This window comes from Azospirillum sp. A1-3, assembly GCF_023806445.1.
Lineage (GTDB): Bacteria > Pseudomonadota > Alphaproteobacteria > Azospirillales > Azospirillaceae > Azospirillum.
This window is the reverse complement of sequence record NZ_JAMSLU010000005.1, coordinates 310001-422909: the sequence shown is the minus strand read 5'-3', so window position 1 is coordinate 422909 and position 112909 is coordinate 310001. Positions and strand designations below refer to the sequence as shown.

The 112909-nt window shown below is 67.3% G+C and carries 109 protein-coding genes and 2 rRNA genes (2 of these 111 cut by a window edge); 67 read left to right on the top strand and 44 right to left on the bottom strand.

Features of this window, described 5'->3' with window-relative positions; all coding sequences use genetic code 11:
- From M5E06_RS26535 to M5E06_RS26485, 11 genes are all read right to left on the bottom strand, one after another.
- Window positions 1-27, bottom strand: partial view of a cysteine hydrolase family protein gene (locus tag M5E06_RS26535; RefSeq protein ID WP_252140784.1) — the 5' end (the start) only. It extends 546 nt beyond the left edge of the window; 27 of the gene's 573 nt are visible here — the first part of the coding sequence; it begins with the start codon at window positions 25-27; the stop codon falls past the left edge of the window.
- Between the two features lie 69 nt (window positions 28-96).
- Complete coding sequence (locus tag M5E06_RS26530; protein WP_252140783.1) at window positions 97-759, bottom strand: GntR family transcriptional regulator; 663 nt, start codon at window positions 757-759, stop codon at window positions 97-99.
- A gap of 71 nt (window positions 760-830) precedes the next feature.
- Window positions 831-1646: an N-acyl homoserine lactonase family protein gene (locus M5E06_RS26525; protein WP_252140782.1), complete on the bottom strand. Its 816-nt coding sequence runs from the start codon at window positions 1644-1646 to the stop codon at window positions 831-833.
- A gap of 37 nt (window positions 1647-1683) precedes the next feature.
- Window positions 1684-2424, bottom strand: a complete 741-nt coding sequence (locus M5E06_RS26520) for an ABC transporter ATP-binding protein (protein ID WP_252140781.1) — start codon at window positions 2422-2424, stop codon at window positions 1684-1686.
- The gene (locus M5E06_RS26515) at window positions 2417-3190 is read right to left on the bottom strand and encodes an ABC transporter ATP-binding protein (RefSeq protein WP_252140780.1); all 774 of its coding nucleotides are present in this window, start codon (window positions 3188-3190) and stop codon (window positions 2417-2419) included. The genes M5E06_RS26520 and M5E06_RS26515 overlap by 8 nt, the downstream gene beginning before the upstream one ends.
- Entirely contained in the window at window positions 3187-4164 is a 978-nt protein-coding gene (locus M5E06_RS26510) for a branched-chain amino acid ABC transporter permease (RefSeq protein ID WP_252140779.1), read from the bottom strand. Before M5E06_RS26510 ends, M5E06_RS26515 begins: the two co-directional genes overlap by 4 nt.
- A 10-nt stretch (window positions 4165-4174) precedes the next feature.
- On the bottom strand, window positions 4175-5086 hold the full coding sequence (locus tag M5E06_RS26505; protein ID WP_252140778.1) for a branched-chain amino acid ABC transporter permease: 912 nt from the start codon (window positions 5084-5086) through the stop codon (window positions 4175-4177).
- Entirely contained in the window at window positions 5086-5976 is an 891-nt protein-coding gene (locus M5E06_RS26500) for an NAD(P)-dependent oxidoreductase (protein WP_252140777.1), read from the bottom strand. Before M5E06_RS26500 ends, M5E06_RS26505 begins: the two co-directional genes overlap by 1 nt.
- Window positions 5977-5980: 4 nt before the next feature.
- Entirely contained in the window at window positions 5981-6730 is a 750-nt protein-coding gene (locus tag M5E06_RS26495; protein WP_252140776.1) for an SDR family NAD(P)-dependent oxidoreductase, read from the bottom strand.
- 69 nt (window positions 6731-6799) lie between these two features.
- Window positions 6800-8002 carry an ABC transporter substrate-binding protein gene (locus M5E06_RS26490; RefSeq protein ID WP_252140775.1) on the bottom strand — a complete coding sequence of 401 codons (1203 nt, stop codon included), beginning with the start codon at window positions 8000-8002 and terminating at the stop codon, window positions 6800-6802.
- A gap of 276 nt (window positions 8003-8278) precedes the next feature.
- Window positions 8279-9071 (bottom strand): IS5 family transposase gene (locus M5E06_RS26485; RefSeq protein WP_252141036.1). Its coding sequence is split into 2 segments (ribosomal slippage): window positions 8279-8741 and window positions 8740-9071, totalling 795 coding nucleotides; the frame shifts between segments, so codons are not numbered across the junction.
- A gap of 348 nt (window positions 9072-9419) precedes the next feature.
- On the opposite strand from M5E06_RS26485, the gene M5E06_RS26480 reads away from it, so the two are divergent.
- Window positions 9420-9827: a hypothetical protein gene (locus tag M5E06_RS26480; RefSeq protein ID WP_252140774.1), complete on the top strand. Its 408-nt coding sequence runs from the start codon at window positions 9420-9422 to the stop codon at window positions 9825-9827.
- 70 nt (window positions 9828-9897) lie between these two features.
- On the opposite strand, the gene M5E06_RS26475 is transcribed toward M5E06_RS26480, so the two are convergent.
- Complete coding sequence (locus M5E06_RS26475; protein ID WP_252141041.1) at window positions 9898-10446, bottom strand: hypothetical protein; 549 nt, start codon at window positions 10444-10446, stop codon at window positions 9898-9900.
- Between M5E06_RS26475 and M5E06_RS26470 the strand changes: the two genes are divergently transcribed.
- The 11 genes from M5E06_RS26470 (at window position 10352) to M5E06_RS26420 (ending at window position 20371) form a co-directional block, all read left to right on the top strand.
- Window positions 10352-11053, top strand: a complete 702-nt coding sequence (locus tag M5E06_RS26470) for a flagellar hook assembly protein FlgD (RefSeq protein ID WP_252140773.1) — start codon at window positions 10352-10354, stop codon at window positions 11051-11053. The two genes, M5E06_RS26475 and M5E06_RS26470, sit on opposite strands and share 95 nt — an antisense overlap.
- 37 nt (window positions 11054-11090) lie before the next feature.
- Complete coding sequence (gene flgE, locus M5E06_RS26465; protein ID WP_252140772.1) at window positions 11091-12401, top strand: flagellar hook protein FlgE; 1311 nt, start codon at window positions 11091-11093, stop codon at window positions 12399-12401.
- 4 nt (window positions 12402-12405) lie between these two features.
- Window positions 12406-12663 carry a hypothetical protein gene (locus M5E06_RS26460; RefSeq protein ID WP_252140771.1) on the top strand — a complete coding sequence of 86 codons (258 nt, stop codon included), beginning with the start codon at window positions 12406-12408 and terminating at the stop codon, window positions 12661-12663.
- A 227-nt stretch (window positions 12664-12890) separates the two neighbouring features.
- Window positions 12891-13439 (top strand): hypothetical protein, encoded by a 549-nt coding sequence (locus M5E06_RS26455; RefSeq protein ID WP_252140770.1) that lies wholly within the window; start codon window positions 12891-12893, stop codon window positions 13437-13439.
- Between the two features lie 30 nt (window positions 13440-13469).
- On the top strand, window positions 13470-15221 hold the full coding sequence (gene flgK / locus M5E06_RS26450) for a flagellar hook-associated protein FlgK (RefSeq protein WP_252140769.1): 1752 nt from the start codon (window positions 13470-13472) through the stop codon (window positions 15219-15221).
- 11 nt (window positions 15222-15232) lie between these two features.
- Window positions 15233-16138, top strand: coding sequence for a flagellin (locus tag M5E06_RS26445; RefSeq protein ID WP_252140768.1), 906 nt, complete (start codon window positions 15233-15235; stop codon window positions 16136-16138).
- Window positions 16139-16260: 122 nt separating this feature from the next.
- Entirely contained in the window at window positions 16261-17085 is an 825-nt protein-coding gene (locus M5E06_RS26440) for a flagellin (RefSeq protein WP_252140767.1), read from the top strand.
- 162 nt (window positions 17086-17247) lie between these two features.
- Window positions 17248-18930 carry a flagellar filament capping protein FliD gene (gene fliD / locus M5E06_RS26435; protein WP_252140766.1) on the top strand — a complete coding sequence of 561 codons (1683 nt, stop codon included), beginning with the start codon at window positions 17248-17250 and terminating at the stop codon, window positions 18928-18930.
- 38 nt (window positions 18931-18968) lie between these two features.
- Window positions 18969-19448 (top strand): flagellar protein FliS, encoded by a 480-nt coding sequence (locus M5E06_RS26430; protein WP_252140765.1) that lies wholly within the window; start codon window positions 18969-18971, stop codon window positions 19446-19448.
- A gap of 34 nt (window positions 19449-19482) precedes the next feature.
- Complete coding sequence (locus M5E06_RS26425; RefSeq protein ID WP_252140764.1) at window positions 19483-20103, top strand: RNA polymerase sigma factor; 621 nt, start codon at window positions 19483-19485, stop codon at window positions 20101-20103.
- Window positions 20093-20371 carry a hypothetical protein gene (locus M5E06_RS26420; protein WP_252140763.1) on the top strand — a complete coding sequence of 93 codons (279 nt, stop codon included), beginning with the start codon at window positions 20093-20095 and terminating at the stop codon, window positions 20369-20371. The genes M5E06_RS26425 and M5E06_RS26420 overlap by 11 nt, the downstream gene beginning before the upstream one ends.
- A gap of 5 nt (window positions 20372-20376) precedes the next feature.
- Here M5E06_RS26420 and M5E06_RS26415 read toward each other — a convergent pair whose 3' ends face one another.
- A complete protein-coding gene (locus M5E06_RS26415; RefSeq protein ID WP_252140762.1) occupies window positions 20377-22698 on the bottom strand; it encodes a tetratricopeptide repeat protein in 2322 nt (773 codons plus the stop codon).
- Window positions 22699-22932: 234 nt separating this feature from the next.
- Between M5E06_RS26415 and M5E06_RS26410 the strand changes: the two genes are divergently transcribed.
- From M5E06_RS26410 to M5E06_RS26370, 9 genes are all read left to right on the top strand, one after another.
- Window positions 22933-24087, top strand: a complete 1155-nt coding sequence (locus M5E06_RS26410; RefSeq protein WP_252140761.1) for a M20 aminoacylase family protein — start codon at window positions 22933-22935, stop codon at window positions 24085-24087.
- Window positions 24088-24369: 282 nt separating this feature from the next.
- Window positions 24370-25590, top strand: coding sequence for an NAD(P)/FAD-dependent oxidoreductase (locus M5E06_RS26405; protein ID WP_252140760.1), 1221 nt, complete (start codon window positions 24370-24372; stop codon window positions 25588-25590).
- Window positions 25591-25607: 17 nt separating this feature from the next.
- A complete protein-coding gene (locus M5E06_RS26400) occupies window positions 25608-26105 on the top strand; it encodes an L-2-amino-thiazoline-4-carboxylic acid hydrolase (protein WP_252140759.1) in 498 nt (165 codons plus the stop codon).
- A 54-nt stretch (window positions 26106-26159) separates the two neighbouring features.
- On the top strand, window positions 26160-27269 hold the full coding sequence (locus M5E06_RS26395) for an ABC transporter substrate-binding protein (protein ID WP_252140758.1): 1110 nt from the start codon (window positions 26160-26162) through the stop codon (window positions 27267-27269).
- 51 nt (window positions 27270-27320) lie between these two features.
- Window positions 27321-28235, top strand: coding sequence for a branched-chain amino acid ABC transporter permease (locus M5E06_RS26390; RefSeq protein WP_085082531.1), 915 nt, complete (start codon window positions 27321-27323; stop codon window positions 28233-28235).
- Complete coding sequence (locus M5E06_RS26385; RefSeq protein WP_252140757.1) at window positions 28222-29271, top strand: branched-chain amino acid ABC transporter permease; 1050 nt, start codon at window positions 28222-28224, stop codon at window positions 29269-29271. The genes M5E06_RS26390 and M5E06_RS26385 overlap by 14 nt, the downstream gene beginning before the upstream one ends.
- Window positions 29268-30038, top strand: coding sequence for an ABC transporter ATP-binding protein (locus M5E06_RS26380; protein ID WP_252140756.1), 771 nt, complete (start codon window positions 29268-29270; stop codon window positions 30036-30038). The genes M5E06_RS26385 and M5E06_RS26380 overlap by 4 nt, the downstream gene beginning before the upstream one ends.
- On the top strand, window positions 30035-30745 hold the full coding sequence (locus M5E06_RS26375; RefSeq protein ID WP_199232052.1) for an ABC transporter ATP-binding protein: 711 nt from the start codon (window positions 30035-30037) through the stop codon (window positions 30743-30745). The genes M5E06_RS26380 and M5E06_RS26375 overlap by 4 nt, the downstream gene beginning before the upstream one ends.
- 50 nt (window positions 30746-30795) lie before the next feature.
- Window positions 30796-31287: an L-2-amino-thiazoline-4-carboxylic acid hydrolase gene (locus M5E06_RS26370; protein ID WP_252140755.1), complete on the top strand. Its 492-nt coding sequence runs from the start codon at window positions 30796-30798 to the stop codon at window positions 31285-31287.
- 75 nt (window positions 31288-31362) lie between these two features.
- Here the strand turns inward: M5E06_RS26370 and M5E06_RS26365 are convergent, their stop codons facing one another.
- Together M5E06_RS26365 and M5E06_RS26360 are read right to left on the bottom strand one after the other, a co-directional pair.
- Window positions 31363-32232 (bottom strand): ferritin-like domain-containing protein, encoded by an 870-nt coding sequence (locus tag M5E06_RS26365; RefSeq protein ID WP_252140754.1) that lies wholly within the window; start codon window positions 32230-32232, stop codon window positions 31363-31365.
- 289 nt (window positions 32233-32521) lie between these two features.
- Window positions 32522-33325 (bottom strand): IclR family transcriptional regulator, encoded by an 804-nt coding sequence (locus M5E06_RS26360; RefSeq protein ID WP_252140753.1) that lies wholly within the window; start codon window positions 33323-33325, stop codon window positions 32522-32524.
- Window positions 33326-33468: 143 nt separating this feature from the next.
- Between M5E06_RS26360 and M5E06_RS26355 the strand changes: the two genes are divergently transcribed.
- The 8 genes from M5E06_RS26355 to M5E06_RS26320 all read left to right on the top strand — a co-directional run bounded on the left by M5E06_RS26355 (window position 33469) and on the right by M5E06_RS26320 (window position 42306).
- On the top strand, window positions 33469-35043 hold the full coding sequence (locus M5E06_RS26355) for an ABC transporter substrate-binding protein (protein ID WP_252140752.1): 1575 nt from the start codon (window positions 33469-33471) through the stop codon (window positions 35041-35043).
- A 206-nt stretch (window positions 35044-35249) separates the two neighbouring features.
- Window positions 35250-36191, top strand: coding sequence for an ABC transporter permease (locus M5E06_RS26350; protein WP_252140751.1), 942 nt, complete (start codon window positions 35250-35252; stop codon window positions 36189-36191).
- 14 nt (window positions 36192-36205) lie between these two features.
- On the top strand, window positions 36206-37114 hold the full coding sequence (locus M5E06_RS26345; RefSeq protein ID WP_252140750.1) for an ABC transporter permease: 909 nt from the start codon (window positions 36206-36208) through the stop codon (window positions 37112-37114).
- Between the two features lies 1 nt (window position 37115).
- Entirely contained in the window at window positions 37116-38720 is a 1605-nt protein-coding gene (locus M5E06_RS26340; protein ID WP_252140749.1) for an N-acyl-D-amino-acid deacylase family protein, read from the top strand.
- A gap of 39 nt (window positions 38721-38759) precedes the next feature.
- Window positions 38760-39143: a RidA family protein gene (locus M5E06_RS26335; protein ID WP_085082549.1), complete on the top strand. Its 384-nt coding sequence runs from the start codon at window positions 38760-38762 to the stop codon at window positions 39141-39143.
- Window positions 39144-39223: 80 nt separating this feature from the next.
- On the top strand, window positions 39224-40282 hold the full coding sequence (locus M5E06_RS26330) for an alanine racemase (RefSeq protein ID WP_252140748.1): 1059 nt from the start codon (window positions 39224-39226) through the stop codon (window positions 40280-40282).
- 21 nt (window positions 40283-40303) lie between these two features.
- Window positions 40304-41308, top strand: coding sequence for an ABC transporter ATP-binding protein (locus M5E06_RS26325; RefSeq protein WP_252140747.1), 1005 nt, complete (start codon window positions 40304-40306; stop codon window positions 41306-41308).
- Window positions 41305-42306: an ABC transporter ATP-binding protein gene (locus tag M5E06_RS26320; protein ID WP_252140746.1), complete on the top strand. Its 1002-nt coding sequence runs from the start codon at window positions 41305-41307 to the stop codon at window positions 42304-42306. The genes M5E06_RS26325 and M5E06_RS26320 overlap by 4 nt, the downstream gene beginning before the upstream one ends.
- A gap of 37 nt (window positions 42307-42343) precedes the next feature.
- On the opposite strand, the gene M5E06_RS26315 is transcribed toward M5E06_RS26320, so the two are convergent.
- Window positions 42344-43657 (bottom strand): CaiB/BaiF CoA transferase family protein, encoded by a 1314-nt coding sequence (locus tag M5E06_RS26315; RefSeq protein WP_252140745.1) that lies wholly within the window; start codon window positions 43655-43657, stop codon window positions 42344-42346.
- 275 nt (window positions 43658-43932) lie between these two features.
- Between M5E06_RS26315 and M5E06_RS26310 the strand changes: the two genes are divergently transcribed.
- The 12 genes from M5E06_RS26310 (at window position 43933) to M5E06_RS26255 (ending at window position 56269) form a co-directional block, all read left to right on the top strand.
- Window positions 43933-44706 carry an IclR family transcriptional regulator domain-containing protein gene (locus M5E06_RS26310; RefSeq protein ID WP_252140744.1) on the top strand — a complete coding sequence of 258 codons (774 nt, stop codon included), beginning with the start codon at window positions 43933-43935 and terminating at the stop codon, window positions 44704-44706.
- A 237-nt stretch (window positions 44707-44943) separates the two neighbouring features.
- The gene (locus M5E06_RS26305; protein ID WP_252140743.1) at window positions 44944-46017 is read left to right on the top strand and encodes an acyl-CoA dehydrogenase family protein; all 1074 of its coding nucleotides are present in this window, start codon (window positions 44944-44946) and stop codon (window positions 46015-46017) included.
- Window positions 46018-46036: 19 nt separating this feature from the next.
- Entirely contained in the window at window positions 46037-47179 is a 1143-nt protein-coding gene (locus M5E06_RS26300) for an acyl-CoA dehydrogenase family protein (protein ID WP_252140742.1), read from the top strand.
- A gap of 61 nt (window positions 47180-47240) precedes the next feature.
- Window positions 47241-48041, top strand: coding sequence for a crotonase/enoyl-CoA hydratase family protein (locus tag M5E06_RS26295; protein WP_252140741.1), 801 nt, complete (start codon window positions 47241-47243; stop codon window positions 48039-48041).
- Window positions 48042-48087: 46 nt separating this feature from the next.
- Window positions 48088-49035, top strand: a complete 948-nt coding sequence (locus tag M5E06_RS26290; protein ID WP_252140740.1) for a zinc-binding dehydrogenase — start codon at window positions 48088-48090, stop codon at window positions 49033-49035.
- Window positions 49036-49057: 22 nt separating this feature from the next.
- Window positions 49058-49609, top strand: a complete 552-nt coding sequence (locus tag M5E06_RS26285; RefSeq protein WP_252140739.1) for a TRAP transporter small permease — start codon at window positions 49058-49060, stop codon at window positions 49607-49609.
- Window positions 49609-50898: a TRAP transporter large permease gene (locus tag M5E06_RS26280; protein WP_252140738.1), complete on the top strand. Its 1290-nt coding sequence runs from the start codon at window positions 49609-49611 to the stop codon at window positions 50896-50898. The genes M5E06_RS26285 and M5E06_RS26280 overlap by 1 nt, the downstream gene beginning before the upstream one ends.
- A 46-nt stretch (window positions 50899-50944) precedes the next feature.
- Window positions 50945-52006: a TRAP transporter substrate-binding protein gene (locus tag M5E06_RS26275; RefSeq protein WP_252140737.1), complete on the top strand. Its 1062-nt coding sequence runs from the start codon at window positions 50945-50947 to the stop codon at window positions 52004-52006.
- 56 nt (window positions 52007-52062) lie between these two features.
- Window positions 52063-53244 carry a CaiB/BaiF CoA transferase family protein gene (locus tag M5E06_RS26270; RefSeq protein ID WP_252140736.1) on the top strand — a complete coding sequence of 394 codons (1182 nt, stop codon included), beginning with the start codon at window positions 52063-52065 and terminating at the stop codon, window positions 53242-53244.
- Entirely contained in the window at window positions 53241-54467 is a 1227-nt protein-coding gene (locus M5E06_RS26265; protein WP_252140735.1) for a CaiB/BaiF CoA transferase family protein, read from the top strand. Before M5E06_RS26270 ends, M5E06_RS26265 begins: the two co-directional genes overlap by 4 nt.
- A gap of 3 nt (window positions 54468-54470) precedes the next feature.
- Entirely contained in the window at window positions 54471-55784 is a 1314-nt protein-coding gene (locus tag M5E06_RS26260) for an MFS transporter (RefSeq protein ID WP_252140734.1), read from the top strand.
- Complete coding sequence (locus M5E06_RS26255) at window positions 55781-56269, top strand: hotdog family protein (protein ID WP_252140733.1); 489 nt, start codon at window positions 55781-55783, stop codon at window positions 56267-56269. Before M5E06_RS26260 ends, M5E06_RS26255 begins: the two co-directional genes overlap by 4 nt.
- A 10-nt stretch (window positions 56270-56279) precedes the next feature.
- Here M5E06_RS26255 and M5E06_RS26250 read toward each other — a convergent pair whose 3' ends face one another.
- Entirely contained in the window at window positions 56280-57227 is a 948-nt protein-coding gene (locus M5E06_RS26250; RefSeq protein ID WP_252140732.1) for an AraC family transcriptional regulator, read from the bottom strand.
- Window positions 57228-57326: 99 nt separating this feature from the next.
- Here M5E06_RS26250 and M5E06_RS26245 point away from each other — a divergent pair, with 99 nt between their 5' ends.
- Window positions 57327-58067 (top strand): SDR family oxidoreductase, encoded by a 741-nt coding sequence (locus M5E06_RS26245; protein ID WP_252140731.1) that lies wholly within the window; start codon window positions 57327-57329, stop codon window positions 58065-58067.
- 14 nt (window positions 58068-58081) lie between these two features.
- On the opposite strand, the gene M5E06_RS26240 is transcribed toward M5E06_RS26245, so the two are convergent.
- Window positions 58082-58984, bottom strand: coding sequence for a LysR family transcriptional regulator (locus M5E06_RS26240; RefSeq protein WP_252140730.1), 903 nt, complete (start codon window positions 58982-58984; stop codon window positions 58082-58084).
- A 104-nt stretch (window positions 58985-59088) separates the two neighbouring features.
- Between M5E06_RS26240 and M5E06_RS26235 the strand changes: the two genes are divergently transcribed.
- From M5E06_RS26235 to M5E06_RS26205, 7 genes are all read left to right on the top strand, one after another.
- A complete protein-coding gene (locus M5E06_RS26235) occupies window positions 59089-59454 on the top strand; it encodes a EutQ-related cupin domain-containing protein (RefSeq protein ID WP_252140729.1) in 366 nt (121 codons plus the stop codon).
- Between the two features lie 115 nt (window positions 59455-59569).
- Window positions 59570-60112: a hypothetical protein gene (locus M5E06_RS26230; protein ID WP_252140728.1), complete on the top strand. Its 543-nt coding sequence runs from the start codon at window positions 59570-59572 to the stop codon at window positions 60110-60112.
- 224 nt (window positions 60113-60336) lie between these two features.
- Window positions 60337-60792: a hypothetical protein gene (locus M5E06_RS26225; RefSeq protein ID WP_252140727.1), complete on the top strand. Its 456-nt coding sequence runs from the start codon at window positions 60337-60339 to the stop codon at window positions 60790-60792.
- Window positions 60793-60835: 43 nt separating this feature from the next.
- The gene (locus tag M5E06_RS26220; protein WP_252140726.1) at window positions 60836-61195 is read left to right on the top strand and encodes a hypothetical protein; all 360 of its coding nucleotides are present in this window, start codon (window positions 60836-60838) and stop codon (window positions 61193-61195) included.
- Window positions 61196-61226: 31 nt separating this feature from the next.
- Complete coding sequence (locus tag M5E06_RS26215; protein ID WP_252140725.1) at window positions 61227-61487, top strand: hypothetical protein; 261 nt, start codon at window positions 61227-61229, stop codon at window positions 61485-61487.
- A gap of 201 nt (window positions 61488-61688) precedes the next feature.
- Window positions 61689-62399: a Crp/Fnr family transcriptional regulator gene (locus M5E06_RS26210; protein WP_146205409.1), complete on the top strand. Its 711-nt coding sequence runs from the start codon at window positions 61689-61691 to the stop codon at window positions 62397-62399.
- A 114-nt stretch (window positions 62400-62513) separates the two neighbouring features.
- The gene (locus tag M5E06_RS26205; protein WP_252140724.1) at window positions 62514-63218 is read left to right on the top strand and encodes a hypothetical protein; all 705 of its coding nucleotides are present in this window, start codon (window positions 62514-62516) and stop codon (window positions 63216-63218) included.
- A gap of 70 nt (window positions 63219-63288) precedes the next feature.
- Here M5E06_RS26205 and M5E06_RS26200 read toward each other — a convergent pair whose 3' ends face one another.
- From M5E06_RS26200 to M5E06_RS26155, 10 genes are all read right to left on the bottom strand, one after another.
- Window positions 63289-66111 carry an SUMF1/EgtB/PvdO family nonheme iron enzyme gene (locus tag M5E06_RS26200; protein ID WP_252140723.1) on the bottom strand — a complete coding sequence of 941 codons (2823 nt, stop codon included), beginning with the start codon at window positions 66109-66111 and terminating at the stop codon, window positions 63289-63291.
- A 247-nt stretch (window positions 66112-66358) separates the two neighbouring features.
- Window positions 66359-68218, bottom strand: a complete 1860-nt coding sequence (locus M5E06_RS26195; protein WP_252140722.1) for an adenylate/guanylate cyclase domain-containing protein — start codon at window positions 68216-68218, stop codon at window positions 66359-66361.
- A gap of 40 nt (window positions 68219-68258) precedes the next feature.
- Entirely contained in the window at window positions 68259-69389 is a 1131-nt protein-coding gene (locus tag M5E06_RS26190) for a DUF4384 domain-containing protein (protein WP_252140721.1), read from the bottom strand.
- A 28-nt stretch (window positions 69390-69417) separates the two neighbouring features.
- Window positions 69418-69762: a hypothetical protein gene (locus M5E06_RS26185; protein ID WP_252140720.1), complete on the bottom strand. Its 345-nt coding sequence runs from the start codon at window positions 69760-69762 to the stop codon at window positions 69418-69420.
- A 26-nt stretch (window positions 69763-69788) separates the two neighbouring features.
- Window positions 69789-70571 (bottom strand): OmpA family protein, encoded by a 783-nt coding sequence (locus M5E06_RS26180; RefSeq protein ID WP_252140719.1) that lies wholly within the window; start codon window positions 70569-70571, stop codon window positions 69789-69791.
- Window positions 70572-70688: 117 nt separating this feature from the next.
- Complete coding sequence (locus M5E06_RS26175; protein WP_252140718.1) at window positions 70689-72248, bottom strand: DUF4384 domain-containing protein; 1560 nt, start codon at window positions 72246-72248, stop codon at window positions 70689-70691.
- 70 nt (window positions 72249-72318) lie between these two features.
- The gene (locus M5E06_RS26170; protein ID WP_252140717.1) at window positions 72319-72888 is read right to left on the bottom strand and encodes a DUF4399 domain-containing protein; all 570 of its coding nucleotides are present in this window, start codon (window positions 72886-72888) and stop codon (window positions 72319-72321) included.
- A 38-nt stretch (window positions 72889-72926) separates the two neighbouring features.
- Window positions 72927-73361 carry a DUF4399 domain-containing protein gene (locus M5E06_RS26165; RefSeq protein ID WP_252140716.1) on the bottom strand — a complete coding sequence of 145 codons (435 nt, stop codon included), beginning with the start codon at window positions 73359-73361 and terminating at the stop codon, window positions 72927-72929.
- Window positions 73362-73548: 187 nt separating this feature from the next.
- Entirely contained in the window at window positions 73549-73887 is a 339-nt protein-coding gene (locus M5E06_RS26160; protein ID WP_252140715.1) for a hypothetical protein, read from the bottom strand.
- Between the two features lie 135 nt (window positions 73888-74022).
- Window positions 74023-74430 (bottom strand): RidA family protein, encoded by a 408-nt coding sequence (locus M5E06_RS26155; protein ID WP_136701701.1) that lies wholly within the window; start codon window positions 74428-74430, stop codon window positions 74023-74025.
- A gap of 152 nt (window positions 74431-74582) precedes the next feature.
- Here M5E06_RS26155 and M5E06_RS26150 point away from each other — a divergent pair, with 152 nt between their 5' ends.
- Window positions 74583-75179: a TetR/AcrR family transcriptional regulator gene (locus tag M5E06_RS26150; RefSeq protein WP_252140714.1), complete on the top strand. Its 597-nt coding sequence runs from the start codon at window positions 74583-74585 to the stop codon at window positions 75177-75179.
- Between the two features lie 5 nt (window positions 75180-75184).
- Here M5E06_RS26150 and M5E06_RS26145 read toward each other — a convergent pair whose 3' ends face one another.
- Window positions 75185-75664 carry an Lrp/AsnC family transcriptional regulator gene (locus M5E06_RS26145; RefSeq protein WP_252140713.1) on the bottom strand — a complete coding sequence of 160 codons (480 nt, stop codon included), beginning with the start codon at window positions 75662-75664 and terminating at the stop codon, window positions 75185-75187.
- 139 nt (window positions 75665-75803) lie between these two features.
- Here M5E06_RS26145 and M5E06_RS26140 point away from each other — a divergent pair, with 139 nt between their 5' ends.
- Complete coding sequence (locus M5E06_RS26140; protein ID WP_085082620.1) at window positions 75804-76823, top strand: 1-aminocyclopropane-1-carboxylate deaminase; 1020 nt, start codon at window positions 75804-75806, stop codon at window positions 76821-76823.
- A gap of 176 nt (window positions 76824-76999) precedes the next feature.
- On the opposite strand, the gene M5E06_RS26135 is transcribed toward M5E06_RS26140, so the two are convergent.
- From M5E06_RS26135 to M5E06_RS26105, 7 genes are all read right to left on the bottom strand, one after another.
- Window positions 77000-78151: a M20 family metallopeptidase gene (locus M5E06_RS26135; protein WP_252140712.1), complete on the bottom strand. Its 1152-nt coding sequence runs from the start codon at window positions 78149-78151 to the stop codon at window positions 77000-77002.
- Window positions 78148-79581, bottom strand: coding sequence for a M20 family metallopeptidase (locus M5E06_RS26130; RefSeq protein ID WP_252140711.1), 1434 nt, complete (start codon window positions 79579-79581; stop codon window positions 78148-78150). Before M5E06_RS26130 ends, M5E06_RS26135 begins: the two co-directional genes overlap by 4 nt.
- A 29-nt stretch (window positions 79582-79610) precedes the next feature.
- Window positions 79611-80564 carry an ABC transporter ATP-binding protein gene (locus M5E06_RS26125; protein WP_252140710.1) on the bottom strand — a complete coding sequence of 318 codons (954 nt, stop codon included), beginning with the start codon at window positions 80562-80564 and terminating at the stop codon, window positions 79611-79613.
- Between the two features lie 26 nt (window positions 80565-80590).
- Window positions 80591-81568: an ABC transporter ATP-binding protein gene (locus tag M5E06_RS26120; RefSeq protein ID WP_252140709.1), complete on the bottom strand. Its 978-nt coding sequence runs from the start codon at window positions 81566-81568 to the stop codon at window positions 80591-80593.
- Window positions 81569-81573: 5 nt separating this feature from the next.
- Window positions 81574-82497, bottom strand: a complete 924-nt coding sequence (locus M5E06_RS26115; protein ID WP_252140708.1) for an ABC transporter permease — start codon at window positions 82495-82497, stop codon at window positions 81574-81576.
- The gene (locus tag M5E06_RS26110) at window positions 82494-83411 is read right to left on the bottom strand and encodes an ABC transporter permease (RefSeq protein WP_109156823.1); all 918 of its coding nucleotides are present in this window, start codon (window positions 83409-83411) and stop codon (window positions 82494-82496) included. The genes M5E06_RS26115 and M5E06_RS26110 overlap by 4 nt, the downstream gene beginning before the upstream one ends.
- Before the next feature lie 76 nt (window positions 83412-83487).
- A complete protein-coding gene (locus M5E06_RS26105; RefSeq protein ID WP_252140707.1) occupies window positions 83488-85038 on the bottom strand; it encodes an ABC transporter substrate-binding protein in 1551 nt (516 codons plus the stop codon).
- Window positions 85039-85218: 180 nt separating this feature from the next.
- On the opposite strand from M5E06_RS26105, the gene M5E06_RS26100 reads away from it, so the two are divergent.
- Window positions 85219-86163, top strand: a complete 945-nt coding sequence (locus M5E06_RS26100) for a LysR family transcriptional regulator (RefSeq protein ID WP_252140706.1) — start codon at window positions 85219-85221, stop codon at window positions 86161-86163.
- A 27-nt stretch (window positions 86164-86190) separates the two neighbouring features.
- Here the strand turns inward: M5E06_RS26100 and M5E06_RS26095 are convergent, their stop codons facing one another.
- Window positions 86191-87090, bottom strand: a complete 900-nt coding sequence (locus M5E06_RS26095; protein WP_252140705.1) for a LysR family transcriptional regulator — start codon at window positions 87088-87090, stop codon at window positions 86191-86193.
- Window positions 87091-87192: 102 nt separating this feature from the next.
- Here M5E06_RS26095 and M5E06_RS26090 point away from each other — a divergent pair, with 102 nt between their 5' ends.
- Window positions 87193-87978: an alpha/beta fold hydrolase gene (locus M5E06_RS26090; protein ID WP_252140704.1), complete on the top strand. Its 786-nt coding sequence runs from the start codon at window positions 87193-87195 to the stop codon at window positions 87976-87978.
- Between the two features lie 107 nt (window positions 87979-88085).
- Here M5E06_RS26090 and M5E06_RS26085 read toward each other — a convergent pair whose 3' ends face one another.
- Window positions 88086-88472, bottom strand: coding sequence for a c-type cytochrome (locus M5E06_RS26085; protein WP_247882399.1), 387 nt, complete (start codon window positions 88470-88472; stop codon window positions 88086-88088).
- Between the two features lie 319 nt (window positions 88473-88791).
- Between M5E06_RS26085 and M5E06_RS26080 the strand changes: the two genes are divergently transcribed.
- The 10 genes from M5E06_RS26080 (at window position 88792) to M5E06_RS26035 (ending at window position 98818) form a co-directional block, all read left to right on the top strand.
- On the top strand, window positions 88792-89640 hold the full coding sequence (locus tag M5E06_RS26080) for a LysR family transcriptional regulator (RefSeq protein WP_252140703.1): 849 nt from the start codon (window positions 88792-88794) through the stop codon (window positions 89638-89640).
- 125 nt (window positions 89641-89765) lie between these two features.
- Entirely contained in the window at window positions 89766-89987 is a 222-nt protein-coding gene (locus M5E06_RS26075) for a hypothetical protein (protein WP_252140702.1), read from the top strand.
- Between the two features lie 91 nt (window positions 89988-90078).
- Window positions 90079-91023 (top strand): LysR substrate-binding domain-containing protein, encoded by a 945-nt coding sequence (locus tag M5E06_RS26070; protein ID WP_252140701.1) that lies wholly within the window; start codon window positions 90079-90081, stop codon window positions 91021-91023.
- A gap of 173 nt (window positions 91024-91196) precedes the next feature.
- Entirely contained in the window at window positions 91197-92222 is a 1026-nt protein-coding gene (locus M5E06_RS26065) for a TRAP transporter substrate-binding protein (RefSeq protein ID WP_252140700.1), read from the top strand.
- Between the two features lie 14 nt (window positions 92223-92236).
- Window positions 92237-92812 (top strand): TRAP transporter small permease, encoded by a 576-nt coding sequence (locus tag M5E06_RS26060; RefSeq protein ID WP_252140699.1) that lies wholly within the window; start codon window positions 92237-92239, stop codon window positions 92810-92812.
- Window positions 92812-94095 (top strand): TRAP transporter large permease, encoded by a 1284-nt coding sequence (locus M5E06_RS26055; RefSeq protein ID WP_252140698.1) that lies wholly within the window; start codon window positions 92812-92814, stop codon window positions 94093-94095. Before M5E06_RS26060 ends, M5E06_RS26055 begins: the two co-directional genes overlap by 1 nt.
- Before the next feature lie 99 nt (window positions 94096-94194).
- Window positions 94195-95139 (top strand): hydroxymethylglutaryl-CoA lyase, encoded by a 945-nt coding sequence (locus tag M5E06_RS26050; protein WP_252140697.1) that lies wholly within the window; start codon window positions 94195-94197, stop codon window positions 95137-95139.
- Entirely contained in the window at window positions 95132-96355 is a 1224-nt protein-coding gene (locus tag M5E06_RS26045) for a CaiB/BaiF CoA transferase family protein (protein ID WP_252140696.1), read from the top strand. The genes M5E06_RS26050 and M5E06_RS26045 overlap by 8 nt, the downstream gene beginning before the upstream one ends.
- Before the next feature lie 42 nt (window positions 96356-96397).
- Window positions 96398-97006 (top strand): gamma carbonic anhydrase family protein, encoded by a 609-nt coding sequence (locus M5E06_RS26040; protein ID WP_252140695.1) that lies wholly within the window; start codon window positions 96398-96400, stop codon window positions 97004-97006.
- Window positions 97007-97108: 102 nt separating this feature from the next.
- Window positions 97109-98818 carry an AMP-binding protein gene (locus tag M5E06_RS26035; RefSeq protein ID WP_286208982.1) on the top strand — a complete coding sequence of 570 codons (1710 nt, stop codon included), beginning with the start codon at window positions 97109-97111 and terminating at the stop codon, window positions 98816-98818.
- Here the strand turns inward: M5E06_RS26035 and M5E06_RS26030 are convergent.
- The gene (locus M5E06_RS26030) at window positions 98815-99708 is read right to left on the bottom strand and encodes a LysR family transcriptional regulator (RefSeq protein ID WP_252140694.1); all 894 of its coding nucleotides are present in this window, start codon (window positions 99706-99708) and stop codon (window positions 98815-98817) included. The two genes, M5E06_RS26035 and M5E06_RS26030, sit on opposite strands and share 4 nt — an antisense overlap.
- A gap of 107 nt (window positions 99709-99815) precedes the next feature.
- Here M5E06_RS26030 and M5E06_RS26025 point away from each other — a divergent pair, with 107 nt between their 5' ends.
- The 4 genes from M5E06_RS26025 to M5E06_RS26010 all read left to right on the top strand — a co-directional run bounded on the left by M5E06_RS26025 (window position 99816) and on the right by M5E06_RS26010 (window position 107542).
- Window positions 99816-101387, top strand: coding sequence for a proton-conducting transporter transmembrane domain-containing protein (locus M5E06_RS26025; protein ID WP_252140693.1), 1572 nt, complete (start codon window positions 99816-99818; stop codon window positions 101385-101387).
- Between the two features lie 19 nt (window positions 101388-101406).
- Window positions 101407-103929, top strand: a complete 2523-nt coding sequence (locus M5E06_RS26020) for a YbcC family protein (RefSeq protein WP_502802010.1) — start codon at window positions 101407-101409, stop codon at window positions 103927-103929.
- 496 nt (window positions 103930-104425) lie between these two features.
- Window positions 104426-105400 (top strand): TRAP transporter substrate-binding protein, encoded by a 975-nt coding sequence (locus tag M5E06_RS26015; protein WP_252140692.1) that lies wholly within the window; start codon window positions 104426-104428, stop codon window positions 105398-105400.
- Between the two features lie 129 nt (window positions 105401-105529).
- Window positions 105530-107542: a methyl-accepting chemotaxis protein gene (locus tag M5E06_RS26010; RefSeq protein ID WP_252140691.1), complete on the top strand. Its 2013-nt coding sequence runs from the start codon at window positions 105530-105532 to the stop codon at window positions 107540-107542.
- 133 nt (window positions 107543-107675) lie between these two features.
- Here M5E06_RS26010 and M5E06_RS26005 read toward each other — a convergent pair whose 3' ends face one another.
- The 5 genes from M5E06_RS26005 to M5E06_RS25985 all read right to left on the bottom strand — a co-directional run.
- Window positions 107676-108182 carry a cupin domain-containing protein gene (locus tag M5E06_RS26005; protein ID WP_252140690.1) on the bottom strand — a complete coding sequence of 169 codons (507 nt, stop codon included), beginning with the start codon at window positions 108180-108182 and terminating at the stop codon, window positions 107676-107678.
- Window positions 108183-108237: 55 nt separating this feature from the next.
- Window positions 108238-109485, bottom strand: a complete 1248-nt coding sequence (locus M5E06_RS26000; RefSeq protein ID WP_252140689.1) for an MFS transporter — start codon at window positions 109483-109485, stop codon at window positions 108238-108240.
- Window positions 109486-109503: 18 nt separating this feature from the next.
- Entirely contained in the window at window positions 109504-111345 is a 1842-nt protein-coding gene (menD, locus tag M5E06_RS25995; RefSeq protein ID WP_252140688.1) for a 2-succinyl-5-enolpyruvyl-6-hydroxy-3-cyclohexene-1-carboxylic-acid synthase, read from the bottom strand.
- A gap of 464 nt (window positions 111346-111809) precedes the next feature.
- A 5S ribosomal RNA gene (gene rrf, locus M5E06_RS25990) occupies window positions 111810-111925 on the bottom strand.
- A 144-nt stretch (window positions 111926-112069) separates the two neighbouring features.
- Window positions 112070-112909: ribosomal RNA gene (locus M5E06_RS25985) — 23S ribosomal RNA — on the bottom strand; it runs 1905 nt beyond the window's last position.

Genomic DNA, 112909 nt, shown 5'->3' with positions numbered 1-112909 from the left:
GACCAGCAGAATGGATTCGGATGCCATTGGTCCTCCTGTTCCCTGATGACCGCTCAAGACGGTTGGTGGTGTGGCCGGGAGTGGAGGAGGCGCAGCCTAATGGTGAACGCTGGCCTTGAACTCCTCCCAGCCTGAGCGGATATGCGTGCGCAGCGCCACAAGAAGCGCCCCTTCGTCGCGGGCGAGAATCGCCTGCATCATGTCCTGGTGCTCGTCCGATGCACGGTCGATGCGATGTTCCACTTTGTTGATCAGATCGAAGGGGTAGCGTGCCCACAGCGTGCGCACAAAGCGCAGTGTGAGTGGTTGGTCCGCTGCCAGATAAATCAGCTCATGAAAGCGGTAGTTGATGACCCGTACTGCCTCGCGGTCACCACGTTGGCTGGCTGCTTCGATCTGCACCTGCAAGTCACGAAGCTCCTTCACCACGGTTGCGGAGAGCCGCGAAAGTGCTTTCAGGGCCAACTTGCATTCCAACGTGACCCGCAGGTCAACGATTTCCTCTGTGGCGTTGATGTCGAGCGGCGACACCACCGCGCCCCGGTGCGACGCTCCGGTGACGAAGCCTTCTGCTTCCAGCAGCTTCAATGCCTCGCGAACGGGAGTGATGGACGTCCCCAGCATCTCGGCGAGTTCGGCCTGCTTCAGCTTTGAGCCTCGAGGAAAACGGCCGGAGATGATTCCCTCGCGCAGGAAATCTGCGACCCGTTCTTCCTTGGTCTGGTGCAGCAACTGCTCGTCTCTGGTCTGGTGCAGCAAGCCTTGATCCTTCCCGGAAAGGTTCGTCGCCACAAATACCGACAAAACAGTGCATCATGCAACATGTCATCTCAAGGCAGCCGAGGCGGCAGATCAACGCGATGCACTCGCCCTTCAAAGCCGGGGCCGGCCGGCGGATAGAGGTCGATGACACGCGGATCATGTGCAGGAATCACATGGTCGTCGCTGTCAGCCATCTCGCGGATCCGACCATGGGCTGCGATCATGTCCGACACATTAAAGGCGACCGCGAAGGGAATTCCGCGCTCCAGCTCTTCATAATAATGCAATGCATCAGAGGCGAGAACGACCCATCCTCGGGCGGTCCGTACACGCACGATTTCCTGCCCTGCGCAATGTCCGCCCACCCAATGAACGGAAACACCATCAGCGATTTCTCGGTCGCGGCCATGCAGGTCCACACGGCCTTGATGGAGCAGTTCGACCATCTGACAGATCTCGTCGACCTCATAGGCGTGGCGGAACCAACGCTGGCCCATCCAAGGACCGGTCACATAGGCCATCTCCTCCGCTTGCATGTGGAACCGGGCGTGCGGAAATGAGCCAAGATGTCCAGTATGGTCATAGTGCATGTGGGTGATCACGACTGTCTCAATCGCGTCAGGTTCTATGCCGAAATCGCGCAGTGTCGAAACCGGGTCGAGCAGCATGGTGTGGCCATGCCGGGCAGCCTTGCCAGCGTCCATGCCAGTGTCAATGATGATCGCATGATCACCATTCCGCAAGAACCAGCAGAAGAAATCCATTTGTAGAATTTCATTCGGCTGTGCATCAAGAATGAAGTTACGGCCGCGCGTGCGGTTAGTGTTTGTTCCATAGCGGATCGCGTAGATCTCGTACTCAGTCGATTCCCCATGCTTTTTCATCACACCAACTCCTTCCCGGCGCTTTTTGCGGCGGGTATTATGCCGCGTTATGGCTTGCAGAACCAAGATAGGCGTCGATCACTTCCTGCCGTGCTGAGCCGGTTTGCAGGTCACTCCTGTGACGATGACCGACCAGTCGGCCGGATCGCAGGAAATGAATGTTGTCGGCGAGACGCATGGTCATCTGCAGGTTCTGCTCAACCAGCACGATGGCCAGGTTACTGCCCTGCTGGATCCCGGCAAGCCGGTCGAACACCCGCCGCACCAACAGGGGGGCGAGGCCAAGCGACGGCTCATCCAACAGCAACAGCTTCGGTCCCGCCATCAGCCCACGGCCGATCGCCAGCATCTGCTGTTCGCCACCGCTGAGCCGCCAGGCTGGCCCGTCGAGCCGACCGGTAAGTTCAGGGAACAGGTCCAGCATTGCCGTCAGCCGTTCCCGGCGCTGGGTAGCTGGAAGCTGATAGCCGCCAAGAACGAGATTTTCGCGGACCGTCAGGCTGCCGACGACCGCACGTCCTTCGGGCACATATACGATGCCGCGGGCCACCCGCTGCCGAACAGTAAGGCCACCGATTGGCTCGCCTTCAAAAATCAGTTCCCCTCTGGCAGGAACGAGCCCGGCCAGCGCTTTCATGATTGAACTTTTGCCGGCACCGTTGGCTCCCAGCAGAGCCACCACCTCGCGCGGGCCGACCACGAAGGAAACCCGCTCGACCGCCTGGGCTTGTGTGCCGTAAATGACTGAAAGATCATGCACCGCAAGCAAGTCAGTCATCGTCGTCGCTCCCCAGATAGATCCGGACCACGTCCGGGTTGTCACGCACCTCGCGGGGCGTGCCGCATGCGACGAATTGCCCGAAGTTCAGCACGTAGATGCGGTCGGAGACGGTCATCACGAGATCCATGTCATGCTCGACCACCACCATCACGAGGTCGGGCGACGCCAGACGCTGAAGTGTCTTGGTTAGATCCCGTGTTTCCGAGTTGTTGAGTCCGGCGGCGGGTTCGTCCAGCAACAGGACGGAAGGACGGCCAGCAATCGCCCGGGCGATCTCCACCAGCCGCTGATTGCCGGGCGGCAACTGGGCAGGATAGCGATCGGCCACGTCCTTCAATCCAAACTCATCCAGCGCCGCCTCGGCGGCGACCCGCATGGCGGATCGTTCCCGCCTGCCGCGGGGCAAGGGCAGAAAGGCGTTCAACCAGCCTGCATGGTGGTTGCGGGCCACCCCCATCATCACATTCTCCACGACCGTCAGGTCGGGACAGAGCGCCACCGTTTGAAAGCTGCGCAGCACTCCGTGCTCAGCCCGCGCCGCCGGCGGAAGGCCGTTCAATGGCCGCCCACCCAATGCGATGGCCCCGCGCTGTGGCCGATACGCCCCGGTCAGACAGTTGAACAAGCTGGTCTTGCCGGCACCATTTGGGCCGATCAGTCCAGTGATCTCACCAGGGCGAAACTCCAGGTCAAGTCCGCGCAGCACCGAAAGGCCACCGAAGGAGAGTTCGATCCCTGTCGCAGTCAAGGCAGCGGCCGTCATGAAGCGCTCCTCTCGTTACGGCGGCGTTCCAGGCGTTGGCGGAGCTTCGGGGCGAAATGGCCGATGAGGATAACCGCCAGCAATGCGCAGCCGTAGAAAACCGGGATCCAGCTGCCGGCACCAGCCAAGGTCTGCGGCACCAGTGTCAGGAACGCGCCGCCGATCAGCGCGCGTCCAAGGGTCAGCCCGTAGAAGCTGACGACGGAACCCACCAGCAGAAAGATTGCTGACCAGAGCGTGAAGCCGCTGGGGGATACCGTGGCACTGGCGTAAGCGAGTGAGGCCCCGGCACCGCCGGCAACCGCGGCGCTGATTGCCATCACCGAGAGCCGCGCCCACGTCCGCCGCGTGCCGAACGCATCGGCCGCCGCGGGATGGCTGCGCGCGAGCAGCAGTGCCATGCCCTGCCGCGACTCCCGCAGGCGAGCCAACACAAAGACGCCAGCGAACAACAGCAGCAGCGCGACATAATATCTCTGCAAGCCGACCGCCCCGAACGGCACAACGTGTTGCGCAACGTAGAGGCCCTCGTACCCGCCAGTCCAGGCATCACCGGCATCGATGATCTCCGGCAGCGCCAGCACCAGGGCCATTGTCGTCACGGCAAGATAGATCCCGGAGAGCCGCCGTGACGGCCAGGCGAAGGCAACACCCAATAACCCTCCCGCCGCCACCGCCAGCGGCAAACTGAGCCACAAGGGGACGCCGAAGCGCGTTTCGCAAATGGCAACGGTATAAGCGCCGGCGGCCAGGAAGACGCTGTGTCCGATCGACACCTCTCCGCCGTAACGGACCAGCATGCTGACGGACAGCACACCAAGGCTGTTGGCGAAACAAATTCCCAGCGCAAAGAGCCAGGATGGCGCAACCATCAGCGGAAGGCACAGCAGCAACACGGACAGAGCGACCGTACCGGCCGGGCCCGAAACCAACCGCATGGCATCAGCCGAAACCCGCTTGTCTGTGTAGGACATTCCGACGCTCTCAGACACGGGAGCCTCCTCCAGCTGCTGCGAGCACACCATTGGGAAAGATGTTGAGCGCCACCAGGATGATCCCCAGGAGGAAGGTGCTGCTGAACTGTGGGGAGACGTAGTAAGTGAAGACGTTCATCAGCACGCCGATCAGGATGCCGCCGATCAGCGCCCCCGGTAGGCTGGTGAAGCCGCCGACGACAGCGGCGGCAAAGGCCTGGAGCATGAACACCGCCACCGTGGTGACGCTCAAAAACGTCGTCGGCACGATCAGCAGCGCTCCCACCACGCCCAGAAGCGCGGCCACCATCCAAGCGAAGACATGCACCGCCCTTAGGCTGAGACCGCAGACCTCCGCTGCGAACGGATTGTCCGACATCGCTCGGAAGGCCACGCCAAGCTTGGTGTGATCGATGACGAAGAACAGCGTAACGATGGTGATGAGAGCCACCGACAGCACGGTCAGGTCATAGCCAGTGATGCGCAGGCCAAGAACTGTTGCGCGGTAGTCCGGCACCGGCAAGTCGAGCGCCACAATGTCGGCGCCGAACACGAGCAGCGTCACCCCCTGTGCGATCAAGCCAATGCCAAGAGTCGCAATCGTGGCGGTGAGATCGGATTCAAAAACCAGTGGCGAGATCAGGCAATAGGTGAGAAATGCGGCCGCCAGGACGATCACCAACGTCGCGGTCACCGCCACACCCCACGAAAGCTGCAGGAGTACGCCGCTCGACAGGCCGTAGACCAGAAAGGCTGCTAGACCGGCGAAGTTGCCATGTGAAAAATTCACGACCTTCGAGCATTTGAAGATCATCACCAGCCCCATTGCGCCAAGCGCATACAGGCATCCGGTGATGAGGCCAGACCAGACCAACGGAAACAGATCGGACAGCAGCGCGAGGAGGGCGGAGGTTGACGGCATCAGCTTTCCTCCTCCAGGACACCCTGCTCCACAAGCTGGATAACGCCTGGGAAGTAGCGGCCACCTAGGCCACTCTCAACAGCGAGTTCATAATAGCGCCGCACTGTCTCGGCCGCCTTGATCGGGACTCCGGTCTCTTCTGCCAATTGAAAGACATAGCTGATGTCCTTCAGCACGTATTCCGGTGAGAACGCCCGTTCGGGAAACTGCCGCGGCAACATTGCCTTCATGCCATGGTTGCGCAAGACGAAGCTGTCACCGGAGCCCTTGGAGACAGCCTCGAGCAGAATTCTGGGGTCGACTCCGGCTCTTTCGCCGAGCACCATCATCTCTGCCAATGTGACGACATGCTCAAAGACAAGCATGTTGTTGACCAACTTCAGCACCTGCCCTGCCCCGACATCCCCACCATGCGTGATGTCGGTTGCCATGTAAGCCAGGACCGGCTCGATACGGTCAAAGACGGGGGCGCTGGCGCCAACCATGATGGAGAGTTCGCCCCGTTGTGCAGCCTCACGCGTGCGAGCCACCGGTGCGTCGACGAAGTCAATGCCATGTCCGGCCAACCGTCCGGCCATTGTGCGGGCGACCGCGACCGGCGTTGTCGACAGGTCGATCACCACCGACCCGGCGCGCAACCCCACTGCCACCAGCTGTTCGCAAACAGCTTCCACTTGCGGTCCACCTGGCAGCGACAAGCAGACAATGTCTGCAGCGCCGGCAATGGCGGCGATGTCAACTGGCTCTGCTTTGGTGCCTGACAGCGCGTCAAGGGCAGCCGGTGTCATGTCATGGGCAAGCAACCGTCCCGGATGCTTTCGCGCCACATTGTGGCACATCGGGCCGCCCATGACGCCCAACCCGATAAATCCAATGGTTTCGTTGGTCATGGCATCAATCCATCAGCATGCCGCCGTTGACGTCGAGCACCGTTCCGGTGATCCAGTTCGACTGCGGCGAGGCAAGGAAGACGATCGCTTGGGCGATGTCGTCCGGTTGGCCGAAGCGGCCGAGCGGGACATTGCCATTGGCCGACGGCGCCGCTTTTTGCGTTACGGTTTCCCACATCGGGGTTTCCACCGGCCCCGGCGCCACGATGCTCGCATAGACGCCTTTCGCAGCACCGGCCTTGGCGACCCACTTCATGAGGCCATGAACCGCTGATTTCGCTGCGACATAGGAGGGACCGGAGGCAACCCCGCCGATCTTCGCTGCGATCGAGCCAAGCGCTACCATTTTGCCGTATCCCTGGCGCTCCATCACCGGCATGACTGCACGCACCGGATGCACCACGCCCATGAGGTTGACATCCAAGATCGATTGCCATTCGTCGTCTGTCGACTCCATCAGCGGCCGATGCGAGATGGTGCCGGCACACAGGATCAGAATGTCGATGCGCCCATATGCCTCGATCGTGTCCTTCACTGTCTGTTCCACCGAAGCGCGGCTGGTCACATCCAACGCTTGGTAATCGATACGTTCATGGTCAAAGACGGCAGAGGCATGGATATCAGTCGCCAGAACACGCGCTCCGGCCTGTGCCAAGGCCAGAGCCGTCGCCCGTCCAATGCCGCCGGCCGCTCCGGTCACGACGGCGACTTGCCCCTCCAGGCATGGTGGCCCGCTCAAATGAACATGCTGCATGTATACGCCCTCTGTGTCGTGGAGGCGGGCTCAGCGGAGCCCAAGAAGATGGAGCGAAACAGGCGAGGATCACTCGGCCTTTGCGTTGAAAACCACGTCTGGATAAGCTCGGAAATCACGAACCAGGACAAACTGGCCATTTTGGGCTTGGATAATGCCTTCCTGCCGCGTGCCGCGATGGTCGCCGGCCTTGAAGCTCACCCCTTTGGCGCCGCCGACGGTAACACCCTCGAGCGTCTCCAGGGCCTTGACCAGATTTTCGCGCGTCAGCGGCTTGCCACTTTTCAAGAGCGCTCGGAAGCCTTCACCGAAGACGGCGGCGTTGCTCCAGCCGTTTAGGCCGAAAACGCCTTGCGCATCACTCGGATAGTGTTTTTTAACCGCCTCGCGGTATGCAGCCACCGACGGATCATCGCTGGTTACCGGCAGCAACCATGACGAGAAGTAAACCCCATTCAAGAGATCTCCGGCGAGCTTGAACGTGGAGGGGTCGGCGGTGAAAAAGGGAGCAAACCACTTCACGGCCAGCCCTCCCTGATCAGCTGCTTTCAGTGCTGCTGCCAAGTTGGCATTGGAGCCGAACAGCACCACGGCTTCGGCACCGGCGTTCGACACGCGGCGGATATGGGGAGCGAAGCTCGTGGTCTTTACGTCGAAGGGGACAGATTCTGCGGGCTCAAGCCCGAGATGTTTCATATAAAGATCGAAACCCCGCTTGCCTGACTTGCCGAGCTCATCGTTTTCCCAGAGAAGAGCAATTTTCTTGAGCTTTAGGTCCTTAGCGGCATAGTCAACATTCATCGCCGCCGACCATCCGTAATCCGGCAACAGCGGGAAGACATTGGGATCGATGTAGAAGGCAGACGCGCCACCAATTGGCCCAACAATGGGAAGCCCCACCTCCCTGGCATAGGGCAGGACGGCTGTGTTGGTGGCCGTGCCCACCGGCGCTGCCAGAGCGAAGATACCTTGCCCCTCCACCAACTGACGGGTCACCGATGCAGAACGCGCTGGCTCGTAACCATCGTCCTGGGCGACGTACTTGACAGTCCAGCCTTCGATGCCGCCAGTTTCATTCACATGCTTGAAATAGGCGTCTGCAGCGTGGGTCAAGGTCGCGTAGAATGGCACCGGACCAGTAACGGGCGTGAAGGCACCGACGGTGACGGTTTTGTTCGCTTCATCAATCCCGATGTTTTGTGCCTGTACTGATGCAGTCGCTGTAAACGCCAGCAGCCCGATTCCTGCTGCAAGGCTCCTCAGGTTCAGCATGACGACGCTCCTCCCAGGTTTCTCGGAACGGCTCTTTTGCAGAAAGCTATGGCAGGAAACAGTCCGGCGTCAACACAAAATGCATTGTGCACTGCTTCTGTCGAGTACCAGCCGGTGGTGATTCCGGTTAATTAGCGGGCGTTCATGGGTTTTCGCCACATGAACCGCGGCAGCGGGCGCGCGGCTGATGCACATATAATGCATTATCCTGCGGCTGTCCGACTGGTCCCATACGGTCCTTCCCCTTTCAGGAGCCTCAGAGCCTATCCTGGAAGATTATTTCCGTGCGAGGCGGCAGAGCATCAGCCGGATCATTGCGATGCGGATGAAGGCGACGGATCTGCGGAGGTACTGCTCGTAATGGCGCACGAGGAGGCGGCAGCGTGTGAGCCATGACAGCGTTCGCTCGACCAGCCGCCGCTTCGGAAGCACGACGAAGCCCTTGGCCTGATCGGAGCGTTTGACGATCTCCAGCCGCCAGTCGCCGGTGCCGCTCACCTTGGCGGCGGCGACCTCGCCCTGATAGCCACCGTCAGCAAAGATCACCTGAATGAATGGGAACAGCGTGCGGGTTGCCTTGTCCAGGACCAGGGCGGTGCCGTCACGGTCCTGGATATCGGCACGATGGACAGCGACGTTCAGGAGCAGTCCGAGCGTGTCGACGAGGATGTGGTACTTGATGCCTTTGATCTTCTTGCCCGCGTCGTAGCCGACCGGGTTCGCCGCAGCCCCCCTTTTCCGCCGCGCGGACGCTTTGGCTGTCGACCACGGCGGCGGTCGGGCTGGGCTCGCGGCCTTCCTGCGCGCGGACCCGCTGGTAGAGGTCATGGTGGATGCGCTCCAGCGTTCCCTCCCAGGCCCATAGGTGCAGATAGCCATGCACCGTGCTGCGCGGCGGCAGGTCCTTGGGCAGGTGACGCCATTGGCAGCCCGTCTCCAGAACGTACAGCACGCCGTTCAGCACCGCCCGAAGATCGACGCTGCGGTGCCGACCACCGCGCCGAGCCGGTGGGATGAGCGGCTCGACGATCCGCCATTCCTCATCGCTCAGGTCGCTTGGGTAGCGCAGCCTGCTGCGGTCATGGCGCTCTCGTTATTCCGGCGTCCACATCCTTGCCTCCGTCTTGGAGGCACCTTTGAATCACAACTGATTCATTCGATTCAACTTCTTCTCGGACGGGCTCTCAGGCACGGCGACGATGAAAGAACGGACGGCGGTCCACTACTCCAAATACGGGTGATTGACGCATCCTGCGACTTCGACCTCGGGCAGTATCTCAGTCGATATCCGATATTTTAAAATATCCGCCCAGCCTGATCCAAAGGTTATGGGCGGTTTTTCCATGGACAGCATTTGAGTGCTCTGACATCGTTCGAATACGAACCTTCACGGGGACGGTGATTGGAGACAAGAGCAATGAAAACCTCATCCACAAGTTTCAGGGCGGCCTGCCTGTTCGCACTTGCCGGTATCGGCATGGGGATTGGAATGGCCGCATCGCAGAACCACGACCTGATGCCGGCCCATGCCCACCTCAACCTGCTGGGCTGGGTGTCGCTTTTCCTGTTCGGCGTCTATTACCGGCTGCATCCGGCGTTGGAGACCAGCCGTCTGGCGATGACGCAGATCGTCGTCTGGTGCGTCGGCACGGCTTTCCTGACCGTCGCCGTCGCCGCCTTGCATCTCGGCTATACCGCGTTCGAGCCGGTCGCCGCGGTCAGCGCGCTGTTGCTGCTGGGTGCGCTCGGGCTCTTCACCCTGCTGGTTTTCCGCTCCGGCAAGCAGACGCAGGCCGCAACGCCGGCGCTGACGGCCGCAGAGTAATCCGCACCGCCAGTGCCTTCTTAGGGCGAGCGATCCCGGGGCGGGCCAGTCGGGGACGAGCAAGCCGGCGTTAGACCGGATGTCCCGGATTTGGAGCCTTCTCGAAGCGCTCGCCCTCGGCGGCCTTCTTATTTTCCTCGGTCGTGCGCGACACCGCGCCGCCGCCTTCGCCGGGTGCGGCCGGATCGCGATCCGTGCGCCGGTCCTGTTCCTGATTCCGCTCTTTCGTGCCGGACATGGACGGCTCCCTGGGACAGTTGAGGATACAGTCCCCAACCGGCAAAGCGTCATGCCGGTTCCGGCCCTCCATCGCAGATGGCCGCCATGGCCCGCCGAGGCCCTTTTCCTGTCCGCAGCATTTTTTTGAAAAAATCCGCGCCAGCTTTCGCCGGCCGTTCCGTGGATAGCCACAGAACGAACGGGGCGGCGCCAGCCCGCCGCCCATCCCGTAGTGCCATCGGCCTGAACCGCCGCGAAATCCCGCCCGGATTCCGCGAACGGGCCGCGATTGGGTGGAGAAGGCGATGCTGGTCGATTCTGTCAGCTCTACAACCGCGACGACCTCGACGAAATCCACATCCTCGTCGAGCACGTCGTCAACCGCGTCCACGAGCGACACTTATCAAACCTTCCTGACCCTGCTGACGAAGCAGCTGGAAAATCAGGATCCGACCAATCCGGTGGACACCACCACCTTCACCACCCAGCTCGTCCAGATGTCGTCGCTGGAACAGCAGATGTCGACCAACGACAAGCTCGACACGCTGAATAGCTCGGTGACGGAACTGTCAAGTACGGCCGCGTCATCGCTCGGCACCACCAGCAGCGCCGTGAGCTACTACGGCAAGACGGTCGAGGCCGAAGGTTCCACCACGCCGTTGCAGGACGGCGAAGCGACCTGGGAATACGACCTCGAGTCCGCCGCGTCCTCGGTCAAGCTGACCATCACCGATTCCAGCGGGAACACCGTCTACAGCGACGCCAGTTCCTCCACCGCCGCCGGCACGCATGAAGTGACCTGGGACGGCATCGGCACCGACGGCAAGAGCTACAGCAGCGGCACCTACACCCTGTCGGTGACCGCGCTCGACGCCAGCGGCAACGCCATCGACACCACCACCCGCTTCAAGGGCACCGTGACCGCGGTCGACAGCTCCAGCGGCACGGCGGTGCTGACTGTCGGCGGCGTCAGCCTGTCGGCCGACAAGGTACTGACGCTCTCCTGACCCCCTCTCCCGGACATTTGGAAAGACAGGTGCCGCCATGAGCCTCACCAGCGCGATGTACAGCGCCACGTCCGGGCTGACCGCCCAGAGCAAGGCGCTCGCCAGCATCTCCAGCAACATCGCCAATTCCAGCACCACCGGCTTCAAGGGCACGGTGACGGAGTTCACCTCCTACATCAACAAGACAACCACGGTGGACGAGCAGGTCGGCGGCGTCATCGCGTCGAACACCCGCAGCGTCAGCCGGCAGGGCGAAATCCAGTCATCGGCCACCACCACCAACATGGCCGTCAACGGCGACGGATTCTTCGTGGTGTCGGACGAGACGTCGGACGGCGGCACCTATTTCACCCGCAACGGCTCCTTCTCCACCGATTCCAACGGCAATCTGGTCAATTCGGAGGGCTATTACCTCTATGGCTGGGCGGTCGGTGACGACGGCACCGTCAAGGCCGGCAACAAGACCTCGACCGACAGCCTGGAGGCGATCAACCTCACCAGCATCAAGGGCACGCCCAAGGCGACCTCGACGCTGGACATCGAAGCCAACCTGCCCTCCGACGCCGAGACCGGCGACAGCTTCACCACCGACGTCGAGCTGTTCGACGCGCTGGGCAACAGCCATTCGGTGACGATGACCTGGAGCAAGACGGCCGACAACACATGGTCGCTCAGCGCATCGGACCCGACCAGTTCAGCCGACGGCACCACCGTCACCGGAACGATTTCCGGCTTTCCCATCGCCATCACCTTCAACAGCGACGGCTCGCTGGCCGGCGCCACCCAGACCGACAGCAGCGGCACCACGACCAGCGTCGATCCGTCGGCCATCAGCTTCTCGGTCGGCGGCTGGACCACCGGCGCCAGCGGCAGCAGCGTGTCGATGAATCTCGGCAGCGCCGACAGCACGACCGGGCTGACGCAGTACGCGTCGGGCGAGGACGCCGCCGCCATCGGCGACTGGACGGCGACCGGCGACGGCTATGAACCCGGCACGCTGACCGGCACCACCATCGACAGCAGCGGCGTGGTCCGCGCCACCTTCGACAATGGCGAGACGCGGGCGATCTACCAGATTCCCATCGCGACCTTCGCCAACGCCGACGGGTTGGAGAGCGAGAGCGGCACCACCTTCACCCAGACCTACGAGTCCGGCAATTACCAGCTGCGCACCGCTGGCGACGGCGCCGCCGGCGAGATCGAGGCGAGTTCCCTGGAAAGCTCCACGGTGGAACTGACCGACGAGTTCAGCCGCATGATCGTGGCTCAGCAGGCCTATTCCGCCGCATCCAAGGTGATGACGACGGCGCAGGACATGCTGGACACGTTGATTTCGATGAAGCGGTGACGCCATGACCGCCGCACCGGACGAGGGGTTTACCCACGCCGAAGCCCTGCTGCTGGAACACCGCCGGCTGGTGGTGCAGGCGCGGACCTTGCTGGCGCGGGTTGCGACGCGCGCCGAACGGCTGGCGATGGCCGACGACCTGATCGCGCTGATCGACGGGCTGGATGTGGAGAAGCGCGCCCTTGCGGCGCGGATCCACCGCGGACGGGTCGCGAACGCCGCGATGAGCGCCTATGGGCGGGCGATGGCGGCACGGCGGTGAGCTGTTGGGCGGGTGTCGGCTTCGATTGCCCCCTCCCCGACCCTCCCCCGCTTCGCGGGAGAGGGTGCCCTACGCGAAGCGGCGGCAGTCCCCTCCACCGCCAGCGGCGGGGGAGGGTTAGGGAGGGGGCATAGAACTGCACATCTCTCGAATTCCCACCCAAAAACCCCGCCAGCTTTCCCCCCACCGGCCGTGGAACCAGACACCCAACTTCCGGAACTATCGCCATGGCGCTTAAACAGACGCTGCGCAAGCCGGCCCCGCCGAAGCCCGTCCTGACCAAGGCGCAGGCACCCGCCCACCCCGCCGAACCGGCCTGCCCCACCATCTTCCTCCGCGTCGATGCTGTTGATGTGCTGGAGGCCTTCGTCGCCGAACTGGACCGCAGCGCGGCGCGTGCCGAAGCTGCCGTGCGCGAGGGACGGCCGCGCGACGCGCTGCTGGCGGCCGGCGACATGCAGATGCTGCTGCGGACCTGGAAGGACCGGCTGACCGATGCTCTGTCGCAGACGCGCAGCAAGCGCATCGCCCCCGCCGTGCGCGGCGCCGCCAAGGCCGCCGCCGACCGCGTGCTGCCGGCGCTGGCCGCCCGCATGCGGGAGATCGAGGCGCAGATCAAGGTGCACCGCGCCCGCCAGAACGCCATCGGCGCCGCCCTGCGCGCCGCGTCCACCGCGCCAGCCGGCGTGTATGGCGTCGCCTATGGCGCTGCCGGGCGCTACGGCGCACGGGTGGCGATGCGCACCACCTGCCATGTCGTCGGCCTGACGGCCTGACGGCAGGCAACACAGGGGAGGAAAGCCGCCATGTCGCTTCGCGTCGCCAGTTCCATCGCCACGTCGGCGCTGCGCACGTCCGAGGTTGGGATCGCCGTCGCCTCCTCCAACGTCGCCAATGCCGACACCGACGGCTACACTCGCAAGACCGCCTCCAACGTCACGCGCAGCACCGGCACCAACATCTCCAGCGTCGACGTCACCGCCGTCAGCAGTACTGTCGACCGCTATCTGCTGAAGACCCTGGTCGCGGCCCAGTCGGACCTCGGCTACACCGACACCCGCAACAGTTATCTCGACCGGATGCAGTCGGCCTTCGGCAGCGTCAGCGACGACGACAGCGGCGGCACCGACATCGGCTCGATGATCGACGCGCTGGCCGACACGCTGGGCACGCTCGCCACCTCTCCCGAAAGCGAGAGCGCCAAGGCCGCCACCGTGCAGGACCTGTTGGATCTGGCGGAGTCGCTGCGCAGCACCTCCTCTTCCATTCAATCCCTGCGCGCCCAGGCGGACGACAAGATCGCCAGCACCGTCGACAGCATCAACGAGACGCTGAACAGCATCGATTCCCTGAACGACCGGATCGTCAAGGGCAAGGCGCTGGGCCAGAACGTCACCGACCTGGAAGACCAGCGCAACACCGCGCTGAAGAGCCTGGCGACCAACATCGACGTCACCTATCAGGTCGACGACAGTGGGCTGATGCGCATCGCCACCGCGTCGGGCAAGTCGCTGCTCGACAGCAAGGTGCATGAACTGTCCTACACGCCGGCCGCCTCGGTCAGCGCAAGCACGGTCTACAGCGCCAGCGGGACCAGCGGCAGCAGTGGATTTGGCGGCATCATGCTGAACGGCACCGACGTCACCGGCTCATCGCTGGGCGGCACGCTGGGCGCCCTGGTGCAGTTGCGCGACACCGACCTGCCGGCACAGCAGGCAAGCCTGGACGAGTTGGCGACCACCCTGATGGACAGCCTGAACGCGATCCAGAACCAGGGCACCGCCTACCCCGCCCCGCAAAGCCTGACCGGCACCGAGACCGTGTCGGCCAGCGACGCGCTGAAGGTGACCAGCGGCACGCTGCGCGTCGCCGTCACCGACAGCAGCGGCAAAGCGGCGGAGGTCCTCGACATCGACCTGTCGACCATGTCGACGCTGCAGGACGTGGTCGACGCCATCAATTCGATGAGCAATGCGTCCGCCTCGATCTCCGCCGACGGGAAGCTGGTGATCTCCGCCAACAGCGCGAGCAACGGCATCGCGCTGGGCGGCGATGACGGCACCTTCTCCGATGCCTACGGCATGAACGACCTGCTGACCGGCACCGGCGCCTCCGACATCAAGGTTGCGACGCGTATTGCCAGCGACAGCAGCCTGCTCGCCACCAGCGCCTTGTCCTCGACCAGCAGGCTGACCGCCGGCGACGCGGTGCTGACCAGCGGCGAGGGATCGGTGGCGCAGGCACTGTCGGCCGCATTTTCCGACAGCCACGACTTCGATGCCGCCGGCGGTTTGAGTGCCCGCAAGACGACCTTCGCCGGCTATGCCGGCGCGGTGATCCAGGGGGCGGCTACTGTCGCCGACACGGCATCCGCCGCCTACGACAGCCAGAACACCTACACCAGCAGCCTCGAATCGACCTTCTCGTCGCAGAGCGGCGTGAATGTCGACGAGGAGACCGCCGCGATCTCCGCCCTGCAATCCGCCTACGAGGCCGCAGCCGCGGTCATGAAGACGCTGCAGGAGATGTTCAGCACGGCGCTCGACATGGTCCAGTAGAGGAGACCGCGATGGAACGGGTCGCGACCTACAACCATCAGAACACGCTCGTCCAATACATGATGAAGGCCGAGGCCAAGGTGGCCGCGGAACAGATCCGCTCGGCGTCGGGACTGAACTCCACCGACTACAAGGGCATCGCGTCGGACAGCGGCCGGCTGGTGAACCTCGAAAGCCATTACCGCCGGCTGGAACAGTATATCGACGAGGGCGAGGTCGTGAACGGCCGCATCCAGTCGATGTACGACGCCACCGGCAGCATGTCGGACCTGACCTCCCGCCTCAGCGCGCTGATCACCGGCCTGCAGGGCGACAATGCGGCCGGCGTCGAAGGCGTGGTGGCGGAAGCGGCCCAGCTGATGCAGGAATTCGGCGGTCTGCTGAACACCAAGCAGGACGGCCGCTATCTCTTCGCCGGCGGGCGCACCGACCAGCAGGCGGTCGACCTCGACAGCTACACCGCCGCGACCTACCCGTCGAGCGCCGACACCGGCTATTACCAGGGCGATTCCACCGTCGCCCATTTCCAGGCGGCCGACGATTTCGTGCTGTCCTACGGCGTCACCGCCGATCAACCGGCGTTCGAAAAGGCGCTCCGCGCCTTCAGCCTGATCGCCAACATGTCGACCGACCCTGTCGACGACGATCTGCTGGCCGAGGCGACGCAGCTCGCCTCCGACGCCACCAACAGCCTGTCGATCGTCCAGGCGAAACTCGGCGCCGCCAGCTCTTCGCTGGAGAACACCATCGACCGCCATGTCGACGAACAGCTGGTGCTGCAAACCCAGGTGGAGGACATCCGCAGCGTCGATCTGGCGGAATCCACCACCAAACTGTCGCAGCTCCAGGCCTCGCTGGAGGCGACCATGAGCCTGATGAAGATCCTCGAGGAGAACAACCTGTCCAAATACCTGTGAACGCAGGCGCTCTTGCAAAAAAGCGCTAACCCGATCGAAAAATCCCGCCAGTTTTTGTCGCCTGCCCCGTGAGTCCCAGTGAGGGTCACCGAAACGGCCCGGTTCGATCAGGAGACCACATCATGCCCGTCATCTCGACCAACACGGCTTCCAATTCGGCCCTTCGTTACCTGAACATCAATTCAACCAACCAGTCGGACTCGGTCTCGAAGATTGCCAGCGGTTCGCGCATCACCAAGGCGTCGGACGACGCCGCCGGCCTCGCCGTCGGCACTTCGCTGCAGTCGGACATCACGGTGCTGAACCAGGCGGCCACCAACGCCTCGCATGGGTCGTCGATCCTGCAGACCGCCGACGGCGGCATGTCCAGCATCTCCGACATCGTGCAGCGCATGCGGTCGCTGGCCACGCAATCGCTGTCCGGCTCGGTCACCGACAACGAGCGCTCCTATCTCGACGCCGAGTTCCAGCAGTTGCAGGACGAAATCGACGGCATCGCGTCGGGCACCCGCTTCAATGACGAATCGCTGCTCGACGGCTCGACCAACTGGGCGTCGGGCGTGAACTTCCGCGTCGGCACCACGTCGAACGACAACATCACCGTACAGATCGCCGGCGTCACCACGACCGGGCTGGGCATCAACACGCTGGATGTCGGCACCTCGGCCACCGCCGCCGCGGCACTGACGGCGCTGGACACCGCGGTGACCACCCTGTCGGACGCCCGCGCCGACGTCGGCGCGCTGATCTCGCGCTTCGAATTCCGCAGCGACATGATCGACACGACCATCGAGAACACCGAGGCCGCGCAGTCCGCCATCATGGACGTGGACGTTGCCGAGGAGCAGTCGAAACTGTCGTCGGAAAAGGTCCTGACCCAGGCCGCCATCGCGGTGCTGTCCCAAGCGAACTCGATGCCGGAGAATCTGCTCTCCCTTCTCCGCTGACGGTTCGCAAGGCCGCCGGCGGGGGCGCGCGTCCCGCACAGCCTTACACACTCGGGGGGACGTCGCCGGCGGCCGTTTCCTTCCATCGCCAGCGCAGCAAAAACCCCGCATCGCCGTGCCATCCGCCGCGCCCCCCGCGGCCGGAACCGGGAGAGCCTTGCCATGACCACCGTCAGCTCCACCACATCCAGCACGGCCGCGACGACGGGTTATTCGGCGCTGTCCTCCAGCGATTCGGGCACCGGCATCGATTATGCCACCCTGATCGAGGCGAAAGTGAATGCGAGGCTGGAGAAGGCAGACCGCATCGACACCAAGATCACCGCGAACGAGGCGAAGATCACCGCCTACACCGACCTTCAGGACAAGCTCCAGGCGGTCAACGACGCCATCGACGGGCTGCGCAACCGCAGTGTCTCCACCGGTGCGTCCTCCAACCTGTTCAGCCAACGGACCGCCTATGTCGGCGACGACGACGTGTTCAGCGCCACGGTGGACGACGATACGGAGGTCGGCACCTATTCGGTCGTGGTTCAGCAGCTCGCCACCAAGCACAAGATCGCAGCCGACGCCGTCAGCAGCAAGACCGACGCGCTGGGCTATTCCGGCAGCTTCACGCTCCAGGCGGCCGACGGCAGCGCCGTCACCATCTCTATGGAAAGCGACGACAGCCTGACCGACCTGCGCGACGCCATCAACGCCAACAAATCGACCAGCGGCGTCACCGCCAGCATCGTGCAGGTCAGCGACAGCAGCTATCAGCTGATCCTGACCGCCAACGACACGGGCGAGGAGATCAGCCTGACCGACGGTGGCGACGGCGTCCTGTCCTCGCTCGGCCTGACTGACAGCGACGGCGCCATCAAGAACGAGCTGGTCGCGGTGCAGGATGCGATCGTCGAGATCGACGGCGTCAGCATCACCCGCAGTACCAACACCATCAGCGACGCCATCGAGGGCGTGACGCTGAACCTCTACAGCGCCAGCCCGGACACGGCAGTCTCGATGGAGGTGTCGACTGACCTGTCCTCGATCAAGTCGGCGATCACCAGCTTCGTCGACGCCTACAATGAATACCGCGACTTCGTTCTGACGCAGCAGGCGACGACCAGCGACGGCACGGCGTCCAGCGACGCGACGCTGTTTTCCGACAGCCTGCTGCGGCAGATCGTCCGGTCGGTCAACAGCGCCCTCAACACGTCGATCACCACCGACGACGGCACGGTGCTGTCGATGGCCTCGCTGGGCATCAGCTTCAACAGCTCCAACGAGTTGGAACTGGACGAGGACACGCTGAACAGCATCCTCAGCAGCGACATCGACTCGGTCAAGCAGTTGCTCGGCCTCAACATGACGTCGTCGTCCAGCCAGATGTCGCTGCTGCGCTACACCAGCAGCGCTTCGGCCCTGTCCTTCAGTCTGGACATCGTGCGCGGCGACGACGGGAACCTGACCTTGGCATCGGTCGACGGCGACAGCAGCCTGTTCACCGTCAGCGGCAACCGCATCATCGGTGCGACCGGCATGGCCTATGAAGGTATCGTGCTGGTCTATTCCGGTAACAGCGGCAGCGTCGACATCGATTTCTCGCAAGGGCTAGCCGACAAGCTGTTCGGCGTCATCGATGATGCGTCGGCGGACTATGACAGCGACCTCGCCAGCGCCATCGACGATCTGGAAACCCGGGACACCGAGCTGGAAAGCCGGTCCTCCGACATCAAGACCAAGGCCGAGACCTACCGCAGCACCCTGACCGCCTATTACGCAAAGCTGGAGGCGGCGGCCGAGACGGCGGCCCTTCTGCTGAAACAGCTGACCTACAGCGACAGCAGCAGCGACAGCTGACAGCGGTCACGGTCCTTCAATGATGAGGATTTGGTGCCATGCGCAATTCCGCCTATTCGAAAGCCCTGAACGCCTACGCCGTCGCCAACAGCGCGGTGCCGCCGCTGATGGCGGTGGTGCGGCTGTACGAGCGGGCGATGACCCATCTGTATGCCGCCCGCGACGCCGCCGCGGATCGCCGGTTCGAAGCGCACCACACTGCGATCCGAAATGCGGTCATGGTGTTCGCAGGCCTTGATTCCATTCTGATTTTCGACAAAAATCAGGAAGTCGCGCTGACGCTTCGGCGGTTCTACCACCGGCTGATCGTGCAGGCGGGCGCCGCCGCCAGCCGGAAGGATCCGGTTGCGGCCTGCGACTCGCTCATCCGCCAGACGGCCTTCATGCTGAAGGCTTGGCAGGCCATCGCCGCAGAACGCGGCGGGTCATCCACTGTCGTCGGTGCGCCGGCCAAAGGGCCGCATGCATCCGTCGTCGGGAGAACGATGGATCATGCAAATGGCGGACTCTCGGCTTGACCTTCCGCGGGAGGATTCCAGCGTCGGGCGCTCCATGTCCGGGGACCTGAGCCGGGGTCCCGCCTCCGGTGTCATCATCCCCACGGACGAGGACGGCGACGAAGCGCTGATGGCGCAAATCCGCGCCGGCAGCCAGACGGCTTACCGGCGGCTGGTGAATCGCCACCTGAAACGAACCTACGCGCTGGCCCGCCGCCTGACCGGCAACGAGGCGGAGGCCGAGGATGTCGTGCAGGACGCCTTCCTCCAGGTCTGGCAGCGCCGCACCCAATGGAGCGACGACGGCGGCGCCCGGTTCACGACGTGGCTCTACCGCGTGGTGGTGAACCGCTGCATCGACCACAAGCGCCGGCCGGTCGGCCAGGATCTGGAAACCGTGGCGGAGCCGTCGGACAGCGCCCCCGACGCGGTCAGCACCATCCACCGCCGGCAGGTCGCAGCGCGCCTTTTGGATGCCCAGAACAAGCTGACCCCGCAGCAGCGCGCCGCCGTGACGCTGTTTTATTACGAGAATTTAAGCAACGCCGACATCGCCGCCGTTATGCAAATCAGCGTCGGTGCTGTAGAGTCGCTTTTGAAACGCGCGCGCCAGCAGCTCCGGCTGCTGCTGCGCGCCAGTGCGCAGGCGGCCAGGGATTCCTTCGATGACGGATGAGGAGTTTCGCGATCGGCTCGATCGCTTCGGGGGCGACCTCGCCCTCTGGCCGGCCGATGCGGCCAGGGACGCGCGACGCCTTCTTCTGCGTTCGGTCAAGGCGCAGGCGATGCTGGACGAGATGGTGATGATGGAACTGGCGCTCGGGCAATCGGAAGACCGCCCGCCCCCGGACCTTGCCGACCGCATCTTCGCGTCCGCCTTCCGCCTGCCGCCGTCCGACCGGACCTTCGACGAGGATGCCGATCAGCCGCCGCGGCTGATGTAGGCCGGTCAGCCCCCCGCCACCCGCCGCAGCTCCATCGCGATCCGCTCCAGCGCCTGTTCAAGCCCCTGTCCGCCCAGCGGCTGGAACAGCCGCATCGACGGGTACCAGGGCCGGCCGGCGGTGCCAAGCTGCGTCCAGTCGCGGTGACCGAAGCGCCAGACCGGCACCCCCAGCGCACCCGCCAGCTCCGCCACCGAATTCGCCGGCGCGATGACAAGATCGAGCGCCGACACCAGTGCCGCCGTTTTCTCGAAATCGTCGCGCAGGTCCAGCCCGGTCCAGCCATAGATCGGCCGCCCGAATTGGCGCTCCGCCGCCAGGATCTCGCGCTGGCAGTCGTCATACTGCAGTTTCACGAAGGTGACGCCGGGCACCGCGAAAACCGGACCCCAGGCATCCAGCGGCAGATAGGCGCTGCGGCGGTCTGCGGTCATCACCTGACTGCGCCAGCTGATGCCGACCCGCAGGTCGTCGCCCGCACCATCCAGCCGCTCGCGCCAATCGGCGACGCGGCTGCCGTCGGCGAACAGCCAGCAGGACCGCGCCGGAAAGGTCGACAGCCGCTCGCGCAGCAGGCGCGGGACCGAGCCAGCCGGGATGTGATAGTCGCAATCGACCGTCTCCGCCTCCATCAGCCCGCAGGGCGGCTGTTCGGCACGCACCATCGCTTTCGGGAAGGAGCGGGCGAACAGCGGCACCAGCCGGCGTTCGCATTCGATCACCACCCGTCCGGCCATCCTGATCAGGTCGGGATAGCAGGAGGCGAACAGAAACTCGTCCCCCACCCCCTGCTCGCGCCAGACGAACAGGCGCTTGCCGTCCAGCGGCTCGCCCGTCCATTCGGGGATGGTGAAGCGCCGCTCCGGCCGCACGCGCCCGGCCTTGAAGCGGAAGGCGTAGTCGGCCCAGCCGGCGCTCAGCGCGCCGCGTTCCAGCGACAGCAGGCCGCGGTTGAAGCGGGCCAGCGCATGGCCGGGCGCCGCGGCGACGGCGCGCTCGAACCAGCGGCCGGCGTCGACGCGCCCCTGCCGTTGCTCCGCCAGCCCCAGGGTACAGAGCGGGTCGGCCAGCGACGGCGTCAGCGCCAACGCCTTGCGGCAGGCGACGTCGGCCTCGACGGGGCTCTGGGCACCGTTCAGCGCATAGGCCAGCACGGCGTGCAGCGGCGCATGGCCGGGCATCAGCCGGATGGCACGGCGCACCTGCACCACCGCGGGCCCAAAGGCTTCGCGGTCCGGCAGGTCGGCGCCGAGATTCCCCAGCGCATCGGCGAAGGCGGGATGCAGCGCCAGCGCGCGTTTCCAGCAATGCTCCGCCTCCGCCCGCCGCCCCTGGGCCTTGCAGGCGTTGCCCAGATTGTTCCAGGCCTCCGCCCGGCCAGACTCGCGGGCAATGGCGCGACGCTGCCACCGCTCGGCACCGCCAAGGTCGCCGAGCGCCGAGTCCGCCAGCCCCAGGTTGACGAGCGCCGGAACATGGCACGGGTCGAGCACCAGCGCGGTGCGGAACCGCGACCGCGCCTCCTGATGGCGGCCCTGCGCATGCAGCAGCAAGCCCAGATTGTTGCGGGTCTCGGCATGGCCGGGCTCGCGGCGCAAAGCCTCGACATAGGCACCTTCAGCCTCGCCGAACCGGCCCAGCCCCTGAAGCGTGGCGCCCAGATTGGCCCAGACTGATCCATTGTCGGCACCCAACCCGATGGCGTCACGATAGGCGGCGGCAGCCTCCGCCATCGCCCCCCAACGGCGCAGCGCGTTGGCCAGCACGACGCGGGTGGCGCCATCTTGCGGCCGCAGCTTTGCCGCCAGCCGGTAGCAGCCGATGGCGGGACCGGCCTGCCGCAGGTCCTCCAGCGCGCGGCCCATGCCGAGCCGCGGTTCGGCCGCGCTCGGCACCAGACGTGACGCAGTGCGGAAGCAGCGCAGCGCCACGACCGGCCGCCCCTGCCGCCCGGCGATGGAGCCCAGCAGGCACAGCGCGGCGGCATCGTCGGGATTGACGGCAAGAGCCCGGCGGGCGCTGGCGAGCGCGGCAGCCACCCGCCCCTCCTCCATCAGCGCCTGTCCGAGCGCCAGATGGTAGGAGCCGACCAGCGCATTGGACCGCGCCGCGGTGTCGAACAGCCGGGTGGCGTCGGTCCTGCGCCCGTCCTGATAGGCGATGTGGCCCAGCAGATGGGCGGCATCGCCATGGGTCGGGTCGATCCGCAGGATCTCGCGGCAAAACCGCTCCGCCCGTTCGCTCTGTCCGGCATTGTGATGCTGGACCGCAAGACGCAGCAATCCGTCGGTACGCCGTGTCGCGTTCCCGTCCATAGTCGTCGCCATTCCGTCAATGAACCCGTCGGCGGCATCGGGCCGCGCTTGTTCGTTGTACGGCGGCGCAGCCGAACTCCTGCGCCGGTCGGCGGCGGGCGGTCCCCACCATCACGCGGGGTCACGGAAGGGCTTCGGGCGTTCCGGCCGAAATAGACCGTTTCGGTTCCGGTATAAGTTGGGCAGGATTGAAACAGGATTTTGTCCGAACAAGAGGAACAGGCAATGGACGGGATGGCGACGGGAATGGACAGGCTGACGGCGGACATGACGGAATGGCGGCGCGATCTGCACGCCCATCCGGAAACCGCCTTCGAGGAACAGCGGACCAGCGACTTCGTGGCGGAAAAGCTGGCCTCCTTCGGGCTGGAGGTCCATCGCGGCCTCGCCAAGACCGGGCTGGTCGGGATCCTGCGCAACGGCGAGGGTCCGATGGTCGGCTTCCGCGCCGACATGGATGCGCTGCACATCCACGAGGAAACCAACCTGCCCCACAGCTCGCGCAATCCGGGGCGCATGCATGCCTGCGGGCATGACGGCCATACGGCGATGCTGCTGGGTGCGGCCCGCCACCTGACCGAGAATCCCAACCTCTTCCAGGGCACCATCGTCTTCATCTTCCAGCCGGCCGAGGAGAATGAAGGCGGCGGTCGCGTGATGGTGGAGGAAGGGCTGTTCGACCGTTTCCCGGTGGAAAAGGTTTTCGGCATGCACAATTGGCCGGGGCTGGAGGTCGGCCGCATCGCGCTGCGCCCCGGCCCGCTGATGGCCGCCTACGACATCTTCGAGCTGACCCTGACCGGCAAGGGCACCCACGCCGGCATGCCGCATATGGGAACGGACACGATCATGGTCGGCAGCCAGATCGTGGGGGCCTGGCAGACCATCGCCGCCCGCAGCGTCCATCCCATCGATTCGGCCGTCGTCAGCGTCACCCAATTCCACGCCGGCGATACGTGGAATGTCCTGCCGGCCACGGCCGTTCTCCGCGGCACGGTGCGGACCTTCCGGCCGGAGGTTCAGGACTTGGTTCAGCGCCGCATGGGCGAGGTCGCAACCGCCATTGCCGGCGGGTTCGGCGTCGAGGCCAGCCTGCGCTACGAACGGCGCTATCCCCCCACCACCAACAGCGTCAAGGAAACCGAACTGGCGCGGCAAGCGGCTGCGCGCGTCGTCGGGGAAGACGCCCTCGATCTGGATCCGATGCCCAGCATGGGGGCGGAGGATTTCTCCTTCATGCTGCAGAAGCGGCCGGGCTGCTACATCTGGGTCGGCGCGGGTCCGTCCGACCAGGGGCGCAATCTGCACAGCCCGCATTATGACTTCAACGACGCGGTGTTGCCGATCGGCGCCAGCTATTGGGTGCGGCTGGCCGAGACCGTGCTGCCGAAGGCCGGGTGATCTGCCTCTTGTGCAATTCCCACAGATTTCCCAGCGTGACGCATGGCATAAGAATGTTTTTGCGAGAAAATCTTGGGAATTGCGCACGTGTGCCTTTTGTCTCATAGTTTGTCTGGAAACGAAGGGACCTGAACCAGCAACGGATCGGTCCTGACGGATTTTGGCCTAATGGGGCAGGCGGACGTGGCAGACCAAGCGCAGGACATTCCAGGTCAGGGCGGGATTTGGCGACGCCCGGACTCGCTATGGGAGGCCACAGCCCCGCCTCCTCCGGACCTGCCGATGTTGCAAGGCAACGTGCAGGCCGATGTGCTGGTGATCGGCGGCGGCTTCACCGGCCTGTCGGCCGCCCTGCACGCGGCGGAGGCCGGCAAGCACGCGGTGGTGCTGGAGGCATCCGAACTCGGCCGGGGCGCTTCGGGACGCAACAACGGGCAGGTCATTCCGACCCTGACCCGTCCCGATCCCGCCGACCTCGTCGCCCGTTTCGGCGGCGAGGCCGGGGAGCGCTTCGTCGGCCTGATCCGCGACAGCGCCTCCACCCTGTTCGATCTGGTGCGCCGTCTCGGCATCGACTGCGCGGCGGAGCAGACCGGCTGGGTCCAGCCGGTGCATTCGCCGGGCCGCATCAAGATCGCCGAGCGCCGCGCCGCCCAATGGGGCCGGTACGGTGCCGACGTGGAGTTGCTGGACCGCGCCGCGGTCTCCGCCCTTCTCGGCACCGACGCCTATTACGGCGGCTGGATGAACCGGACCGGCGGGCACATCAACCCGCTGGCGCTGGTGCGCGGGCTTGCCGCCAAGGCCGTCGAGGCCGGGGCGGCGGTCTACGTCAACTCCCCGGCACTGTCGGTGGAACGGCGCGGCGACATGTGGGTCGCCCGCACCCCGCAGGGATTGGTGACCGCCGACGCGCTGGTGCTGGGCACCAACGGCTATGCCGCCGCCGTCTTCCATGATGTCCGGACGGAGGTGGTGCCGGTGCTGTCCTGGCAGATGGCGACCGCGCCGTTGGGCGACAATATCCGCAAAACCATCCTGCCGGGCCGTCAGGCGATGTCGGACACCCATGGCGATCTGCGTTTCATGCGCTACACCGCCGACAACCGGCTGGTGACCGGCGGCGCGCTGCTGATCCCGGTGAACGGGGCGGAACGGCTGAAGCGCATCGTCGGCGACCGTCTGGCGGGGATGTTCCCGGCGCTGAGCGGCGTCACCTTCGATTACGTGTGGAATGGGCGAATCGCCATGACCACCGATTACTTTCCCCGCGTCCACCGGCTGGGGCCGAACGGCTTCGGCTGGGCCGGGTGCAACGGGCGCGGCGTGGCGCTGTCGATCTCGCTCGGTCGGGAACTGGCGCGGGCCGCGATCGGCCAGGATCCGAAGGACCTCGCCCTGCCCTTCACCCCGCCGACCCCCCTGCCCTTCAATGCCCTGCTGCAACGCGTCGGACCGCTGAAGATCCTGCAATACCGCTGGAACGACGCCCGCGAAATCTAATCAAGGAGACGGCCGGCATGTCGGATACCCCCGATTACCCCACCCTTCTGCGCAACGCCTATGCGATGCGCGCGGCGTCCTACGCCCATATGTTCGACGTGCTGCGCGAGCGGTTCGGCACCGAAACGGCGCTGGAGGTCGGCCAGGAAGCCACCCGCCGTCTCGGCGAGGCGATGGGCGCAAAGTATGCCGGCCATGGTCCGGACGACCTGACCGGCCTCTGCCATGCCTTCCTCGACGGCATTCCCAACCGCGACAGCATGTTCGCGCCCGAGATCAAGCGGTGCGACGGCGAGGCGCTGGAAATCCATTTCCACCGCTGCCCGCTGAAGGAGGCCTGGCAGGCCCAGGGCCGCTCCGACACCGATCTGGAACTGCTCTGCAAGATGGCCGGCGCCATCGACGGCGGGCTGTTCGAAGCGGCCGGCTTCGTCTTCAAGGGCGAAACCTGGAAGCCGGGCGACGAGGGCTGTTGCCGGCTGAAAGTCCTGCCGGGCGCCAAAGCCGCCGAATAAGTCCACGCGCTGCAAAGCATAAGAAGCCAAACGGAAGAAGAGGGTGTCCCCGCCATGAAACTCCGCCTCCTCACGCTCACGACGCTTGCCGCTGCCGGGATCGCCGGTTCGGCCTTCGCCGCCGACACGGTCAAGCTCGGCTACCAGCTGCCGCTGACCGGCGACACCGCGCAGTACGGCCAGGATTTTCGCAAGGCCGCCGAGATCGCGCTGACCGAGTTCAACGCCGCCGGCAAGCCGTTCAAGGTCGAGATCGTTTTCGAGGACAGCCGGTCCGACGCCAAGGAAGGCACCAACATCGCCCGCAAGTTCGTGGACGACAAGGAGATCGTCGGCGTCCTTGGCGACTTCACCTCGGGCGTGTCGATGGCCGCGGCGCAGGTCTACAAGGAGGCCGGCATGCCTCAGCTGTCGCAGACCGCCTCGCACCCCGACTACACCAAGATCTCCAAGTACCAGTTCCGCAACATCGCCACCCAGGCGCAGGAAGGCCCCTACAACGCCAAATGGATGGCGTCCAAGGGCCTCAAGAACGTCGCGGTGATCGCCGAGCAGACCGATTGGGGCCAGTCGGTGGTCAGCGGCTTCTCCGACGCGGTGAAGGCCGACGGCGGAAAGGTCGTCTTTTCGGAGTTCTTCAACCGCGGCCTGAAGGATTACCGCTCGCTGATCAGCAAGCTGGAGCGTGCTAAGCCCGATGCGATCTACACCGGCTTCTTCTATGAGGACGGGGCACAGTTCCTGAAGCAGTTGCACCAGCTCGGCGTCAAGACGCCGGTCTATTCGACCTCGGCTGCCTACAGCCCGAAGCTGATCGAACTGGCCGGCGAGGCGGCGGAGGGCATGCACCTGACCTCCAATTTCCTGCCGACCGACCCGTCGCCGAACGTCCAGCATTTCGTCGAGGAATGGAAGAAGCGCTCGGACGGCGCCGTCCCCGGCCAGTTCCCGGCCCAGGCCTATGACGCGGTGCGCATCATGCTGGCGGCGGTGGAAAAGGCCTCGCCCAACCCGACCCGCGAGAAGGTGCGCGACGCGCTGGCCCAGACCAAGGACTTCCCCGGCGTGACCGGCAAGACCAGCTTCAGCGCCGACCGCGAGGCCGAGAAGGAGTTGGTGAAGGTCGAGGTCAAGGGCGGCGCCTTCGTTCCGGTCAAAGACTAAGGACCCCGGTACCCGATCTCCAGCGCCCCGATCTCTAGCGACAGAGCCCGCATGTTCGATCCCTACTATCTCCAGCAGCTCGCCATCGGCCTGTCGCTGGGCATGACCTATGCGCTGATGGCGATCGGCTTCACGCTGATCTTCGGCGTGTTGAACGTCGTCAACTTCGCCCATGGCGAGATCTACACGCTGGGCGCTTTCGCCGGCCTCGTGCTGATCTCGGCCACGGCGCCGCCCATCGTGGCGGTGATCCTGGGCGCGTTGGCGATCGGGGCGCTGGCCGGCTTCTCGCTGGAGCGGCTGGCCTTCAAGCCGTTCCGCCGCTTCACCGACGAGGCTTCGCTGAAGTCGCGGGCGATGCGGGAGTCGACGCTGCTCTCCTCGCTGGCGGTGTCCATCGTGGTGCGCGAGGCGCTGGAGATCGTCTTCGGATCGCAGATGCGCTCCATCCCCTTCGAGTATCTGATCAACACGCCGGTGCGCGTCGGCCCGGTGATCCTGGTGACCGGCGATTTCATCATCTTCGGCGTCGCCGCCGCCATGCTGATCGGCCTGCAGTATCTGCTGACCCGCACCCGCGTCGGGCTGGCGATCCGCGCGGTGTCCAACAACCCGCTGGGCGCCAAATATGTCGGCATCGACACCGACCGCACCATTATCACCACCTTCGTCGTCGGGTCGATGATGGGGGCGGCGGCCGGCATCCTGATGGGGCTCTATTACGGCGCGGTCTTCCCCGCCATGGGCTTCACGCCCGGCATCAAGGCCTTCGTCGCCATGGTGATGGGCGGGCTGTCCTCCATCCCCGGTGCCGTGATCTGCGCGCTGATCCTCGGCATTTCGGAAAGCATGGCGACGACCTTCGTCTCGTCGGGCTGGTCGGACATGGTGGCCTACGGCTTCCTGATCCTGACCCTGATCTTCTTCCCCAACGGCTTGTTCGGAGCGCGCCGTGAACGCGTTTGAGACTGTCGCGCCCGCCGATCACGCCGGCCGCCGGGGCTGGCTGGTTCCGGCGCTGATCCTGCTGCTGGTCTTCGCCGCCCTGCCGGCGCTGCTGGCCGGCTTCGACCGCGGCTATTTCTACCAGATCGCCAATCTGGCGCTGATCTTCGTCCTGCTCTCGGCCTCCATGCATCTGGTGACGGGGGTGGCGGGGCTGCTGCATCTGGGACATGCCGCCTTCTACGGCGTCGGCGCCTATACGGCGGCGCTGCTGACCTCCAAGCTGGGGTTGGGCTTCACCGTCACACTGCCGCTGTCCGGTCTGGTGGCGGCGCTGGTCGCCTTCCTGGTGGCGCTGCCGACGATGCGGCTGGTCAGCATCTATTTCGCCGTGGCGACGCTCGCCATCGGCCAGATGCTGTATCTGGTCATGCTGAACTGGGTGGACTTCACCAAGGGACCCAACGGCATCATCGTCACCAAAGGCTTCGAGCTGTTCGGGTTCAGCCTGTCCGGCCGTCTCGCCACCTACTACACCGTCGCGGCGGTGGTGACGCTGTCGGTCGTCGCGATCAGCCGGCTCAGCCATTCCTATTACGGCAACGCGCTGCGCTCGATCCGCGAGGACGACCAGTGCGCCGACGCCATGGGCGTCAGCACCGTGCGGCTGAAGATGGAGGCCTTCACCCTGTCGGCCTTCTTCGCCGGGGTCGCGGGCAGCCTGTGGGCGCACATGACCGGCTACATCTCGCCGGGTGACTTCAAATTCTCGGAATCGATCCTGATCCTGGCGATGGTGGTGGTCGGCGGCCTCGGCAGCCTGCCGGGGGCGATCATCGGCGCGCTGCTGCTGATCCTGCTGCCGGAGGGCCTGCGGGCCTTGGGCGATTTCCGCAACATCATGGTCGGGCTGGTGATGTTCCTCTCCATCCTGCTGCTGCCCAAGGGTCTGCTGGGTGAGGTGTCCGCCCTGCGGCTGGTGCGCAGGCAGCTGGGTGCGGCGTGGCGCAACAGCGGCGACGGTGAACGGAAGGGCGAAGGGATCGGCTGGCGATGACCCATCTTCTTGAAATCCGCAACGTCAGCCGCCGGTTCGGCGGCGTGCAGGCGGTCGGCGACGTGACCGCCCATGTCGACGAGGGCGAACTGGTCGGCCTGATCGGACCGAACGGTGCCGGCAAGACCACGCTGTTCAACCTGATTTCCGGCTTCACCCCGCTGTCGAGCGGCACCGTCGCCTTCGCCGGAAGGACCATCAGCGGCCTTAAGCCCAATCAGGTGGCGCGGCTGGGCATCAGCCGCACCTTCCAGAACCTGCGCATCTTCCCCAACATGTCGGTCTTCGACAATGTGTCGGTCGGCGCGGTGGGCGCGCTGCCGCAGGGGGCGTTCGGCGCCCTGTTCGGCCCCTTTTCCAGGGGCGGCAGAGCCCACTCCGCCGAGATCAGCCACCGCACCTGGGAGGCGCTGGAGGCGGTCGGCCTGACCCATGTCGCGGCGGAGCTGGCGGCCAACCTGCCCTACGGCCAGCGCAAATATCTGGAGATCGCCCGTGCGCTCGCCATGCGGCCGCGCTTCCTGATCCTGGACGAGCCGGCCGCCGGGCTGAACGACACCGAAACGCGCGATCTGGCCGCCTTCATCAAGCGGCTGCACGGGCAGGGCCTGACGGTCATGCTGGTCGAACATGACATGACGCTGGTGATGGGCATCTGCCAGCGCATCCTGGTGCTGGCCTCCGGCCGCAAGATCGCCGACGGTACGCCCGACGCGATCCGCAATGACGCGGCCGTCCTCGAAGCCTATCTTGGGGTGGATGAATGACTGCGCCTCTGCTCTCGATCGCGGACCTGCATGTCGCCATGGGGCCGCAGGAGATCCTGCACGGCGTCCGCCTGGAGGTGCCGGAGGGCGCCATCGTCGCCGTGCTCGGCTCCAACGGCGTCGGCAAGACCACCCTGATGCGCACCGTGTCGGGCATCTATCGGGCCCGCCAAGGCAGCATCACCTTCCGCGGCCAGCCGATCACCAACATGCCGGCCCACCGCATCGTCCAACTCGGCCTGTCGCAGGCGCCGGAAGGGCGGCAGATCTTCTCCAACATGAATGTCCGCGAGAATCTGGTGCTCGGCGGCGGCGACGTCGGGCTGGGCGAGTTGGACCGCGTGCTGGCGATGTTCCCGATCTTGAGCGAGCGGCTGCGCCAGAATGCCGGATCGCTGTCCGGCGGCGAACAACAGATGCTGTGCATCGCCCGCGCCCTGATGCGAAAGCCGACTCTGCTTCTGCTCGACGAGCCCTCTCTTGGGCTGGCGCCGAAGATCGTCGCGCAGATCTTCGATCTGATCGGCCGCATCCGGGCAGAGGGGGTGTCGATCCTGCTGGTCGAGCAGAACGCCCGCGCCGCCCTGCGCATCGCCGACCACGCCGCGGTTCTGGAGGATGGCCGCATCGTGCTGGCCGGTCCGGCCGCCCAGCTGCGGGACGACCCGCGCATCGCCGAGGCCTATCTCGGCGGCCATGCCCATTGAAAGCCACTTGAACGCCCATTGTGGCGCCACCTGACGGAAGGAAGCCTGCCATGACCGAAACCAAGGCGACCCAAACCCTGGGCATTCTGGAACGCCGCCGCATCGAGGCTGAAATCCTGAAGCCGGTCTATGAGGAGATGGTCGCCCGGCTGGGCGAGGCCACGGCACAGGAAATCCTGGGCGCCGCCATCACCAAGGCCGCCCTGGCTGCCGCCCAATCCTTCGCCGCGACCGAGCCGGAGGGAACCAGCCTGAAGAGCTTCGCCGATCTACAGCCGCTGTGGACCAAGGACGACGCCCTGCGGCTGGAGGTGAAGCGACAGGACGACACCCATTTCGACTACAACGTCACCCGCTGCCGCTACGCCGAGATGTACCGGGAGATGGGGCTGGGGTCGATCGGACACCTGCTGTCCTGCAACCGCGACGCCGCCTTCTGCACCGGCTACGATCCGCGCATCACGATGGAGCGCACGCAGACCATCATGCAGGGCGCCGACCATTGCGACTTCCGCTACCGCTTCGAGCCGAAGAGCGAATAGTCACCCGACGGACCGGGAGCGCCGGTGCCAGGATCGACCTGACACCAGCCGCCGACGCGCGACTATGGCGCTCCTTCAGGCCCTGTCCGGATTCGCCAGCAAAGACCGGGTAAGTGCAAGGCGGCCCAAGGACTGCTCGGCCAATTTCTGGGCTTCGTTGAGCAGGGTCTCCTCGGTCGCATGCTCGGCTGCGGCGAGGTAGGTGTCGAGGATTTCCTCGGCGTCCTGGATCGACAGGCGCACGGCCTTCTCCGCGGTCAGCGAGCCCGGACGAAGCAGTCCGGCAGCCCGAGCGCCCTCGGCGGCATCGCTTCCCGGAACATTGGGTGCGGCCCCACCGGCGTGACCACGGGCCTTGTCGGCGAGCCGGCGCAGCACGGCCGCCGCCTCCACGGCACCGGAGGCCCCGACGGCCGCCGCGGCCGCATCGTTGACCTCGGCCGATGCGATCTCCATGGCCGCGGACAGCGCGAACAGTTCCTCCAACGTGTGCGGGTTGCGACGTCTCGGTTGCCGGGAGGCGTGGAAGGCTTCGCGGCGCCACCGGCGCAACAGGCTGACGTGCTCCAGCTCTTCTCGGGCCATCGACTCGGCGCGGCGGCGGACCTCTTCGTTCAGTGCCGACGCGGCGACGTAGGTGTAGAAGGCAAAGGCCCGCTCCTCATTGCGCACGGCAATCGCCAGGGCCTCGTAGGGGCCGAACACTTGGGCGCCCTCTGCCTGATCGAAGGTCTCCGGCATCCGCCAGGAAAACTGCACCGGCTGCGGTGCGCGCAGGCCATCGCGCTGAGCCCAGCGGGACAACTGGTCCTCATGCGTCTTTTCCAAGTCGGCCAGACGCCCGAAGAGGGTGGCGAGTTCCGATTTCCCCTGCCGAGCGACCATCGCGGCAAGCTGCTCATAGCGCAGAGCCGCCTCGTGCTCCATCCCGACGGCGACATCCATGAGTTCCTCCGCGGTGCCGATCGGCCGGAGAGGGAAGTCAGAATTGATCGGAGCGTCCATTGCGACCTCGCGTTCAGAAGGTTTGGCGGGCGCCTCAAGGGTGATGAAACAGCCCGGGCATCACCGGGATGCGCAGATCACCATCCAAGGGGGTTCCCCTGCCAATACAGTCTAGAACATTTTCGTCACCAGCACGCGGCCGAACGACGAATTCCACACCGGGGATCACGGAGTCACGGCAAGCCGAACGATACCGTCCTAGCGGACAAGGGCCTCGGCGGACGACCGGTCACGGCCGCCCCGGCGACAGCCTCTCCGCGCTGGCCTTCAGCGTGTCGATCATCACCTGCTGCGCCTCCTCCGTCGTGTCGGCCGGGACGACGAAGCAGATGGTGGCAATGCAGCGGCCGGCCGGATCGCGGACCGGCGCGGCGAGGCAGGTGGTGAAGCGGTCGACCAGCGCCGTGGTGCGGACATAGCCCTGGGTGCGGGCACGGCCGATGTCCTCCAGGAACTCGTCCTCGGCGATGCGGCGTCCGTCGGGCAGGACGAAATCGTCGGACGGGATGAAGCGCCGGATCTCGTCCGCATCCATGTGGTCGACCAGCAGCCGGCCGGATGCAGTCCAGGGGATCGGCACCTTGATGCCGATCTCGGAGCTGATGCGGAACATGCGCCGGCCCGGTTCATTCAGTACGACCAGATATTTGTCGCCGTCCAGCGTGCAGAACTGCGCCGTCTCCCCCACCGTCTCGGCGATGTGGGCGACCTCCACCCGCGCCTTGCGGATCAGGTCGACGCTGTCGAGATAATCGCTGCCGTAATAATGCATCGCCGGCCCGAAATAGACCGTGCCGTCGCCGTCGCGCAGTTCCAACCAGCGCGCCTCGACCAGCGTGTTGACCAACTCGTACATAGTGGAACGCGGGGTGCCGGTGTCGCGGGCGATGTCGGCGATGCGCGTCGGGGCGCGCCGGCTGTGCAGATGGTCCATCAACGCGATGACGCGGTCGATGCCGCGGGCGCGGCCCGTCGACTTCTCTTCTGTCTGCTTTTCCGCCCCCTGCTTTTCCAACACGCCGCCGCCCTTCATCCGATCCGCGCTCCTTGCCGTCCCACAACCGATTACCACGCGGATTTTCAGCTTGCCAGTGGTGTTTGTCCGATATACCGTTTCCTTGTCTGGAATACAAGACCGATGTCCGATATTTCGGACGAACGGTTGGGGAGGCAGAAATGACAGGGATCACGCGACGTCTGTTCAACACCGCCCTCGGCACGACGCTGGCCGCCGGCGGGCTTTCCTCTGGAATCCTCGGAACCTGGACCACGCCGGCGCAGGCCCAGCAGGGCGGCGCCTCGGTCGTCACCGTCGCCACCATCGGCGAGCCGCCGACGCTGGACCCGGTCGGCACCACGTCCGACCTCGTCAGCATCATCACCCAGCATATGTTCGAGACGCTGTTCACCTTCGACGGCGAGTGGAAGCTGGCCCCGCTGGTGGCGTCGGCCCTGCCGCAGGTGTCGGCGGACGGCAAGACCTACACCATCCCGCTGCGCAGCGGCGTCACCTTCCATGACGGCAGCACCGTCACGGCCGACGACGTGGTCGCCTCGCTCGACCACTGGACCAAGGCCTCGCCGCGCGGCAAGACCGTCGCCCCGCTGGTGGAGAGCATCGCCGCCAAGGGCTCGGACGCCGTCGTCATCGCGCTGAAGGAGCCCTTCGCGCCGCTGACCGCGCTGCTGGCGATGAACAACGGCGCCGCCGCCATCGTGCCAAAATCGGTGATCGACGGTCCGGGCGCGCTGAAGTCGCTGATCGGCACCGGCCCCTACAAGCTGCTGGAGCACAAGCCCGACCAGTATATCCGGCTGGTCCGTCATGACGGCTACGCCTCCCCCACCGGCGCGCCCAGCGGCTATGCCGGCAGCCGCAAGGCCGTCATCGGCGAGGTCCGCTTCGTCCCGGTGCCGAACGCCGCCACCCGGGTGTCGGGCGTTCTGGCCGGCCAATACCAGTTCGCCGACAGCCTGCCGGCCGAAACCCTGCCGCGCATCAAGGACGCCGCCGGCGTCAAGCCGGTGATCGTGAAGCCCTTCGGCTTCCCGCTGATGATCATGAACACCAAGACCGGTGTTATGGCGAACCAGAAGATCCGTCAGGCGGTGCTGGCGGCGCTGGAGCCGAACGACATGCTGCTGGCCGGCTTCGGCGACCCCGCCTTCGTCCAGGCGGAGGGGTCGATCTACGCCCAGGGTACGCCCTATTACGACGCGGCCAGCGCCAAGCCCTACAGCGACCATGCCGCCGGCAAGGCGGCGGAGCTGCTGAAGGCCGCCGGCTACAAGGGCGAGCCGATCCGCATCATGACCTCGGTCCAGTACGAGTTCCTGTACAAGATGAGCATGGTGGCGCAGGCCCAGCTCGAAATGGCCGGCTTCAAGGTCGATCTGCAGGTGCTGGACTGGGCGACGCTGCTGCAGCGCCGCGGCGACGAAAAGGCGTGGGACGCCTTCTTCACCTACCACACCTTCGTGCCGGAACCGTCGCTGATCACCGTGCTGAACCCCAGCTATCCCGGCTGGTGGGACAGCCCGGCCAAGCGCGACGCGCTCGCCGCCTTCAACCGCGAGATGGACCCGGCCGCCCGCAAGGCGAAGTGGGTGACCTTGCAGACGCTGTTCTACAGCGAGGTGCCGAGCATCAAGGTCGGCGATTTCTACAACCTCGCCGCCAGCAGCGACAAGCTGACCGGCTACACGCCGACGCCCTGGCCGTTCTTCTGGAACACCGACCTGAAGGGCTGAGGGGCGGGATAACTCCCTCTCCCGAATACCCCCTCTCCCCCCCGGGGAGAGGGTCGGGGTGAGGGGGAAGCATAGGGTGGATCAGGGGATGATCACAGCGTCACAATTCTTGTGAATCCTCGCCACGCGTCCCCCTCACCCTAACCCTCTCCCCGGGGGGAGAGGGGATTCTCTTCGGGATTTTCTCTCCGCCCAGGACCGCAACCATGCTCGTTTACATCGTCCGCCGGTTTGCCGGCATGATGGTCGTCATGCTGCTCGTCGCCATGGTGGTCTTCCTGATCGCCCGCGTCGTGCCGGGCGATCCCGCCGCCGTCATGCTGGGCTCCTCCGCCACGCCGGAGGACATCGCGGCATTGCGCGGCCGGCTCGGGCTCGACGAACCGCTGCTGACGCAGTTCCTGCTCTATCTCGGGCAGATCGTCCGCTTCGACTTGGGCGAGTCCATCTTCCTCAACCGGCCGGTGGCGCAGGCGCTGGCCGAACGGTCGGAGCTGACCGGGCTGCTGACCATGATGTCGGTGGGGATCGCCATGCTGATCGGCGTGCCGGTCGGCATCCTGTCGGCGGCCAAGCGCGGCGGGTTGATCGACCAGACCGCGGTCGGGCTCGCCATGCTGGCGGCCAGCGTGCCCAGCTTCTGGATCGGGCTGACGCTCATCAAGTATCTGGCCGTCGACCATGCCTGGTTCCCGGTTGCCGGCTATGGCCCGCCCGAGGCCGATCTGCTGGAGCGCATGCGTCATCTGGTGTTGCCGGCCATCGCGCTCGGCATTCCCAACTCGGCGCTGATCCTGCGCTTCACCCGCACCAGCATGCTGGACGTGATGAGCCACGATTACGTCCGAACCGCGCGGGCCAAGGGGCTGCCGCCGCTGGTCGTCGTGCTGAAGCATGCGCTGCGCAACGCGATGATCCCGATCCTGACGGTGATCGGCCTGACCACCGCGGTGATGATCGCCGGCGCCATCGTGACGGAAACCGTGTTCGGCCTGCCCGGCGTCGGCAACCTGATCGTCTCGGCCGTGCTGCGCCGCGACTATCCGGTGATCCAGGGCGCTCTGCTGGTGGTGTCCGCCATCTATGTGCTGATCAACCTGACGGTCGACCTGCTCTATGCCGTGGTCGATCCGCGGGTCCGTTATTGAGAGGGAGGGTTTCCATGGCAAGCGTCCCCGCCGGTCACGGCAACGTCCCCCTTCCCTCCTCCGCCAAGTCGCGGAACAGCCGGTCGCCGGCCGCCCTGCTGCTGCGCCAGCTGTTCCGCCGCCGGCTGGTGGTGCTGTCCTTCCTGGTCATGCTGGCGATCCTGGCGGTGGCGCTGCTGGCGCCGTGGATCACCCCCTTCAACCCGATGAAGATGGACATCCTCGGCCGGCTGAAGCCGCCGACCGCCGCCCACTGGTTCGGCACCGACGAGTATGGCCGCGACGTGCTGTCCCGCGTGATGCTGGGCGCCCGGCTGTCGCTGCTGGTCGGCCTGCTGGTGGTGGTGGTGGCGACGCTGCTCGGCACGCTGCTGGGGCTGGCCGCCGGCTATATCCGGCCGCTCGACGGGCTGCTGATGCGGCTGACCGACGCGCTGATGGCCTTCCCGGACATCCTGCTCGCCATCGCCTTCATGGCGGCGCTGGGGCCGTCGCTCTACAACGTCGTGCTGGCGCTCGGCATCGTCTACACCCCGCGCGTCGCCCGCGTGGTCCGCGCCGCCTGTCTGGTGGTGCGCGAGATGCCCTTCATCGAGGCGGCGACCGCGCTCGGCGCCTCCACCCCGCGCATCGTCTTCCTGCACATCCTGCCCAACCTGATGTCGCCGATCCTGGTCCAGGCGACCTTCATCTTCGCCTACGCCATCCTGACGGAGGCGGCGCTGTCCTTCCTCGGTGTCGGCGTGCCGCCGACCACCCCGACCTGGGGCAACATGATCGCCAGCGCCCAGCAGTATTTCCAGCAGGCCGACTGGCTGATCCTGTTCCCCGGCTGCGCCATCGTCCTGACCGTGCTGTCGCTCCAGATCGTCGGCGACGGGCTGCGCGACGCGCTCGACCCCCGGCTCCAGAAGGCGAAGTGAGATGACCGATACTCTTCTCATCAAGGGCGCCCGTGTCATTGACGGCACCGGCGCCCCCTGGTTCCCGGCCGACGTTCTGGTGGAGCGCGGACGCATCGCCGCCGTCGGCCCGATGCTGGACGCGCCGGACGCCGAACCGCTGGAGGCGCAGGGCCGCTTCCTCGCCCCCGGCTTCATCGACGCCCATTGCCATGACGATTTGATCCAGCTGCGCCAGCCCGGCCGGCCGGAGAAGGTGGCGCAGGGCGTCACCACCGTGGTGGTCGGCAACTGTTCCTTCGGCCTCTACCCGCAGAACCCGGACAGCGGCGGTCCCTTGCGCGAGCATTTCGGCAACCTGCTGGGCACCGTTTCAGCTCAGGAGACCTTCGTCGACTTCGCCGGCTACCGCGCCGCGCTCGACGGGCGTGGCACCGCGATCAACCTCGTCTCGCTGGTGGGACATGCGGCCCTGCGTCTCGCCGTCATGGGCTGGCAGAACCGCGCCGCCACCGCCGAGGAGCGTGAGGCGATGGCCGCCCTGCTGGCCGAGCAGCTTCGCCAGGGTGCGCACGGCCTGTCGCTCGGCCTCGTTTATCCGCCCAGCGCCTGGGCCGATCGCGCCGAGCTGGTGCGGCTGGCCGAGGTGGTGGCCGAACACGGCGCCCTGCTGACCGCCCATGTCCGCTCCTACGAAGGCGGGCTGATCGCCTCGGTGGACGAGTTCCTCGACCTGCTGAAAGCCGGTGGGGCGAGCGGCCTGCTCTCGCACCTGCAAGCGGCGGGGCGGCCCTATTGGGGCAGCCTGCCGCGGGCGGTGGAGCGGTTGGAGATCGCCCGCAAGGGCGGCACCGACGTCAGCTTCGACATGTACCCCTACCCGGCCGGCTCCAGCACCATCCTGCAACTGCTGCCGCCGTCGGCGCTGGCGGGCGGCGTCGAGGCCCTGCTGGCGCGCATGGCCGATGCCGACGGGCTGGCCGCTCTGCGGCGCGCGGTGGAGGACGGCGAGGCACCCAACGATGCCGGCTGGGAATCCAAGATCCGCCTGATCGGCTGGGAGAATGTCCGCATCGGCGGCGTCTCGGCAGACGATCTGCGCCCCCTGGAAGGGCTGTCGCTGGCGGAAATCGCGGCGACGCGGTTGGAACAGCCCTTCGACACTCTGGTCCGGCTGATCGCCCTCGACCGCGGCCGGACCAACATCGTCATGTTCCAATTGGACGAGGCTGATCTGGAAACCGCGCTGTCGCACCCGCTGCACATGCTGGGCTCCGACGGGTTGCCGCGCGAGACCGGCAAGCCGCACCCCCGCGCCTTCGGCAGCTTCCCGCGCTATCTCGCCCGCGCTATCACCGGCGAGGGCAAGCTGGAGCTGGAGGATGCCGTCCGCCACATGACCGCCGTTCCGGCCCAGCGCTTCGGCCTGTCCGACCGCGGATTGATCCGGCCGGGCATGGTGGCCGACCTGACCCTGTTCACCGCCGACGTGGCGGACCGCGCGACCTTCCAGGATCCGACGCGCCCGCCTCACGGCATCACCGACGTGCTCGTCGCCGGACAGTTCGTCCTGCGCGACGGCGGGCACACCGGCGCGCGTCCGGGCAAAGCTCTGACCCGCGCCTGACCTTTCAAGACACCGAGTTTCAAAACCAGTGAGGACCCGATGACCAACCGCAAGCCGATCTTCGCCGAAAAGGGGGCGAAGCCCGCCGGCCAGTACAGCCACGCGATCGTCGCGAACGGCTTCGTCTATGTGTCGGGCCAGGGGCCGCACCATCCGGAGACCGGCGCGCTGCCCGAGGATTTCGCCGGCGAGGTGCGCCAGACCCTGCGCAATCTGGAGATCATCCTGAAGGCCGCCGGCACCGACCTCGCCCATGTGGTGAAGGTCAACAGCTACCTCAGCGACCTCGGCCGCTTCCAGGAATACAATGCGCTCTATTCGGAGTTCTTCCCCTCCGAGCCGCCGGCCCGCACCACCATCGGCTGCCAGCTGAACAACATCCAGGTCGAAATCGACTGCATCGCCGTCCTGCCGACGGCGTAAGGTTCTGAGTAAACGGCCGATCCCATGGCTCCGCCACCGGGATCGGCCCCTTTCCCAAATCTGCGTTCCGGAGCGGCCCCATGCGCGTCGACGAACTCGACACCCCCGTCCCCGTCATCGATCTCGACCGGGTCGAGCATAACCTGACCAAGATGCAGGAATACTGCGACCGGCACGGGTTGGCGCTGCGCCCGCACATCAAGACCCACAAGCTTCCCCAATTCGCGCTGCGCCAGATCGAACTGGGCGCCGTCGGCATCACCTGCCAGAAGATCAGCGAAGCGCTGGTGATGGCGGAGGCCGGCTGCACCGATATCCTGCTGACCTACCCCATCGTCGGCGCCGCCAAGGTGAAGCCGCTGGCGGAGCTGGCCGGCAAGACCAAGCTGACGGTGGCGCTGGACAACGCCGTGGCCCTCGACACGGTGGCTGCCGCCGCGGCGGAAGCCGGCGTCGAGATCGGCATCCTCGTGGAGTTCGACAGCGGCGACGGCCGTTGCGGCGTGCAGACCCCCGACGAGGTGCTGACGCTGGCCCGCCGCGCCGCCGGCAACGGGTTGACCCGCTTCCGTGGCCTAATGACCTACCCGCGCGGTCCCCGCACCGTGCCGTTCGTCACCGAGACCCGCACCCTGCTGGACAGCGCCGGCATCGCGGTGGAAACGGTGTCGGTCGGCGGCACCCCCGGCTGCTGGGACACCCATGAGCTTCCCGGCGTGACCGAGCTGCGCGTCGGCACCTACATCTACCACGACCGCGCCACCGTCGGCGCCGGGGTGGCGACGCTGGACGAGTGCGCCGTGCATGTCCATGCCACCGTGGTCAGCCGCCCGACCGCCGACCGCGCCGTTCTGGATTGCGGCAGCAAGACGCTGTCGAGCGACCGCGTCGCCCCGTCGGTCGGCGAAGGGTTCGGCCTGCTCCTCGATTATCCCGACGCGGTGATCGTCCGCGTCAACGAGGAGCATGCCGTGGTCGACCTCACCAAGAGCGCGACGAAGCCGGAGATCGGCGACCGCGTCCGCATTTTGCCCAACCATGTCTGCGTGGTGACCAACCTGCACGACCGCATGGCGATCACCCGCAACGGCGAGGTCGTCGGCGACTGGCCGGTGCCGGCGCGCGGCTGCACCCGCTGACCCCAACCCCTGGATCCGGCCATGGACGCTGACCTCACGCTCGACATCCGCAACCTGCAAACCCACTTCACCGCCGATCCCGGCGTGTCGAAGGCGGTGGACGGCGTGTCCTTCGCCGTGCGCCGCAACGAGACGCTGGCCGTCGTCGGCGAATCCGGCAGCGGCAAGTCGGTGACCAGCCTGTCGGCGATGCGGCTGATCCCGTCGCCGCCGGGCATCATCGCCGGCGGCGAGATCCTGTTCCGCGGGCGCGACGGGCAAGTGCGCGACCTCGCCCGCCTCAGCGAGCGGGCGATGCGCAGCGTCCGCGGCAACGAGATCGGCATGATCTTCCAGGAGCCGATGACCTCGCTGAACCCGGTCTACACCGTCGGCGACCAGATCGGCGAGGCGCTGCGCTACCACCAGGGTCTCGACCGCCGGGCGGCGCGGGCGGAGGCGCTGGCCATGCTGAAGAAGGTCGGCATCCCGGCGGCGGAGCGGCGGCTGGACGAGTATCCACACCAGATGTCGGGCGGCATGCGCCAGCGCGTGATGATCGCCATGGCGCTGGCCTGCCGCCCCACCCTGCTGATCGCCGACGAGCCGACCACCGCGCTGGACGTGACCATCCAGGCGCAGATCCTCGACCTGATGCGGCGGCTTCAGGAGGAGACCGGCACCTCGATCCTGTTCATCACCCACAATCTGGGCGTGGTGGCGGAGGTGGCGCACCGGGTGGTGGTGATGTATGCCGGCCGCATCGTCGAGGAGGGCGATGTCCGCTCCCTGCTGAAATCGCCGAAGCACCCCTACACCCGCGGGCTTCTGGCCTGCATGCCGCATCTGGGCCAGCGCCGTGGCGACGGCGGCCGGCTGCACGCCATCCCCGGCAGCGTGCCCAGCCCGGTGAACCGCCCGCCCGGCTGTACCTTCGCCCCGCGCTGCCCGCTGGCCGAACCCGCCTGCACCGCCGCCGAACCGGTGCTGGAGCCGGTCGGCCCCGACCATTCCGCCCGCTGCCGCCGCTGGAGGGACGTGCAATGAGCGCAGTTCTTTCGACCGAACAGCCCCTGCTGAGCGTCCGCAATCTGGAGAAGCGCTTTGCGGTGCGCGGCGGGCTGCTGCAACGGCCGGTCGGCTGGGTGAAGGCGGTGGACGATCTGTCCTTCGACCTGAACCGCGGCGAGGTGCTGGGGCTGGTCGGTGAATCAGGCTCCGGCAAGACCACCGCCGGGCGCAGCATCCTGCGGCTGATCGAGCCGACCGGCGGCTCCATCCGCTTCGACGGGCAGGAGATCACCGGTCTGCCGACGGCCGAGATGCGGGCGCAGCGCCGCCGCATGCAGATCGTCTTCCAGGACCCCTATGCCAGCCTCGACCCGCGCCAGCGCGTGCGCGACGTGATCGGCGAGGCGCTGGTGATCCACGGCATCGGCAGCCGCGCCGACCGCCGCGACCGCGTCGCCGCCCTGCTGGAAAAGGTCGGCCTGACCGCCGACGCCATGGACCGCTTCCCCCACGAATTCTCCGGCGGCCAACGCCAGCGCATCGGCATCGCCCGCGCGCTCGCGGTGGAACCGGACTTCATCGTCGCGGACGAGCCGGTGTCGGCGCTCGATGTCTCGGTCCAGGCGCAGGTGGTGAATCTGCTGGGCGACCTGCAGCGCGAGCTGGGGCTGGCGGTGCTGTTCATCGCCCATGATCTGGCGGTGGTGCGCTACATCAGCGACCGTGTGGCGGTGATGTATCTCGGCCGCCTGATGGAGATCGCGCCGAGCGATGGGCTCTACGAGCGCCCGCGCCACCCCTACACCATGGCCCTGTTGTCGGCAGCGCCCGACCCGGACCCCGACGCGCCGAAGACCCGCATGCTGCTGGAGGGCGACGTGCCGAGCCCGATGAACCCGCCGTCCGGCTGCGTCTTCCGCACCCGATGCCCCTTCGCCCTGCCCGCCTGCGCGGAACCGGAGGCAAGGCAGTTGCGCGAGGTGGCGCCGGGGCATTCCGTGTCGTGCATCCGCGATGATGTGACGGCGGGGTGATCGGTTCCCCTGCATGGGATGACATCCTCGCCCGGCCTTATCCGCCCAGCACGCCGGACGACCGCAGCTGTTCGACCCGGTCGGGGCTGTAGCCCAGCATCTCCTCCAGAACCTCCGCGGTCTGCTGTCCCAGCCGGGGCGGCGGCCGGCGGTAGGTCGCGGGGGAGTTCGACAGCCGGGCCGGGTAACCGACCACCGGCACCTTGCGCCCGTCCTCGAGCGTCATCTCCCGCACCAGCCCGCGTTCAGCCAGATGGGGCTCGGCGAAGACCTGATCGATCCGGTTGATCGGCCCACCGGGCACGCCGGCCTCCGCCATGGCGGCAATCAGCGCCGCCTGATCCCAATTGGCGATGGCGTCGGCCAGCAGCCCCTCCAGCTCGTCGCGCAGGGCGAGCCGGCTGGCATTGTCGGCGAAGCGCGGGCTGGCCGCCACCTCCTCCAACCCCAGCAGCCGGCACAGCGCCCGGAACTGGCCGTCATTGCCGGTGGCGACGATCACGTGGCCGTCGCGGGCCTTGAAGGTGCGGTATGGCACGACGTTCGGGTGCTTGTTGCCCATCAGTCCGGGAACCATCCCGCCGACCAGCCAGTTCATCGCCTGATTGGCGAGGACCGACACCTGGGTATCCAGCAGCGCGCAGTCGATATGCTGCCCCTGCCCGGTGCTGTCGCGATGGCGCAGCGCGGCCAGGATCGAGATCGTGGCATAGAGCCCGGTGAAGATATCCGACACGGCGACCCCGACCTTCAGCGGCTCGCTGCCCGGCTCTCCCTCGGTCTGGCCGGTGATGCTCATCAGCCCGCTCATTCCCTGGATCAGGAAATCATAGCCGGGACGCGGAGCCAGCGGTCCGGTCTGGCCGAAGCCGGTGATCGAGCAATAGACCAGACGCGGGTTGATGCCTGACAAGGCGGCATAATCCAGCCCATAGCGGGCAAGGCCGCCGACCTTGAAATTCTCGATCACCACGTCGCAGTCCGCGGCAAGCCGGCGGATGATGTCGGCCCCGTCCGGTTTGGCGATGTCGATGGCGATCGACCGCTTGTTGCGGTTGCAGGACAGGTAATAGGCGCTCAGCCGCTCCGCATCGCCGTCCGCCCCGTCCGCCGCCCCATCCGCCGCCCCATCCGCCGACAGAAACGGCGGTCCCCAGGCGCGGGTGTCGTCGCCATGTCCGGGATGCTCCACCTTGATGACATCGGCGCCGAGGTCGCCCAGCGCCTGCGACGCCCAGGGACCCGCCAGCACCCGGCTGAGGTCGAGGACACGGATGCCGGCCAGCGCCCCGCCGCCTTCTGCTCCGGCTCCGGCGCCACCATGCGACTCCTCGTGGTTTTCTGTGCTCATGATCGTCCCGGCTTGAATGCTGTCCGATGGTCGCCGTCTGGTCGGCCAAGCGCCGATCCGATGCCCATCGTTTCACTGTGCGAAATGGCTTTTCATATTGATGGTAGCGTGCCGTCGGCTGGGTTACAATGCTCAACGGAAAGGCAATCGGCCGCCTGTACAATCCCGCGCGGTCCGGCTAACGTCCCCGGCCCCCACCGGGCCGGACAGATCGCCATCACTTGCCATGGCCGGCAGGTCATCACTTGCTATGGCCCAGAGTTGGAGGAACCGAGATGCCGTCCTTTAAGCCCGTGGTCGCACTGCTGCGTGGTCTGGACGTCCTCAATGCGGTGAATGCATCGCGGGAGGCGACGGTCGGATCGGTCCACGCCGCGACCGGGCTGGACAAGGCGACCGTGGTGCGGATGCTGGAAACGCTGGAACATGCCGGCTACATCGTGCGCGTCGCCGGCCGGCCGGCCTATGTTCCCTCCTGGCGCACCCTGCAGCTCAGCCAGGGCTACGACCTGCAGCGCAGTTTGGGGGCGGCGGCGGAACCGATCCTGACCAACTTCCGCAAGTCCATCGGCTGGCCGTCCGATCTGGCGATCTGCGATCGCGGCGCCATGATCGTCGTCCAGACCAGCCGCGAACAGGGGCCGCTGTCCCTGAACCGCCGGCCCGGTTATCAGGCGCCGATCCTGTCGACCTCGCTCGGCCGCGCCTATCTGGCCTTCTGCCCGGACGAGGAGCGGCAGGCCATCCTTGCCCAGATCGCCGCCCGCCCGAATGCGGAGAGCGTCGATCTGAGCAAGGCCGACGCCATACTGGCGGAGGTGCGGGAGCGCGGCTTCTCCGTGATGGACAGCACCTACAGCGACCGCGAGTATGAGGGTCTCGTCTGGGCCATCGCCGTCCCGGTGATGAACGGCGAGCGCGCCTGCGCATCGGTGAACATCCTGATGCTGCGCAATGCCATGTCCTACGAAATGGCGGTGGACCGCCTGCTGGAGCCGCTGAAGGCGACCGCCGCCCGCCTCGCCGAGGTTTTCCGCGCCCAGGGCTGATCCGGCCCGCCCTTTTCCACCGGCTTAGCAGTCCAGTCGGGCAGGTTTCCCCTTGCCTGCATGCCGCCATCTGCATGCCCGGATATGCGGCGCCCGGCCTCCGCCTGCCCCCGGCTATTGGTGGTGACCCTAACAAATTTGGTTGCCAACCAAACCATCCCCCTGTACGGTTTTATTAATGAAAAGGCGTTTCATACAGTGAAACGATCTTGAGCCGGCAAAGCTGGGGGGACGAAGATGAGCGAAACCGGTCGGATCCTCGTCGATACGGCGACCAGACTGTTCCAGAACATCGTCACGCCCAAAGAACTGGCCCGCGCCGAAGCGGGTGAGTGGCTGGGCGACGCCTGGAACGCGGTGGAGGAGCTTGGCCTGCCGCTGGCGCTTGTCCCGGAGGAGCAGGGCGGCTTCGGCATCGACCCGGTGGAAGCGCTGGCGGCGGTCCGCGTCGCCGCCGCTTTCGCACTGCCGCTTCCGCTGGGCGAGACGATGTTGGCGAACCGCCTGCTGGCCGGCGCCGGCATCGATGCGCCGGGCGGAGCGCTGTCGGTCGCGTCGGCCGACATCCCCGCCGGCCGGACGGCCCGCCCCCTCGCCCTTGAGCCTGAAAACGGCGGCTGGCGGCTGACCGGGGTGGCACGCCGCGTGCCCTGGGGCAGCGAGGTGTCCGGCGTAGTGGTGGTCGCCAAGGCCGACGGCGTGCCGCATGTCGCGCTGGTTCCCGCCGGCCGCTTCGCCGTGGCGCCCGGCAACAACCTCGCCGGGGAGCCGCGCGACGACCTGACCTTCGACTGCCTGCTGGAGCCGTCGCAGGTGGCGCCCGCCGCCGGTGTCACGCCGGAAGGCCTGCACGCCGCCGGCGCCGCCCTGCGCAGCATCCAGATCGCCGGCGCTCTGGCGCGGGTTCTGGAGATGACGGTGCAGTACGCCAACGAGCGGTCGCAGTTCGGCCGGCCGATTGGCAAGTTCCAGGCGATCCAGCAATCCCTCGCGGTGCTGGCCGGCCAGACGGCCGCCGCCTCGGCCGCCGCCGATCTGGCCGCGGAAGCCATCACCGCCCCGGCCGGCAACCATCGTATCGCCGTCGCCAAGGCGCGCACCGGCGAGGCCGCGGGCGTCGCGGCGGCCATCGCTCATCAGGTGCACGGCGCCATCGGCTTCACCCACGAACACAGCCTCCACCACCTCACCCGGCGCCTGTGGTCGTGGCGCGACGAGTTCGGCAACGACGCCGAATGGTCCCGCCGCCTGGGACACGCCGCCATTGCCGCGGGCGCCGACGGCTTGTGGCCGATGATCACGGCGGCCTGAGCAGCGGAGACCCCCGACGATGACCGTATTCACCTTCCCCGCGCCCCCGCCCGCCGATGTCGAAGCGTTGCGCGCCGAAGTCCGCGACTTCCTCGCCGCCGAACTGGCCACCCGCAAGCCGCGCGACCGTGCCCGCTCCTGGAGCGGTTTCGATGCCGCGTTCAGCCGCAAGCTGGGCGAGCGCGGCTGGATCGGCATGACCTGGCCGAAGGCCTATGGCGGCCACGAACGCAGCGCGCTCGAACGCTATGTCGTGCTGGAGGAGATGCTGGCGGCCGGGGCGCCGGTGGCGGCCCACTGGATCGCCGACCGCCAGAGCGGCCCGCTGCTGCTGAAAGTCGGAACCGAGGAGCAGCGCCAAACGATCCTGCCGCGCATCGCCGCCGGCGAATGCTTCTTCTGCATCGGCATGAGCGAGCCGGATTCCGGGTCCGACCTTGCCGCGGTGCGCACCCGTGCCACCCCGGTGGACGGCGGATTCCGCGTCACCGGCACAAAGCTGTGGACCACCTACGCCCACAAGTCCCACTACATGATCCTGTTCTGTCGCACCGGCGGCCAGGAGGAGCGGCAGGGCGGCACCAGCCAGCTGCTGGTCGATCTGAACACGCCGGGGATCACCATCCGCCCGATCGCCGACCTGTCGGGCGAGCATCACTTCAACGAGGTGGTGTTCGAGGACGCCTTCATCCCGGACAGCGCCCTGATCGGCCGGATGGGCGACGGCTGGAATCAGGTGATGGGCGAGCTGGCCTTCGAGCGCAGCGGGCCGGAGCGTTTCCTGTCCTCCTTCACCCTGCTGGTGGAGCTGGTTCGTGCGCTGGGCAACGACCCGTCGGATCGCGCCAGGGAGGCGGTCGGCCGGCTGACCGTCCACATCGTCACGCTGCGGCGGCTGTCCCGCTCGGTGGCCGGCATGCTCCAGAACGGCGAGAACCCGGCGCTGCAGGCGGCGCTGGTCAAGGATCTCGGCGCCCTGGTGGAGCAGGAAATTCCCGAGATCGTCCGCGGCGTCGTGTCGGTGGAACCGTCGCTGCAGGCCGACACCGAACTGGCCGCCGTCCTGGCCCACACCATCCTCAACGCCCCGGCCTTTTCGCTGCGCGGCGGCACGCGCGAGATCCTGCGCGGCATCATCGCCCGCGGCCTCGGCCTGCGCTGACGCACCGTCGGCGCGAACACGCAGGGGCCGGAGAAGACACAACAGGAAGGACCCGACCGCCATGACCGACGCGGTGCTTGAAGAGAATGCGGACGGCATCGTCACGCTGACCCTGAACCGGCCGGAACAGCGCAATCCCATCTCCGACGATGACGTGCTGGAAACGCTGATCGCCACGCTGGCCCGGCTCGACGCCGACAACGCCACCCGCGCGATCATCATCACCGGCGCCGGCTCGGCCTTCTCCTCCGGCGGGAACCTCAAGAAGATGGGGGCGTCCGGCGGACTCAACGATCCGCTGCCGGCGCAGACGCGATTGAACTACCGCCGCGGCATCCAGCGCCTTCCCCTGCTGATCGAGGCGATGGAGGTGCCGACCATCGCCGCAGTGAACGGGCCGGCCGTTGGTGCCGGCTGCGACCTCGCCTGCATGTGCGATCTGCGCATCGCCGGGGAAAGCGCCCGCTTCGCCGAAAGCTTCGTCAAGGTCGGCATCGTGCCCGGCGACGGCGGCGCCTGGTTCCTGCCGCGGGTCGTCGGCTTCTCCAAGGCTTGCGAGATGGCGCTGACCGGCGATGCCATCGACGCGCGGGAGGCGCTGGCTTGCGGTCTGGTCTCCCGTGTGGTGCCCGACGCCGATCTGTTGGCGGAGGCGCGGGCGCTCGCCGCCCGCATCGCCGCCAATCCGCCGCATGCCGTTCGGATGACGAGGCGCCTGCTGCGCCAGGGCCGCAACGCCGACCTGGACACCTTGCTGGAGATGTCCGCCGCGATGCAGGCGCTCGCCCATGCGACGGACGATCACCGCGAAGCCGTGGCCGGCCTGCTGGAGCGGCGGGATCCGCGTTTCACCGGACGCTGACCCGCACCCTTGCGCACCGGAAACCGCCGAACGGGAGGATAGGCCCATGCAAGCGATCGTCATGGAGGCGGGAGGGGTCTTCGCAGTGCGGGACGTGCCGCCCCCCGAACCGAAGCCCTCGGAGGCGCTGGTGCGGGTGGAGGCGATCTCCCTCAACCGCGGCGAGGCGACGCGGGCGCTGTCCGCCCGGGCCGGCACGAGGCCGGGCTGGGATCTGGCCGGCGTGGTGGAACGGCAGGCGGCCGACGGCTCCGGCCCCGCCGCCGGGACTAAGGTCGCCGGGCTGCTGGCGTCGGGCGCATGGTCCGAACTGGCCGCCGTGCCGGTCCGCCAGCTTGCCGCGATCCCCGACGGGGTGGCGACGGAACAGGCCGCCTGCCTGCCGGTCGCCGGATTGACGGCACTGTATGCGCTGAGGCGGGGCGGCAACCTGCTGGCCAAGCGCGTGCTGGTCACCGGCGCCACCGGCGGCGTCGGCCATTTTGCCTGCCAACTGGCCCGGCAGGCCGGGGCCCAGGTGACCGCGATGGTCCGCACCGCCGAGGACGTGCCGCGGGCGCTCGGCTTCGGCGCCCATCATGCCGCGGTGATGGCGGAGGATCAGGGCGAGGCCCCGAGCCTTGGACCATTCGACCTGATTGTCGAATCCGTCGGCGGACCGTTCCTGGCGCGGTCGCTCGGCATGCTGGCGCCTGGCGGCCTCTGCGTCGTCTTCGGCGTCACCGGCGGCCCCGAGACCACCATCGATGCCCGCGCCTTCTACATGAGCGGATCGCGGACCGTGACCGGTCTCGCCATCTTCGAAGAAATCAAAAGCGGTGAACCGGCCGCCCGCGGCCTGTCCCTGCTGCTGGCGCTGGCCGCCGAGGGTCGGCTGGCGGCGGAGATCGCCGTCCGGCGCCCGTGGGCGGAAATGCCGGCCGCCGCCGCGGACCTGCTGGCCCGCCGGCACAAGGGAAAAACGGTGCTGCTCGTCCAGGACGGCGGCCGATAAAACACCGAGGGAGGTGCCAGCCATGAGCAAGACACGCGGACCGACGGGCATCCTCGACGCCGTCGACCACGTCTTCTCTCTGGTCGCGGCGGCCTGCATGATGCTGATCATGCTGGTCGTCGTGGCCGACGTGGTCATGAGGTATTTCTTCGCCATGCCGCTGGCATGGTCCTACGACGTGATCTCCCTGTACCTCATGGTCGGGATGTTCTTCTTCGGCGTGTCGGACACCCTGCGCGAGAACGGCCATATCGGCATCGACATCCTCCAGCGCAGCATGCCCCAGCCATTGCGCCATATCGGCGAGGCGGCCGGGTACCTTGTGTCCGCCATGGTCACGGCGGCGATCGGCTGGCTTGCCTTCCAGCGCTCCCTCTCCGCCTGGCAGAACGACGAGGCGCTGTCCGGCGCCTACCTGTGGCCGACCTGGATCGCGCTGGTGCCGGTCGTCGTCGGCGGCGTTCTGCTGACGCTCCGCAATCTTCTGCTGACCGCGACCCACCTCCGCGACGCCTTCGGTGGCGCCCAGGGCGTCGATCACGCTCCCACCCCCAATCTGGAGGAACGCATCTGATGGTGGCGCTCGGCGGTATCTCCATCCTCTTCCTGATGCTGGCCTTCGGGCTGCCGGTGGCCTTCGCCATGGCGGTTTCCGGCGCGGCCGGGCTGCTGATGATCGGCGGCGTCGACATGGTGATGGGCATCCTCGAAACGGTGCCCTTCTCCACCGCCAACTCCTACGAGATGATCACCATCCCGATGTTCATCCTGATGGCGGAGTTCGTGATCCTCAGCGGGGTCGCCAACGACCTGTTCACCGCCGCAGCCAAATGGGTCGGCCGGGTGCCGGGCGGGCTGGGCATGGCGACGGCGGTGGCCGGGGCCGGCTTCGGCGCCATCTCCGGCTCCAGCACGGCGGCGGCGGCGACGTTGTCCTCCACCTCGATCCCGGCCATGCTGGAACAAGGCTACGAGCCGAAGCTGGCCGGCGGCGTGGTGGCGATCTCCGGCACGCTGGCGATGCTGATCCCGCCCAGCATCGCGCTGGTGCTCTACGGCATCATCGCCGATGTCAGCATCGGCGCGCTGCTGGTCGGCGGCATCATCCCCGGCATCCTGGTGACGCTGACCATCGTGCTGACCGTCTATCTGCTGGTCATCCAGGACCGCAGCCGCGCTCCCGCAGGCCGCAGCTATACCCTCCGCGAGAAATTCGCCTCGCTGAAGGTGTGCGGCGCGATGATCCTGCTGTTCTCCGGCGTCACCGGGACGATCTATGCCGGCATCGCCACCCCGACCGAGGCGGCGGGCATCGGCGCGTTCGGCGCCTTCCTGCTGGCGCTGCGCTCGGGCAACCTGACCGCCGCGACCCTGCGCGCCGCCCTGGTGCGCGCGGTCCATGCCACCGCAATGATCCTGATGATCATGCTGGGCGCCCATGTGTTCGGGACCTTCTTCACCCTGACGCAGATCACCCAGGATCTGGTCCATTGGGTCGGGTCGCTCGACGTGTCGCCGTGGATGATCATGGCGCTGATCCTGTTCGGCTATGTGCTGCTGGGCTGCGTCATGGACCAGATCGCGATCCTGATCCTGACCGTGCCGGTGGTGCTGCCGGTCGTCCTGTCGCTGGGCTTCGACCCGGTCTGGTTCGGCGTGATCGTCGTCGTCACGGCCGAGGTCGGCATGGTGACCCCGCCGATGGGGCTGAACGTCTTCGTCGTCGCCCGCTACACCGGCCGGCCGCTGGAAGAGATCTTCGCCGGCGTGATGCCCCATGTGGTGGCACACCTGATCCTGATCGCGGTGCTGACCGCCTTTCCGCAGATCATCACATGGCTGCCGTCGACCATGCGCTACTGACACGCGGCCAAACGACAACAACCCGCTGAAATTCCGGGGGAAACCCATGAAGCCGACCACCGTCACGGTCCTGTTCGCGCGCACCCTTGCCCTGGCCCTTCCCATGGTCTCCGCCATCGCGCTTGCCGTCTCTGCGGCGCCGGCGGCGGCCCAGCAGACGAAGCTGCGCGTCGCCGATTCCTTCCCCGCCGGCCATTATGTCGTCGAATACGGCACCAAGCCCTGGATGGACGAGATCAAGCGCCTGACCAACGGCAAAGTGGATTTCGAATATTACCCGGCCGAACAGCTGGGCAAGGCCAAGGACCTGTTGTCCCTGACACAGAACGGCGTGGCCGACATCGGCTATGTCGCGCCGGCCTTCGTGACCGACAAGCTGCCGCTGTCCACCGTGGCCGAGTTGCCGGAGGCCTTCAGCTCGTCCTGCGCCGGCACCAACGCCTACTGGCAGCTGGTCAAGCCCGGCGGCATCCTCGACAAGCGCGAGATCGGGCCGGCGGGCATGCGGGTGCTGTGGACGATGGTTCTGCCGCCCTACCAGCTTTACATGGGCAAGACCGGGATCGAGGGCGTCGATGTCGTCAAGGGCAAGAAGATCCGCACCACCGGCGCCGCGAAGGAACTTGCGATCCGCAAGATGGGCGCCGTGCCGGTGCAGATCCCGACCCCCGACGTGATGGAGGCGCTGTCGCGCGGCACCGTCGACGGGATGCTGTTCCCCCATTCCAGCGTGCTGTCCTACGACCTGCAGAACACGGTGAAGTCGGCGACCGTCGGCGAGAATCTGGGCAGCTTCGTCATCACCTACATGATCAGCAAGCGCAAGTGGGACCAGTTGCCCGCCGACGTCCGCGACGCCATGGACAAGGCCGCCGAGACCATCAACCACAACGCCTGCCAAAAGACCGACCACGACGAGGCCAACGACATCGAACGGCTGAAGAAGGCCGGGGTGACCATGGTCCATCTGCCGGAAGCGGAAAGCGCGAAGCTGAAGGACATGCTGTCGTCGGTCAGCAAGGAATGGGCGGCCAACCTGGACAAGCGCCGCCTGCCCGGCAGCGAGGTGCTTGCCGCCTTCCAGCAGGCGCTGAAGGACGGGAAATAACCGCCCGGACTGATCCCCGCTCCGCTTGACAGGAAAGCCCCCTCACAGGAAAACCGATGACATCCGACCAGTCTTCTGAATCCTGGTGTCCGCTGGCCGGCACCAGGGTGGTCGATTTCTCAGCCCTGCTGCCGGGTCCCTTCATCTCCACGGTACTGGCCGATCTGGGCGCCAGCGTCGTGAAGGTCGAGCCGCCCGGCGGCGACAGCGCCCGCAGCTATCAGGCGGCGATGTTCGCGGCGGTCAACCGCGGCAAGCGGAGCCTGGCCCTCGACCTCAAGGACCCGTCAGCCGAGCCCATCGTGGCGCGGCTGGCGGGCTGGGCCGACGTGGTGATCGAATCCAGCCGGCCCGGCGTCGCCGACCGGCTGGGCATCGGCTATGCGGCGCTCAGCGCCCTCAACCCGCGGATCGTCTACTGCTCCGTCTCCAGCTTCGGCCAGTCGGGGCCGGCGCGGGATCGTCCGGCCCACGACATCAACATCATGGCGGCGGCCGGCGCGCTCGGGCTTCCCGGACATTGGAGCCGCCCGCCGTCCCGCCCCAGCATTCCGGTCGGCGACTTCGCGGCGGGGGCGCTCGCCGCCGCCTCCATCACCGCGGCGCTGGCGGAGCGGGACCGCACCGGACGCGGCCGGCATCTCGACGCCAGCCTGTTCGGCGCCGTGCTCTATTGCGCCGGCCTGCGCCATGGCACCGAGCCGCAGCAGGATCCGCGCGCCCATCTCAGCCCGACCAACGACATCTACCGGACCGCCGACGGCCGCTGGATCGCGCTGGGTCTGATGGAGGACCATTTCTGGCGACGCTTCCGCGCCGCGGTGGCGACCCAGCCGTCCGGCCAAGCGGCGGAGGCGCTCTCCGACCCGGCATTCGACAGCCATTCCGGCCGTCAGGCGCATGGCGACCGGCTCGCCGGCCTGCTGGCGGAGGTGATCGCGGGCGACAGCGCCGACCGCTGGATGGCAAGGCTGACTGAGGCCGACGTGCCGGCCGATATCTGCCGCCTTCCCCACGAGGCCGCCGCCTCTGCCCAGGCGGAGGCGCTGGGCCTGTCGGTCGCCGGTCCCGACGGGCGGCAGGTCGGCTTTCCCGTCCGCGCCGCCGGGCAGACCTCTCCCCTGCATGCACCGGCGTCGGCCCTGAACGGCGACGCCGAAGCCATCCTGGCGGAAATCGGTGCCGGCGCCGCCGCTCCAACCCCGTCCAAACTCCCCCATCACGGAGGCCCGGCATGAACGGCCCGCTGAACGGCGTTCGGATCCTCGATCTCACCTCGGTTCTGGTGGGGCCCTATGCGACGCAGATCCTGGGCGATCTCGGCGCCGATGTCCTCAAGGTCGAATCCCCGGCCGGCGACAATGTCCGCGGCATCGGGCCGATGCGCCATCCCGGCATGGGTGCCATCTTCCTGCACGCCAACCGCTCCAAGCGCAGCATCGTGCTGGACCTGAAGGCGCCGGACGGGCGGCAGGCGCTGCTCGATCTGGCCCGCGGTGCCGACGTCCTCATCCACAATGTCCGGCCGCGCGCGATGGCGCGGCTCGGGCTGTCCTACGACGACCTCGCCGCGGTCAACCCGTCGATCATCTACGCGGCGGTCACCGGGTTCGGCCAGGACGGCCCCTATGCGGAAAAGCCGGCCTACGACGACCTGATCCAGGGCGCGGCGGCGATTCCCACCCTGATCGCCGATTCCTCCGGCGGCGATCCGCGCTATGTGCCGGCGACCATGGCCGACCGCACCGTCGGGCTGCACGCCGTCTATGCGGTCGCCGCCGCCCTGTTCCACCGCGAGCGCACCGGCGAGGGGCAGGAGATCGAAATCCCGATGTTCGAGGCGATGACCGAGTTCGTCCTCGGCGACCATATGGGCGGCATGACCTTCGAACCGCCGCTGGGTCCCACCGGCTATCCCCGCCTGCTCGCCCGCCACCGCCGCCCCTACCGCACCAGCGACGGCCACATCTGCGTGGTGATCTACAACGACAAGCAATGGCGCAACTTCTTCACGCTGATCGGGCGGGAGGGCGAACTCGACAGCGACCCCCGCTTCGCCGACATCGGCAGCCGCACCCGCCACATCAACGAACTGTACGGGCTGGTCGCCGACGCCATCGCCACCCGCAGTACGGCTGACTGGCTGGCCGACCTGACGAAGGCCGACATCCCGGTCATGCCGCTGCACACGCCCGACAGCCTGATCGACGACGGCCACCATGCGGCGACCGGCTTCCTGCGGACGGTCGAGCATCCCCATGAGGGGACGGTGCGCTCCATCGGCGTGCCGACGCGCTGGTCCGGCCGCCGTCCGGAACCCGTCCGCCCGGCCCCGCGCCTGGGCGAACACAGCGTGGAGCTGCTGCGCGAAGCCGGATACGACGAGGAGCGGATCGCCGACCTTCTGGCGCGCGGCATCACGCGAAGCCCCACTCCGGCCGCCACCGCGGCGGAGGGTTGAGCCTTGCCCTTCGGCAACCGGATCGGCGGGGGTCCGCGACGGAGCCCGACGCTGGTGCCGGCGCTGCTCGTCGTCCTGTTCGCCTTCCTTTTCAATTTCGTGGCGCGGGGGGTTGCCGATGCCTACACGGTCTTCCTGGTTCCCATCGAACAGGAAACCGGTTGGCCGCGCAGCACCCTGACCAGCGTCTACGCCCTCTACATGCTGGTGCAGGGCCTCGCCGCGCCCGTCAGCGGCATGGCCTTCGAGCGGTTCGGCCCGCGCGTCGTCTACCCGGCGGGTCTGGTTCTGCTGGCGCTGGCGACGCTGGGCGGCAGCATGCTGGAGGCGCGCTGGCAGCTCTATCTCTGTCTCGGCATCGTCACCGGGCTCGGGGTCGCCGCCATCGGCATGATCCCTGCGGCGGCGCTGATCGGCCGCTGGCACCGCCGGCATCTCGGCACCGCCATCGCCATCGCCTATGCCGGTTTCGGGTCGGGCATCCTGGTGATCGCGCCGCTGGCGCAGCTGCTGATCGAAAGGCTCGGCTGGCGCGGCGCCTATCAGGCGATGGGCCTGCTGCTCGCCGCGCTCGCCCTGCCGGTGCTTCTGTTGCCATGGCGCCGGCTGGCCGACGGCCGCCCGGCGGAGCAGGAGAATGGCGGCGCCACCCCCGTCCGCCGCGCCGGGACCGGATGGCGCCTGCCGGAGGCCATGCGCACCCTGCCCTTCTGGGGTCTTGTGCATGTCCTGTTCTTCACCGCCTTCGGCATGTACATCGTCATCGTCCAGGTCGTGGCGATGCTGGTGGAAAGCGGCTATCCGCCGATCGAGGCGGCGGCGGCCTTCGGCTCCGCCGGCATGCTGTCGGTCGCCGGGGTGATCGCCGCCGGCGGCCTATGCGACCGCATCGGCTTCCGCACCACGGCGCTGGCGAGCTTCGCCGGCACGCTAGCCGGCATCCTCTGTCTGATCGGGCTGTATGGACGGCCGAGCCCCATCCTGCTTGCCGGCTATACGCTGCTGTTCGGCATCGCCCAGGGCGCACGTGGCCCCATCGTCTCCACCCTGACCAGCCGGATTTTCGTCGGCGGTTCGGCGACCATCTTCGGGAGCATCTACGCCACCATGTCGATCGGCGCGGCGCTGGGGGCATGGCTGTCCGGTCTGCTGCACGACATCACGCAGGAATATGGGGCCTCGCTGGTGGTGGCCGCCGCCGCCATCAGCGCGGCTCCCCTGCCCTTCCTTCTCAGCCCGGCGATTGCCGGGGCGATCCCGGCCCCGCCACCGCTGCGGGCCGGAACCGCCATCACCGCAAAAGGGGACGCACCATGACCATCGGTAGCCAGAATCCGGAAGGCCCCACCATCGGGCTCGGCTTCCATTTCGAGGATCTGCCCGTCGGCACGCGCTTTCGCACAGTCGCCCGCACGATCACCGAATCCGACCTCACCGCTTTCGTGAATCTCAGCTGGTTCACCGAGGAGCTGTTCACCAACACCGCCGACCGCGAGCATATGGCAATCGCCGGCCGGGTCGTGCCCGCCGCCCTGGTCTATTCCTTTTCCGAAGGCCTGCTGACCGCCAGCATGCAACGCACCGGCCTCGCCTTTCTCAACGCCGAAATCGACGTGAAGGCGCCGACCTTCGTCGGCGACACCATCCATGTCGCCTGCGAAGTGATCGAAGCCCGCCCGACCTCGAAGCCGGGCCGCGGCCTGATCCGCACGCTCAATCGCGTGACGCGGCAGGACGGAACCGTCGTCCTGACCTACAATCCCTTGCGCATGCTGCGGACCCGCGACGGCGCAGCGGCATAAGGCACCATCCTCACGGCGCGACGCCGGCCGTCGCGGGTTCGGCAAGCGTCGCCTCCCCCTCCTCCTGCCGGCGCGCATAAACCGTCGGCGGAACGCCGACATGGCGGGTGAAGGCGACGCTGAATGTGCTGGCGGAGCTGTAGCCGACACGCTCGGCGACATCGGCGATCCCGCCTTCGCGCCGGCGGAGCATGTCCTTGGCCAGGGCCATGCGCCATTGCAGCAGGTATTCCATGGGGGCGACGCCGACCGCCTGCCGGAACCGCTCGAAGAAGGTCGAACGCGACAGCGCCGCCTCCTTCGCCAGCTGGGCGACCGTCCAGGGTGCGGTCGGCCGTTCATGGATGTGCCGGAGGGCGACGGCTAGCCGGTCGTCGCCCAGCCCCCGCAGCAGCCCCGGCGATCCCGTGGACACCGTCGTGGACCGCAGGGCCTCGATCAGCAGAATTTCCAGCAGGCGCGCCAGGATCACCTCGCGCGCCGGCCGTAGAGCGCGCGATTCCTCGTTCACCATCCGCACCAGCGCACTCAACCGCTTCTCGCCACGGACATGCACCAGTTGCGGCAGCAGCGACACCAGCAGGTCCGCGTCGGGCGACGCGAAGGCGCAGTATCCGACAAGATTACAGACATCCGGTGACCGGTCGGGACTGCCCAGCAGATATTCGCCCGGCCGCAGTTCGACCGGTCGGGTATCGGCGACCCCCGGCGGCATCGGCGCGATGCTCGCCACGGTGAACTCGTTGGCCGCGGGGATCAGCACGAAGTCATCCGCCTCCAGGGTGATCGGTTTGCCCCCGCCGAGGCTCAGGCGGCACGAGCCGTCGAGCACCACACAGTAGAATGGCCGCCCGGCCTCCGTCCGCCGCACCCGCCAGCAGCCGGCCCCATAGGTGAGCTTCGAGAACGAGGCGCTCGGACGGAGCAGGCTGACCACCTGCGCCAGGGGGTCGACCATATTCGGACTCCTGCAAATGAATTCCGGACTTCCGATTGTAGATGGTCCAGCCATCGCGGTCTATCTTCCGCTTCGCACCAATTCGGCAGGAGCCATTCCATGAAAACCATCCTCATCACCGGCTGCTCGTCCGGCTTCGGCCTGGAAACGGCCCGTCATTTCCTCGACCGCGACTGGACGGTCATCGCCACCATGCGCACCCCGCGCGAGGATGTTCTGCCGCACTCGGACCGGCTGCGCATCCTCCGCCTCGACGTCACCGATGCGGACAGCATCGGCCGGGCGGTGGAAGACGCCGGAGCGGTCGATGTGCTGGTCAACAATGCCGGCATCGGCCTGCTGGGCGCGCTGGAAGGTGTAACGATGGACAGCGTGCGCGAGCTTTTCGCGACCAACACCTTCGGCACCATGGCGATGACGCAGGCACTGCTGCCGCAATTCAGGGCGCGGAAGTCGGGCGTCATCGTCAACGTCACCTCCAGCGTGACGCTGAAGCCGCTGCATCTGCTCTCGGTCTATACGGCGAGCAAGGCGGCGGTGAACGCCTTCACCGAATCACTGGCTCTTGAACTGGAGCCGTTCAATGTGCGGACGCATCTGGTCCTTCCCGGCCGGGCGCCGGACACCTCCTTCGGCGAAAATGCCCGGTCCCGCATGCGCGACGCCATTTCGGAGCCCTATGCGCACCTGGCGCAAGGCGTTTTCGCGGCATGGCAGCAGCCGGGTCCGGTCACCAACGCCTCCGATGTCGCGGAAGCGGTATGGCGTGCGGCGACCGATCCGTCCTGCCCGATGCGCCTTGCCGCCGGAGCCGACGCGGTGGCGCTCGCTTCGGCCTGAGGATCGCAATGCGGTCAGCCGCCGCTCCGAAGCGCGTCCGCGACGGCGCGCACGGCCGGAGCCAGCGGCGCACCCGCTGCATAATAGAGGTGGAATCCGGGAAAACTCGGCGACCAGTCGGTCAGGACCCGCAACAGCCGTCCGTCGTCGATCATCGGCTGCACGACCCGGTCGATGCCATGCCATAGGCCGACGCCGCCGATCGCCGCATTCAGCATGAGGTCGGCGTCGTCCGTAACCAGAGTGCCGCCGACGTCGAGCACCACCGTTTCGCCGTCGCGCTCGAAGACCCAGCGGTAGAGCGCGCCGGCCGGACCGCTGAGACAGCCGATGCAGCGGTGGCGCACCAGATCGGCGGGATGAAGCGGGGGCGGATGATCCGCGAAATAGCCGGGCGAACCGACGACCGCGGCGGTGAACGGCTCGGTCAGCGCCACAGCCACCATATCCTGCGCCACTTCGTTGCCGTACTGGATGCCAAGGTCGAACCCGTCGGTCAGGTCGCCCGGCCATTCGGCCGTGCGCACGTCCAGCGTCACATGCGGACAGTCGCGGGCCAGCCGCCGGACCGCCGGCTCGACCAGCATCTGGATCGCCAGACGCGGCGCCGCCAACCGCACCGTCCCGACCGGCGCGCCATCGGGTATGCCGACCGCGGCCACGGCATCGTCCAGCCGCGTCAGCACCGGCCGCAAATCCTGCAGCAGCTTCGCCCCGGCCTCCGTTACCGTCACCGCCCGCGTGGTCCGGTTCAACAGCCGCTGGCCGATCCGATCCTCGAAGGCGCGCACAGCGTGGCTCAGCGTCGATGGCGTCAGGCCCAGTTCAGCCGCCGCCCGGCGGAAGCTGCATGCCTCCGCGACCGCGACGAATGCCCGGACCTCCGCATACTCCCCCGGCTTCAGGCGTCTGCGCATTGCTGAATGTCACCCACCATGCTGTTGCACCGCTGCAATCTTATGCTGCTGCGGCCCCGATACTAGCTGAGGAGGATCGTAGCCACCATTCCACGGAGACGCAGATGACCGTCCGCAAATTCGCCCTGACCGACGTTTCGCTGGAACGCACCCCCGGCCAGCAGGCTGACGTGTTCGTCGGCAACGCGATCGACCAGCGCCACGGCGCCCCGATCACCATCGGCTACGGCCGCTACGAGCCCAACCAGACCATCGACGAAACGATCGCCGTCGACGACGTGATGGTGGTGCTGGAGGGGCGGGTCTCGGTCGCGTCCGACGCCGGCACGGTCACCGCCGGCCCTGGCGAGATCGTCCATATGCCCAAGGGCTCGGCCGTCACCATCCGCTCTCACGAGCAGGGCGCTCTTACCGCCTACGTCACTTATCCGCACTGGCAGGAGGCGCAATCCGGCGCAAAACCGGGCTGATCGACAAAAGTCCGCAGTTTGTGGTGCGGCTCACATCCCGGAATCCGGGGGTTGGGTAGGGTCTGTCCATCGGCAACACGCCGCATCCCGCGGCCCCGAGACAGGAGACCAGATCATGATCCGCACCTCCCTGCTGACCGGCTTCGCTTCGCTCGCCCTGTTCGCCGCCCCGGCGATGGCCCAGAACATCTCCGACATCTCCAACACCGCGGCCGGCGTCGGCAATACCGCCAACCAGAGCGCGCTGGTCATGCAGCGGTCGAAGGGTCCCTTCGCCGGGCCGAACGTCGCCACCGTGTCCAACCTCGCCGCCGGCATCGGCAACACGGCCAACCAGGGCGCCTTCGTGAAGCAGCGCAGCGGCGGCGTGTTCGGCGGCGGCTCGGCCGCGACCATCGGCAACACCGCGGCCGGCATCGGCAACAACGCCGGCCAGATGGCGACGGTGATGCAGCGGAGCGGCGGTCTGCTGAGCGGCGGCTCGGTCGCCAATGTCGGCAACACGGCGGCGGGCATCGGCAACACCGCCCTGCAGAACGGCACCGTGCTGCAGCGCTCCGGCGGTCTGCTCGGCCCCTTCAACCACAGCTCCATGCAGAACCTGTCGGCCGGCGTCGGCAACTTTGCCGGACAGAGCGCCCTGGTCAAGCAGCGCTGACCGCCGACCCTCTCCTTCCAGGCTTCCTCCCCAGACCTCGCTCCGGCCGGTTCCCCGGCCGGAGCTTTCTTTTGCCCGCCTGGCCCCGCCGGAACTGGCCGGAAAACGCCGGTCAACTGTGGGTCAGCTCACAGAAGCCTGCCGGGCACTTCACTAAGCTTCCTTCAAGAAGACATCGGGGCGCGGAAGCCCGAAGCCTCACCCCCATCGAAGGAACCCACGCCATGATCCGCAATTTCGTTCTGGGCGCTCTCGCCACCGCCTTGCTGGCGACCCCCGCCCTGGCGCAGCCCAAATCCGCTGCCGGCCCCGGCATGCCCTCCATGATGGCCGTTCCCGGTCTGGTCAACACCAACGTCGCCAACGCCACCAATGTCGGCGCCGGCATCGGCAACTCGGCGCAGCAGCAGGGCGCCGTCTTCCAGGGCGGCGGCGGTGCGCCCATCCGCGGCGTCGGACCGCTGGTCAGCACCAATGTCGGCACCGCCACCAACGTCGCCGCCGGCATCGGCAACAGTGCGGGACAGAGGCTGCTCGGCTTTCAGGGCAACGGCGTGCAGGTCGGGCTGAATTTCAGCGGCCGCGGGCCTCTGGTCAGCACCAATGTCGGGGTCGGCACCAACGTCACCGCCGGCCTCGGCAACAGCGCCGGCCAATCGTTGACCGGCCTGCGCCGCTGATCTCCCACACCCACCCCCTACCTTCTCACCCGGGAGGCCACCGATGCCGAAGCTCCCGCTCAAAGTCCCGACAATCCTGACCATCGCCGCGCCCGTCCTGCTGTTCGCGGCCCTGTCGGCCCCGGTGCAGGCCGGCTCCCTCGCCTGCCAGACGGTCAACGGCAAGACCGTCTGCATGCGGGGGTCGGGAACGCTGAGCTGCGTGACGCTCGACGGCCTGACCCGTTGCTCCGCCACGCCGTCCGATCCGCGGTCGGAGGTCGTTCCCGATGCGGAAACCCTTCTGCTTCCCCGCCCGGTCGCCCCCGACCTGCACGGCCTCTTCGACCGCCGGGGCTTCCCCTTCGGCCATCAGGCCCGCTCGCTAGACCTGGATGACGACGACGACCCGGACATCGACTGAACCCCACCGCAATCGAACCGGAGACACCGCCATGTCCCGCCTTTTGACCCTGTCGCTGGCGCTTGCCACCATCGCCACGGCGCCGGCCTTCGCCGCGACGCCGACCCTGTCCTACACACGGGCCACCACGCTCGGCCCGCTGATCCTTCAGCCGGCCCCCGGCATCCCGAAGCCGCCGCCTTGCCTGACCTGCGGCCGGACGGCCCTGCCGGGGTTCACGCCGGGTCCCACCTATGGCGGCGACCGCGCCCTGAACCCGCAGCCATTGCCGCCGAAGGCGATCTTCCGCTAACCCCTGACTTTCCAACCAAAGGGCGACCGGCCAGCGCCGGCCGCCCTCTTCGTGTCCATCCCACGCACGGACGGAGCAGCAGCGCCAACGACGGCGTACCGCCTTTGACGGAGTAAGACGGCCCGGTTGCGGGCGTACCATTCCCTGGCTGGAGAAGCGGCCCGCGATGTCAACCACGATGTCAGCAGGGGGGTGGCGGCCATGACCGCGATACGGATCAACTTCGACAAGGATCTCGTCCTCGCCGGGCATTTCCTGCTCAAGCATCTGGAGCGGGAGGAACGGCATCGTCTGGCCAACACCGCCCGGCTGTCCCACCACCCGCGCGGCGCCATGATCTTCCAGAAGGGCGACCCGGGCGACAGCATGATGGCGGTCATCCGCGGCCGGGTGAAGATCTGCTGCCATTCCATGGACGGCAAGGAGCTGGTGCTGAGCATCATCAACAAGGGCGGCCTGTTCGGCGAGATCGCGCTTCTGGACGGCGAGCCGCGCACCGCCGACGCGGTGGCGCTGGAGGAGACCGACCTGCTGGTCCTCGACCGGTCGCAGCTGATGCCGGTGCTGACGGCGCGGCCCGATCTGGCCTTCCGCATCATCGGGGTGCTGTGCAAGCGGCTGCGAACGACCAGCGAGCATCTGGAGGACACGCTGTTCCTGGAAGCGTCCTCCCGCTTCGCCCGCGCGCTGAAACGGCTGGGCGACGCCTTCGGCAAGCCGGGGCCGCAGGGGCTGCGGCTGGACATCAAGCTGTCGCAGCAGCAGCTCGGCTGCCTCGTCGGCGTGTCGCGCGAGAGCGTCAACAAGCTGCTGAACGAATGGCAGCGTGCCGGCGTGATCGAAATGGATGCCGGCCATATCGTCATCCGCGACACCCGCGCGCTGGACGAGATCGGCGAATCCTGCGGCTGAAGCGCTCATTCGACACCGTCCTGTGAGCCGCGCCACAGCGCCGGCCCAGGCGTCCGCCCTACCCTGCTCCCCATAGCCGGCCACCAGCGCCGGCCGCCGATCCGGAGGGAGCCCATGACGATGTCGTCCCGTACCACCCTTCTTCCCACGGTCGCCGCTCTGCTGCTGACCGCCGGGACGGCTGCAGCCCAGGTCACCGGCGGCATCGCCTTTCCACCCGGCCCGATTCCCGGCGCCGCGATGGCGCAGGCCTTCTCACAGGCGCCGCGCCTGCCGGTGTCGGTGAATCCGACACCCCGTGGCGCGCCCCCCGGCGCGATGGTGACCAACCCGTCGGTCCGCCGGTCTTCCGTGAACCAGCAAGCGATCACCCGCATCCGCGGCGACGCCGGCTATCTCGCCGGCTTCAACAAGGGCCAGCCGCTGGCCGCCAGCCGCCAGCCGCCGGTGCAGCCCGATCCCGGCTTCACCATCATCGACGCGCCTTTCATTGTGAACAACTTCAACAGCGCGCTGAACTTCGCCTTCGGCGACGGCAACGTCAGCCAGCAGCAGCTCGGCGACGGCGCCGCCGGCCCGGTGGAAACCGCCGCCCCCGCCCAGCCGGCGCCCGAACCGGCCCCCGCTCCCGCGCCGTCCGCCAAGCCCGCTGGCCCATCGACGCTGGATCTGCTGATGAGCACCGCCGGACCGCTGCCGCACCTGCCCACGGCACTGGCCCATGGCGGGGTGCAGTTCAACAACGTGAACACCGTGACCAACACCGCGGTCGGCACGCACAACCGCGCGACCCAGAACACCGTCACCGTCCAGCGCTAGATCGGATCGCGTAAAATCGGAATCGATTTGGAGCGTGAATCCGATCGCCAAACATAAAGCTCCAGCACCCTCAGTTCACCTCGCGCGCCACCCGGAAGCCGTTGGTGAGATAGCGGACGTCGATGTCGTAGCTGTTGCGCACCGTGCCGTTGATCGCCTCCGGCTTGTCGCGCCAGGAGCCGCCGCGCAGCACCCGCTTGCGGCAGTCGCCGCGGGTCCAGGCGCTGCCGTCGTCCGGCGCGCCGTGATAGCTCTTGTTCCAGCAATCCTCCACCCATTCCGCCACGCCGCCGTTCATGTCGTGCAGGCCGAAGGGGTTCGCCTTGTAGCTGCCGGCCGCGATCGGGGTCAGGTGCTCGTGCGGGCCGCCGCAGCCGTCGCAGTCGGCATGGGTCCCGCTCTCCCCTCCCCACCAGTAGGGCGTCGTTGTGCCGGCGCGCGCGGCGAACTCCCATTCCGCCTCGCTCGGCAGGCGGTAGCGCTGTCCGGTCTTGCGGCTGAGCCATGCCACATAGGCCTGGGCATCCTGCCAATGCAGATTGTGGACGGGCGTGCCGTCGGTGGGGTTGACCATGCGCGGCATGTCGGTGCAGCCGCCCTCCTGGATGCAGGCGCGCCACTCGCCGACCGTCACCTCATACATGCCGAGCGCGAAGGGCTTCGCGATGGTGACGCGGTGGACCGGCCGCTCCGACGGGTCGCCCTTGTCGTTCCCCATCATGAAGCTGCCGGCCGGTACCCGCACCAGCACCGGACAGGTCGGGCAATCCTGGAAGCTGTTGCCGTTGCCATGGTTGCGCGCCGTCCCGTTGCCCGGCGCCGGTGCGGGCGCCGGCGGCGTGGTCGCCGCCACCTGCGGCTCGGCCTTGGAGGGCTCGGGCGGTGGCGGTTTGATGGCTGCCTCCACCACGGGTTCCGCTGGCGGTGCGGCCGGGGGAGGTGCCGCCGCCTGCGCCGGCAGCGGTTCGTGCTTCAACAGGCTGGCGGCAATAAAACCCTGGGTGCCGTCCTCCAGCGCGATGCGATACCACCCGCCGTCCGGCACGCGGCCCAGCACCTGCACCGCCGATCCGCGCGCCACCCGGCCGACCCGCGCGCCACTGTTGGCCGGCGCCGCCCGCAGCACGCTGTCCACCGTGGCTGTGTAGCGTCCGGGTTCCGCCGGCTCCAGACCGGGTCCCAACGTCGCGTCCTGTTTCGCCGGCTCCTGTTTGGCCGCCTCCTGCCTGGTCTCCGCCTTCGGCGGCTCTTCCGCCCGCTTGCGGGCGAGGGTCAGCGTTTCCAGCTGGCGGCGGGCGATGGGGGCATAACCGCTGCCGCCGAACAACTGCAGGAAGGCCTGATAGTCGCCGGGCTCCCTGCTGGACTGAACGCGCTTCCACAGGCTGTCCTCCAGCTCCGCCACCGGCGTGGTGCCCGGCGGCGCGATCTCAACGCTGACGCTCGCCGTGGCGGTGCCGCCGCGCCCATCATCGACGCTGTAGCGCAGGATTCCCGCCGGTCCGGGGGCCGCGGCCTCCGGGTCGAAGGTCAGCGCGGTCAGCGCCTGGACGGTCAGCCGGTCGCCCGGCTTCACCACCGCCGCGCCATTGTGGACGCTGCCGCGCTCCGGCACGGCGGTGACGGTGACGGTCAGCGGGTCGCCGTCCGGATCGGCCGGGGCGTCGATTCCCATCGGATTGCCGGCGACGCGCAGCTTGCGCTCCGCCACCACGGCCGGCGGCTGGTTGCTCGGCTTGATGGTGACCGGGATGGTGCCGGTGACCATGCCGCCGCGGCCGTCGGCCACCAGGAACTCGAAGGCGCCGGCCTCGCCGCGGAAGCTGCCGTCGGGCTTGAAGCTGGTCGCCGCCAGCTGCTCCACCGTCAGATAGTCGCCGATCAAGACGCTGCGTTCCCCGACGCGGACGGTGCCGCCGCGCGGCAGCCCGGTGACGCGGGCGTACATCTGGTCGTCGTCGGGGTCCGTCGGCTTGCCGGCCCCCAGCGGCTCCGGCCCTGCGTGGTCGAGCACGGTCAGCGCCCGCAACTCGCCCAGCACCGGCGGCCGGTTTGGCGGGCGCGGGTTGAAGTAGAAGGGCGTGGCGCCGAGCGACCCATAGACGAACGGCTCCTGCCGGCCATTGGTGGCCTGCTTCACCGTGTCGCGCACATTGCGGAAGAACAGGCTCAGCTCCAGCCCCGGCGTCTGCAGGTGCTGGAGCAGCGCCGCGCTGAAGGGGCTGTGGTCGCCGGTGCCGTCCTCCGCCAACTGGTCGGCGCGGGTCGCCATCGCCACCAGCGTGTCGCTCGGCGTATCGTCGACGCTGCCGAAGCCGGGATGCGCCTGATTGCGATTGGATCCGCTGCGGGTCAGGCGGTCGACGAAGGGATTGTTGCGGCAGGCGTCGAGGATGAGGATGCCCAGCTTGCGCGCCCCGGCCAGCTCCCCCATCGGCAGGTTCAGCGGGATCGCCTCATAGACCAGATCGCGTTCGCGCTCCAGCTGGGCGTCGGCGGGCAGCAGGTAATTGACGCCGTTCACCTGGATACCGTGCCCGGCATAGAAGATCACCGCCACGTCGGCCTGCGATGCCTTGATGCCAAACTGACGCAGGGCGGTGGCAAAGCCGCGGGCGTCGAGGTCGTACTCCTCATCCACCGTGAAATTCAGCCCCCGCAGCGCTTCGCCGATCGCCCGGGCGTCGTTGCGTGGGTTCAGCAGTTCCGGCGCGTTGCTGTATTTGCTGACCCCGATCACCAGCGCCAGCCGGCTTTCCGCCGCGCCGGCCCCCGGCCCCGGCCCGCCACCCGCCGAACGGGCCGCATGCGCAAAGCCACCCGGCACCGCGACCACCAGCAGGAGCAGCAGCACCGCGAAAAGCGTCCGGCAGGGTCCGACCGGTCCCATCATCCCCGCCTCCGTCCCCGAGCAAAGAGGCCCCCTCGACCACGGGGGTCCGCCGGCAAGGCTTGCGACGCATGGCGGGCAGCCTTGGCTGTATTTACGGAAATTGCCTACAGCCCGCCTTGGTTGGAAGAAGCATACTCATGGATGAGGCAATTGCCAATCCGCCCCTTCCGCCTAAACCCGGCAAAAGAGGGGGTGGCAGGCCGAAGTGATTACTTCCTGTATCGAGGGTTAATGCTGACGATTATCACTAGGAGCCATCGGCGTCTTCATCGTCGATCAACAGCCAAATCCGCACCGCCTTGACCTTGCCCTTCAGCGCCACCTCCCCCACCGGCAGCGCCTTGCAGCGGTCGCGCACCGCCTGCCAGGTCGGATCGCCGACGATGATGCGGGCATGGCGGGAGGACCGGGCATCCACCATCTTGCCATAGGCTTCCAGCCGGGCGGCGGTGTTGGCGGTGTCGCCCAGCAGCGAATATTCACTGTGCCGCAGCCCGCCCAGGCTGCCGGCCACCAGCGGGCCGGTATACAGGCCGACGCGGATCCCCACCGGCGGCAGCCCTTCCGCCCGCCACCGGCGGTTTAACGCCACCAACTCCCGCCCCATCTGCAGGGCGCAGCGGACAGCGCGGGCGGCGTCGGCGTCGATCTGCGCCTGGGTGGTGCGGGCCACGGGCGCGCCGAAGACCGCCAGGATCGCATCGCCGACAAAGCGCAGCACCACCCCCTCGTTGGCGGTGACGATGCGCACCATGGCATCCAGATAGCCCTCCAGCCAGCGGATCAGCGGCTCCGGCTCCAGCGCCTCGCAGATGGTGGTGAAGCCTTCGATGTCGGAGAACAGCACGGTGGCGGTCAGCTGCTGCGGGCGCGGGCGGTTGCCGGCCATGAAGGTCGCGCGCTCCCGCCAGATCTCCTCCGCCACCGGCTGGGAGACATGGTTGGCGAACAGCTGCATCATGACGCGCCGGTCGGCCCGCTCGCGCAGCGACATCTGCACGGTCATCGCGGCGATGCCGGCGCCCCAGGCCAGCGCCGGCGCCACCAGCGGCACCAGCGGCCCGCCGGCCGCGAACAGCGTCGTCGAGCCGGCCCAGGCCCCGGCGGGAACCAGCAGCCCCGCCGCCGCCAGCAGCCCCAGCGGCAGCCCGGCCATCGCCAGCGCCACCCCCGCCGCCGCCAGCAGCAGAGCCAGCGCAGCCTCCCCAACAAAGGGAAGCCGCGGGCTGCTCCGCCCGTCCAGCAGCTGGGCCAGCACATGCGCTTCAATCTCCACGCCCGGCGTCGAGGCTCCGGCGGACGACAGCGGCGTGCGGTGCTGGTCGATGCCGGCCAGCGCCGTGCCCACCAGCACCGTCCGCCCGGTCAGCCAGCTCTTCGGCAGAACGGCGACCGCCTCGGCGGGATAGATCGGAAACGGGGTGGTGGCGCCGTCGGGCCGGCCGTGCCAGTCAATGCGGAACGGCTCCGCCGGAACCCCGGACGCACCGCCGAGCCGGGCGAGTTGCACCGGCAGGCTGGGCGTGCCGTCGCCGCCGAAGGGAACGTGCCAGCGCACGGCGGCGTCGAGCCGGTCCTTCGCCAGATTGGCATGGCCGCGCGCCAGCCCGTCGGTGAACTCGCCGAGGAAGCGGCGCTGCCGCTCGGTCAGCGGCGTCTGGTCCAGTGCCGTAATCGCCACCACCGGGACCGTCGCGCCCAGCATGGCGCGGCGCAGCCGCTCATCCAAGGCCGGTAAGGTCGGCTGGTCGAACAGCACGTCGATGCCGATGGCGCGCACCCGGGCCGCCTCCAGCACGCCGATGATGTCGGCCAGCATGCCGCGATCCACCGGCGACCGGCAGGCGAGCCCGGCGAAACTGTCCTCCCCGAACAGCACCAGTGCGATGGCAGAATGCTGCGGCTGAGGCGGGGCCGCCGTGGCGATCAGGCGGTCGGCCAAACTCTCGTCGGCGGTGCGCAACGGCGGCACCAGCCGCGCCGCGGCGAGTGCCAGCAGGGCGCTGCCCAGCACGATGGCCAGGGCCAGCCAGCCTCCCGGCCAGCGGCGCCGGCCGGACAATGGCCGGTCGTCCGCCGCCGGCCCGGCGATGGGCGAGGATTCCAATCTCCCCCGCGATGTCGCCGGCGCACCGTCCATGCGTCCCTCACCGGACCTTCAGGAACAGTTGGGCGGAGGCCACTTCGGTCTCGCGCAGGCGCGACACCGTACGGTCGAGCTGGACGGCGGCCTCCTCGGACAGCGGGCGGAAGGCGGCGGCGCGGCCGGGCATCTCGTCGTCCAGGTTGCGGCTGGCGGCGATGCAGCGCACCTCCAGATCGGCAGGCCCCTCCCCGGCGCGCAGCGGCATGCGGTCGCCCGACAGGCTGAGCGGCACATTGCCGGCCACCCGGGCGCTCATCGCGGCGCCGGCCGGGAAGATCGGGATCAGTTGGGCTCGCGCGTTGCGCAGATAGCAATAGAGATGGGCGTCGCGGTCGGTCTGGACCAGCAGGCGGATGTCCTCGCCCGGCCGGTAGGCGGGTCCGCCGCCGTGATCCGTCGAAAGGAAGAGGTCGAGCGGCACCGTCGCGTCGCGCAGGGCCGCCATCGCCGCGGCGATCTGCCCGGCGCAGCCGGCAGAAGCCATGCCCACCGCCAGCGCCGCCCCGCCGGTCGCCCCGACCATGCGGACACGCACCGTGCCGACCAGGGTTCCATCCGGCCGCAGCGCGCCGATGTCGGCCCCGTCCGCCAGCGGCAGGGACCGCGGCCAGGGCGCCGGACCGTCGTTCGCCCAATTGACCGTCGCACGCTCCCCACCCGTCATGTCCTGCAAGGTGAGGCGGTCCAGACCCGGCTCGGCCGGGCGGCGCAGTGCGGGCGGGCTTCCCGCCTTGACGCACTGGACACCGGACACCGACGGGTCGATCGCCAGCGCCCGCTCCAATGCCGCGTCCAGCGGGTTTCCAAGGGCGCGTGCCGCACCCAGGTCGCTCTGCATGAAGCGGTCGTCGCCGGGGCCGGCACGGGCCGAAACCGCACTCTCGGCCCTGTCGTCGGGCACACCGTCATAGGGGCCGCGCAGCCGCAGCAGCCGCCCATTGGCGAACAGCAGCGTGGCATTCGCCCCATCGGGGAGCCGCAAGGCCTGCCCGTCGGCGACCAGCTGGCCCTGGACGAAGCCGGGCGCGCTGGACGACACGACCACGGCCTCCGCCCGCACCCCGGCGGCATGGCCACAGCCCAGCGCAAGAACGGCGGCGCCGAACGCATGGGAAATGGATCGCTTGAACATGGTTATCCTCTTCTGGTTGGAAGGCGGATCAGTCGCGGCTGCGCTCTCTTCCCTCATCGGGGGAAAGCAGGCAGGCGGTGCGCGACTGCGTCACCACCGACACCGCCCCATCCGTCGCGCCGTTGCGGCGGAAACGCAGGCCGTTCATCTGGCTGGCGATGCTGAGCGAGACGACGGCAAGGTCCGCTTCGTCGATGATCTTGTGGCCGTCCTGCCAGCACTGGACCCGGACCTTTTTGCCGGCGGGGGCGACATCGACGCCGCCGCTCGCCGCTCCGGAGCTTTCGCCATCCTTCTTGCGGACCACCGTGGCGTCGGCCCCGGTGGCGGCGGCAAGCCCGAGGCAAATGGCGAGGAGCAAGGCGTGTTTCATGGCATCCCCTCCGTTTCGGCCGCCGCTCAATGGGTCGGCTTGAATTCGACGCGCCGGTTGCGGCCGTCATAGGGGTTGGCGGCGAGCGGCTCGGTCGGCCCCTTGCCGTCGACGGTGATGCGCTTGGGATCGATCTGATGGACGCGGACCAGATACTCGCCCACCGACACCGCGCGGCGCTGCGACAGCAACATGTTGTAGGCGAGACTGCCGCTGGCGTCGGTGTGGCCCTCCACGGTCAGCCCCAGGCTCGGATCCTCCTTCATCAGCGCCCCGACGGAGTCGATGTAGGAGGCGGACTCCGCCGGAATCTCGGCCGAATTCAGGGCGAAGTTGATGCGGAAGCCGAAGGCCTGCGGCGCCGCCTCCGGCTCGGCGGCCGGGGCGGGGGCGGGTTCGGCGGCTGCCTCCATCCGCACCTCCTGGCGGCGATGCTTGTGCGCGGGACGGCTCGGTGCCGGCTGCGGTGCGGGCTGGGTGACCGCAGGCTGGGTGGCCGGCCGCATCTCCGCCTGGGGGGCCGGCTGCGCCGCCGGCAGGGGGGCCGTGCCGTAATTGATCTCGTCGATCGGACGCGGGCGCTTGGCGGCGGCACCGGCCGCACCGCCGATGATCTCGATGCTGCGGGTGCGGATCTTCGGTTCCGGCGCCACCACCTCGCGCAGTTCCTCCACGCTGGGCGGCCGATCGAACATCATCACCTTCGACTGGCCGGAGCCCTCCACCGTCTGGGCGGATGCCGGACCGGCCCAGACGGCCAGCATCGGCAGGGTGGCGGCCACAGCATGGAACAGAGTGGATTTGGTCATTTGAGGCTCCATGGGCAGGAGAAGGAACGGCGTTGCCCCTGGTTCTAGCGCCACCCTCCTCCCCCGCGCTGTGAGCCGGCCAACAGTCGGCCCCGTTTTCCTCGACGACGCGTGGCCTCACTCCCCTTGCGCCAGCGTGCCGGGCAGCACCTTCACCGTCAGCCGCTTGGCGCGGGCGTCGCTGCCCTTCGCCGTGGCGAAGGCGTTGATGACGTCGTCCAGGGCGGCGCCGGGAATGGGCTGCAGATCCTCGCTCTTGAACGCTTCCGGGATGCGCAGGCCGATCTCGTCATGGGACAGCACGCAGGCCACCGTCTCCTCCGCCCCCGGCCGGTCCATGCGCAGGTTGAAGGGCTTCTGCACACCGGGCGGGATTTCCACCTGCCGGCCGGCCTCGACGAAGGCATCGGGCTGGAAGCGGTTGGGGAAGATGCGGGAGACCGTGCCGGCGGCATCGCGGTAATAGCAATAGACGAAGCCGTCCGCCGTTGGCTGCATCCGCACCACCAGAGCCTCCCCGGCGCGGTAGCGCGGTGCTGGCCCGCGGTCCGACGACAGCAGCAGGTCGAGCCGGGCCGGCGACGGCTGGGCGCGCGGCAACCCCTCGCCGCCGGCATTGCTGACGCTCTGCAGCCGGGCCGGCGACGCCCCGCCTTCGGCCGGCGGCTTGGCGAGCAGGCGCTGATAGAGGTCGAAATCGATGCGGCCGGTGGCGATCAGGTCATGGTCGGCCTGGAATCGCCCGACGGCTTCGGCGGTTCGCTGGTCGAGCTGCCCGTTGACCGGCCCGTCGTAATAGCCCTGTGCCGATAGCGCACGCTGGGTGAAGGTGACCCGCTCCGTCGGCGCCATGCCGTCGAACCAGCCGCGCGCCTCCGCCATGAAGGCGGGGTTGGTCTGGTCGATGCCCAGGCATTGCCAGTAGGGCACGCGGGTCAGCTTGCCCAGCACTTCGATGGTGCTGAGTTCGACCAGCGTGCGCACGCCCTGATGCAGCCCCTCCGACCGGTTCAGCGAAATGTTGAAGGACAGGCCGGCCTTGCCGATCACCCCGCCGGCATCCGCGCCGCGCCCCGACGACACCACCGCCAGCGTGTTGGACGCCGACATGCCGGGGATGATCTGGCGGGTCACCAACTCCCCGACATTCAGGTCGACCGAGACCATCGACACCACCTGATCGGCCGACACGCCGATGTCCAGCTTGGGCAGCGACAGCCCCGCCCCCGCCGCCTCGCTGACCACATTGTCGTCCAACTGGGTGATAGCGCCGCGGATGTAGTAGGACGGCGCGCGGAAGTTCGGCTGCACGCCGATCATCCAGTAGAGCGCATTGACGTCGTCCAGCGCCGGTTCGAAATCGACGAAGCGGAAGGCGTTGGAAGTCTCCGACATGCGGGAGACGGCGGTGATCAGCATCTCCTTCGTGCCGCCGGCGACCCGGCCGGTAGCGTCGGGCAGGCCGTTGGCGGTGATGTAGATGTCGCGCTTGCCGTGGGTCCACAGCAGCCTGTCCATGCAGCGCAGCGCCTCGCTGAAGCTGCTGATGGTGCGGACAGCCGGGGTCTTCGGCTGCTGCACCACGCGCGCCATCTCGCCGGAGGTGAAGCAGCCGCTCAGCGCCAGCGTCAGCCCGGCGGAAACCGCGACGGAACCAAGGACCCGGACCATGCTCATCGGCGCTGTCTCCTCTGGGTTGGTGCGTCCGGTCCCCGTCATGGGTTTCACGCTTTGCGGCTTCGGACCGTCACCGCTCCGACACTTGCTGGCCGCGATCGGCCCGGACCGTGATGGTGATCTTCTTCGACATGATCGGCGGGTCGTGCGGCACATGGTCGGCATCGGCCAGGACCAGTTGCAGCGTGTGCCGTCCCGGCGGCAGTTCCAGCACCGTTTCGGTCTGGCCCTTGCCGAAATGCAGGTGCTGCTTGTCGTTGGGGATCGGTTCGTCGAAGTTCTTCAGGTCGGTGTCGACCAGCAGGTGATGGTGCCCGGTGCCGTCCTTGCGCACGCCGGCCGGCGCGACCCCGAAATTCCGCAGCCCGAACCACACCTTGAACCGCGTTCCCACCACCTCGCCATTGTTGGGCCAGCCGATGTAGAGCCAGGCATCCTTGCGGCCGGGCGTCCGCAGCGGAGTGGCGGTGGCGTTCTGATCGGTCTTATGATCGGCACTGTGTGCGCCGGATGCTTCTTCGGCAGCCGCCGGGGTCGCCGCGCAGACCAGCGGTGCAACCGCCAGCGCCGCCCAAAGCACCGCCATCCGAGCGGCGCAGGGTGCGGGACCGGTCGCAATATTCGGCAATCCTGTCTTCATGATGCCCTCCCTGTCGGACATGAACCGGATGGGACCGGTCAGCGGACGGTGATGGTCACCTTGTCCGACATCACCGGCGGGTTGTGCGGAACATGCTCGGCGTCGCCCACCACCATCTGCAGCGTGTGAACTCCAGGCGGAAGCTCAAGCCGCGCCTCGGTCTGGCCGGCGCCGAAATGCAGGTGCTGCTTGTCGTTGGGGATCGGCTCGTCCGGATTCGACAGGTCGGTGTCGACCAGCAGATGATGGTGTCCGGTGTCGGCATGGCTGATGCCGGCCGGCGCCACCCCCATGTTCTGGAGCCCCATGCGAACCCAAAGCTTCCCGCCATTGATGACCGCCCCGTTGGGAGGCCACAGGATGTAGGCACGCGCGTCATCGGGCGCTTTCGCCCGGTCGGCCAATCCCTGCCCAGCCAGAAACAGCGGCAGAAGCAGCAGGGCGCCGACTGCGATCATGGCAGTCCGCAGCATGATGTCCCCCTGTGTTCTTCATTGCCCTTTGTCCGATGACCTCGATCTTAGTCTTCCACCGGGAAGCAGGGTCCCCCCGAATTCTTGGGTAATCCCATCCCGTTGAAAACGAGCCGGTTCTGCGGCGCCCTCTTCCGAATTGGCGGAGAAATGCGGGCGCCTTCCCCATCATTGCGGCCATTGCCGCTCAGCGTCGGATTCCGAACAGCTGCTCGTTCATCGCCGCCCGGTCCGCGCCCGCCAGAGCTGCCGTCCGGCCCGGCGGCGGCAAGCCGACACCCTTCATCCCCGGCAGCCCGGCACCGACGGCCTCGCTCCGGCCGCCGCCCATCCAAGGCGGAAAGGCGCCGCCGGCACCGGCAGCGGTCGGCTGCCCGGCGCCGGCCCGGTTCGCCAGCATGGAGACGGCGGCGGCCGACAGCGGAATGCCGCCGGACTGCACCTCGAACGCGGAAGCCGGCCGGACGGCGGCGAGAAACGCCGCGAGAACGGACAGGCAAAGCATGACGGCGGCAAGGCGGCGCATCGGGCGTTTCCTCCGCGAAAAGGGCCGGAGCCGGAGAGACGCCCATCCTGCCGCACCCGCCTGCCGCCAGCTGTGGCCTGCGCCACAGGTTGGCTCGAAAACCCAACAGGCGGATGGGCTCTCAGGCAGTCGCCGTCACGCGGCGGACGCCCCCTCCGGAATACGGGCAATGACCTTGATTTCGAAGTCGAATCCCGCCAGCCAGGTCACCCCGACCGCTGTCCAGTTCGGATAGGGAGGATCGCCGATCACTTTTTCCCGGACCGCCATGACGGTCTCGATCTGGTTTGCCGGATCGGTGTGGAAGGTGGTGATGTCGACGATATCGCCGAAAGTGCAGCCGGCAGTCTTCAGCACATTGGTGAGATTGTCGAAGGCCAACTGAACCTGTCGTTCAAAGTCGGGTTCCGGCGATCCGTCGTCACGGCTGCCCACCTGTCCCGACACGAACAGAAGGTCGCCCGAACGGATCGCCGCCGAATAGCGATGATTGTCATAAAGCGCATGCCGATTGGCCGGAGTGATCGCTTCGCGTTGAGCCATGGTCTTTTTCCTCTTTGCTCGCCGGACTGGCCGGCTTCGGGCTTCACACTGCGGGCGCGAGTTGATATACGCCACGTATGTGAATGCCAACACACATACGCTCCGTATGTCAACCCACATACGAGGCGTATGCTAAATCAGTGGAGACGGCGATGGCTGGCAAGCGACGCTCTGAAATGATGGAAGAAACCCGCGCCAAGCTGATCGCGTCCGCGCGCAAGGCCTTCGCCGAAAAGGGTTTCGCCGCCGCATCGATGGATGACCTGACGGCCGAGGCCGGACTGACGCGCGGCGCCCTGTATCACAATTTCGGCGACAAGCGCGGCCTTCTCCAGGCGGTGGTCGACCAGCTCGACGCGGAAATGGCGACGCGCGCACACGACATCGGAGCCCAAGCCGGAAATGACTGGGATGGGCTGCTGGCGGAAGGCGTCGCTTATATCGAGATGGCTCTCGAACCCGAGGTCCAGCGCATCGTGCTGCTCGACGGCCCGGCCTTCCTCGGCGATCCCTCGCAATGGCCGAGCCAGAACCGCTGCCTCCAGACCACCCGGCAGGCGGTGGAGCGGCTGATCGCGCAGGGGATCGTCAGGCGCCTCGATCCCGAAGCGGCCGCCCGGCTGTTGAATGGAGCGGCATTGAACGCCGCCCTCTGGGTGGCGGCCAGCGACGACCCGCAGGAGGTCCTCGCCAAGGCCGTCGAGGCATTCCGCTTTCTGGCGGAAGGGCTGCTGCCGCGTTCGTCCTGACGCGCTCAGAAATCCAGCATCGCGTTGTCGATCACCTCCTTCATGACGAAGAAGGTGCGCGTCTGCCGCACGCCGGGCAGCGCAATCAACTCCTGCCCGTGCAGGCGGTTGAAGTCCGCGATGTCGCTGACCCGGATCTTCAGGAAGAAATCGAAATCCCCGGCGACCAGATGGCAGTCGAGGACGAAGGGCAGCTTGCGGATCGCCCGCTCGAACTCGGCGAAGCTCTCCGGGGTCGAGCGGTCCAGTTCGACTCCGACCATCACCAGAGTGCCGCGATCGACCTTCGCCGGCTCGATCTCCGCCCGGACGGAGCGGATGTAGCCCTCGGCGAACAGGCGCTGGGTGTGGCGGTGGCAGGTGGCCGGGCTGAGATTGACCGCCGCCGCCAGATCGGCGTTCGTCATCCGGCCATCCCTTTGAAGATGCTGGAGAATCTTGCGGTCCGTGGGGCTCAGCTCGTCACGGGTGATGATTTCTCTCATTTCAGCCCCGATTTTTGCACAAACCACTGCATCTGACGGCACTCTAAAGGCATTTCACGGCAATTCACCAGCGAAGTTCGAGAGCACCTTTCATTTCGGCGGTGATAGCGTCCTTTCACCTAGACAGTGGAGCCCCGCCATGCTGCGCCTCGATCGTTTCGAACGTTATCCGCTCACCTTCGGCCCGACTCCGATCGAACATCTGCCCCGTCTGACCGAGGCGCTCGGCGGCAAGGTCGAGATCTACGCCAAGCGCGACGACTGCAACTCGGGACTCGCCATGGGCGGCAACAAGCTGCGCAAGCTGGAATACATCGTTCCCGACGCCATCGCGGCCGGCGCCGACACGCTGGTGTCGATCGGCGGCGTGCAGTCGAACCACACCCGCATGGTGGCGGCGACCGCGGCGAAGCTCGGCATGAAGTGCGTCGTCGTCCAGGAAAGCTGGGTCCCGCACGAGGACGCCGTCTATGACCGCGTCGGCAACATCCTGCTGACCCGCCTGATGGGCGCCGACAGCCGCATCGTCCCCGACGGCTTCGACATCGGCATCCGTCGCAGCTGGGAAGACGCCATCCAGTCGGTGAAGGACGCCGGCGGCAAGCCCTACGGCATTCCGGCCGGCGCCTCGGTCCACAAATACGGCGGTCTCGGTTACGTCAACTTCGCCGAAGAGGTGCGCAAGCAGGAGGCCGACCTCGGCTTCAAGTTCGACTACATCGTCGTCTGCGTGGTGACCGGCTCGACCCAGGGCGGCATGATCGTCGGTTTCGCCGCCGACGACCGCGCCGACCGCGTGATCGGCATCGACGCCTCCGGCACCCCGGAACAGACCCGCGCCCAGGTCCGCCAGATCGTCGACAACACCGCCGAACTGGTTGAACTCGGCCGCAAGGTCCGCGACGACGAGATCGTCATCCTCGAAGACTACGCCTATCCGGCCTATGGCGTGCCGAGCGCCGAAACCAACGAGGCCATCCGCCTCGCCGCCCGCACCGAGGCGATGATCACCGACCCGGTCTATGAGGGCAAGTCGATGCAGGGCATGATCGACCTCGTGAAGAAGGGCTATTTCCCCGAAGGCTCGAAAGTCCTCTACGCCCACCTCGGCGGCGCCCCGGCGCTGAACGGCTACAGCTATACGTATCGCAACGGCTGAGAAGTCGAGCACAAAGCTCCCTCTCCCGCCCCGGGAGAGGGAAGGGGCCCATGCGGAGCATGGGAAGGGTGAGGGGTGATCCAAGGAGCCATGCGCTTTCGGTTCCTTGGCTCACCCCTCACCCTCCCCACTTCGTGGGGCCCCTCCCTCTCCCGGGACGGGAGAGGGCGATTACTTCACCCCTCCAGCCCCGCAATCGTGACGGCCAGCGCCTGGGCGCGCGGCACCAGCGTTTCGAGCCGGCACCATTCGCGCTCCGTGTGCGCCGCTCCGCCGACCGGCCCCAGCCCGCACAGCGAAGGCACGCCCAGCGCCCCGGTAAAGCCGGAGTCGGCGCAGCCGCCGGTGAACTCTCCATCCACCTCGAATCCGACCTCCGCCGCCGCGGCCTTGTAGCGGGCGAACAGATCGGCCGAATGCTGCTCCTCCAGCGGCATGAACAAATGTCCCCGCTGGTAAGTCGCGCTGGTGCCCGGCACGTCTTCCGCCGCCAGGATCGCCTCCACCCGGGCAAGGATGCCGTCGAGCTGCTCGACCGAGCGGAAACGGATGTCCAGCGCCGCCTCCGCATGGTCGGCGACGGTGTTGTGGGTCCGGCCGCCGCGGATGACGCCGACATTGGTGGTGATGCCGCTGTCATAGTCGGTCAGCGCATGCAGCGCGGTGATCTTCGCCGCCAGCGCGCCGATGGCGCTTGCCCCGTCGGCATGGTTGACGCCGGAATGCGCCGCCCGTCCGGTCACCGTGATGTCCAGCGTCAGCCCGCCCTTGCGCGCGGTGACCACATTGCCGGACACCCGCCCCGGTTCGGCGTTGAAGGCGGCGCGAGCCCCCCGCGCCACCTCCTCGATGATCTTGCGGCCGGACGGCGAGCCGATCTCCTCGTCGGCGGTGAACAGGCCGATCAGCGGAAAGCCGGTGCCGCCCGCCGCCTTCAGCGCCCGCAGCACGAAGACGTCGACGACCAGCCCGCCCTTCATATCGGCCACCCCCGGCCCCCGCGCGGTATCTCCGTCACGGGTGAAGGGCCGCGCCGCCACCGTTCCCTTGGGATAGACGGTGTCGCGGTGCCCCATCACCAGCACCGGTGCCCCGCCCTTGCTCCCAGGAATATTGGCCTTCAGCACGGCGCCGTAGGTCTCGTTCGGGAAGCGCGTCACGGCGATGCCGTCGGCCTCCAGCATCGCGGCCATGATGTCGCCGACCTTATCGATGCCGGCGCCGTCGCGGCTGCCGGAATCGATGTCGACGATGCGCTGGAGCATGTCCTCCATCTCCGCGCGGCGGGTTGCCAGCCAGTCGCTGGCGCGTTGGGCAAGCGGGGTCATGCGCGGCGGGCCTCCTTGCGAGCGTCCCGGATGGCGGGACCGGTCTCACCCAGATCCCAGAACAGCCCGGCCATCACCCGCAGGCCCTCCTCGACGACCGGCGCCAGCAGATGCTCGTCGGGCGCGTGCTGGGAACAGGCGGGATAGGAATGCGGCACCCAGATGGTCGGCAGCCCCAGAATCTCGGAGAAGACGTCGTTGGGGATCGAGCCGCCCAGGTTGGGCAGCAGTGCCGGCTTCTTGCCCGTCGTCCGCGCCAGCGAGTCCAGCGCCCAGCCCACCCACGGGTCGTTGGGATCCAGACGGGTGGCGGTGAAGGCCTCCATGCGGCTGGGCGTGACCTGCACCCGGTCGAAGCCGTTGGCGGCGAGATGGGCGCGCACGGCGTCGATCACCGTCGCCGGATCGGTGCCGACGACGAAACGCAACTGCAGCGTCGCCTTGGCGATCCCGGGCACGGCATTGACCGGCGCGCGCGGGTTGCCGGTCTCGAAGGCCAGCACCTCCAGCGCATTCCAGCCGAACACCCGTTCCTCCGGCGTCAGGCCCGGCTCGCCCCAATCGCGGTCGATCTCCGGATCGTTCGGCCCGCCGCCGACAGACAGGTCGGCGATGGCGGCCTTGACCGCCGGCGGGATGCCGGCCGGCTTCAGCGCATCCAGCTTGATCCGCCCCTGCCCATCGATCAGCGAGGCGATGGCGTTGGCGAGGATCGTCCCCGGATTGGCGAGCAGCCCGCCCCAATTGCCCGAATGGTGGGCGCCCTTGCGCAGATCGACCGTCAGTTCGAAATTGATGGCGCCGCGCGAGCCGAGGAACACGGTCGGCCGCTCGGCGATTACCCGCGGCCCGTCCGACGCGATCAGGACGTCGGCGGCCAAGGCCTCGCCATGGCTTTCGGCCAGAGCGCGCAGGCCGGGCGATCCCGCCTCCTCGCCCATCTCGATCACGAACTTGGCGTTGAAGCCCAGGCTGCCGCCGCGCTCTTCCATCACCTGGGCGAGCGCCGCGATGTTGACGGAATGCTGGCCCTTGTTGTCGGCGGTGCCGCGGCCGTACCAGCGGTCGCCCTGGATCGTCACCGTCCACGGGTCGATGCCGTCGCGCCAGCGCCCCTCATGGCCCGGCACCACGTCACCATGGCCATAGATCAGCACGGTCGGCAGATGGTCGGCCTCGTGGCGCTCGGCGATCAGGAACGGCCCGCGCCCGGCGACCGGATTCTCCACGATGGTGCCGGTGAAGCCGAGCTTGCCCAGCGACGGGATCATCTCCTCGTCCAGATAGGCATGCAACTCCGCCCCGCGGTCGGACGACTGGCTCTCGGACTTGATGGCGACACGCCGCGTCAGGTCGGCCAGGAAGGCGCCGGACGCGAAATGATGGGCGGCGCGCGCAATGGCGCCGTCACGCGATGGCTGTTGGGTCATGGCGGAACTCGGGTGTGGGGGATGGATCGTCAATTGGCGTAATGGCAGGCGGCGACGCCGTCGGCGACCGGCATGGGGCCGGGTGCTACGGAGTGGCAGTGGTCGGTGGCGCGCGGACAGCGCGGGTGAAAGGCGCAGCCGGGCGGCGGCGCGATCGGGTTGGGGAAGGAGCCGGAAATCACCGTGTCGGGCATGCCCAGCGTCGGATCGGGCGTCAGCACGCAATCGAGCAGCGCGCGGGAATAGGGATGGCTGGCGTGGGTGAACAGCGCCTCGCGCCCGCGTTCCTCGACGATGCGGCCGAGATACATCACCGCCACCCGGTCGGCCAGATGCTCGACCACCGCGAGGTTGTGGCTGATGAAGAAGTAGGTCAGCTTGAACTCGCGCTTCAGATCCATCAGCAGGTTCAGGATCTGCGCCTGCACCGACACGTCGAGCGCCGAAGTCGGCTCGTCGCAGATCAGCACGTCCGGCTGCATGACCAGCGCGCGGGCGATGGCGACGCGCTGGCGCTGGCCGCCCGACATCTGGCCGGGATAGGCGTCGATCATCCGGCGCGGCAGCCCGACCGCGTCCAGCATCTCCGCCACCTTCTTCTGCCGGCTGGCCGAGGTGCCGATGCGGTGGGCGACCAGCGGCAGGGCGATCAGGTCGGCCACCGACTTGCGCGGGTTCAGCGAGGAATAGGGGTCTTGGAACACCGGCTGGATGCGCCGCGCCACGTCGCGCCGGTCGGTCTTGGCGATGGGCACGCCGTCGATGCGGATTTCGCCGGAGGTCGGCTTGGTCAGCCCCAGCAGCATCTTCGCCAGCGTCGATTTGCCCGATCCGCTTTCGCCGACCAGCGCATGCACCTCGCCGCGGGCGACGCTCAGCGACACCCCGCCGACGGCGGTCAGCATCGCCCTGGGTTTGAACATCCCCTGCGGCACCGGATAGATCTTGGTGACGTTTTCGAGTTCGAGCACCGGAACGGTCATGTCGGTCTCCGGTCAAATGAAGGCGGTCAAACAGCGGTGGCGACGGGGTCGAGCACGCAGGCCATGCGGTGGCTGGGGCCGAGGTCGCGATCCGGAATGGCGGCGGCACAGGCGTCGGTGGCGTGGTCGCAGCGGTTGCGGAAGGCGCAGCCGGTCAGCGGTCCGATCAGGTTCGGCACCTGCCCCGGAATGGTGCCCAGCGGCTCGCCCGGACGGGTGCGGCCGGGGACCGGGATGGCGCGCAGCAGACCCTGGGTGTAGGGGTGGCTGGGGGCGCCGAACACCGCCTCGACCGGGCCGGTCTCCACCAGCCGGCCGGCATACATCACCGCCACCTTGGTGGCGACGCGGGCGACCACGCCCAGATCGTGGGTGACCAGGATCAGCCCCATGCCGAACTCGCGCTGGATGTCGCGCAGCAGCATCAGGATCTGCGCCTGGATCGTCACGTCCAGCGCGGTGGTCGGCTCGTCGGCGATGATGAGATCCGGTTCGCACATCAGCCCCATGGCGATCATCACCCGCTGGCGCAGGCCGCCCGACAGCTGGTGCGGATATTGCCCGAGGCGAGAGGCGGCGGCGGTGATGCCAACCCGCTCCAGCAGATGGACCGCCCGCTCCCGCGCCACCGCCCGGCTGACCGGACGATGGCGCCGCAGCGCCTCGATCAGCTGGTCGCCGACGGTGTAGGCCGGGTTCAGCGAGGTCATCGGCTCCTGGAAGATCATCGCCATGCGGTCGCCGCGCAGATCCTCCATCTTGCGCTGCCCCGCCGCCATCAGGTCGATGCCGTCGAACCGCATGGTCCGCGCCTTGCGCACCGCCCTGGACGGCAGCAGGTCCATCAGGGCCAGCGAGGTCAGCGACTTGCCCGACCCGCTCTCGCCGACGATGGCCAGGGTTTCGCCGCGCTCCACGGTGAAGGACACCCCGTTGACGGCGTTCAGCAGTCCGGCCTCGGTGGGGATCTGGATGGTCAAATTGTCGACGTCGAGCAGGGGCATGGCCGTCAGCTCCGGTTGTCGGGGGCGGTGACGTCGCGCAGGCCGTCGCCCAGAAGGTTGATGCCCAGCACCAGCGCCACCAGCGCCACGCCGGGGATGGTGATGACCCAGGGGCTGAAGAACATGTACTGCTTGCCCTCCGAGATCATCAGGCCCCAGGACGGCAGCGGCGGCTGCACGCCAAGACCCAAGAAGGACAACGCCGCCTCCAGCAGGATGGCATGGGCCATTTCCAGCGTGGCGACCACGATCAGCGGGTTGATGATGTTGGGCAGCACTTCGGAGAACACGATCAGCCGCGTCGAACAGCCGATGGCGCGGGCCGCCGCGACGAAATCGGCATGGGCGATCTGCTGCGTCGTCGACCGCGCCACCACGGCGAAGCGGTCCCACAGCAGCAGCCCCAGCACGACGATGACCGTGTTCAGCGAGGTGCCGACCAGGGCCGCCACCGCCAGCGCCACCAGCACCACCGGCAGCGCCAGCCGCACATTGATGATGTAGCCGATGACCAGATCGACCCGCCCGCCGAAGAAGCCGGCGGCCACGCCCAGCGCCGTGCCGATGGCGCCCGACAGCAGAACCGTCGCCGCCCCGATCATCAGCGAGATGCGCCCGCCATAGAGCAGCCGGGCGAAGTAATCGCGCCCCAGCTTGTCGGTGCCCAGCCAATGCTCCCAAGTCCCCTTGGCGTGCCAGATCGGCGGGATCAGCCGCTTGGAGATGTCCTGCGCATAGGGATCGTGGGCGGTGAACAGCGGCGCGCCGATCGACATCACCAGGATGACGGCGAGGATGAAGGCGCCGGCCATGAAACCGGGGTGGCGCGCCGCCCGCTTGGTGAAGCGGGCCAGCGGCGACCGGCGAACCGGAACGCTGTCGAATCCGGCGGCCGTGGCGGCGGCACCTGAAGCGCTCGTGGTGCTCATGCGACGCGGATCCTTGGGTCCAGCCAGGCGTTGAGGATGTCGGCGAGGAAGGTCAGCAGGATGTAGATCGTGGCCAGCAGCATCACGATGGCCTGGACGACCGGGAAATCCTTGCGCCCGATGGCCTCCCAGGCGAGTTGCCCCAGCCCCTGCATCGAGAAGACCGCCTCGACCACGATGGAACCGCCGAGCATGAAGCCGAACTGCACCGCCGCCAGCGCCACCACCGGCACCACCGCGTTGCGCAGCGCATGCTTGAAGATCACCGTCTTCGGACGCAATCCCTTGGCGCGCGCCGTCCGGATATAATCGGACGCCATCACGTCCAGCATACCGTTGCGGGTCAGCCGCATCACCGCCGGGATGGCGTACCAGCCGAGCGCCACCGACGGCAGCACATAATGGCTCCAGGTCGCGTTGCCGGACACCGGCAGCCAGCGCAGGTTGACCGAGAAGATGATGATGAGCGTCAGGCCGAGCCAGAAGGTCGGCACCGCCTGCCCCAGCGCGCAGAAGGCCAGCGTCGCACGGTCGAACCAACTGCCGCGCTTCACGGCGGCCAGCGCCCCCAGCGGAATTGCGAAGAGCAGGGCGAGGCCAAGCGCGATGGCGCCGAGTTTCAAGGTGATCGGAATGCGGCCGCCGACCAGCGACGCCACCGACTCCCGGAAATAGAAGGACTGGCCGAAATCGAAGCGGACGGCCCCGGCCAGCCAATGGCCGTACTGGACCGCGAGGGGCTGGTCCAGGCCATATTCGGCGCGGACCTGCGCCACCTGTTCGGGCGAAGCCTCGGGACCGGCGAGGTCGGTGGCGAGGTCGCCGGACAGATGCAGAAGCAGGAAGGCGATGACCGAGACGGTCAGCACCACCGACAGCGCCACGGCGAGCCGGCGAAGCAGGAAGGCGAGCATGGCGGTCTCCTGAAAAGGAGCGTGCGGAGAGGCGCTGCGGGCCGGCTTTCAACCATGCCGGCCCGCCGCCGCGGCCTCACTTCCAGTGAGCGGCGTAGAAGCGCGGAAGCTCGTCCGGCTGTGCGGTGAAGGCGAGATCGGAGGTGAAGGCGTAATTGCTGGGATAGGAGAACAGCGGCAACAGATATGCCTTCTGCGCGATCATCGACAGCGCTTCTTTATAGAGGTCCTTTCGCGCCGCGGTGTCGGTCGTCGTGTCGGCCTTCTCCAGCAGAGCCTTGACCTTGGGGTCGCGGCTCATGTCGTCCTCGTTCTCCTTGAACCACACGCCGGTGAAGGCGGAGGCATCGTTGACCGAGAAGGAGCCCCAGGTCTGGTACTCCAGCGGCACCTTGCCGGCGCGGGCGGCCTCGCGCATCGCCGCGTATTTGAGGAAGCGCAGGTTGGCGCGGATGCCGACCGCGCGCAGATAGCCGATGACCGCCTCGGCATAGTCGCGCTCGCGATAGGCGTAGAGATCGGTGTCGAAGCCGTCCGGATAGCCGGCCTCGGCCAGCAGCTTCTTGGCTTTCTCCGGATTGTACTCATAGCGCGGAACGCCGTCGTCGGTGCAGCCGGTCTGGTCGATGAAGCAGGCGGAATGCATCACCCGCGCGCCCTCGCCGGCCAGATTCTTGACCATCGCCTGCCGGTCGATGGCGTAGGCGACGGCCTGGCGCACCTTCTCCTTCTTCATCGGCGTGTCGGCGGCGGTGCGGCCGGCGGCGTCGAACTGCAGGAAGCCGACGCGCATCGTCTCGGCCGACAGCACGGTGAGGTTCGGCACCGCCTTCAACTGGTCCGCCTGATCCTTCGGCACGCGCCAGATCCAGTCGACGCCGCCGGTCATCAGCTCGGCCATGCGGGTTTCGCCGTCGGGGATGACGCGGAACTGGATCTTGCCGATGGCGGGCTGGCCGAGCGGGCTGTCTTTGAAATAGTCCTTGTACTTCTCCATCATCACGCCCTTGCCGTTCTCCACCGCGGTGACGCGGTAGGGACCGGTGCCGATGGGCGCCTTGGAGAAGCCGTCCAGCCCGACCTTCTTGAAATAGGCGGCGGGATAGATCGGCGTCGGCCCGGACAGATATTCCAGCGCTGCCGGGAACGGACCCTTCAGACGGACGCGCACCGTGTAATCGTCGATTTTGTCGGCGCCGGCCATCCATTCGACGTTCTGCTTGGTCACCACCTTCGCTTCCGGCGTCAGCACGTAGTTGAAGGTGAAGACCACGTCGTCGGCGGTGAAGGGCGAGCCGTCCTGGAAGGTCACGCCCTTGCGCAGCTTCAGTTCAAGCGTGACCGGATCGACCCATTTCCACGAGGTCGCCAGCTCCGGCTCATACTCGCCGGTCTTGGGGTTCCGGTAGACCAGCGTGTCCCACACGAGATGGGCGATGATGACGCCTTCGCGCAGATTGTTGTGATAGGGGCTGATGTTCTCCGGCTCGCTGTCGGAAGCGTAGACCAGCGTGTCGTTTGCCTTGTTGGCGAATGCCGCAGAGGGAACCATGACCGCGGGCAGGGCCAGGGCCGCGACCGCCGCGGCTGCGAACATCATCGACTTACCGTACGCAAAGGGCGCCATGTCCGAACTCCGTCCAAGAAGGTCCATTTGCACGAAAGTTAGCCATGACACGGTATTGTGCAGATTGGCATGCCGCAATTATAATAGTTGGAAGTTCCCGTTGCCGAACCGGCAACGAGATGGTTAACCGTCCTGATTTTCCGTTACTTTAGCAAACAGGCGCAGGCCGGGGGAACCGTCATGAACGCCACCGCGCTCCGTTATTTCCTGGAGGTCGCCCGCACCGGCTCGATCGCCGATGCCTCGGCGCGGCTGCATGTCGCCTCCTCCGCCATCAGCCGGCAGATCGCCCATCTCGAAGCCGATCTCGGCGTCGAATTGTTCGAACGCCGTCCGCGCGGCATGGTGCCGAGCTATGCCGGCGACCTGCTCGCCCGCCATGCCCAACGGGTGTTCCTTGAGGAAGAAGCCATTGTGACCGAGTTGAAGCGGTTGCGCGGGCTGGCCAGCGGTCGGGTGCGCGTCGCCGCGACCGAGGGATTCGGCATGAGCCTGATTCCGGCGGCCATCCGCAGCTTCCGCGACCGCCATCCCGGCATCCGCATCGAACTGCGCATCGTCGCGCCGGCCGCCGTCACCCGCATGGTGCGGGAGGGGGAGGTCGATATCGGCGCCACCTTCGCCTTCGCCCCCGAACCGGGGGTCAGGGCGATGGGGGAAGGCCGCGCGCCGGTCCTGGCGGTGATGGCGAAGGACCACCCGCTGGCTGGCCGGCCCGTCCTGTCGCTGGCCCAGCTGGCCCGTGAATCGATCGCGTTGCCGGAAAAGGACACGACGGTGCGGCAGTTGTTCGACATCGCCTGCGGGCTGGCCGGGGTGGTGATCGAACCGGTGCTGGTTTCAAACTACATCGCCGGGCTGTGGGCCTTTGCCGCCGAAGGCGGCGGCATCACCATCGCCAGCCCCTTCACCGTCCATGCCAGCACCGTGGGTCATCCGGTGGCGTCGGTCCCGATCGACTCGCCCACCCTCGACCAGCGCTACTATCAGATCCAGACCATGCTCGGCCGCCATCTGCCGGAGGCGGTGTATGCCTTCGCAACGCATTTAACCGGCATCATCAAGCGCATGGACCGCGGCGCCGAACCGCCGCTGCCGTCCGCCGGGCAGGAGGAGCTGTCTTAGCGGGAGCAGGCATTTCCGTCGATGCCGTCACGATGCTCCGACCCACTCGGCGACGACGTCGATGAAGCTCCGGACCGTCGCCGGCATCAGAGTGCGATGGGGAATGATCGCGTGCAGCGGCAGCGTCCGTGCCGACCACTCCGGAAGGACGTGAACCAGCCGGCCTTCGGCAATGTGCTCCATGACGAGGAAGGACGGCGCCAGCACCAACCCCCGTCCCAACAGCGCGAGCGTGACGAGGAAGCCGGCGTCCGTTGCCCGAAGCTGCGCTTCGAACGCAATCTGCACCCGATGTCCTGCGGCGTCGGACAGCACAAATCGCTCCGGAGTCGCGGTCTGCATATAAGCGAGAATCCTGTGCTCCCGCAGATCCTCCGGATGTTCCGGTGAGTTGCGGGACCTGAAATAGCCCGGCGCGCCGGTCAGGATCAGTGGAAAGCCGCCCAGGCGCCTGGCGATCATCGCGGTGTCCGGCAGCGTGCCGAGACGCAAGGCGACGTCGAACCCTTCGCCGAGCAGATCGGTCTCCCGTTCACTGAGATCCAGCGTCAGGGTGACGCCCGGATAACGGCGCATGTAATCGGCCACCGCCGGCCCCAGCACCGCATTGGAAAAGGCCAGCGGCGCCGCCACCCGCAATTGACCGCGCGGCTCGGCCTGCCGGGTTCCGGCATCGGCTTCGGCCAGGGCGATTTCATCGAGGATCGCCACGCAGCGACGAAAATAGGCCTGACCCGCCTCCGTCAAACTCAGTTTGCGGGTGGATCGGTTGACCAGCCGGACTCCCAGCCGCGCCTCCAGTGCCTTCAGATGCCGTCCGGCCATTTCAGCCGACATGCCAGTCCGGCGCGCCGCGGCGGCCAGGCTGCCCTCTTCGATGGCATGGCGGAACACGGTCATGCCAGTCAGGGTATCCAGCGCCATCATCCACTCCTGGTTCGGAATGAATCCATTCCGCGCCTGATTATCACGGCTCCGTTCGGCCGCTAAATCCAATTCGGCGCAACACGCATGTCATGGAGCTTGGCAATGTCCAAAAACATCGAAACGACCGGGGCGGTCATCCACGTTCTGGACGAAGGGCAGGGAGACACGGCACTGGTGTTTCTGCATTACTGGGGCGGGTCCGCCCGCACCTGGCGCCATGTCGTCGCACAACTGAAGGACCGGACACGCTGCGTCAGCCTGGATCTGCGCGGCTGGGGCCGGTCCGTCGCCCTGGACGGGCGCTATGACCTCGACGCGATGGCCGGCGACGTGTCGGAGGTCATCGCATCGCTGGGGCTGACCCGCTGCATTCTCGTGGGCCATTCCATGGGCGGCAAGGTTGCCCAGATCGTCGCCGCAAAAGGCGCCGGCGCACTTTTGGGGCTGGTCCTGATCGCCCCCTCTCCGCCGACCGGAATGCCAGTGCCGGCTGGGGTGCGCGAGGCGATGCTCGCCTCCTATCAGAACGCGGAGGGCGTGAATGAGGCGCTGAAAATCCTGTGCCACCGTCAACTTCCGGAGGAGGACAGGCGGCAGGTGGTCGAGGATACGCTGCGGGGGGCTACGGGTGCCAAACGGGAATGGACGACAACCGGCATGCTCGCCCGCCTCGACGGAATTGCAGGCATCGGCATCCTGACCCTGATCGCGGTGGGCGATTGCGACCAAGTCGAGCGCGCCGACAGTCTCCGGGAGATCTACGGCGAAATCCTGCCCGCGGCAGAGTTCCGCATCCTCCCCGGCGTTGGCCATCTGTCGCCGTTGGAAGCCCCCGCCGACGTCGCCGAAGCCTGTTCCAACCTGCTGTCGGCAGTCGCCGCCGGTTGATCCACCCGATCATTCGACAACTCAGAAGGCGACAAACGCAAAAGGCACCGGACGCGATCCCGCCATGGGCCGCATCCGGTGCCTTCCGTCGATCAGGAGGCCTGACCTTAGTTGGACTCGCTCTTCAGGTAGGCGATCACGTCAGCGCGCTTGGCGTCATCCTTGATGCCGGCGAAGGCCATCTTGTTGCCGGGGACGGTCGCCTTGGGATCCTTCAGATATTCGTTCAGCTTTGCCTCGTCCCAGGTGATGCCGGAATCCTTCATCGCCGCCGAATAGCTGAAGCCGTCGTGGGTGCCCGCCTTGCGGCCGACGACGCCGTGCAGGTTGGGGCCGACACGGTTGGGGCCGCCGGCCTCGATCGTGTGGCAGGCCTTGCAGACGTTGAACCCCGTCTTGCCCGCCGCGGCGTCACCGTCCGCGGCCTGCGCGGCAACGGTACCACCGGAGATGAGAAGGACGGACGCCAACAGAATATTGCGGATGACGGACACAGCGGAACTCCCATTTCTCAACGTTACCTCCGGATGTCCGGAGAGGTCGGCCGGATAACTTCCGGCTGGCGAAGCGGAGGCTACTGGCGGTCGGAAAAGCCAGAAAGCGAATTTAACCGATGGCTATTATCGGTTTTCCCGATACCATTTCCTCCCATTAGGGGATCCGCCGGTCGCGGCTGCATCCAGCGGATGCGACGAATCGTCTCACACCGTTAGGTCGCGATCAAGCTGTCGATGCTTTAGGTCTGGTCCCAACGAACCGGCAGGCGACCGGACGCGAAGGCCGGCAGTCAGGTGAGGTGTCATGGATACGGAAATGGCGCGGACATTTCTGGAGGTCACGGCGGCGGGCAGCTTCATGGCTGCGGCCGACCGGCTTCACGTCACGCAGTCAACGGTCAGCACGCGGATCCAGCAGTTGGAACAGTTGCTTGGCTGCCGGCTGTTCGTACGCAACAAGACCGGCGCCACGCTGACCACCGCCGGCCTGCGCTTCCAGCGCCATGCCGTCGCCATCCTCCGCCTGTGGGAGCAGGCGCGCCAGGAGGCCACCCTGCCCGCCGGCCACAAGGCGCTTCTGCGCATCGGCAGCGAGGCCGGTTTGTGGAACCGCCTGCTCTACCGCTGGATCCCCTGGATGCGGCGAAACGCCAACGAGATCGCGCTCCGCTGCGACGTCGGCCTGCCGAGCGGGCTGCTGCAGGGGCTTCAGGACGGGACTCTGGACGTCGCCGTCCTCTATTCGCCGCGCGCCCTGCCCGGCCTGTCGATCCGCCTGCTGATCGAGGAGGAACTGGTCCTCTTCCGGATGCCGGCGGTCGACGACTATTCGGAGGAGCCGTACGTCCACATCGACTGGGGTGACGATTTCCGCCGCAACGTGCGCCTGCACCGGCCCGAAGACGTGCAGTCGGCACCGGTGTCGATCGGCGTTGGCACGCTGGGGCTCGATTATGTCAAGCAATGCGGCGGCACCGGCCATTTCCCCCGCCAGCTCGTCCAGCCGCTGATCGACGCCGGCAAGGGCGAAATCCTGCCCGAAGCCCGCCCCTTGAGCCTTCCCATCTATGCCGCCTACCCGACCGACGCCGACGAGGCCATCATCGACCCGGCGCTCACCGGGCTGAAGACCATTTTGGCCGCTCCCGCAGAGGCCCGTAGTTGAATTGAAAAACCCGATATGAACCATCGGTTAATTTCGCTTTTTCCGATGAATGCCGCTGCCTAGAATCGGCGTCGCCGGGCTCTTGCCGGCCCGCGCACCCAACCATCAACAAGGGTTCCGATCCCATGACCATGCAAATGGCACAGCCTGCGCTGCCGGCAGACGAAGACACCACGGCGCAGGCGAATTCCAGCCGGCTCGAGTCCCCCTACATCGTGTTCCCGGCGCTCATCCTGCTGCTCATCATGCCGCTGGGGATCGTCTTCCACCCGGCCTGGCTGGCGACGCTGGCCGAAGTGGGCGTGGTGGTGATGTTCATCGCCATCTTCCGCATGATGCGCATGTGACCTGATCGTCCTTCGCCGGCTATCCTTCACCGTCCCGTCTGCGGCCGATATTCCGCTTTGTCCGGAACCGGGGCCTGTGGGACAAAGCCGCATGTCGATCAAGCTGGACTTCCGCCGCCTCCGCTATTTCGTCGCCGTCTGCGAACTCGGCAGCTTCTCCAAGGCCAGCGAGTTCCTGAACGTCGCGCAATCGGCGCTCAGCCAGCATGTGGCGACGCTGGAGGGGGATTTGGGTGTCCAGCTCCTGCTGCGTCAGCCGCGCGGCGTCAGCCGGACCGAGGCGGGCGACCGGCTGTTCGCCCATGCGCGCGGCGTGCTGCACGCGCTGGAACAGGCGGAACTGGACGTCTTGTCGCTGTCGCGGGCGGTGGTCGGGCCGGTGATGGTCGGCTTCAACTACACGGCGATGGAGGCCATCGGCCTGCCCTTCATCCGCCGCGTCGCCTCCACCCTGACCGAGGTCAAGCTGCGCGTGATCGAAGCGCACAGCGAGATCATGCATCAGTGGATGCTGTCCGGTCAGGCCGACCTCGCCCTCACCCTGGTGCCGCCCAACGACGACCGGCTGGAGGGCGTGCCGCTGCTGGACGAGGAGTTGGTCTGCCTCGGCACCCGCGCCATGATCGGCGACGGCGGCCCCATCGATCTGGCCGAGGTGCTGCGCCTGCCGCTGATCATGCCCGGCCGCACTGCCGTTCTGCAGGCTCTGGCCAGCGATGCCCAGGTGCGCAACGCCATCGCCGCCAAGGTCTATCTGGAAATCGAATCCGCCATCCCACTGAAACGCGCAGTCAGCGCCGGGCTGGGCGTGACGGTGCAGTCGGCGGCGCTGGCCGGCGATGAGATCGCCTGCGGCGAGCTGGTGGCGCGGCCGGTGGTGAACCCGTCGATGGGCCGCACGCTCTATCTGGTGTCCTCGCGGATGAAGACCGCCTCGCGCGCCGTGGTCGAGGCCCGGCGCCTGATGATCGACGTGGTGCGCGAGGCGCATGCAACCGGCCGCTGGCCCGGCCGGCCGCGCGACGCCCTTCTCTGAAGCGAGATATCTGGAAACCAGATAGCTCACTTCTCTTCTTTATGCTTTTACGACCTTCCCTCCCCGTGCTGTTCTGTTTCGTGAACGAACAATCCGAAGGCCCGCAGTTGAATGGGCCCGGCGCTTCAATCCCTTGAACCGCCGCAACGAACCACCGGAGGGAGGTGCAGGACATGACGCCCACAAAGACGTCCACCCGTTTCAAGACCATGCTGGCGCTGCTCGCCACCGCGTCCGCCACGGCTCTGCTGGCGCTGCCGACGGATGCCGAGGCCGCGACGCGGATGCGCTGCAGCCATCAGCTGCCGCCGGCCCACCACATCTCCAAGGTCGTCGAGCGCTGGGCGGCGGAGGTGAAGACGCTGTCGGACGGCGATCTCGATGTCCAGGTGTTCGGCTCCGACAGCCTGATCAAGGCCAACGAGAACATCCTGGCCGTCGCCAAGGGCGACATCGAATGCGCCTTCTCGCTGAATTTCCAGTGGGGCAAGACCCTGCCGCTGATGAACGTCACGGTCGGCCCCTACACCATGTCCTCCATCGAGGCGTGGAAGAAGTGGCCGACATCCGAAGCGGCGGCCTTCCTTGAGGAACGCCTGCTGAAGAAGGGCGTGAAGAACATCGTCTGGATGTTCCAGACCAACACCAGCGTCTTCACCTCCAAGGGCAAGCCGCTGCTTAAGCCGGAAGATTTCCAAGGCCTGAAGATGCGCGGCCTCGGCCCGGCCTTCGACCGCGGTCTGAAGGCGATGGGCGCCACCCCGGTGGCGATCCCCGGCAGCGAGGTCTATCAGGCGCTGGCGACCGGCGTCATCGACGCCGCCATCACCGACGTCGCCGCCGCATGGTCGCGCAAATATTATGAAGTGCAGGACCACATGACGGTGGTGCCGGTGCTGGCCGCCTATCTGCACGGCTACGTCAATCCCGGCTGGTACAACAAGCTGTCCGACAAGAACAAGGCCGCGCTGAAGAAGGCCGGCGAGGACGCCGCCATCTGGGCAATCGAAGCCTCGCAGGAGGCCGCGGCCAACGCCCCGGCGGAGCTGGAATCGAAGGGCGTCAAGGTCCACATCGCGACCCCTGAGGAGAATGCCGCCTTCAAGGCCGCCATGGCGCCCGCCTTCGCCGAAGGCTTCGCCGACGAGACCGGCGCCGACGGCCGCAAGCTGCTGGAACTCGTCAACAAGCTCCAGTGAAGAGGGGACCGGCCATGAGCAGCATGTCCACCCCCGACACCGTCACGCCCGCACGCGAAAAGGGCGCGCCCAGCACCGCGCTCCGCCTGCTGACCGGCACCGCATCGGTCCTGTCGCGTATCGGCGGTGCGCTGAGCGTCCTGCTGATCGTCGTCGTGCTGGCCCTGACCACCGCGGGGGTCTTCACCCGCTATGTCCTGGGCCAGCCGCTGGAAGGTGTCGACGAGGCCTGCGGCTTCATGGTCGTCGCCATGGTGATGGCCGGCGCGGCGGAGGCGCTGCGCACCGGCCACCATATCCGCATCGACCTGATCATGGGTTTGGTCGGTTCGCGCGGCCGGCGCTGGCTGGACGCCTGGGCCAATCTGGCGGTGCTGGTCTTCGCCGTGCTGCTGGCCCGCACCGGCTGGGAAACGGTGATGTTCTCCTACGACTTCGACGCCTTCTCGCCGGGCCAGCTGGAGCTGCCGCTGTGGATCCCGCAGGCCACGCTTCCCATCGGCGCCGGCCTGCTGGGGATCGTCGCCTTCGCCAAGCTGCTCTCCGCACTTGCGGGTGACGGCACCGACGAACAGAGCGGAGGCCACTGATGACGTTCCTGATCCTGGGCCTGCTGCTGCTCCTGCTGTTCAGCGGCATGCCGATCTTCGCCGCGCTCTCCCTCACCTCGCTCGGCGTGCTGGCCCTGTTCGAGGGCAGCATCGACAGCATGGCCGACGCGGTGTTCTCCAGCCTGAACAACCCACTGCTCGCCACCATCCCGATGTTCGCCTTCATGGCGCACATCATGATCAAGGCCAAGGTGGTGGACGACCTCTATGAGATGTCGAACACGCTGGTCGGGCATATCAAGGGCGGGCTCAGCTTCGCCACCATCCTGTCCTGCACCATCTTCTCGACCATTTCCGGCTCGTCGGTGGCGACGGCGCTGACCATCGGCTCGATCTCCATCCCGCAGATGAAGCGCTTCGGTTACCGCCAGCGCGACACCTACGGGCTGATCGCCGCCGGCGGCACGCTGGGCATCCTGATCCCACCCTCGGGGCCGATGATCCTCTACGCCATCGTCACCGACGCCTCGATCGGCGCCCTGTTCCTCGCCGGCATCATTCCGGGCCTGCTGATGGCGGTGCTGTTCGCCGGCTACAGCTGGCTGCAGGCCAAGCGGCAGGACAGTGTGCAGGCGCAGCCCTGGCCCGGCTTCGGCACCGTCGTCGCCGCCTTCCGCAAGTCGATCTGGGCGGTGATGATGCCGCCGCTGATCCTCGGCGGCATCTATCTCGGCGTCTTCACGCCCGGCGAGGCCGCGGCGGTCGGCGCGGTCTATGCCCTGGCGGTGGCCCTGCTGGTCTACCGCAATGTGTCCTTCGCCGACCTGCTGGATTGCGGCGTGCAGACCATGCGGACCAGCGCCATGCTGTTCATGATCATCGCCGCCGCCGGGATGTTCGGCCACGCCATCACCATCATCCGCCTGCCGGCCCAGATCATGGAGACGGTGGCGACGCTGGGCCTGTCGCAGAGCGGCTTCATCCTGGCGGTGATGCTGGCGATCTTCATTCTCGGCATGTTCCTAGAAACCATTGCCATCATCCTGATTACCACCCCGATCATCCTGCCGGTGATGACGGCGCTGGGCATCAACCCGATCTGGTACGGCGTGATGCTGATGGTCAACCTGGAACTGGCGCTGATCACCCCGCCGGTCGGCATGAACCTGTTCGTCATCAAGGGCATCACCAGCTCCTCCCTGGCCGAGGTGACGCGCGGCGCCCTGCCCTATGTCCTGCTGATGATGGCCGGCCTCTTCATCATCTGGCTGGTCCCGTCCCTGTCGCTGTGGCTGCCGCAAGCCGCCGGCTTCGGAACGTGATCGCCGGCTTCGGCATCTGACCGCCCCTTAGACCTTTCCTCTTCCCGTTTCCACCGGATGCGCCCGTTCCCCGGCGCATCCGAACGGAGGATTCTTGCCATGACGAAATCCCCGGTGACCATCGTCGAGGTCGGCCTGCGCGACGGGCTCCAGATCCTCGACCGCGTCATGCCGACCGCTGACAAGCTGCGCTGGCTGGAGGCGGAACACCGCGCCGGCATCCGCCGCTTCGAGGCCGCCTCCTTCGTCCCGCCGAAGCTGCTGCCCCAAATGGCTGACGCCGCCGAGGTGGTGGCCGGCGCCCGCAAGCTGCCCGGCATCATCGTCCACACGCTGGCCCCCAATCTGAAGGGCGCCACGGCGGCGCTCGCGGCCGGCTCCGACGTCATTGTCCTGCCGCTGTCGGCCAGCGAGGCGCACAGCCGCGCCAACATCCGCAAGACCCGCGAGGAGTCGGTGGAGGAGTTGGCCCGCGTCTGCCGCGCCCGTGACGAAGGCATTCGGGAAGGCGGCCACAAGACCCGCATCGACGCCGGCATCTCCACCGCCTTCGGCTGCACCATCCAGGGCGAGGTTCCGGAGGACGACGTGGTCCGCCTTGCAGAGTCCTGCCTGGAAGCCGGCGCCGACCGCGTGGCGCTGGCCGACACCGTCGGTTACGCCGACCCGGCACAGGTCCGCCGTCTCTACAAGCGGGTGAAGGACATCGCCGGCGACCGGCTGCAGAGCGCCCATTTCCACGATACCCGCGGCCTCGGCCTCGCCAACTGTCTTGCCGTGCTGGACATCGGCATCCGCGAGTTCGACGCCTCGCTCGGCGGGCTGGGCGGCTGCCCGCACGCCCCCGGCGCCAGCGGCAACGTCGCCACCGAGGATCTGGCCTTCATGCTGGAGTCGATGGGCTTCGACACCGGCGTCGACCTGGACGCCCTGATCGAGGCGCAACGCCTGCTCGCCACCCTACTTCCCGGCCAGACGCTGCACGGCAAGATCGCCGCCGCCGGCCTGCCGAAGCATTTTAACCGGAGCCCCGTCCATGCCTGACGCCACCAACCTTCCCCTGGCCGGCATCCGCGTGGTCGAATTCTCCCACATGGTGATGGGGCCGACCTGCGGCATGATCCTGGGCGATCTCGGCGCCGACGTCATCAAGGTGGAACCGGTGACCGGCGACAAGACCCGCGCCCTGCCGGGGGCCGCCGCCGGCTTCTTCCGCACCTTCAACCGCAACAAGCAGTCGCTGGCCGTCGACCTGAACAGCCCCGACGGGCTGGCCGCCGTCCACAGGCTGGTCGACACCGCCGACGTGGTGCTGGAGAATTTCCGCCCCGGCCTGATGGCGAAATATGGACTCGACTATGCCAGCCTTGCCGCGCGCAACCCGCGCATCATCAACCTGTCGCTGAAGGGCTTCCTGCCCGGCCCCTATGAAAAGCGCACGGCGCTGGACGAGGTGGTGCAGATGATGGCCGGGCTGGCCTACATGACCGGCCCGACCGGCCGGCCGCTGCGCGCCGGCAGTTCGGTCAACGACATCATGGGCGGCATGTTCGGCGTGATCGGCATCATGGCGGCGCTGCGCACCCGCGAGGCCACCGGCCGCGGCCAGGACATCCAGTCCGGCCTGTACGAGACCTGCGTCCTGCTGTCGGCCCAGCACATGCAGCAGTTCGCCGTCACCGGCGAGGCGCCGCCCCCCTTCCCGGAGCGCATCGCCGCCTTCAGCATCTACGACACCTTCGAGGTGAAGGACGGCGAGCAGATCTTCCTGGGTGCGGTCAGCGACGTGCAATGGCGGACCTTCTGCACCGCCTTCGGTTTCGACGATCTGCTGGCCGACCCCAGGCTGGACGGCAACACCAAACGCTGCGAAGCCCGCGACTGGATGCTGCCGGAAATCCGCCGCCGGCTGGCCGCCTACAGCAAGGCCGAAATCGCCGATCTGTTCGAGCGCAACGGCCTGCCCTACGCCCCGATCAACCGGCCGGAGGAGCTGTTCGACGACCCCCACCTGAACCAGAGCGGCGGCCTCGCGCCCATCACCACCGAAACCGGCGGGGAGACCCGTGTCCCGCTGCTGCCGCTGACGCTGGACGGCCGCCGGCTGGAACCGCGCATGGCGCTGCCGCCGGTGGGTGCGCAGAGCGCGACGCTGCTGGCCGAACTGGGCTACACTCCGGACGAGATCGACCGGCTGCTCGCCGCCGGGGTGGTCGCCGTTCCGAAGACCGAGAAGGAGACGGAACGGCTCGCCTCCTGACCGGCGCAAAAGCGCGGCAGGACCCAACAAGGACAAAAACGAATGACCACCGAGAGCGCAACCGAAGCGAAGTTCGAAACGGGAGAGGCCCTGCTCGCACGCCATCCCGGCGCCATCATCCAGCCCGTCCGCGGCGTGTGGCCGCGCATCGCCGCCGACGCCTATATCGCCCCCGGCGCGGTGGTGGTCGGCGACGTCACCATCGGGGCGGAGGCCAGCGTCTGGTACGGCTGCGTCCTGCGCGGCGACGACCACAGCATCACGGTGGGGCCGCGCACCAACATCCAGGACGGCACCATCATCCACGTCATGTTGAACGACTATCCCACCATCATCGGCGCCGACGTGGTGATCGGCCATGGCGTGCGGATGCATGGCTGCACGCTGGAGGACGGCTGCCTGATCGGCATCGGCTCCATCGTGCTGGACGGGGCGGTGGTGGAAAGCGGCGCCATGCTCGCCGCCGGTGCGGTGCTGACCCCGCGCAAGCGCGTCCCCGCCCGCCAGTTGTGGGCCGGCAGCCCGGCCAAGCATCTGCGCGACGTCACCGATGCGGAGGTGGAGTTCATCGCCTTCGACGTCCGCCACTATGCCGGCCTCGCACGTGCGGCATCGAGCCGCGGGCAACTCGATCTCGGCGCGGAGATTTAACCGAGAAGGGTATCGACAATACGGGTCAGTATGGGTTCAGTACCGGAATGCGCAGCCACCCCAACTGCTGCGCACAAGAACGAATTCCGGAGGAGCGCAACCTTGCATACCGACACCCAGCCGCTGACCCAGAGCTATGTTCACGGGGCGAGCCGCACCCCGCTGTTGGGCGAGACCATCGGCGCCCATCTCGACCGCATGGCCTCTCTGTCCCCCGACCGGCCGGCCCTGATCGTCCGTCACCAGAATGTCCGCTGGACCTATGCGGAGTTCAAGCGCCGGGTCGATCAGGTGGCGGCGGGGCTGGTCGGGCTGGGGCTGAAGCCGGGCGAGCGCATCGGCATCTGGTCGCAGAACAACTCCGAATGGGTGGTGACCCAGTTCGCCACCGCCAAGGCCGGCCTGATCCTGGTCAACATCAACCCGGCCTACCGCCTGCACGAGCTGGAATACGCCATCAACAAGGTCGGCTGCGCCGCCCTGATCCTGGCGCCGTCCTTCAAGTCCAGCGACTATCTCGGCATGATGGCCAAGCTGGCCCCGGAACTGGAGCAGGCGACCTCCGCCGGTCCGCTGTCGCTGCAACGGCTGCCGACCCTGCGCCACCTGATCCGGATGGGGACGGAGAAGACGCCGGGCATGCTGAACTTCGACGATCTGCCGGCGCTGGCCCGCCCGGCCGACGTGGCGGAGCTGGGGCGGCTGACCTCCATTCTGCAATTCGACGATCCCGTGAACATCCAGTTCACCAGCGGCACCACCGGCAGCCCGAAGGGCGCCACGCTGACCCACCACAACATCCTCAACAACGGCTTCTCCGTCGGCGAGGCGATGCGCCTGACCGAACAGGACAAGCTGTGCATCCCGGTGCCCTTCTATCACTGCTTCGGCATGGTTCTGGGCAACCTCGCCTGCGTCACCCACCGCGCCTGCATGGTGATCCCGGGCGAAGGCTTCGACCCGGTCGCCGTGCTGACCGCGGTGCAGGAGGAGCGCTGCACCGGCCTGCACGGCGTGCCGACCATGTTCATCGCCCTGCTCGACCACCCCGACTTCGCCAAATACGACCTGTCGAGCCTGCGCACCGGCATCATGGCCGGCTCGCCCTGCCCGATCGAGGTGATGAAGCGCGTGGTCTCCGAAATGAACCAGCGCGAGATCACCATCGCCTACGGCATGACCGAGACCAGCCCGGTCAGCTTCCAAAGCTCCACCGACGATCCGCTGGAACGGCGCGTCTCCACCGTCGGGCGCATCCAGCCGCATCTGGAGGTGAAGATCGTCGATGCCGAGGGCCGCATCGTCCCGCCGGGAACGCCGGGCGAGCTGCTGACCCGCGGCTATTCGGTGATGCGCGGCTATTGGGGCGACGCGGAGCAGACGGCGCGAGCGATCGACGAGGCCGGCTGGATGCACACCGGCGACCTCGCCACCATCGATGCGGAGGGCTACTGCAACATCGTCGGCCGGCTGAAGGACATGGTGATCCGCGGCGGCGAGAACATCTACCCGCGCGAGGTGGAGGAATTCCTCTACACCCACCCCGACATCGCCGACGTGCAGGTGTTCGGCGTCCCCGACCAGCAGTATGGCGAACAGCTCTGCGCCTGGATCCGGCCGAAGCCGGGGGTGGCGCTGACCGAACAGCAGGTGACCGCCTTCTGCCAGGGCGCCATCGCCCACTACAAGATCCCCAAATACATCCGCTTCGTCGAAGATTTCCCGATGACGGTGACCGGCAAGATCCAGAAGTTCGTCATGCGCCAGACCATGATCGAGGAACTGAACCTGACCCAGGACCGGACTGCCTAACCGCTTGCCGGCTGAAGCGGCTCGGCGCTGAGCAGCGCGCGCAGCAGCGCGTTGGGAAAGCGCCGCCGCACGGTGACGGCATAGAAGGTCTCGGTGATGTCCGGCAGCACGTCGGCGGCGTGCAGCCGGCCGGATGCCAGCTCGTCCTTCACCACGATGGGCGGCAGCACGGCCAACCCGACATCCTCGCGGGCGAGCAGGCGCATCATCGCCATGTCGTCGACCTCGGCGGCGATCTGCGGGCGGATGCCGATCCGGTCGGCCAGCGCGTCGAAAGCGATCCGCACGTTGCTGTCGGAGGTCGGCAGGATCACCGGATGCCCGGTCAGCAGCTCCGCGATGGTGCCGCCGCCGGCGACCCGGTGCGGCGTTCCCACCAGAGTGACCGGCTGTTCGGCCAGCCGGTGGGCGACGAACGGCGATGCCGCGTCGCCGGCCGGCGCCCGGTTCATCAGCACCACATCCAGGTTCAGCGCCTCCAGCGCCTGCAGCAGTTCGGCCTGGCTGCCCGAGCGCAGGATGACGTCGACATCCTCCTGCCCCAGGATCGGGCGCAGGAAGCCGATCTGGAAATTCCGCGACAGCGTCGCCTGCGCCCCCACCCGCAGGGCCCGCCGGCTCCGGCCGCTTTCCTTCAGCGTCCCCACCAGTTCCTCGCCCAGCGCGAAGATCGAATCGGCATGGTCGAGCGCGATCCGCCCCGCCTCGGTCAGGCGGAGTTGCCGGCCCTCACGCTCGAACAGCGCATGGCCCAGCCGTTCCTCCAGCTTGCGGATTTGCACCGACAGCGCCGACTGGGTCAGGTTCAGCCGCGCCGCGGTGCGCGTCAGGTTCCCGTCATGGGCGACCGCCTGGAAATAGAAGAGGTGGTGGTAGTTCAGCTCGCGCATCGTTCGATTTTACCGAACGATATCCCGAGAACAATGAATTTTTTTCGAAACGGTGGCGCTGCTAGATCGAAGGGACAGGCTCCTCACGCTGTTCCGGAGAGACCGCTTTGTCCATTCACCTCCTGCCGCTCCTCAGCCCCATAGCCCTCCTGCTGGCCGCAATAGCCGGGTTCCGCAATCCTGGCCGACGCCCCGGCTCCGTCCCGCGACTGGCGGAGGCCGCGGCGCTGGCCGCCTTCGTCGTCGCCCTGCTGTCGGCCGGCCTGCTCGCCATGACCGGCGCCGGCACCAGCCCGCTGCTCGGCGCCTGGGGGGTCGGCCTGTCGGTGCGGCTCGACGCGGTGAGTGTGACGATGCTGACCCTGGTCTCCTTCGTCGGCTGGATCGTCGTCCGCTTCACCGCCACCTACCTGGATGGCGAGGACCGGCAGGGCGCCTTCACCGGCTGGCTGTGTGCCACGCTGGCCTCGGTCCTGCTGCTGGTGCAGGCCGGCAACCTCGCCCATTTCGTCCTGGCCTGGATCGCCACCAGCCTGTTCCTGCACCGGCTTCTGCTGTTCTACCCGAACCGGCCCACCGCCCGGCGGGCGGCGCGCAAGAAGGCGATCACCGCGCGGATCGGCGACGCCGCCCTGATCGGCGCGGCGGTCCTGCTCGCCGCCGGTTACGGCACCGCCGATATCGCCACCATCGCCGGGATGGCCCGCGCCGGCCAAGGTGGGGCGGGGACGGTCTGGGCCGCCGGCCTGATCGCGCTGGCCGCCCTGCTGAAGTCGGCGCAGTTTCCGACCCACGGCTGGGTGACCGAAGTGATGGAGACGCCGACGCCGGTGTCGGCCCTGCTGCATGCCGGCGTCATCAACGGCGGCGGTTTCCTGCTGATCCGCTTCGCCGACCTGATGCTGCTGGCGCCCGGCGTGCTGTCGGTTCTGGTGATCGTCGGCGGCTTCACCGCCCTGTTCGGCGGTCTGGTGATGCTGACCCAGCCGTCGGTCAAGACCTCGCTCGCCTGGTCCACCGTGGCGCAGATGGGCTTCATGGTCCTGCAATGCGGGCTGGCGCTGTTCCCGCTCGCCCTGCTGCACATCGTGGCGCACTCGTTCTACAAGGCGCACGCCTTCCTGGGCGCCGGCGGGGCGGTGGAGGGGGTGGCGGCGATCCGGCGTCCCGGCCCGGTGGCGGTCCCCAACGGCGCCGCCGTCGGCCGCGCCTTCCTCGCCGCACTGGCGATCTACGCCGCCTTCTACCTTCTGTTCGGCGCGCTGTTCGGCTTTGCCGCCAAACCGCCGCAGGCGGTGGCGCTGGGCGCCATCCTGATCTTCGGCGTCGCCTATCTGCTGGCGCAGGGGTTGGCCGGCACCGCTCCGGCCTTCCTGACCCGGCGCACCGCGCTCTACGCCGTCGCCGCCTCCACCGCCTATTTCGCACTGCAGAGCATCGCCGAATGGGCGCTGACCGGTCCGTTGCCGCACACGCCGGCCCCCGGCCCGCTGGAATGGGCGCTGATGGTTCTGGTGGTGGTCAGCTTCGGCCTCGTCGCCGTCGCCCAGTCGATGTTCCCGCTGTGGGCCTACCACCCGGCCGCCGCCGGGCTGCGGGTCCACCTGTCCAACGGCCTCTATGTCAACGCCGTCTTCGATCGGCTGCTCGGCGGCTGGTCCGTGCGCAAGATTTCCTGATCCCGGAAGGACGAACCTCATGACCGCCCAGTCATCCGCCCAGTCGACCATGCAGCCGGCCGCCCAGCCCATCGACGCTGCCGCGGCCCGCAGCCCCGCCCTTGCCGCCGTCGCCAACGCCGCCGTGCGTGCGATCCCGCCGGTCTGGCCGCTCGCCTCCAGCGTCGCCGTCAACCCCTTCCTGGGACAGAGCGGCGAGAGCCTCGCCCAGACCGCCGCCCGGCTCGGCCGGGTCGCCGGTATCGCCGTGACCATGCCGCGCTCCTGGTATCTGGAGCGGATCGCGTCCGGCGCCATCACCGACGAGGACCTCGCCGACGCGCTGTCGGCCTCCCCGCATGCCATGCGCCCGGCCTCGCCGGCCGCCCTCAAGGCCGCCGCCGCAACCGCCGCCCCGCCGCCGAAGGCGCTGCCGAGCGTCGCCGAGCTTGCGGCCGAAGCCTCCGGCACCGACTGGCCGGGTCTGATCGCCGAGCGGTTCGGCGGCTGGGCCGCCGGCTATTTCGACGTGGGCCAAGCGCTGTGGGCGGCACCGCAGGGCAAGTCCGCCTATGCCGCCTGGCGCGCCGTCGCCACCCACGACCTGACGCCGGAGATCCTCGGCCTCACCGGCTTCGCCACGCAGGTCGCCGAGGGTCCGGAAACCGCCGGGCAGGCGCTTGCCGCCGCCGTCGCCCGGCTCGGCATTCCCATCGCCGCCTGCGAGACCTACTTCCACCAGCTTCTCGCCAGCCTCGGCGGGTGGGCGCAGTTCGCCCGCTACCGGCTGTGGCAGGCGGAACTCGCCGGCGGCCATGACACGACGCTGACCGATTTCCTGGCGATCCGGCTGGTCTGGGAACAGGCGCTCCACGACCGCCATGAACAGCAGATCGCCGAGCGCTGGCGTGCCGTCTGCGCCGCCCATGCCGAGCCGGTGGCGCCCACGGCGGACCAGATCGTCGACGCCATCCTGCAGGACGCCGCCGACCGCGCCGCCCAGCGGACGCTGGCCGGGACATTCGCGCAAGAGCGGGCGGCCGATCCGTCCCCCGGCCGCCCGACCCTCCAGGCCGCCTTCTGCATCGACGTGCGGTCGGAGCTGTTCCGGCGCGCCCTGGAATCGACCGGGCCGGGGATCGAAACCATCGGCTTCGCCGGCTTCTTCGGCCTCGCCCTGTCGCACCGGCGCCATGCCTCCGACGTGGACGAGGCGCGGTGCCCGGTGCTGCTGACCCCCGCCGCCACCTCACGGACCACCGACTGCGGCCATCACCACGAACACGGGCATAACCATGGACACGAGCACCTGTCCGACGATGCCAAGGCCCGGTTGACCGCCAGGGCGAAACGCGCCTGGGGCCGGTTCAAGCTCGCCGCCGTCTCGTCCTTCGCCTTCGTCGAAGCGATGGGGCCGGTCTATGCCGGCAAGCTGCTGCGCGACTCCTTCTCATTCGGCGACGCCAAGGCGCCCCACGACCCGGCGCCGCGCCTCGACCCCGCGCTGCCGGTGGACCAGCGCGCCGGCATGGCGGTGACCATCCTGCGGGCGATGTCGCTGACCGACGGCTTCGCCCGGATCGTCCTGTTCGCCGGCCATGGCGCCACCACCGTCAACAACCCGCACGCCAGCGCCCTGCAATGCGGCGCCTGCGGCGGCTATTCGGGGGACGCGAACGCCCGCCTGCTCGCCGGCCTGCTCAACGATCCGGAGGTGCGGACCGCGCTGGCCGGACAGGGCATCGTCATCCCGGACGACACGCTGTTCGTGGGCGCGCTGCATGACACCACCACCGATACAGTGACGCTCTACGACGCCGACCATCCCTCGGCACCCCACGCCGCCGACCTGCAGCGGGTGCGCGGCTGGTTCGCCGCCGCCGGGGCCATCGCCAGGGGCGAGCGGGCACTGCGCCTGCCGCGGGCCAATGGTGCCGACGACGTCGCCGGGCGCAGCCGCGACTGGGCGGAGGTCCGGCCGGAATGGGGTCTCGCCGGCTGCAGCGCCTTCATCGCCGCGCCGCGCGGCCGCACCGCCGGCCGCGACCTGCGGGGCCGCAGCTTCCTGCACAGCTATGACTGGCGGCAGGACGACGGCTTCCGGGTGCTGGAGCTGATCCTGACCGCGCCGGTGGTGGTGGCGAGCTGGATCAGCCTGCAATATTACGGCTCCACCGTCGCACCGACCATGTTCGGCGCCGGCAACAAGCTGCTGCACAACGTCACCGGCGGCATCGGCGTGGTCGAGGGCAACGGCGGGCTCCTGCGCGTCGGCCTGCCCTGGCAGTCGGTCCATGACGGCGAGCGTTACATGCACGAGCCGCTGCGGCTTTCGGTGGTGGTGGAGGCGCCGCAGGAGGCGATCGACGGGGTGCTGTCCCGCCATCCCGACCTGCGCGCGCTGTTCGACAACGGCTGGCTCCACCTGTTCCGCCTGAACGAACAGGGCCGCATGGCGAGCCGCTACCTCCGGTCCCTGCAATGGGCCGACCTCCACGCCTCCCCGGCGCAGGAGGAGCCCCAGCCGGAGCACCGCAAGCAGTTGTTGCGGGCGGCCGGCTGAGCCGGCACATCCCCTTGGCTATCCGACCGCGTGCTTGCGCTGCGTCGCGAAGGGGCTGAGGCCGTCCGCTGTCATGGGGCGGCCGACATGCCGCATTGGGTCCGGCCGACCCCGCAGGGACAGCTTGGATGCGGAGTCCACAGTGGAATTACGGGCCGGACGCCCTCCTTTCGGGTTGCACATCCCCCGTTCCGCTCGGAACCTCCTCCGTCGCCGCGGACACTGGCGGCATCTTTGAAGACAGGCGAGATTTCAAATACTCCGATATGCGGCTCGTATCGGAGTATTTATGCGACTTTTGGACGCATACTCCAGAATGCAAGGCCGATCCTGCGGTAATGAATTGTTCATCGCTCTCGCGTAAAGGGTTTCAGTACGCTGGATTGCTAAAATAGGTTTGACCTGAAAGCATCAGCTTTCTACTTTTGCAACCACCAAACGGTATAGGTGCTGCAATTCTAGTGCAGGTTCAGCGGTTCACGCACGGAGGTTCGTTATGAGAGCATTTTGGGGTTTGGTGATCGGCGCGGCCCTGCTGATGGCAACGGCCGGCGCGCAGGCGCAGGAAAAGCTTCGGATCGGCCATGTGCTGCCGAAGGGTTCGCAGTTCAGCGAAGCCGTTCGGGTGATGAACGAGGAAATCCAGCGCCGTACGAACAACAAGTATGTGATCGAGGAACATCCGGCCAGCGAACTGGGCTCCGGCCCGGCCATGCTGGAGGCCGTGAAGCTCGGCACCATCGACATGGTGCTGTCGTCGTCGGGCGGCGCGCTGGCGCAGTTCAATCCGAATGTCGGCATCCTCGACCTGATGCTGCTGTTCCGTGACGAGGCGCACGCCGATCTGGTCCTGGACGGCCCCATCGGCACCTCGCTCCTCGACTCCTTCAAGGACACCAACACGGTCGCCCTTGCCTGGGCGGAGAACGGCTTCCGCCAGCTCACCAATTCGGTCCGCCCGATCAAGACCCCGGCCGATATGAAGGGCCTGAAGATGCGCATCGCCGAAAGCGATCTCTTCAAGAAGGCCTTCCTGACGCTGGGGGCCGAACCCTTCAGCATGCCCTTCGCGCAGCTCTATCCCGCTTTGAAGAGCGGTCAGGCCGAAGGCCAGGAAAACCCGGTCACCACGATCGTCGGCTCGAAGCTGTACGAGGTGCAGAACAACATCACGATCAGCAACCACACCTATTCGCCGGCCGTCATCCTGATCAACAAGGAATTCTTCGACGACCTGTCGCCCGAGATGAAGACCGCCTTCGTCGAAGCGGCCCGCGCCGGCGGCAAGGCGTCGCGTGAATATGTGCGCAGTCGCGACCGCGAGGGGATGAAGGTCCTCAAGGCGTCGCCGATCACCATCACCACCGACTTCGATCGTGCGGCCTTCGAAAAGGCCCTTGAGCCGTTCTATCAGGAGGCGGCCAAGCAGTTCACGATGGAAAAGATCATGGCGATCAAGAACGCCAAGTAACCGTTCAAGTTCGTCGACACCAGCGGGGAGGCCGGCGGGCCCGGACATTCCGCCCCTCGGCCCTTCCCCGCCCTCCTGACGCGATCCCGCGCCGCCGTCCAAGCGACGTTTTTCACAACGGGTGTCCGCATGTTTCGTTTGGCCTCGCACATGAAGATCTCGCAGAAAATCTACGCAGGCTTCATGGCCTCGATCGCCCTGATCGTGTTCCTGGGCGTTCAGTTTGTGAACAACGTCGACACCATCCGCGGCGAGCTGGAGGGGGTCATCGCCGTCGGTCACGACGCCATGAGCACGGCTCGCCTGGTCGAGATCAGCGAGCACATGGACCGCGCGGTCCTGAACTACATCGCCTCGCAATCCGAGACCGACCTCCTCAGTGCGCGCAAGGAGGTGGATGTCTTCGTGAAGGCGATCGCCGAAACCGACACCGGCACGGACCTGACGGTCGACCGCGCGAGCATCGGCGCCCTGCAGAAGGCCGCAGCCAGCTACCGCGCCGCCTTCGACGAGACCGTCGCCGCCGTCACCCGCCGCCGCGACGGGGTGGGCCAGTCCTTCCTGGTCGGCGCCCAGCTGAACACCACCGCCGTCGCCCTGGTGGAAGGCACGCAGAACATCGGCGAGGCGCCGGGGCTTCAAGCCACGCTGCGCCTGCAACAGGCGCTGCAGGCCACCCGCATGGCCGCCGCCCGCTATTTCACCACCTTCGATCCCAACGATGCCGACGCCACCAAGGGCGAGCTGACGCGCCTGCGCGAATCGATCCAGGAAGCCAAGACCGTCATCACTAACAAGCGCCTGCTGCGCTTCCTCGCGTCCATGGAGCCGCAGCTCGTCACCTTCACCAAGGGGTTGGAGGACGCGATCGGCGGCAGCCAGACGCTGATAGGATCGCAGGCCCGGATCCGCGACATCCTGTCCGAACTGCAGCAGATCGTCCGCAGCATCGTCACCGCCTTTTCCGACACGCAGACGCAGACGCAGGCGCGGGCCGCCGACGCGCTCGACGCCAGCTGGCGCCAGGCCGTCATCACGCCCGTCATCGCGGTGCTCGCCGGCATCGTCTTCGCGCTGCTGATCGCCAGATCGATCGTCGGCCCGATCCGCCGCATGACGACGGCCATGAGCGTTCTGGCCAAGGGCGACACCTCGATCGAAATCCCGGCCCTCGAAAACCGGGACGAGGTGGGCGACATGGCCCGCGCGGTCCAGGTCTTCAAGGAAAACGCCATCCACATGGAGCGGCTGCGCAACGCCCAGGAGGAGCAGCGGCTGCGCAACGAGGCTGAGAAGCGCGAGGCCATGAACAGTCTGGCCGAAAACTTCGAAAGCACGGTCATGGACGTGGTCCAGCACGTCATCCGCGAGGCCGAGGTGGTGGAGACCAACGCCCGCCTGTTCGCCAGCGTCGCCGAACAGACCGTCGAGCTGGCCACCCAGGGCGCCTCCGCCACCGAAGAGGCGAGCATCAACGTCAAGATGGTGTCGGAAGCGGTGGAGGAACTGTCCCATTCCGTCGCCGCCATCAGCGGTCAGGCCTCCCAATCCACCGAGATCGCCCGCGACGCGGTCAACGAGGCGCGCAAGACCAACGAAGTCGTCTCTGCGCTGGCCGACGCGGCCGGCCGCATCGGCGACGTCGTCCACATGATCGAGAACATCGCGAAGCAGACCAACCTGCTGGCGCTGAACGCGACGATCGAAGCCGCCCGCGCGGGCGAGTTCGGCAAGGGCTTCGCCGTGGTAGCCAACGAGGTGAAGGCGCTCGCCAACCAGACAACCGTCGCGACCGGCGAGATCAGCATCCAGATCAACGCCATCCAGTCGACCAGCTTCAGCGCGGTGAACGCGATCAAGCGGATCGGCGAAACCATCGACCGCATGGACAGCATCGCCATGAGCATCTCGGGGGCGGTGCAGCAGCAGTTCCAGGCGACGACGGAAATCAGCGACAATCTCCGTCAGGCGGCGCTGGGCACCACGGAAGTCGCCAGCTCCATCACTCATGTGCTGCACAAGGCGACCGACGCCGGCAGCTCCGCCGAGATGCTGCTGGAAAGCTCGGGCACGCTGAGCCACCAGACCTCGCTGCTGAAGGAGGAGGTCAACTCCTTCACCGACCGCATCCGGGTCGCCTGATCCGGCCGACCGCCGACCGGAAAGCCCTCGAACGGCGAGGCGCCGGAGCTGGGACATCCCGCTCCGGCGCCTTCTTTTTTGCCGCGACCACCCACGATCCCGGCAGGTCGGGGATCGTGGGCGGCCGATGGCGTCAATGAGGCGGTTTGATCGACAGCGGCGCCCCGACCTCACCGGCATAGACGGCGAGCAGCCGGACCAGCTCCTTGCCCTCGTTGACCCCGTGGTGGAATTCCGCCGACTCCACGAAGGCGTCACCTTTCTTGTACACATAGGCGGCGCCGGTCACTTCCCGGATGGTCAGCTCGCCGGCCAGGATGTAGGTGATCAGCGGGATCGGGTGGTTGTGGACGCCGGTGTCGACGCCCGGCGGTATTTCCGTGACCCGCACCGTGACCTGCGGCTTGCCGGTCGGGTAGACGATCGGAACCCCGTTGGCGTGCGTCGTGGTCTGCAGCAGGACCGTGGACCGCGCCACCAGCGGCTTGGCCGCCCCATTGGCCGCCCCATTGGCTGCGGTGTCGGCCAGGGCCGGCGTTCCCGCCAGCAGACCGGCGGCGAGCAGGGTAGCGCCCGCACGCAGGCGACGGCGCGTGACGGCTTCGGCGACGGTCCGCCGATGTTTCGCGAATTGGATCATGGCGCTCTTCTCATCCATGGGGGGAAGGGTGAAAGGGCGCTCCCGGTTTGGAAACTCAGACCGGCTCCGCGGCGCGGCGACTCTGCTCGCGCATCGCCAGGGAAATGAGCGCACCGGTTGCGAGTGCGGCAAGGACCAGGGCCACGCATCCGGGCCACCCGGCGGTTTTCCACAAAAGGCCGGGCACGATGGCGCCAAGGCTGCCGCCAAGATAGAAGCAGCAAACATAGAGCCCGGCAGCGGCCCCCTTGTTCGTCGTCGCCACCCGGCCGACATAGCCGAGCGCCAACGACTGGCACAGGAACACGCCGCCCAGGAAGATTCCGGTTCCGGCGACGACCGCCGTCAGATCGGGCAGCAGGAGCAGCAACTGCCCCACCGCGCAGACGCCGAAGGCGACACGATAGGCGTTGCCGGTTCCCAGCAGACGCAACAGCAGGCTGTTGACCAGCGGGGCGGTCGCACTGAGCGGATAGACCAGGAAAACGAGGCCGATCCCCGCCGCCGTCAGTTCGAAAGGCGGCTCCGCCAGATGGAATCCCAGATAGGACAGGCATCCGGTCATCGAAAACAGGACGGTGCCGCCGCACAGGCTCACCGCGCGAATCCGGCCATCCCGAAGATGCTCCCGCATGCCGCGGAAATTGCCCAGGATCGACCCGGTCCTGCGGCCGCGGTCCGGCGTCAGCCAGAGCGCGACGAAGACCGCGCAGAGTGCCGAAACCGCGGCCAGGGCGGCGAACCCGCTCTGCCAGCCGGCGATGTCGGCGACCAGTCCGGAGACGAAGCGCCCGGCGAAGCCGCCGATGGCCGATCCGGTGACGAACATGCCGGTCACCGACGCGCCGCGGGTGCCTTCCCAGCGGGTGCCGATATAGGCGACGGCACCGGTGAACAGGGCCGGCAGCACGATGCCCTGGCTGAAGCGGACGGCCAGCAGTTCGTTCAGGCTGCCGCACAGCGTCAGCAGAAGCGTCAGCGGGACCAGGATGGCGATGGCCGCCAGCATCGAGCGCTTGCGCCCGAACCGGTCTGTCAGCGGCCCGGCCAGCGGCGCCGACAGCGCGACGGCCAGCGTCGTCGCCCCGATCACCGCCCCGGTTTCCGCCGGGCTGGCCTGGAAACTGCGGGCCAGCTGTGGCAGGACCGATTGCGGGGCATAGAGCGGCAGGAACGCCGCGAAGCCCAGAAGGAAGATCGCCGCCCGCTCCCGCGGCAAGATGGGCAGCGGAGAGGAGGAGGGCGCGGTCCCGGACCGGTCGTCCTCCGCCTCGCGCGCCGTCTCGGTTCGATGGCCGTCCATGGGATCGATGCCGCGCCGTCAGTCGGTGATGTTCGGATCGAACTCGACCGCGGACTTGTCGGAATCGGTGATCTGCGGAACGCCGAAGGTGATGGTCATGCCCTCCGGTCCGCGCAGTCGGATGATGGCGTTGATGCCGTCGGCGGCGCCCCAGAACAGCTTGTGCTGGCGCACGCTCTCCTTGCGGTCGATGACCGCCTCGATCAGGCAGGGACCGCGGGCCGCCATCGCCTCCTCCAACGCGCCGTTGAACTGCGTGAGATCGCCGGCCCGCCAAGTCCGCCAGCCGGAAGCCTGCGCCGCGAGCCCGATGTTGAGCGTCGGCGGCGAGATGAAGTCCATGACTTCCGGCGTCTTTGCGGTCGGCAGATATTCGAAGATGGCGCCGCCGCCGTTGTTCAGAACGACCAGCACGATGTCCAGGTCGCCGGCAAGCTGCAGGCTGCCGACATCGTGCGAGAAGGCCATGTCGCCGATGACCGACAGGGTCTTCTTCGGGCGCTGCGCCGCCGCGACGCCGATCAGCGTGCCGATGGAGCCGTCGATGCCGTTCACGCCGCGGTTGGCGAACAGACGCAACCGGGCATCGGTCCGGCCGGAGAAGCTGTCGGCGTCGCGCACTGCCATGGAATTGCCGCAGAAGAACACGGCTCCTTCAGGCGTCGCCTGAACCATCCGCCGCAGGATCGGCGCCTCCCAGAAGATCGTGTCGAAGGCGCTGCGCGACAGGCCGTCAATGTAGGCGTCACAGGCGGCGAAGGATTGCGCCCAGGACGCCGGAGCGGCACGCAGAGCGCCCGACGCCACCAGCGCATTGCACAGCGATTCGGGGCTGGCGCGCACGATCTCGGTCATGCGCAGGATCGGGTCTTGCCATTTGTTGGTCGGATCGACGCCGATATACTCGGTGCAGTTGGTGGTCTGCAGATAGGTCAACACCGGCTTCGAAATCGGCGGTCCGCCGAAATTGATCACCCACTCCGGCTTGTGGGTTTCGGTGAATCGCGTCGCCCTCAGGAAGGAATCGGCGCGCGCGATCACCGGAACGTCGCTTGGCGCACCGAAACGCAGGTTGCTGAAAGGATCGGCGATGATCGGAGCGCCGAGTTGGCGCGACAACTCGTAGATGGCGGCGGGGAAACCCGGCTCGTCGATCTCGCTGGCGCCGCAGACGATCACGCCGCGGCGTCCGGCCAGGGACTCGGCCAACCGCTGGGCGTGGTCCGCATTGACCGTCAGGACGGGGTTGGAGACCACCGGCGGCGTGGGAACGGGGCGTTTGTTGCGGAGCTTTGCCACCAGCGGGTCGCGGAACGCTTGGTTCACATGCACCGGGCCAGGGGTTGCGCCCGTCGCCTGCTCATAGATGCGGGAAACCAGCGGCGAGAGCGAATCGATGCTGGCATCGGGAAGCTGGATGTTGTGGGACGCCCGCACATGCTGGCCGAAGGCGCGGATCTGGTCGATCGCCTGTGCGGAACTCCGGTCCTGATTCTCCGGGGCACGGTCGGCGGTGATGACGATCAGCGGAATCATTCCGTAATTCGCCTCCATCACGGCGGGATAGAACTGCCCCACCGCGGAGCCCGACGTGCAGATCAGAATGGTCGGCTTCTGCGTCACGCTCGACAGGCCGAGCGCGAAGAAGCCGGCCGACCGCTCGTCGATGACGACCGACACCTTCAGCTTGGGATTGGCGCGGCAGGCGAGCGCCAGCGGCGCCATCTGCGCGCCCGGACACATCACCGCATGCGTGCAGCCGACCTCCACCAGGGAATCGATCAGGAAAGCGGACCAAGTGAAGTTCAGCTCGGCATCTCCGGATACGATTCCGCGGAAGGTCGTGTTGTCGACTTCCACCGGAGCGGCGGCCGGCGGAGCCGACGCGCTTCCTTGCGTTGCCTGCAACGGGGCATTGGTGGCAATATGATCAGTAAGTTCAACTTCTTTGCTCACCTAAGCCCCCATCATAAACGCAGGAGAACGTCATAAGAATTACGCGCCCCATGATAAGCGAATATCTGGCACTAATGCAATTTCAATGAGATATTCGTACAAGGTGACAATTTTCAACAACATTATTATGGTTTGCAGATAATTACCGGGTGTTGTCACCGGCATATGCACGCAAAAGCAGGACGACCCTCTCGATGGCGCTTCTCGATGGCCTTGGACCGAAGAGGATGCGGCAGTCCGACGGCCAATGCCCGGAGCCGATCGGGCCGGAAAAAGTCGAAACGCCCCGGCTCGTGTGAACCGGGGCGTTTCTGAAGTGATGAAGATGCAAGCTTATGCTTTGGATTTGCGTCTCTTGAGGCTTGGTGACCTGGCGGCGACCTACTCTCCCACGTCTTAAGACGCAGTACCATTGGCGCGGAGGCTTTTCACGGCCGAGTTCGGGATGGGATCGGGTGTTTGACACCTCGCCATGACCACCAGGTCACCAAGGCTCAAGACCGACGCTTTATCCGAAGCATGTGCTTGTTCAGTGCAAGTGAGGGAGGAGTATCGAACTGGCGGTGTTGCGTCAAGCAGGGCCTTTCCAAGCAGGCTTGCTGCTGCGCATGGCGCGGTTGTGTGGGGTGAGATCAAGCCGATCGAGCGATTAGTAAGGCTTAGCTTCGAGCATTGCTGCCCGTCCACATGCCTCCTATCGACGTGATGGTCTGTCACGGCTCTCAAGGGAGCTCTGGTTTAGAGGTGGGTTTCCCGCTTAGATGCTTTCAGCGGTTATCCCGTCCATACTTAGCTACCCGGCCATGCCACTGGCGTGACAACCGGTGCACCAGAGGTATGTCCATCCCGGTCCTCTCGTACTAGGGACAGATCCTCGCAAAACTCCGACACCCACGGCAGATAGGGACCGAACTGTCTCACGACGTTCTAAACCCAGCTCACGTACCACTTTAATCGGCGAACAGCCGAACCCTTGGGACCTGCTCCAGCCCCAGGATGTGATGAGCCGACATCGAGGTGCCAAACGACTCCGTCGATATGGACTCTTGGGAGTCATCAGCCTGTTATCCCCGGCGTACCTTTTATCCGTTGAGCGATGGCCCGTCCACGTGGAGCCACCGGATCACTATGGCCGACTTTCGTCTCTGCTCGACTTGTCAGTCTTGCAGTCAGGCGGGCTTATGCCATTGCACTCGACGAGCGATTTCCGACCGCTCTGAGCCCACCATCGCGCGCCTCCGTTACACTTTGGGAGGCGACCGCCCCAGTCAAACTACCCGCCATGCAGGGTCCCGGACCCGGGTAACGGGCCACGGTTAGATGCCAGAGACTTCAAGGGTGGTATTTCAAGGATGGCTCCACACGAGCTGGCGCCCATGCTTCCAAGCCTCCCACCTATCCTACACATGAAGTCCCTAGCACCACTGCAAAGCTGTAGTAAAGGTGCACGGGGTCTTTCCGTCTGACC

Excerpts from the sequence above, each read along its gene's own strand:
- M5E06_RS26525 (WP_252140782.1), bottom strand. The coding sequence starts at position 1,646 with ATGAAAAAGCATGGGGAATCGACTGAGTACGAGATCTACGCGATCCGC.
- M5E06_RS26520 (WP_252140781.1), bottom strand. The coding sequence starts at position 2,424 with ATGACTGACTTGCTTGCGGTGCATGATCTTTCAGTCATTTACGGCACA.
- M5E06_RS26515 (WP_252140780.1), bottom strand. The coding sequence starts at position 3,190 with ATGACGGCCGCTGCCTTGACTGCGACAGGGATCGAACTCTCCTTCGGT.
- M5E06_RS26510 (WP_252140779.1), bottom strand. The coding sequence starts at position 4,164 with ATGTCCTACACAGACAAGCGGGTTTCGGCTGATGCCATGCGGTTGGTT.
- M5E06_RS26505 (WP_252140778.1), bottom strand. The coding sequence starts at position 5,086 with ATGCCGTCAACCTCCGCCCTCCTCGCGCTGCTGTCCGATCTGTTTCCG.
- M5E06_RS26500 (WP_252140777.1), bottom strand. The coding sequence starts at position 5,976 with ATGACCAACGAAACCATTGGATTTATCGGGTTGGGCGTCATGGGCGGC.
- M5E06_RS26495 (WP_252140776.1), bottom strand. The coding sequence starts at position 6,730 with ATGCAGCATGTTCATTTGAGCGGGCCACCATGCCTGGAGGGGCAAGTC.
- M5E06_RS26490 (WP_252140775.1), bottom strand. The coding sequence starts at position 8,002 with ATGCTGAACCTGAGGAGCCTTGCAGCAGGAATCGGGCTGCTGGCGTTT.
- M5E06_RS26480 (WP_252140774.1), top strand. The coding sequence starts at position 9,420 with ATGAAAACCTCATCCACAAGTTTCAGGGCGGCCTGCCTGTTCGCACTT.
- M5E06_RS26470 (WP_252140773.1), top strand. The coding sequence starts at position 10,352 with ATGCTGGTCGATTCTGTCAGCTCTACAACCGCGACGACCTCGACGAAA.
- flgE (WP_252140772.1), top strand. The coding sequence starts at position 11,091 with ATGAGCCTCACCAGCGCGATGTACAGCGCCACGTCCGGGCTGACCGCC.
- M5E06_RS26460 (WP_252140771.1), top strand. The coding sequence starts at position 12,406 with ATGACCGCCGCACCGGACGAGGGGTTTACCCACGCCGAAGCCCTGCTG.
- M5E06_RS26455 (WP_252140770.1), top strand. The coding sequence starts at position 12,891 with ATGGCGCTTAAACAGACGCTGCGCAAGCCGGCCCCGCCGAAGCCCGTC.
- flgK (WP_252140769.1), top strand. The coding sequence starts at position 13,470 with ATGTCGCTTCGCGTCGCCAGTTCCATCGCCACGTCGGCGCTGCGCACG.
- M5E06_RS26445 (WP_252140768.1), top strand. The coding sequence starts at position 15,233 with ATGGAACGGGTCGCGACCTACAACCATCAGAACACGCTCGTCCAATAC.
- M5E06_RS26440 (WP_252140767.1), top strand. The coding sequence starts at position 16,261 with ATGCCCGTCATCTCGACCAACACGGCTTCCAATTCGGCCCTTCGTTAC.
- fliD (WP_252140766.1), top strand. The coding sequence starts at position 17,248 with ATGACCACCGTCAGCTCCACCACATCCAGCACGGCCGCGACGACGGGT.
- M5E06_RS26430 (WP_252140765.1), top strand. The coding sequence starts at position 18,969 with ATGCGCAATTCCGCCTATTCGAAAGCCCTGAACGCCTACGCCGTCGCC.
- M5E06_RS26425 (WP_252140764.1), top strand. The coding sequence starts at position 19,483 with ATGTCCGGGGACCTGAGCCGGGGTCCCGCCTCCGGTGTCATCATCCCC.
- M5E06_RS26420 (WP_252140763.1), top strand. The coding sequence starts at position 20,093 with ATGACGGATGAGGAGTTTCGCGATCGGCTCGATCGCTTCGGGGGCGAC.
- M5E06_RS26415 (WP_252140762.1), bottom strand. The coding sequence starts at position 22,698 with ATGGCGACGACTATGGACGGGAACGCGACACGGCGTACCGACGGATTG.
- M5E06_RS26410 (WP_252140761.1), top strand. The coding sequence starts at position 22,933 with ATGGACAGGCTGACGGCGGACATGACGGAATGGCGGCGCGATCTGCAC.
- M5E06_RS26405 (WP_252140760.1), top strand. The coding sequence starts at position 24,370 with ATGTTGCAAGGCAACGTGCAGGCCGATGTGCTGGTGATCGGCGGCGGC.
- M5E06_RS26400 (WP_252140759.1), top strand. The coding sequence starts at position 25,608 with ATGTCGGATACCCCCGATTACCCCACCCTTCTGCGCAACGCCTATGCG.
- M5E06_RS26395 (WP_252140758.1), top strand. The coding sequence starts at position 26,160 with ATGAAACTCCGCCTCCTCACGCTCACGACGCTTGCCGCTGCCGGGATC.
- M5E06_RS26390 (WP_085082531.1), top strand. The coding sequence starts at position 27,321 with ATGTTCGATCCCTACTATCTCCAGCAGCTCGCCATCGGCCTGTCGCTG.
- M5E06_RS26380 (WP_252140756.1), top strand. The coding sequence starts at position 29,268 with ATGACCCATCTTCTTGAAATCCGCAACGTCAGCCGCCGGTTCGGCGGC.
- M5E06_RS26375 (WP_199232052.1), top strand. The coding sequence starts at position 30,035 with ATGACTGCGCCTCTGCTCTCGATCGCGGACCTGCATGTCGCCATGGGG.
- M5E06_RS26370 (WP_252140755.1), top strand. The coding sequence starts at position 30,796 with ATGACCGAAACCAAGGCGACCCAAACCCTGGGCATTCTGGAACGCCGC.
- M5E06_RS26365 (WP_252140754.1), bottom strand. The coding sequence starts at position 32,232 with ATGGATGTCGCCGTCGGGATGGAGCACGAGGCGGCTCTGCGCTATGAG.
- M5E06_RS26360 (WP_252140753.1), bottom strand. The coding sequence starts at position 33,325 with ATGAAGGGCGGCGGCGTGTTGGAAAAGCAGGGGGCGGAAAAGCAGACA.
- M5E06_RS26355 (WP_252140752.1), top strand. The coding sequence starts at position 33,469 with ATGACAGGGATCACGCGACGTCTGTTCAACACCGCCCTCGGCACGACG.
- M5E06_RS26350 (WP_252140751.1), top strand. The coding sequence starts at position 35,250 with ATGCTCGTTTACATCGTCCGCCGGTTTGCCGGCATGATGGTCGTCATG.
- M5E06_RS26345 (WP_252140750.1), top strand. The coding sequence starts at position 36,206 with ATGGCAAGCGTCCCCGCCGGTCACGGCAACGTCCCCCTTCCCTCCTCC.
- M5E06_RS26340 (WP_252140749.1), top strand. The coding sequence starts at position 37,116 with ATGACCGATACTCTTCTCATCAAGGGCGCCCGTGTCATTGACGGCACC.
- M5E06_RS26335 (WP_085082549.1), top strand. The coding sequence starts at position 38,760 with ATGACCAACCGCAAGCCGATCTTCGCCGAAAAGGGGGCGAAGCCCGCC.
- M5E06_RS26330 (WP_252140748.1), top strand. The coding sequence starts at position 39,224 with ATGCGCGTCGACGAACTCGACACCCCCGTCCCCGTCATCGATCTCGAC.
- M5E06_RS26325 (WP_252140747.1), top strand. The coding sequence starts at position 40,304 with ATGGACGCTGACCTCACGCTCGACATCCGCAACCTGCAAACCCACTTC.
- M5E06_RS26320 (WP_252140746.1), top strand. The coding sequence starts at position 41,305 with ATGAGCGCAGTTCTTTCGACCGAACAGCCCCTGCTGAGCGTCCGCAAT.
- M5E06_RS26315 (WP_252140745.1), bottom strand. The coding sequence starts at position 43,657 with ATGAGCACAGAAAACCACGAGGAGTCGCATGGTGGCGCCGGAGCCGGA.
- M5E06_RS26310 (WP_252140744.1), top strand. The coding sequence starts at position 43,933 with ATGCCGTCCTTTAAGCCCGTGGTCGCACTGCTGCGTGGTCTGGACGTC.
- M5E06_RS26305 (WP_252140743.1), top strand. The coding sequence starts at position 44,944 with ATGAGCGAAACCGGTCGGATCCTCGTCGATACGGCGACCAGACTGTTC.
- M5E06_RS26300 (WP_252140742.1), top strand. The coding sequence starts at position 46,037 with ATGACCGTATTCACCTTCCCCGCGCCCCCGCCCGCCGATGTCGAAGCG.
- M5E06_RS26295 (WP_252140741.1), top strand. The coding sequence starts at position 47,241 with ATGACCGACGCGGTGCTTGAAGAGAATGCGGACGGCATCGTCACGCTG.
- M5E06_RS26290 (WP_252140740.1), top strand. The coding sequence starts at position 48,088 with ATGCAAGCGATCGTCATGGAGGCGGGAGGGGTCTTCGCAGTGCGGGAC.
- M5E06_RS26285 (WP_252140739.1), top strand. The coding sequence starts at position 49,058 with ATGAGCAAGACACGCGGACCGACGGGCATCCTCGACGCCGTCGACCAC.
- M5E06_RS26280 (WP_252140738.1), top strand. The coding sequence starts at position 49,609 with ATGGTGGCGCTCGGCGGTATCTCCATCCTCTTCCTGATGCTGGCCTTC.
- M5E06_RS26275 (WP_252140737.1), top strand. The coding sequence starts at position 50,945 with ATGAAGCCGACCACCGTCACGGTCCTGTTCGCGCGCACCCTTGCCCTG.
- M5E06_RS26270 (WP_252140736.1), top strand. The coding sequence starts at position 52,063 with ATGACATCCGACCAGTCTTCTGAATCCTGGTGTCCGCTGGCCGGCACC.
- M5E06_RS26265 (WP_252140735.1), top strand. The coding sequence starts at position 53,241 with ATGAACGGCCCGCTGAACGGCGTTCGGATCCTCGATCTCACCTCGGTT.
- M5E06_RS26255 (WP_252140733.1), top strand. The coding sequence starts at position 55,781 with ATGACCATCGGTAGCCAGAATCCGGAAGGCCCCACCATCGGGCTCGGC.
- M5E06_RS26250 (WP_252140732.1), bottom strand. The coding sequence starts at position 57,227 with ATGGTCGACCCCCTGGCGCAGGTGGTCAGCCTGCTCCGTCCGAGCGCC.
- M5E06_RS26245 (WP_252140731.1), top strand. The coding sequence starts at position 57,327 with ATGAAAACCATCCTCATCACCGGCTGCTCGTCCGGCTTCGGCCTGGAA.
- M5E06_RS26240 (WP_252140730.1), bottom strand. The coding sequence starts at position 58,984 with ATGCGCAGACGCCTGAAGCCGGGGGAGTATGCGGAGGTCCGGGCATTC.
- M5E06_RS26235 (WP_252140729.1), top strand. The coding sequence starts at position 59,089 with ATGACCGTCCGCAAATTCGCCCTGACCGACGTTTCGCTGGAACGCACC.
- M5E06_RS26230 (WP_252140728.1), top strand. The coding sequence starts at position 59,570 with ATGATCCGCACCTCCCTGCTGACCGGCTTCGCTTCGCTCGCCCTGTTC.
- M5E06_RS26225 (WP_252140727.1), top strand. The coding sequence starts at position 60,337 with ATGATCCGCAATTTCGTTCTGGGCGCTCTCGCCACCGCCTTGCTGGCG.
- M5E06_RS26220 (WP_252140726.1), top strand. The coding sequence starts at position 60,836 with ATGCCGAAGCTCCCGCTCAAAGTCCCGACAATCCTGACCATCGCCGCG.
- M5E06_RS26215 (WP_252140725.1), top strand. The coding sequence starts at position 61,227 with ATGTCCCGCCTTTTGACCCTGTCGCTGGCGCTTGCCACCATCGCCACG.
- M5E06_RS26210 (WP_146205409.1), top strand. The coding sequence starts at position 61,689 with ATGACCGCGATACGGATCAACTTCGACAAGGATCTCGTCCTCGCCGGG.
- M5E06_RS26205 (WP_252140724.1), top strand. The coding sequence starts at position 62,514 with ATGACGATGTCGTCCCGTACCACCCTTCTTCCCACGGTCGCCGCTCTG.
- M5E06_RS26200 (WP_252140723.1), bottom strand. The coding sequence starts at position 66,111 with ATGATGGGACCGGTCGGACCCTGCCGGACGCTTTTCGCGGTGCTGCTG.
- M5E06_RS26190 (WP_252140721.1), bottom strand. The coding sequence starts at position 69,389 with ATGTTCAAGCGATCCATTTCCCATGCGTTCGGCGCCGCCGTTCTTGCG.
- M5E06_RS26185 (WP_252140720.1), bottom strand. The coding sequence starts at position 69,762 with ATGAAACACGCCTTGCTCCTCGCCATTTGCCTCGGGCTTGCCGCCGCC.
- M5E06_RS26180 (WP_252140719.1), bottom strand. The coding sequence starts at position 70,571 with ATGACCAAATCCACTCTGTTCCATGCTGTGGCCGCCACCCTGCCGATG.
- M5E06_RS26175 (WP_252140718.1), bottom strand. The coding sequence starts at position 72,248 with ATGAGCATGGTCCGGGTCCTTGGTTCCGTCGCGGTTTCCGCCGGGCTG.
- M5E06_RS26170 (WP_252140717.1), bottom strand. The coding sequence starts at position 72,888 with ATGAAGACAGGATTGCCGAATATTGCGACCGGTCCCGCACCCTGCGCC.
- M5E06_RS26165 (WP_252140716.1), bottom strand. The coding sequence starts at position 73,361 with ATGCTGCGGACTGCCATGATCGCAGTCGGCGCCCTGCTGCTTCTGCCG.
- M5E06_RS26160 (WP_252140715.1), bottom strand. The coding sequence starts at position 73,887 with ATGCGCCGCCTTGCCGCCGTCATGCTTTGCCTGTCCGTTCTCGCGGCG.
- M5E06_RS26155 (WP_136701701.1), bottom strand. The coding sequence starts at position 74,430 with ATGGCTCAACGCGAAGCGATCACTCCGGCCAATCGGCATGCGCTTTAT.
- M5E06_RS26150 (WP_252140714.1), top strand. The coding sequence starts at position 74,583 with ATGGCTGGCAAGCGACGCTCTGAAATGATGGAAGAAACCCGCGCCAAG.
- M5E06_RS26145 (WP_252140713.1), bottom strand. The coding sequence starts at position 75,664 with ATGAGAGAAATCATCACCCGTGACGAGCTGAGCCCCACGGACCGCAAG.
- M5E06_RS26140 (WP_085082620.1), top strand. The coding sequence starts at position 75,804 with ATGCTGCGCCTCGATCGTTTCGAACGTTATCCGCTCACCTTCGGCCCG.
- M5E06_RS26135 (WP_252140712.1), bottom strand. The coding sequence starts at position 78,151 with ATGACCCCGCTTGCCCAACGCGCCAGCGACTGGCTGGCAACCCGCCGC.
- M5E06_RS26130 (WP_252140711.1), bottom strand. The coding sequence starts at position 79,581 with ATGACCCAACAGCCATCGCGTGACGGCGCCATTGCGCGCGCCGCCCAT.
- M5E06_RS26125 (WP_252140710.1), bottom strand. The coding sequence starts at position 80,564 with ATGACCGTTCCGGTGCTCGAACTCGAAAACGTCACCAAGATCTATCCG.
- M5E06_RS26120 (WP_252140709.1), bottom strand. The coding sequence starts at position 81,568 with ATGCCCCTGCTCGACGTCGACAATTTGACCATCCAGATCCCCACCGAG.
- M5E06_RS26115 (WP_252140708.1), bottom strand. The coding sequence starts at position 82,497 with ATGAGCACCACGAGCGCTTCAGGTGCCGCCGCCACGGCCGCCGGATTC.
- M5E06_RS26110 (WP_109156823.1), bottom strand. The coding sequence starts at position 83,411 with ATGCTCGCCTTCCTGCTTCGCCGGCTCGCCGTGGCGCTGTCGGTGGTG.
- M5E06_RS26105 (WP_252140707.1), bottom strand. The coding sequence starts at position 85,038 with ATGGCGCCCTTTGCGTACGGTAAGTCGATGATGTTCGCAGCCGCGGCG.
- M5E06_RS26100 (WP_252140706.1), top strand. The coding sequence starts at position 85,219 with ATGAACGCCACCGCGCTCCGTTATTTCCTGGAGGTCGCCCGCACCGGC.
- M5E06_RS26095 (WP_252140705.1), bottom strand. The coding sequence starts at position 87,090 with ATGATGGCGCTGGATACCCTGACTGGCATGACCGTGTTCCGCCATGCC.
- M5E06_RS26090 (WP_252140704.1), top strand. The coding sequence starts at position 87,193 with ATGTCCAAAAACATCGAAACGACCGGGGCGGTCATCCACGTTCTGGAC.
- M5E06_RS26080 (WP_252140703.1), top strand. The coding sequence starts at position 88,792 with ATGGCGCGGACATTTCTGGAGGTCACGGCGGCGGGCAGCTTCATGGCT.
- M5E06_RS26075 (WP_252140702.1), top strand. The coding sequence starts at position 89,766 with ATGACCATGCAAATGGCACAGCCTGCGCTGCCGGCAGACGAAGACACC.
- M5E06_RS26070 (WP_252140701.1), top strand. The coding sequence starts at position 90,079 with ATGTCGATCAAGCTGGACTTCCGCCGCCTCCGCTATTTCGTCGCCGTC.
- M5E06_RS26065 (WP_252140700.1), top strand. The coding sequence starts at position 91,197 with ATGACGCCCACAAAGACGTCCACCCGTTTCAAGACCATGCTGGCGCTG.
- M5E06_RS26060 (WP_252140699.1), top strand. The coding sequence starts at position 92,237 with ATGAGCAGCATGTCCACCCCCGACACCGTCACGCCCGCACGCGAAAAG.
- M5E06_RS26055 (WP_252140698.1), top strand. The coding sequence starts at position 92,812 with ATGACGTTCCTGATCCTGGGCCTGCTGCTGCTCCTGCTGTTCAGCGGC.
- M5E06_RS26050 (WP_252140697.1), top strand. The coding sequence starts at position 94,195 with ATGACGAAATCCCCGGTGACCATCGTCGAGGTCGGCCTGCGCGACGGG.
- M5E06_RS26045 (WP_252140696.1), top strand. The coding sequence starts at position 95,132 with ATGCCTGACGCCACCAACCTTCCCCTGGCCGGCATCCGCGTGGTCGAA.
- M5E06_RS26040 (WP_252140695.1), top strand. The coding sequence starts at position 96,398 with ATGACCACCGAGAGCGCAACCGAAGCGAAGTTCGAAACGGGAGAGGCC.
- M5E06_RS26030 (WP_252140694.1), bottom strand. The coding sequence starts at position 99,708 with ATGCGCGAGCTGAACTACCACCACCTCTTCTATTTCCAGGCGGTCGCC.
- M5E06_RS26020 (WP_502802010.1), top strand. The coding sequence starts at position 101,407 with ATGACCGCCCAGTCATCCGCCCAGTCGACCATGCAGCCGGCCGCCCAG.
- M5E06_RS26015 (WP_252140692.1), top strand. The coding sequence starts at position 104,426 with ATGAGAGCATTTTGGGGTTTGGTGATCGGCGCGGCCCTGCTGATGGCA.
- M5E06_RS26010 (WP_252140691.1), top strand. The coding sequence starts at position 105,530 with ATGTTTCGTTTGGCCTCGCACATGAAGATCTCGCAGAAAATCTACGCA.
- M5E06_RS26005 (WP_252140690.1), bottom strand. The coding sequence starts at position 108,182 with ATGATCCAATTCGCGAAACATCGGCGGACCGTCGCCGAAGCCGTCACG.
- M5E06_RS26000 (WP_252140689.1), bottom strand. The coding sequence starts at position 109,485 with ATGGACGGCCATCGAACCGAGACGGCGCGCGAGGCGGAGGACGACCGG.